Raw genomic sequence first — 109700 nt, 5'->3', positions numbered from 1 at the left:
TTAGACGTCGCTGGAGAGAAACGGCTTATAGCCGGTGTACAAGCCACCCGTTTTCACGGGTGGTTATGACTTGTAAATAATGATAGCGATAAACTGCATAACGTTCAATAAGGCGGTAGCCTATTCCTCCTGCGATTGCATGTACAATCAGGGCAATGTGCAATTCTAGTGGTGCGTTTATAGTGATACCAAATAGAATACCGATTACAGTCCATCCTAGTATCACCCACCATAAGTACTTAAATGGAGCATACTGGCCATCCAGGTCTTTAACTTCACTGGAAACCCTGACTGAACAACCGTTCAATACTCCCATGGGGAGCAATGAACGAGTATCAAATGGTTCTGGTAAAAATGACGATAAGGCGAAGACTTGTATAAGTGCAAAAATCAGTAGCCAAACGAAAATCGGCGTTTTTAGAATGACGTATTTCATATTGCACACCTCCTGAAATTAGTATCTCAAATCCAAGAAAGTAAAACAAATATTTTTGTGCTATTGATTAGAAGTCGTTTCGGATGCCCCACTAGTTACCTCTGTATCAGTACTGGTTTCTGTCCTTGTCTCCGAAGCTTGGGTAGCAGACGTTTCTGTAGACGAGGAAGAGGCAGTAGACTCTACTGAAGAGCTGGTCTCGGTTTGGGTTGAGGATGTTGTTTCGGAGCTTGAACTTGTTAAATCTTGTACTTCTGTTAACGGATTGTCGCTTGATGATTGGCTGGGACTAGTGGCGCTGGATGATGAAATGGTAGTACTTGGAGATGTTGAGGATGTTGCAGTTTTTGCTGTAAAGGTGTAGATAGTGATGCAGGCAGTGATAATCCCTAAAATAGACCCGATAAAGGTTAAATATTTTTGAAAATTAGTTAAACCAGCCGATTTTTTATTTGTATTCTTACGTGTATTCATGATGTACCTCCACCTTTAGTTTAAGATAGGAAGTTTAAAACTATCTTAAAGATTGGCGAAAGGCATGAAAACGTGATAAAATAGGACTATTGCAAAAAAAGGAATGAAGACATGATTTATTTTGACAACGCAGCGACCACTCAGGTCTATCCAGAAGTGTTGAAAACCTATACGGAAGTGGCGACAAAAATCTGGGGCAACCCATCCAGCCTCCACAATCTGGGTAGCCAGGCGACACGGATTTTAGAGGCATCTCGCAAGCAAATAGGAGAGCTTCTCGGCAAGGACAGCAAGGAAATCTTTTTCACCTCAGGTGGTACGGAAGGTGACAACTGGGTCATCAAGGGAGTGGCATTTGAAAAGGCACATCTGGGCAAGCACATCATTGTGTCAGCTATTGAGCATCCAGCGGTAAAAGAGTCAGCACTTTGGCTCAAAACGCAAGGTTTTGAAGTTGATTTGGCTCCGGTCAATGCCCAAGGTTTTGTTGATGTTTCAGCCTTAGAAAGCTTGATTCGTCCAGATACCACACTGGTTTCTATCATGGCCGTCAACAATGAAATTGGTGCTATTCAGCCCATTCAGGAAATATCTCAACTGTTAGCTGATAAGCCAACCATCTCCTTCCATGTGGATGCGGTGCAGACAATCGGCAAGGTGCCAACGGAACGGTATTTGACAGACAGGGTTGATTTTGCTAGTTTTTCAGGTCACAAATTCCACTCTGTCAGAGGAGTAGGTTTCGTCTATATTAAAGCTGGCAAGAAAATCGCTCCGCTATTGACAGGAGGAGGACAGGAAAGCGATAAACGCTCAACAACTGAAAATGTGGCAGGTATTGCAGCAACGGCTAAGGCGCTCCGCTTGACCTTGGCTAAGACAGCAGATAGCCAGAAGCGACTGGCAGCCATGAAGCAGATTCTGGTAGATGAATTGGGTAAATACGACGATGTGACAGTTTTTTCTGGACTGGAGGACTTTGTGCCAAGCATTGTGACTTTCGGGATTAAGAATATTCGTGGCGAGGTCATTGTCCATGCCTTTGAAGACCACCAGATTTACATTTCGACAACCTCAGCCTGCTCGTCCAAGGCTGGAAAACCGGCTGGAACACTGATTGCTATGGGTGTTCCGCAGAAGTTGGCTCAAACTGCCGTCCGTATCAGCTTGGACGATGACAACGATATGGGGCAAATCGAACAATTCCTCACGATTTTCAAACAAATTTATCAAAACACACAGAAAGTAAGGTAGTATGAACTATTCAGAAATTATGATTCGCTATGGCGAATTGTCAACTAAAGGGAAAAACAAGATGCGGTTTGTTAACAAACTCCGCAATAATATCAAGCATGTCCTTTCTGTTTACCCAGAAGTGACCGTTTATTTTGACCGTGACCGTGGTCATGTCTATTTGAATGGGGCGGATTATCAGGAAGTTTCAGCTTCTTTGAAGAAGATTTTTGGGATCCAAAATTTCGCACCATCTTATAAGGTTGAAAAGTCTGTTCCAGCTTTGAAAGAAGCGGTTGTGGAAATAATGCAGTCCATTTACAAGGAAGGGATGACCTTCAAGATTGCTGCGCGTCGTAGTGACCACAATTTTGAATTGGACAGTCGTGACCTTAACCAAGTCCTTGGAGATGCGGTTTTTACAGCTATTCCAAATGTACAGGTACAGATGAAGTCACCAGATATTACCTTGCGAGTGGAAATTCGTCCTGACGCTGCTTATATTTCCCATGAAGAAATCAAGGGGGCGGGTGGCCTCCCAGTTGGAACATCTGGAAAAGGAACGCTTATGTTATCAGGTGGTATTGATTCGCCTGTTGCGGGCTATTTAGCACTGAAACGTGGGGTTGAAATCGAAGCCCTGCACTTTGCAAGTCCGCCTTATACTAGCCCGGGTGCACTAAAAAAGGCCCATGATTTGACTCGTAAATTGACTGCCTTTGGTGGTAATATCACCTTTATCGAAGTGCCGTTTACAGAAATTCAGGAAGAAATCAAGGAAAAAGCACCTGAAGCTTATTTGATGACCTTGACACGCCGCTTCATGATGCGGATTACAGACCGAGTAAGGGAAGAGCGTGGTGCTATGGTTATTATCAATGGTGAAAGTCTAGGACAAGTGGCAAGTCAGACCTTGGAATCTATGCAGGCCATCAATGCGGTGACAAATACACCTGTTATCCGTCCAGTCGTTACCATGGACAAGTTGGAAATCATTGATATTGCTCAAGAAATTGATACCTTTGATATTTCCATCCAGCCATTTGAGGATTGCTGTACCATCTTTGCCCCTGACCGTCCAAAAACTAACCCTAAAATCAAAAATGTCGAGCAATACGAGGCTCGAATGGATGTAGAAGGCTTGGTGGAACGAGCTGTGGCTGGGATTATCGTAACTGAAATCACACCGAAAGAGGAAGCGAAAGACGAAGTGGATAGTTTGATTGAAGACTTACTGTAGAATTCAATTGTTTTGACATACATGTAAATCCAGTTATTACTGGATTTTTTAGTTCGAATCGTTCGGAAAAATTGAATTTGTATGATATAATAAGACTTCAGAAAAAAACAAAGGAGTTATTATGAAAAAAGGAGCCCTAACAGGATTACTTCTGTTCGGTATGTTTTTTGGTGCAGGAAACTTGATTTTCCCACCTGCACTTGGTGTGCTATCAGGTGAGAATTTCTGGCCAGCTATTGTAGGATTTGTCGTATCGGGTGTCGGTATTGCTGTCGTTGCCTTGATTGTCGGAACATTGAATCCAAAAGGATATGTGCATGAGATTTCTCGAAAGATTTCACCGACTTTTGCAACGATTTATCTTGTTGCCTTGTATTTGGCTATCGGTCCTTTCTTTGCCATTCCGCGTACGGCTACAACTTCCTTTGAAATTGGTATTGCGCCATTATTGGGCGATGCGAATCTTGGTCTCTGGTTGTTTGGTTTTACAGCTCTCTACTTTGTGGCAGCCTACCTGATTGCCCTTAATCCTTCTCAGATTTTGAATAGTATTGGACGAATTTTAACTCCAGTATTCGCTATTTTGATTGTGATTTTGGTGGTGCTGGGTATTGTTAAATATGGTTCTACAAATCCACTTCCTGCAGCCGATGCTTACTCAGCTGGACAGGCATTTGGTACAGGATTTATTGAAGGATACAACACCCTTGATGCCCTTGCCTCAATCGCCTTTAGTGTTGTAGCGGTCAATACCTTAAAACAACTTGGTTTCTCCAGCAAGAAAGAATATGTATCTACCATTTGGTCAGTTGGTCTTGTTGTGGCCCTAGCTTTCTCAGCTCTATATGTCGGTTTGGCTTTCTTAGGAAATCATTTTCCTATGCCTGCTGATGTTTTGGCTTCTGATACCAATAAGGGTGTTTATATTCTTGCGCAAGCAACACAGGCTATTTTTGGTCCAACTGCACAAATTTTCTTAGCTGCCATGGTTATCGTTACTTGCTTTACGACAACGGCTGGCTTGATTGTTTCTTCAGGTGAATTTTTCGCTGAGCGTTTCCCACGTTTTAGCTACAAAGTATATGCGACTATCTTTACTTTGATTGGCTTTGGGATTGCCAACCTCGGTTTGAACAATATCATCACCTTCTCAGTTCCAGTTCTTTTGGTTCTCTATCCAATTACTATCTGTATTGTCTTGATTACCATTGTTAACAAATTTGTACCGCTTTCCACTTATGGTATGCAATTAACTGTGGGAGTAGTGACAGCTTTGTCATTGGTAGAAGTGTTAGCAGGACAATTCAACTGGACTGCTGTTTCAAAAATCATCTCAGCTCTGCCATTGGCAGGACAATCATTGGCATGGTTATTACCAGCTCTTGTCGGAATCGTCCTCTCACTGTTCTTACCAAACAAGCAGGAGAGCGAAGTTTTTGAAATGTAAGAAAAATGATACAAAACACTTGCATTTGCAGGTGTTTTTGTTATAATAGGACTGTTGACTATGCACATTTCCTGTGCAACCGCACGAATGCCGTTGCTCTGCAAAAATTAAGCTCAAACGTCGTTGACTTAACTTGGTGAACCTAAGTTCTACCTGTGTCTGCGTTGCCTAGTCTGAACTTAATTTTTATTGAGCAAGATAAAGTGGTTCGTCCCACGGTACTAGGCGAGTCTTCACATTAAATTCGGGCAAGGCCCAAAAATCATAGGAGGTGCATAATGAGCACATATGCAATCATTAAAACTGGCGGCAAACAAGTTAAAGTTGAAGTCGGTCAAGCTATCTACGTTGAAAAATTGAACGTTGAAGCAGGTCAAGAAGTTACTTTCGAAGAAGTAGTTCTTGTTGGTGGTGAGAAAACTGTTGTGGGTACTCCACTCGTAGCAGGCGCTACTGTTGTTGGTACTGTTGAAAAACAAGGTAAACAGAAAAAAGTTGTTACCTTCAAGTACAAACCTAAAAAAGGTAGCCACCGCAAACAAGGTCACCGTCAACCTTACACAAAAGTTGTTATCAACGCTATCAACGCTTAAGGCGTAGCTTGAAACAATCATTACAGAAATTCGGAGGAATAACATATGTTAAACTTGAATCTTGATAACTTGCAATTTATGGCCCACAAAAAAGGTGGAGGTTCAACGTCAAACGGTCGTGACTCACAAGCGAAACGCCTTGGTGCGAAAGCTGCTGACGGCCAAACTGTATCAGGTGGTTCAATCCTTTACCGCCAACGTGGTACAAAAATCTACCCAGGAGCTAACGTAGGTCGTGGTGGAGATGACACTCTTTACGCTAAAGTAGAAGGCGTTGTACGCTTCGAACGTAAAGGTCGCGATAAGAAACAAGTATCTGTTTACCCAATCGCTAAGTAAAAAAATGGTCCAGTGGACCATTTTTTCTTGGGCTCTAGAAACAGAAGAAGCGCAAATGGTCCAGTGGACCATTTTTTTCTTGCCTTTTTTAAATTAAATGAAAGGCAAAGGTTCGGGGAACCTTTTTAGCAACTCTCCTTGAAATAAAAGAGAGAGTTGAGCTAGAAATAGCAAACAATAGGCTTTCCGAGTTGTTTTCGGAGAGTCTTTTTTGTAATTTGATTTTGCAATTTTTAAAAGTGTACGATAGAAGTGATTCAAGACGGCAATATCTTCTCTATAGGATAAAAATATTTTGCCATCTGCACTGTTACGCTGCCTATAAGTTCTACGTTCAGTAGTAGATGAAATGTTCAGAGGAAGCGGTATGGGTTCCACCTTAGTAAAATTAGTCATCGATGATTTGGCGAACAGAAATTCCAAAGCCTTTCAAATTGCAGTTGAAGAAGAGGATTTGGGAACCTGGAAGTTATATAAGAGAAGAATAGTCTATTTATGAAAACGCAAGAGTTCAGCAAATTCTTGCTTTTTTTGATATAATGGTAGAAGCAGTTTTAAGAGGTATCAGGTATGAATATTCAACAATTACGCTACGTTGTAGCCATTGCCAACAGTGGTACTTTTCGGGAAGCAGCAGAGAAAATGTACGTTTCCCAGCCTAGTTTGTCCATTTCCATTCGTGATTTGGAAAAAGAGTTAGGTTTTCAAATTTTTAGCCGAACTAGTTCAGGAACTTTTTTGACACAAAAAGGGATGGAATTCTATGAGAAAGCTCAGGCTTTAGTTAAGGGATTTGATCAGTTTGAGCATCTCTATTTGCAACCTGAAGAAGGTGAGAAGACTTTTTCAATTTCAAGTCAGCATTATGATTTTCTTCCCCCATTGATTACGGAGTTCTCTCGTAGCCACTCGCAGTACCCTCATTTTCGCATTTTTGAATCGACTACAGTACAGATTTTAGATGAGGTTGCTCAAGGTTATAGCGAGCTTGGTATTATTTATTTGAACGAGAGAAATACAAAAGGAATCATGCAGAAATTGGATAAACTTCACTTGCAAGCTGTAGATTTGTCTGCATTTCAGACTCATATCTACCTTCGTGAAGATCATCCTTTGACCAAGAAAGCTGAGATTGATCCAGCAGATTTGGTAGGCCTACCTGCCGTACGGTTCACTCAAGAAAAAGAGGCTTATCTTTATTATTCCGAGAACTTGATTGATACGTCGGATTCCTCAGTTGTGTTTGATGTGACAGACCGTGCTACTCTGAATGGAATTTTGGAGCGTACGGATGCCTATGCAACTGGTTCGGGCTATCTTGATGACGAGAGTGTCAATGGCATTACCGTAATTCCTTTCAAAGGAAAGGTAGACAATCGCATGGTCTACGTTAAACGAGCTAATGATGAACTTAGTTCTTGTGCCAAAGACTTTATTGAAACCATGCAGGCATATTTTGATAAGAAGAAGGATGAAAATGCGTAAAATTGGATTTCCATTTTTGATGGTAGTATTAATTGGTTTGGACCAGTTTGTAAAAGCTTGGACAGTTGCCAATATTGAATTAGATACGGTAACGGAATTTATACCAGGATTGATGAGCTTGGCTTATCTAAGAAATTATGGTGCAGCCTGGTCGATTTTACAAAATCAGCAGTGGTTTTTCACGATAATGACAATTGTTGCTGTGACAGGCCTAGTGTGGTACTATATCAAACAGATCAAGGGCAATATCTGGACTTTATTCAGTCTGTCTTTGATGATTGCTGGTGCTCTTGGGAATTTTATTGATCGTCTTAGATTGGGATATGTGGTGGACATGTTTCACTTGGATTTTATTAGTTTCCCTGTATTTAATGTAGCAGATATTTGTCTGACAGTTGGTGTAGGTATTTTATTTATTTGTATTATGAAAGAAGAGAGTGATGGAAGTAAGAGTTGAGGTTGGTGGCATTCGTTTGGATAAGGCGTTGTCGGATTTGACGGATTTGTCTCGTTCGGTTGCAAATGAGCAGATTAAGGCTGGTCAGGTTTTGGTCAATGGACAGCCTAAAAAAGCTAAATATAGTGTGCAGGTTGGGGATGTTCTAACCTATCAAATTCCAGAAGTAGAAGAAATCGACTATGTTGCTGAGGATATTCCTTTAGAGATTGTCTTTCAGGACGAGGATGTTGCTGTTGTAAATAAACCTCAAGGGATGGTCGTTCATCCGTCGGCTGGTCACACGTCTGGAACGCTAGTCAATGCTCTCCTTTATCACGTAAAAGATTTGTCAGGCATCAATGGTGTCTTGCGACCAGGTATTGTCCATCGGATTGACAAGGATACATCTGGCTTGCTCATGATTGCTAAAAACGATGATGCCCATACAAAGCTTGCTGCTGAATTGAAAGATAAGAAATCCCTTCGTAAGTATTGGGCTATTGTACACGGCAATCTACCAAATGATCGCGGAGTAATTGAGGCGCCGATTGGTCGTTCTGAAAAAGACCGCAAGAAACAAGCGGTGACTGCCAAAGGGAAAGAAGCGGTGACACGTTTTCAGGTTTTGGAGCGGTTTGGTGACTACACTTTGGTGGAATTGACCTTGGAAACAGGACGAACTCACCAAATTCGTGTCCACATGGCTTATATTGGTCATCCGGTTGCGGGTGATGAAGCTTACGGCCCAAGGAAAACACTAAAAGGGCATGGCCAATTTCTTCATGCCAGAACGCTTGGATTTACTCATCCGAGAACTGGTGAGGTTGTTGAATTTACGGCAGAAGCGCCAGCTATTTTTCAGGAGACACTTGAAAAACTGCGCAAGGCTGAATAATAGTATGAAAACCTTATCATCTTGCCCATTTTTTCAACAAATGCTATACTAGAACATGAAAAATGTTAAGGAGAGTAAGAATGGAAACTTTACCAAATTGTCCAAAATGTAATTCTGAATATGTCTATGAAGACGGTGCCCTCTTGGTTTGCCCTGAGTGTGCTTACGAGTGGAACCCAGCAGATGTAGCTGAGGAAGAAAGTGGACCTGTTGCAATTGATGCTAACGGCAATCGTTTGGCGGACGGCGATACTGTGACGCTTATCAAAGATTTGAAAGTGAAAGGTGCGCCTAAGGACCTTAAACAAGGTACACGTGTTAAAGGCATCCGTATCGTTGAAGGCGATCACAATATTGATTGTAAAATCGATGGTTTCGGTGCGATGAAGCTGAAATCTGAATTTGTTAAGAAAATCTAATAAAAAGGACTGGTCAATCCAGTCTTTTGTCGTTTTTGAAAGGATATTATGAAACATCAAAGTATTTTGTTTTACAGTAGATGCCTGTTAGCCATTTTAGCCATCACAGGTACCGCCTTAGAAATCATTAAATATGGTATCGGGATGCTCATGTATTATACGGTACAATCTAATTTATTAGTATCTCTGTTTGCTGTCTATATGGTCTATGCCATGAGTAAAAGTGTGGATTTACAGACGTCACGTTTTCTTCGGATAAAGGCCGCTGTGACCATGTCTATCATGATTACTTGTGTAGTCTATCACTTTATGTTGGCACCTTTGGCAGACGATTTCTGGCGTCTTGAAAATCTACTCTGCCATTATATTGTTCCCTTATATTTTTTGTTAGATACCCTAATAGTAGATCGTCAGCAACAGTACAAGTGGTTTGACCCGATTTGGTGGACGCTTTTGCCTGTTCTCTACATGATTTTTGGTCTAGTGAATGGTCTTTTCATAAAAATTCCAATCCCAGATGCTAAGGACAGTCCCTTTGCCTATTTCTTCCTAAACGTGCCAAAGTATGGTTGGCCTTATGTATTGACTTATGCAGGGACAATTTTTGTGGTCTATCTGATTTGCGGATTTATTTTGGCAGGTGTAAAATCCCTAAATGTCCGTTGCAGTCTGCTAAACAAGTAAAATTCTCAGCAAAATCCGAAGATTTTCGCAAATTTTACAGTAAGAATTTGTTTACGTAGGAAATTTGTGCTATACTTCTCTATAATCAATCCTTTAAAACCTGTCCAGAGAGGCAGACAAGGAGTCGGATGTTAAGCAGGTTGGTTCTAACTAGCCTATATTTTCATAGTCTCCTTGTATAAGGAGACTTTTTCTATACTTTTGGAGGTCTTATGAAGACAAAAGAAATCGTTGACGATATGACCATGAAGCGGGCGATCACCCGTATCACTTATGAAATTATCGAACGGAATAAGAATTTGGATAATATTGTCCTTGCAGGGATTAAAACACGGGGTGTTTTCATTGCAAAGAGGATTCAGGAGAGGCTTAAGCAATTAGAGGGTATCGACGTTCCGTTGGGAGAGTTGGATACCAAGCCGTTTCGAGATGACATGAAGGTAGAAGATGATACGACAAATATGACTGCCAATGTCAACGATCGTGATGTTATATTAGTAGATGATGTGCTTTATACAGGACGAACTATTCGTGCTGCTATTGACAACATAGTGTCCTTGGGCCGTCCAGCTCGTGTTAGTTTAGCGGTACTTGTGGATCGTGGACACAGGGAGTTGCCTATTCGAGCAGATTATGTTGGGAAGAATATTCCAACTAGCCGTTCTGAAGAAATCATTGTGCACATGGCTGAAATCGATGGTCAAGACGCTGTTCTTCTGGTTGAAGGTGCATAGTCGCTTCGTTTACAAATTATCATTCTACATCTAGATCATAAAGGTAGGTATCATCATGACAATTACAAATGGTAAAGTTTCACTCAAACACTTGGTTACAATGGAGACCCTCTCAAATGAAGAAGTATTGGGACTCATTCAACGTGGTATTGCTTTTAAACGCGGTGAAAAGGTAGAGTTGGATCGGAAGTACTATGCTTCTAACCTTTTCTTCGAGGATTCAACTCGGACGCATAAGTCTTTTGAAATGGCAGAGCTTCGTTTGGATATGGGAATGATTGACTTTGATGCTCGTACCAGCTCAGTCAATAAGGGTGAAACCTTGTATGATACTATTTTGACCATGTCGGCACTTGGTGTTGACATTTGCGTGATTCGTCATTCGGAAGTGGATTATTACAAGCAATTGATTGATAGTCCTACCATCCAGACTTCAATTGTCAATGGTGGGGATGGTTCAGGCCAACATCCAAGCCAGTCCTTGCTTGATTTGATGACTATTTACGAGGAATTTGGAACTTTTGAAGGCTTGAAGATTGCCATTGCAGGTGATATTACACACTCACGGGTTGCTAAGTCCAATATGCAAATTTTGAAACGTTTGGGGGCTGAAATTTTCTTTGCTGGACCGGAGGAATGGTACGCAGAGGAATTTGATGTCTATGGTCAGCATTTGAATATTGATGATATTGTGGAAACGGTAGATGTACTGATGTTGCTCCGTGTGCAACACGAACGACATGATGGTGATGGTGGTTTCTCTAAAGAGACCTATAATCGCTTGCATGGCTTGACTGATGAACGCTATAAGCGATTGAAAGATAGGGCTATTGTCATGCATCCGGCTCCTGTTAACCGTGATGTAGAAATTGATGACCACTTGGTAGAGGCTCCCAAATCACGCATTGTCCGCCAAATGCAAAATGGTGTCTTTGTTCGGATGGCGATTTTGGAAGCTATTGTCAATGGCAAGGCTTAAAAGTGAGTTGTTCAGGTATCTTAGAACTGAGCAGTTAGAAATTTGTTAGACTTATCTTATTTAATGTCGCTCAGAGAGGCGACGAATAGAAAGGCAAGGGACAGGTCAATGGTTGCAAGCAACTCATTTCCCTACGCCTGGGAGTGGGAAAGAACTCGAAAAGTAAAAAAGAGTTCGTCAACAAGTCTTTAATTTAAGTTGTTGAGCTGAAACAGTCTATTCCCAGACTGTTTCACTCCCACCTCCGCATACTTCCAACTGTCTGGGAGACAGTTGGAAGTTGGAAATAGAGCGAACAGAGTTCGTATCAGTCGTAGAGGTTAAATTTGGAGTATAGAATACGAATTACTGAGATTTGCTTTGCAAATCTTGTCTCCAACCTTTAACAGTCTCCCAGACTGTTAAAGCCATTCAACCACTGCGCTGAGATGTTGACACCTGCTCTTAGAAATGGTGATATACTTTAAGGCTATCCCTTGCACTAGCAGTAAGGTTTATCTAATATCGAGCTAAACCTTACTGCGTCGGTCAGAGCAAGTCGGATGATATGCTAAAGCATTTGTCCTCCTGCGCAAAGTCCTATGGGACCTTTGCTAACTCTGACACTAGTTTGTACAGTCAATTATTTTCGAATTGACCTTACAAACGTCGGACTATTATTTAATTCTATCCGGAGAGATAGAAAATAGAAAGGAGAAGATACAGGTTCGAGTAAGATTTGATTTTTATATTCGAACATGCCCTAAGGACTGTGTGAAAAAGATAAATATCGACTTGACGCCTATAGCGTCGGCGCCGAATTTCCTATTTTCACTCTGTCCTTTTAACGGGCTTTGTATCATAGATTATGTCAAAAAGACGTTTAATTTTGGAAGATGGCACTATTTTTGAAGGGGAGGCCTTCGGTGCTGATATTGATGTGACTGGTGAGTTGGTTTTCTCAACGGGGATGACTGGTTATCAGGAATCTATCACGGACCAGTCTTATAACGGTCAGATTTTAACCTTTACCTATCCCTTGGTAGGAAATTACGGGATTAACCGTGATGATTATGAGTCAATCAAGCCGACTTGTAAGGGTGTTGTGGTTAGCGAGTGGGCTCGTCGAGCAAGCAACTGGCGTAACCAGATGACTTTGGATGAATTCTTAAAGGCTAAGAAAATTCCAGCAATTTCTGGCATTGACACACGCGCCTTAACTAAAATTATTCGTCAGCACGGTACTATGAAGGCAACCTTGGCAAATGTCGGTGATTCTGTTGAACATTTGACAGACCAGTTGAGAGCGACTGTTTTGCCAACCAACAACATCCAGCAAGTATCTACAAAGACGGCCTATCCTGCGCCTGGAGTTGGACGTAGTGTAGTTCTAGTCGATTTTGGCTTAAAACATTCTATTCTTCGTGAATTAGCCAAGCGTGATTGCAATGTGACAGTTGTACCTTACGACACGACGGCAGAAGAAATTCTTGCCCTCAATCCAGATGGTGTCATGCTTTCGAACGGTCCTGGAAACCCAGATGATGTTCCTGAAGCCTTGGATATGATTCGTGGCATTCTTGGGAAGATTCCAATTTTTGGTATCTGTATGGGGCACCAACTTTTTGCAAAAGCAAATGGGGCAACGACTTATAAAATGAAGTTTGGTCACCGTGGTTTCAACCATGCGGTGCGTGAAATTGCGACAGGTCGAGTGGACTTTACCAGTCAGAACCATGGTTATGCAGTGGCTCGTGAGGATTTGCCAGAATGTTTGATGATTACCCACGAGGAAATCAATGACAAATCAGTAGAAGGGGTACGCCACAAGTACTATCCAGGTTTCTCTGTCCAATTCCACCCGGATGCAGCACCTGGTCCACACGATGCAAGTTATCTTTTCGATGAATTTATGGATTTGATGGATTCGTTTAAAAAAGGGCAGTAAGGTTTGACTCCTATCGAGCTAAACCTTACTGCGTCGGTCAGAGCAAGTCGGACTTCATGCGAATGCATGTGTCCTCCTACGCAAAGTCCTATGGGACCTTTGCTAACTCTGACACTAGTTTAGAATTTCAATTATTATCGAATTGAGATTCTAAACGTCGGACTTATCTTATTTAATGTCAACCTGTGAGTTGACGAATAGAAAGGAGAAGATACAGGTTCGAGTTTCCTATTCGAACACGCCCTTAGGACTGTGCGAAAAAGATAAACGTCGTCTTGATGCTTGAAGCATCGGCGTCGCGTTTCCTATTTTCGCTTTGTCCTCTTAACGGGCTTTGTATCATACATTATGCCAAAACGTACGGATATTAAGAAAATTATGGTGATTGGGTCTGGTCCGATTATTATCGGTCAGGCTGCGGAGTTTGATTATGCTGGGACTCAGGCTTGTTTGGCTCTGAAGGAAGAAGGCTATAGTGTCGTCTTGGTCAATTCAAACCCTGCGACTATCATGACAGATAAAGAGATTGCGGACAAGGTTTATATTGAGCCAATTACGCTTGAATTTGTCACACGGATTTTACGGAAGGAGCGTCCAGATGCTCTCTTGCCAACTCTTGGTGGTCAGACTGGTCTCAACATGGCCATGGAATTGTCTAAGGCTGGTATTTTAGATGAGCTTGGAGTTGAGCTGTTGGGAACCAAACTGTCTGCAATTGATCAGGCAGAAGACCGTGACCTCTTCAAACAACTCATGGAAGACCTCAATCAGCCTATTCCTGAGTCAACGATTGTGACAACAGTTGATGAGGCTTTGGAATTTGCTCGTGAAATTGGCTACCCTGTCATTGTTCGACCAGCCTTCACGTTGGGTGGTACTGGCGGTGGTATGTGTGCCAATGAAGAAGAACTGCGTGAAATTGCAGAAAATGGTCTGAAATTATCACCGGTGACCCAGTGTTTGATTGAGCGTTCCATTGCTGGATTCAAGGAAATTGAATACGAAGTGATGCGCGATGCGGCTGACAATGCCTTGGTCGTATGTAACATGGAAAACTTTGATCCTGTAGGGATTCATACTGGAGATTCTATCGTATTTGCCCCAACGCAGACGCTTTCGGATATTGAAAACCAGATGTTGCGTGATGCCAGTCTCAGCATTATTCGTGCTCTCAAAATCGAGGGTGGTTGTAATGTGCAGTTGGCACTGGATCCACATAGTTTCAAATACTATGTCATTGAAGTAAACCCACGTGTGTCTCGTTCGTCTGCCTTGGCATCTAAAGCGACAGGTTATCCGATTGCCAAATTGGCAGCAAAAATTGCGGTCGGCTTGACCTTGGATGAAATGGTGAACCCTGTTACTGGAACAACCTATGCTATGTTTGAGCCTGCTCTTGACTACGTTGTGGCAAAAATCCCACGTTTCCCATTTGATAAGTTTGAAAAAGGGGAGCGTCGCCTTGGAACGCAGATGAAAGCAACTGGTGAGGTCATGGCCATTGGTCGTAATATCGAAGAAAGTTTGCTCAAGGCCTGCCGTTCTTTGGAAATCGGTGTCTACCACAATGAAATGCCTGAACTCAGCCAAGTGACAGATGACCAATTGGTTGAAAAGATTGTCAAGGCACAGGATGATCGTCTATTCTATCTTTCAGAAGCCCTTCGACGTGGCTATACAGTAGAAGAACTGGCTCAGTTGACGAAGATTGATCTTTTCTTCCTCGATAAGCTGCTTCATATCTTAGAAATTGAGCAGGAATTGGCAATCAATCACGATACTATCGACTTATTGAAAAAAGCCAAGAAATACGGTTTTGCAGACCGCAAGATTGCGGAATTGTGGGGCAGAACAGAATCTTACATTCGTCAACTCCGTACTGAACACAAGATTGTCCCTGTTTACAAGATGGTGGACACTTGTGCGGCCGAATTTGAAAGTGCTACACCTTATTTCTATTCAACTTATGAGTGGGAAAATGAGTCCATCCGCTCGGAAAAAGAATCTGTTTTGGTGTTGGGTTCTGGACCAATTCGTATCGGACAGGGTGTGGAGTTTGACTATGCGACGGTGCATTCTGTCAAGGCCATTCAAGCGGCTGGCTACGAAGCCATCATTATGAATTCAAACCCTGAAACAGTGTCAACAGACTTTTCGGTTTCGGACAAGCTTTACTTCGAGCCATTGACCTTGGAAGATGTCTTGAATGTGATTGACCTTGAGAAACCAAAAGGGGTTATCGTTCAGTTCGGTGGCCAGACGGCCATCAATTTGGCAGAGCCATTGGCCAAAGCAGGTATTCCAATCTTGGGTACGCAAGTAGCGGATTTGGATAGAGCTGAAGACAGGGATTTATTTGAAAAAGCCCTGAAAGACCTTGGAATTCCACAGCCACCAGGTCAAACCGCAACCAATGAAGAGGAAGCACTAGAAGCGGCCCGCAAAATTGGTTTCCCGGTACTTGTTCGTCCCTCTTATGTTTTGGGCGGTCGTGCTATGGAAATTGTCGAAAATGAAGAGGACTTACGTTCTTATATGAGAACGGCGGTCAAGGCTTCGCCAGAGCACCCAGTTTTGGTCGATTCGTACATCGTCGGTCGTGAGTGTGAAGTGGATGCTATTTCAGATGGTAAGGATGTCTTGATTCCAGGCATTATGGAACATATCGAGCGCGCAGGGGTTCACTCAGGTGACTCGATGGCAGTTTATCCGCCACAAACCTTGTCTAATGAGGTGCAGGCGACCATTGCAGACTACACCAAACGCTTGGCAATCGGTCTCAACTGTATCGGTATGATGAATATCCAGTTTGTCATCAAAGATGAGACAGTCTATGTGATTGAGGTCAATCCTCGTGCTAGTCGTACGGTTCCATTCTTGTCCAAAGTCACAGACATTCCAATGGCCCAGGTTGCAACCAAATTGATTTTGGGACAAAGCCTTGCGGAAATTGGCTACCAAGACGGTCTTTATCCTGAAAGCAATCAAGTGCATGTCAAGGCACCAGTTTTCTCATTCACAAAATTGGCTAAAGTTGATAGTTTGTTAGGTCCAGAGATGAAGTCTACGGGTGAAATTATGGGATTTGATACAACGCTTGAAAAAGCACTTTACAAGGCTTTTGAAGCGAGCTACCAACATCTAGAAGAATTTGGAAATGTTGTATTTACCATCGCGGATGAAGACAAGGAAGAAGCACTTGGTCTTGCCCAACGCTTCCATGAACTAGGCTATGGTCTACTGGCTACAGCTGGTACAGCTGCCTTTCTAACAGAAAATGGTCTTTCCGTAACAACTGTTGGAAAATTAGGCGATGAGTCCTGTCAAGATATTCCTAGTCTAGTTCGAGCTGGAAAGGTTCAGGCGATTATCAATACGGTTGGTAAAAAACGTGTGGCCGACGGTGACGGGCAAGTGATTCGAAGCTCTGCTATTGAAGGAGGAATTCCACTCTTTACAGCCCTTGATACAGCAGAAGCCATGGTTAGGGTGCTGGAAAGTCGCAGCTTCATGACACAGGCGATATAGAAGTTACTATCAGGATGAGCTTTGAGTTCGTCCTGATTTTTTGATATACTAACTATATGAAAATAATCGTCACAACAAGTCTTCGGATGAATCAAACTTTGGTTTTACAGGCTCAGGAAATAGCAGAGCAGCTTAATCTAGACTATCAAGACCGTCGAAAGAGGTCTGTCCAGTCCATCCTAGCAAAAACAGAAGCTGACGCGGTACTGGTTGTTTATCAAGACCAGCTAGTTTTGGAAGAAAAAACTGGGCAAAAACTCTTTTTCCACCCTGATACCGCTGTCTTACGAATCAAGTCTGGACGCGATCCACTTTTGGAGTTGCTTGGACCAGATAAACAAACTGTTCTAGACTGCACTATGGGCCTAGCTTCGGATAGTATTGTGCTAGCCAGTGCTGGACATCAGGTGACAGCCTTGGAAAGTTCTAAGCTAGTGCACTTTATTGTGAGTCGGGGTTTACAGGATTTTGATAGTGGGCTGCAAGAGGTCAATCGAGCCATGAAATCTATCCAGACAATTTGGACAGATAGTTTGACTTATTTGAAAGGGCAAATAGATAAGTTTGTTGATGTCATTTACTTTGATCCCATGTTTTCAGAAGAAATCAAGGAATCACAAAATCTTTCTGGCTTGTCTACTTTAGCTGACAGAAGCCGTTTAACGGAGGAAATTGTATCTGAGGCTAAACGAGTAGCTAGGAAGAAATTGATAATAAAGGCTCATTTTCGAGATCAGGTCTTTGAAGAATTTGGCTTTAAACGTCATGTCAGACCCAATCAAAAATTTCACTACGGAGAAATTATTTTGGAGGAGGAAGTATGAAAATCATCGTAACAGGCTTTGATCCCTTTGGTGGCGAGCCTATTAACCCAGCCTTGGAAACAATCAAATCTCTACCTAAGACCATTGCTGGTGCAGAGATTATTCTTGTAGAGATTCCGACTGTTTTTGACAAGGCTGCGGATGTTTTAGAGGAGAAAATGGCAGAACATTTACCTGATGCGGTACTATGTATTGGTCAGGCTGGTGGGCGAGTTGATTTAACTCCTGAGCGTATAGCCATTAACCAGGATGATGCGCGCATTCCAGACAATGAAGGGCAACAGCCGATTGATAGAACGATTCGAGAAGATGGTCAGCCTGCTTATTTCTCCACCTTACCCATCAAAGCAATGGTTGAAGCGATTCATAGGATTGGGCTTCCAGCTTCTGTTTCTAATACTGCAGGGACCTTTGTCTGCAACCATCTCATGTATCAAGCTCTTTACTTGGCGGAGAAACAATTTCCAAAGACTAAGGCAGGCTTTCTCCATATTCCCTTCTTACCAGAGCAGGTTGTAGACAAGCCAGGACTAGCTTCCATGTCTTTGAACGATATTGTAAGAGGAGTTGAAGTAGCTATAGGAGCGATTGTTGAATATAGGGATAAAGAGGATATTAAAAGGGGTGGTGGCAGTACACATTGATGAAAAATATTATGGAAGCAAGAAAACGTGTAGAGGAAATGGAAAAAATATTTAACAGACAGCTAGAGCTGAACCAGTCCCTTTCCGATAGTCTGGCACAACTCAACCAGGAACAATCGACTTATTTACAGTTATTAGATTATTACCAGAGCCAGACCTATATGGAAGATCTTGAATTATCTAATAAGGGTTATTTCAATGGTATTCCTTGCGGAGTATTGAGTGAAGATGGAGTCTATAATTTACTGTTTGACCGTACAAATCTAGCAAGTCAACTGAGAGAACTAGCAGATATGCTCGAACAATAATTTTTTTAAAACCTGTCAAGTTTTTTTCTTGACACCCTGTCAAAGTGTGGTATAATAGAACATGTGCTAAATAGCTCTGCTATTTCACCGAATAAAAATACAAAGAAAAGAGAACATTTAAAAATGGCAGTAAAAATCCGTTTGACTCGTATGGGTTCTAAAAAGAAACCTTTCTACCGTATCAACGTTGCAGATTCACGTGCACCACGTGATGGTCGTTTCATCGAAACTGTTGGTACTTACAACCCACTTTTGGCTGAAAACTCAGTAACTCTTAAAGAAGAGCGTGTACTTGAGTGGTTGGCAAAAGGTGCACAACCATCTGATACAGTTCGTAGCCTTCTTTCAAACGCTGGCGTATTGAAGAAATTCCACGAACAAAAATTCTCTAAGTAAGAACAGTAAGCGAGAACACTTATGGACATGATTGAAAATCTCATTATTGCGATTGTGAAACCTTTGATTTCACAGCCTGATAGCTTGACAATTAAAATTGTTGATACACCTGAATTTTTAGAATATCATTTGGATTTGGATAAATCTGATATTGGACGTATCATTGGGAAAAAAGGGCGCACAATTTCTGCAATCAGAACGATTGTCTACTCTGTTCCAACAAGTGATAAAAAAGTTCGTTTAGTGATTGACGAGAAAGAATAGAAAGTCACCGTTTGGTGGCTTTTAACGTTGACAAAGGGGCATAGCCCCTTTTTAACATGTAGAAAGGGAGAAAAGATGAATCTGATTTGGACCTATTTGAAAAAATATCCTAAGTGGATTGCCTTAGACTTGTTGGGGGCCTTCTTATTTGTAGTGGTAAACTTAGGCTTGCCGACTTTTTTGGCTAGGATGATTGACCAAGGAATTACAAAGAACGATGTTAGTCAGCTCTATTTCTGGGCGGGGATGATGGGATTGATTGTCCTGCTCGGGATTGTTGGTCGAGTGACACTTGCCTATGCAGCTGGAAAATTGACTACAAATATCGTCAAAGATATTCGAAATGATCTGTATGAGAAAATTCAGGACTATTCTCATCACGAATATGAGCAGATTGGTGTTTCTTCTCTGGTTGCTCGTATGACAAATGATGCTTTTGTGCTGATGCAATTCTCTGAAATGGTCTTGAAACTAGGTATTATTACCCCCTTGATGATGATTGCTTCTGTCATCATGACCTTGGTAACCAGTCCGAGCTTAGCCTGGACAGTAGCAGTAGCCATGCCGTTTCTAGTTTTTGTTATTTTCTACGTGGCAACCAAAACTCGTCCTCTTTCTGAAAAGCAACAGAAACGTTTGGACACGATCAACCAATATGTTCGTGAAAATCTCATGGGCTTACGTGTCATTCGTGCCTTTACTCGTGAGGAGTTTCAAGAGGAGCGCTTTGAGTCGGTCAATGAGGAATATACCGATATTTCCAAAAAGCTCTTTAATCTGACTGGATTGACAGAGCCTCTCTTTGTCCAGATTATTATTGCTATGATTGTAGCCATTGTCTGGTTCGCATTGGCTCCTTTACAAACAGGCAGTCTGCAAATCGGTGATTTGGTAGCCTTTATCGAATATAGTTTCCACGCGCTTTTCTCCTTCTTGCTCTTTGCTAACTTGTTTAACATGTATCCACGTATGTCGGTATCGAGCCAACGGATTCAGGAAGTCTTGGACATGCCTATCTCTATTTCTAAGAATGAGGATGGCATTATTGAAACAGACACTCGTGGTTATTTGGAATTTGAAAATGTGACCTTTGCCTACCCTGGTGAAACGGAATCGCCTGTGCTGCACAATATTTCCTTCAAAGCTAAGCCTGGTGAAACGATTGCCTTTATTGGTTCGACTGGTTCTGGTAAGTCTTCCTTGGTCAACTTGATTCCACGTTTCTATGATGTGACACTTGGTCGTATCTTGGTGGACGGTGTGGATGTCAGACGTTACAATCTAAAGGCACTCCGCAGCAAGATAGGCTTTATTCCGCAGAAAGCTCTGCTATTTACCGGAACCATCGCGGAAAATCTCAAATACGGGAAGATGGACGCAAGTTTGGCAGAGTTGCATGAGGCGGCGGATGTGGCCCAGGCCAGAGACTTTATCGAGAGCAAGGAAGAGCAGTTTGACACCCACTTGGCAGAGGGGGGAAGCAACCTTTCAGGTGGTCAAAAGCAACGTTTGTCCATTGCTCGTGCCATTGTCAAGCAGCCGGATATTTATATCTTTGATGACTCTTTCTCAGCCTTGGATTACCGGACGGATGCCATTTTGCGTAGTCGTTTGAAAGAAGTGACGGAGAATGCGACGGTGCTAATTGTTGCCCAACGGGTCGGAACCATTATGGATGCAGACCAGATTATCGTGCTGAACGAAGGTGAAATCGTTGGTCGCGGTACCCACAATGAATTGATGGAAAGCAATGAGATTTATCGTGAAATTGCCAATTCTCAACTTAACCGTCAATCTCTGACAGAAGAATAGGAGGAATTATGAAGAATAAATCAGTATTTACTCGTGTTTGGGACTATTTGCGTCGTTACCAATCTTCTGTATTTTTAGCTGTTTTTCTAAAGACCATCAGTGCAGTTATGAATGCCTTAGAACCCTTTGTACTGGGGCTTATCATCACAGAATTGACCAAGAATTTGTTGGATATTTCTAATGGAGTAGAGGGGGCGCAGATTAACTATTCCTACATTGCTATCATGCTTGCCATCTATGCCCTTCGCGCCCTTCTATATGAAATCGGTGCCTACGGTTCTAACTATTTTATGACCAAGGCAGTGCAGGGAGCAACTAAGGAACTACGTCAGGACTTGAGCCACAAAATTAACAAGATTCCAGTATCTTATTTTGACAAGCACCAGTATGGTGATTTACTCGGGCGTTTTACAAGCGATGTGGAGACTGTTTCAAACGCCCTACAACAAAGTTTTCTCCAGCTAGTCAATGCCGTTCTGACCCTCTCTCTAGCCATTTTCATGTGTTTCTGGTTGGATGTATCCCTAGCACTTGTAGTCGTAACCTTGGTTCCAGTGACCTATTTTGGTTCTAAGTTTGTCATGGGCAAATCCCAGCCATATTTCAAGCAGCAGGCTGATGCCCTAGGTCGTTTGAACGGCTTTGTCCAAGAAAATCTGACTGGTTTTAACGTTCTCAAACTTTACGGCCGTGAAGAAATTTCTACAGAAGAGTTTCGCCAGATTACCGCAGATTTGCAGAAAGTTGGTTTCAAGGCTAGTTTCATGTCTGGTTTGCTCATGCCTCTAGTTCACGGCTTCTCAAATATCGCCTATGTTGTCGTCGCCCTGCTATCTGGATTGAAAGTTCTTGCAGGCACATTGACGGTCGGTAATATGCAGGCCTTCGTCCAATACGTCTGGCAGATTTCTCAGCCAGTCCAAACCTTGACCCAGTTGGCACCCCAGTTGCAGTCTGCCAAATCCTCCCTTGAACGCATCTTTTCAGTCTTAGATGAGCTTGATGAAGAAGACGCCAATGCACTAGAGTTGACAGAAAGTCTGACAGGACAAGTTAGCTTTGAGCAGGTCGAATTTGGCTATTCAGAAGACAAGCCGCTTATCCGTAACTTTAATCTGGATGTTCAACCCGGTGAGATGGTGGCCATCGTTGGTCCAACAGGGGCAGGTAAGACTACTCTTATCAACTTGCTCATGCGTTTCTACGATGTGACAACAGGTTCTATCAAAGTGGATGGTCAGGATATTCGAAATCTTTCACGTCAATCCTACCGTAGTCAATTTGGCATGGTCTTGCAGGATGCTTGGCTCTATGAAGGGACCATCAAGGAAAACCTGCGTTTTGGACGCCTGGATGCGACGGATGAGGAAATTGTAGAAGCTGCTAAAGCTGCCAACGTTGACCACTTTATCCGTACCCTGCCTGGCGGTTATAATATGGAAATGAACCAGGAATCCAGCAATATTTCCCAAGGTCAGAAACAGCTTTTGACCATTGCGCGTGCCTTGTTGGCGGATCCTGCTATTCTGATTCTTGACGAAGCGACTTCTTCAGTTGATACCCGTTTAGAACTCTTGATTCAAAAGGCCATGAAACGGTTGATGAAAGGGCGGACAAGTTTCGTCATCGCTCATCGCTTATCTACCATTCAGGAAGCTGATAAGATTTTGGTCTTGAAAGATGGGCAGATTATCGAACAAGGTAACCATGAAAGTCTTTTGGCAGACAAAGGTTTCTATTATAATCTTTATCAAAGTCAGTTTAGTCAATCTAATACTCTTCGAAAATCAAAAGCAGACGTTGTTGACTTGATTTGATGAGTGAAAAGATCCTGTGGATTTTTTCAGCCTACTACCTGAAGACGCGAAAGTAGTAGGGGGACTATCTGCTCTTGGAGAAGCGAACTTTGTTTCCAACCTCCAAAGGCTCCCCAAACCTTTGGAGCTAGCCTGATTTTGATTTTCATTGAGTATACATAAAACGAACTCCCTTGTCAGTGACAGGGAGTTTTCTCATATACATGTTTGTGAAAATTAATAGGAAATTTCGGATAATAGCCCCTCAGCGGTAGTGGTTGGGAGGATGCGGACACGATTGAGAGTCAGTAATCCGTCACTAGCAGAAGCCAAGCCGTTGTTAGTAGTCACACCAAGTTTGTAGCCAACTTGTTCAGTTAAGGCTACTGTATCTGCTGAGTATCGTCCACCAGGGTAGGCGATAGCGATGGTTTCCTGATTTAATTGGCTGTCAAGATAGGCTTTAGAGGAAGTAAGTTCATTTGTTTGATCCTCGATAGAACTATACTCTAAATCAGGGTGGTTGACGGTATGCCCTTGGAAGGAGAGCCCTGCGGTCTGCATTTCCTTGATTTGTTCAAGAGTAAGGTGCCCTGCTTGTCCGTATTCAGTAAATCCTGTAATGACATTGTTGGTTGCCTTCATTTGATATTGCTTAAGCAATGGGTAGGCATAACTATAAAAATCCCAGAGGCTATCGTCAAAGGTTAGCCAGACAACCTTTTTGCCAGCAGGAAGGACATTTTCTGTCAATACTTTATAAGCCTCTTCAGGTGATAAAGTATAGTAACCTGCATCTTGCAATGCTTTTAGATGACTTTCGAAAGTCGTTGGATCTACGATAAGATTCGCATTAGCTTCTTCCTCAGGAGCCATTACGTGAATGGCATGATACATGAGGATTGGAAGTCTGATAGGTTCAGTTTGTTGTTCCCAAATGATTTCTGTTTGTACTTCACTACTTTCTGAAGTCATAACACTCGAACTGGTTGTTGTCTCTACCGTTGAAGCTTTGGAATCACTTTGCTGCTTAGATGGCTGTTTTAGAAAGATTAGAAAAATAGATAGTAGAGTCACTACTAATAATGCGATACCAAATAGCATTGGCACAAGTTGTTTCTTTTGTGTGCGGCTTCGACGGGCTCTTCTTGAATGTTTCATTATCTTATCTCCATAATTATATATTAAAACAATTATAACAAATTTTTTGCCAAATAGTCAGAATATTTGTTATAATGGGAGAAATACATTTTAAAGGAGAGCACATGGTAGTTAAGATAGGATTATTAGGATTTGGAACCGTTGCGAGTGGTGTGCCATTTTTGTTAGAAGAAAATCAGGAAAAAATAGAGAAAGCCGCGCATGATAGTATTGAAGTTGCTAAGGTTTTGGTCAAGGATGAAGCAGAAAAAGACCGTCTCTTGGCTGCAGGTCATGACTATCATTTTGTGACAAATATTGACGAGATTTTAGCTGATGAGGACATTGCCATCGTCGTTGAGCTGATGGGACGTATTGAGCCAGCAAAAACATTTATTACACGTGCCTTGGAAGCAGGCAAGCATATTGTAACAGCCAATAAGGATTTACTTGCTGTTCATGGTAGCGAACTACGTGCCTTGGCTGAAGAGAAAGGTCTTGCGCTTTATTATGAAGCTGCAGTTGCAGGTGGTATTCCAATCTTGCGTACCTTGGTTAACTCATTGGCTGCTGACAAGGTGACTCGTATCCTCGGTGTATTGAATGGTACTTCAAACTTCATGTTGACTAAGATGGTTGATGAAGGCTGGACTTACGAAAAAGCTCTTCAAACAGCACAGGAACTTGGCTATGCAGAATCTGACCCAACAAATGACGTTGAGGGGATTGATGCGGCTTACAAGGCTGTTATCCTCAGTCAATTTGCTTTCGGGATGACAGTTGATTTTGAACACGTAGCACACAAGGGTATTTCAAATATCACGCCAGAAGATGTAGCAGTGGCACAAGAGTTGGGCTATGTCATCAAACTTGTGGGTGATATTCAAGAAACTACCTCTGGTATTGCTGCCGAAGTATCTCCAACCTTCCTACCGAAAAATCATCCACTTGCAAGCGTGAATGGTGTGATGAATGCTGTATTTGTCGAATCTATCGGCATCGGCCAGTCTATGTACTATGGACCGGGCGCTGGGCAAAAACCGACTGCAACAAGTGTTATGGCTGACATTATTCGTATCGTTCGTCGCTTGAAAGACAATACTATCGGCAAAGCTTTTAACGAATATAGCCGCCCACTTCAATTGGCAGCCCCAAGCGATGTGAAGAGCGAATATTATTTCTCAATTGATGCGCCTGATAAAAATGGAAAAATGCTTCGTTTAGCAGAAATCTTCAATTCTGAAGAAATTTCCTTCAAGCAAATTCTGCAACAAGCTGCAGATGGAGAGACAGCCCGTCTAGTGATTGTGACCCATGAAATGAGTAAGACTCAGTTGGAAAATGTAACAGACAAATTGAGTAAAGAAACAGACTTTACTGTCTTAAATACCTTTAAAGTACTGGGAGAATAAGCAATGAAAATTATTATTCCAGCAACTTCAGCTAATATCGGTCCAGGATTTGATTCAGTAGGTGTTGCCCTTTCGAAATATCTAACGATTGAAGTATTTGAAGAGACTGATGAATGGGTGATTGAGCACAATCTTGAACATGTTCCATCAGACAAGAACAATCTTTTGATCAAGACAGCTTTAAAGATTGAAAAAGGATTGCAGCCGCATCGTATCAGAATGCTTAGTGATATTCCCTTGGCACGTGGTTTGGGTTCATCCAGTTCCGTTATCGTAGCTGGTATCGAATTGGCTAATCAATTAGCAGGTTTGAATATGACAGCGGATGAAAAATTGCTCAAAGCTACAGAAATTGAAGGACATCCTGATAATGTAGCCCCAGCGATTTTTGGTAATTTAGTCATCTCTAGCTATGTTAATAAGAGAGTACAGGCAGTTGTAACAGAATTCCCAGAAGCAAGTTTTGTTGCCTTTATTCCAAACTACCCACTGCGTACGGTTGAAAGCCGAGGTGTACTGCCTTCTCAGATGGGGTACAAGAAAGCAGTGGCTGCTAGTGCCATTGCCAATGTGGCTATGGCAAGTTTGATGGCAGGTGATTTGGAAAAGGCTGGGAAAGCAATTCAGTCAGACATGTTCCATGAACCGTTTCGTCAGCTACTTGTTAAGGAGTTTTGTCCAATCAAGCAAACTGCACAGGAGTTGGGAGCCTATGCAACCTACTTATCAGGCGCTGGTCCAACAGTGATGGTATTAGCGCCCAAAGATAGGGAGGATGCTATTGTTCTAGCATTAGAGGAACTAAATCTAGACGGAACTGTCCACCGCCTTCAAGTTGATACCAAAGGGATTGCTATTGTATAGATAGTGAGAATCTATCATTTGCAAAACTAAAAATGTTTATTTTATTGGAGTTCGCCATCGCTACTATATGCGGTAGGAAGGGAACTCCTTTTTTTGTGCATTCCATTCTCCATTTCAAAATATTGGGGCAAATTAATTTGGCTTGTGAAAGTATTTTTGTTGAATTTTATTCGTTTTCTCCTGTAATTTTTGGTATAATAAATCCTGTATATCTTAAATTGAAATGAGAAGGTTATGAAAGATAAAATTAGGCTTGAATTAGAAGGCATCGATATTCGATTCGATGAGCCTTTAAAAGAATATACCTATACAAAAGTAGGAGGAGCTGTTGATTATCTAGCTTTTCCGCGGAATCGTTACGAGATTGTTCGTATAGTAGAATTTGCTAAACGCGAAGATATTCCATGGCAAGTATTAGGAAATTCAAGTAATATCATTGTCCGCGATGGCGGTATTCGTGGTTTTGTTATCCGTATGGATAAACTTAACTCCGTTACTGTATCAGGATACACCATTGAAGCAGAAGCAGGTGCCAATCTGATTGAAACAACAAAAGTTGCACTTTTCCATTCGTTATCAGGATTTGAATTTGCTTGTGGTATTCCGGGAAGCATTGGTGGTGCTGTCTATATGAATGCAGGTGCTTACGGAGGTGAAGTGGCACACATTCTAGTTTCAGCGCAGATTTTGACTCCAGCAGGTTATGTCGAAACGTTGGACAATCGCGAGTTGCGATTTGGCTACCGTTCTTCTATTTTGCAGGAAAACGGTGCGATTGTTTTGTCTGCTAAATTTGCCCTCAAGCCAGGAAATCATACGGTTATTCAACAAGAAATGGCTCGTTTGACACATTTACGCGAGCTCAAGCAACCTTTGGAATATCCATCTTGTGGTTCAGTCTTCAAACGTCCACTTGGTCACTTCGCAGGACAGTTGATTATGGATGCGGGGTTAAAAGGTTATCGAATTGGTGGAGTCGAAGTTTCTGAAAAACACGCTGGCTTTATGGTCAATGTCGACAATGGTACAGCAAAGGATTATGAAAATTTGATTGCACATGTGATTGATGTTGTTGAAAAATCTTCAGGAATTACTCTGGAGAGAGAGGTGCGTATTATCGGTGACCCATCTGATACATAGTCTTTCAGTTTATCTTTTATTACGTCGTTAACTCGCTTTGCCGTACTTCAGTACTGTCTGCAGCTCGTTGCCTAGCACTAAAAGCAAACTGAAAGACTAAACTCTAGCCATCTGGCTCTGTTTTAAAAGAAGGAATTTATGAGAATTGAAAAAGCCAATTATTGAATTTAAGAACGTTTCAAAAGTATTTGAAGACAGTGGAACAACTGTATTAAAGGATATTAGTTTTGAATTAGAAGAAGGGAAATTTTATACTCTTTTAGGAGCTTCTGGTTCAGGTAAATCAACAATTTTGAACATTATTGCTGGTCTATTGGATGCGAGTTCAGGTGATATTTATCTGGACGGTCAACGGATAAACGATGTTCCGACCAATAAACGGGATGTCCATACCGTTTTCCAATCCTATGCCCTCTTCCCACATATGTCTGTCTTTGAAAATGTGGCTTTTCCTCTTAAATTGCGCAAGGTTGAAAAGGCTGAAATCGAACGCCGTGTGACAGAAGCCTTGCAAATGGTCCGACTCTCTGGTTATGAAAATCGTTCCATTCAGAAATTGTCTGGTGGTCAACGCCAACGGGTTGCTATTGCTCGTGCCATCATCAATCAGCCTCGCGTTGTCTTGCTAGATGAACCACTTTCTGCCCTGGACTTGAAACTAAGAACAGAAATGCAGTACGAACTGCGTGAGTTGCAACAACGTTTAGGAATTACCTTCGTCTTCGTTACCCATGACCAAGAAGAAGCTCTGGCCATGAGTGACTGGATTTTTGTCATGAATGAAGGTGAGATTGTCCAGTCTGGAACACCAGTGGATATTTATGACGAGCCAATCAACCATTTTGTTGCAACCTTTATCGGCGAGTCCAATATCCTGTCTGGGCGTATGATAGAAGACTATCTGGTTGAATTTAATGGCAAACGTTTCGAAGCGGTAGACGGTGGTATGCGTCCTAATGAAGAAGTTCAAATTGTTATCCGTCCCGAAGACTTGCAGATTACCCTACCTGAAGAAGGCAAATTGCAGGTAAAAGTGGATACCCAGCTCTTCCGAGGAGTTCACTATGAAATCATCGCCTATGATGACCTTGGTAATGAGTGGATGATTCATTCAACCCGTAAGGCCATTGTCGGAGAAGTGATTGGACTCAGCTTTGAGCCAGAAGATATTCATATCATGCGTCTCAATGAAACAGAGGAAGAATTCGATGCCCGTATCGAAGAATATGTGGAAGTGGAAGAAGTAGAAGATGGCTTGATTAACGCCATTGAGGAGGAACGCAATGAAGAAAAACTCTAGGCTTTTTGCAATTCCCTATGCCCTATGGGTCTTTCTCTTTGTACTCGCACCTGTTGCCCTGATTATCTTCAAATCTTTCTTTGATATTCATGGCAATTTCACTTTGGCCAACTACCAGACCTATTTTAACTCGCCAAATATGACCTATCTGCGAATGAGTTTTAACTCTATTTTTTACGCAGGTATTATTACTCTGGTCACACTTTTGGTTTCCTACCCAACAGCCTATTTCTTGACCAAGCTCAAGCATAGACAACTCTGGCTCATGTTGATTATCTTGCCAACCTGGGTCAATCTTTTGCTGAAAGCCTATGCCTTTATCGGTATTTTTGGGCAACACGGCTCTATCAACCAGTTCCTAGAATTTATTGGTCTAGGAGCTCAACAAATTCTTTTCACAGATTTCTCCTTTATTGCTGTTGCAGCCTATATCGAGATTCCGTTTATGATTTTGCCTATCTTTAACGCCTTGGATGATTTGGATAAAAATCTTATCAATGCCAGTCGTGATTTGGGGGCAACTTCTTGGCAGACCTTTACAAAAGTTATTTTTCCTCTTTCCATGAATGGGGTCCGTTCTGGTGTTCAGGCGGTATTCATTCCAAGTTTGAGCCTCTTCATGTTGACTCGTTTGATCGGTGGTAACCGAGTCATTACACTGGGAACAGCCATCGAACAACATTTCCTCACAACACAAAACTGGGGAATGGGTTCAACAATTGGTGTGGTCTTGATTTTGGCCATGCTCTTGATTATGTGGATGACGAAAGAGAGGAAGAAATAATGAAGAAATTTGCAAATATCTACTTAACAGTTGCCTTCCTCCTACTTTACTTGCCCATTTTTTATCTCATTTTCTATGCCTTTAATGAAGGTGGGGATATGAATGGATTTACAGGTTTTACCTTGGAGCATTTTTCATCTATGCTTGGCGATAGCCGACTAATGCTGATTCTGGCTCAAACCTTCTTGTTGGCCTTCTTGAGTTCTTTGATTGCGACCATTATCGGAACTTTCGGTGCCATCTATATCTATCAGGCAAAACCTCGTTTTCAAAATGCACTCTTGTCTGTCAATAATATCTTGATGGTAGCTCCAGACGTCATGATTGGGGCGAGTTTCCTAATTCTCTTTACCATGATTGGTTTCCAGCTTGGCTTTGTCTCAGTATTGCTCAGTCATATTGCTTTTTCTATTCCAATCGTAGTATTGATGGTTTTGCCACGCTTGAAGGAAATGAATGCCGATATGATTTCAGCAGCTTATGATTTGGGGGCAACTCAGCCACAAATGCTGAAAGAAATCATGTTGCCATACCTAACACCAGCCATCATTGCAGGCTACTTTATGGCCTTTACCTATTCCTTGGATGACTTTGCCGTGACATTCTTTGTTACGGGAAATGGTTACTCAAACCTATCTGTAGAGATTTACTCACGGGCTCGTCAAGGGATTTCTTTGGAAATCAATGCCTTGTCAACCCTTGTCTTCCTTTTCTCAATCTTATTGGTAGTGGGTTATTATTTCATCTCGCGTGAAAAGGAGGACAACTAATGAAACGATTGTATTCATTTTTTGTAGGTATTGTAGCTATTATTCTTGTTTTATGGGGAATTAGTTCAAAATTAGAAGCAGATTCAACCCAAGGGACAACTGATAAACTTGTCATCTATAACTGGGGAGATTATATTGACCCAGAATTGCTGGAAGAATTTACGGCTGAAACAGGTATTCAGGTGGATTACCAGACCTTTGATTCCAACGAATCCATGTACACTAAAATCAAGCAGGGAGGAACTACCTATGACCTGGCCGTTCCTTCTGAGTATATGATTTCCAAAATGACGGAAGAAGATATGCTCGTGAAACTAGATAAATCAAAAATTGAAGGTTTAGAGAATATCGATCCACGATTTATGGGACTTAGCTTTGATAAGAATAATGACTATTCTATTCCATACTTCTGGGGGACCTTGGGGATTGTTTACAATGAAACTATGGTTGACAATCCTCCTCAAGAATGGGAAGATTTGTGGTCAGAAGAATACCGTGACAATATCATGTTAATCGACGGTGTTCGTGAGGTCATGGGCTTCGGTCTGCAATCTTTGGGTTATAGCTTAAACTCTAAAAATCCTGCAGAGATTGAAAAAGCAGCTGAACATCTATATAATTTAACTCCAAATGTCAAAGCAATTGTTGCTGATGAGATAAAAGGTTATATGATACAAGATGCGGCAGCAATTGCTGTTTCGTTCTCAGGTGAGGCGAGTGAAATGTTAGATGGAAATGAAAATCTGCGCTATGTTGTACCATCAAAAGGTTCTAATCTTTGGTTCGATAACATGGTCATTCCAAAAACAGCAAAAAATATTGATGGAGCTTACGCCTTTATGAGTTTTATGCTTCGTCCTGAAAATGCGCTTCGCAATGCAGAATATGTTGGTTATTCAACACCAATTCCTGCAGCCAAGGCTATGCTGGATGAGGAGACTCAGAACGATGAATCTTTCTATCCATCTGAAGAAACGATGAAGAAGTTGGAAGTTTATGATAATCTTGGACCAGAGATACTTGGAATGTATAATGACCTCTATCTCCAATTCAAGATGTATCGGAAATAGTCTGATTGGACAGGTAGCAATATAAATAAAAGAATGGGAGTGAGGTTCTTTACTAAGTACTTATTGCTCCTATTTTTTGGTCATACATACTATAGAAAGGAAGGGAAATCCCAATGGAAAATCACCGGAAAGAAGTTAGTTTTATTTCCCAATCAATCCTCTACTCGGTTCTGCGTGGTAGTTTAGTTGGCATTGTCGCTGGTTTAGTGGTCGTTGCATTTCGCTTAGCCATTGAAAAAATATTTTCTGTCTTTACGCACCTCTATTCTCTGGCAACAGACAATGCAATCTATTTACTTCTTATTGGAGGGCTTTATCTGGTCATAGCTTTACTTGTTGGCAAGTTGATCAAAGACGAGCCAAATGCAAAAGGCTCTGGTATACCTCAGGTGGAGGCAGAACTAAAAGGAATTATGGATTTAAACTGGTGGTTAGTCCTTTGGAGAAAATTTATCGGCGGTGTTTTATCCATTGCATCTGGTCTAATGCTGGGGCGTGAAGGTCCCAGTATTCAATTAGGAGCTGTAACGGCTAAAGGTATATCAGTTCTTCTTAAATCCAGTGAAATGGAAAGAAGGAGTTTGATTGCTAGTGGCGCTGCGGCAGGTTTGGCAGCAGCTTTCAACGCACCAATAGCAGGCCTTTTATTTGTTGTGGAGGAAGTCTATCATCAGTTTTCACGTCTGGTATGGGTCTCAGCCCTGGCAGCCAGTATCACTGCGAACTTTATTTCCTTACATTTTTTTGGATTAATGCCTGTTTTGCATATGCCGAAGGACTTACAGTTACTATCTCTTGACCAATATTGGATCTATATCTTACTTGGAGTTTTCCTTGGACTTGCTGGATATGTGTATGAAGTTGTTATCCTCAATATACAAGGTTTCTATACCCTTCTCTCAAAAATCATTCCTCTCCCAGTTCCATACTACAGTGTATTTGCCTTTTTGTTTATTATACCGATTGGTTATTTTTTCCCTAATCTGTTGGGTGGCGGGCATCATTTGATTTTAGAGCTTCCATATTTGGAACAAGGACTACTGACATTGGCAATCTTGATTTTAATACGATTTGTATGGAGCATGATTTCCTATGGTTCTGGTCTACCAGGGGGCATCTTTTTACCCATATTAACCTTAGGAAGTCTCCTTGGGCTTTTTGTCGCACGGTTCTTCCTTGATATTGGTTTCATCAGTCAGGAGCAGATGCTATTGTTTATTGTATTGGGAATGGCAGGCTTTTTCGCAGCGATTTCCAAAGCACCTCTAACTGCTATTATTTTAGTAACTGAAATGGTTGGAAGTTTGAATCAATTGATGGTCATCGGGTTGGTAGCTTTGAGTTCCTATGTGATGATGGACCTCTTAGGTGGCGCGCCAGTCTATGAAGCAATGTTGGAAAAAATTCTGCCAGAAGAAGTAGAACAGCAAGAACACATGACCTTAATAGAGGTTGTTGTCAACGAAACATTGGACAGAAGATTTGTTAGCGAGTTACGTTTGCCGGATTCATGCTTGATCACCAATCAAATTCATCATGGTAAGTCAAGGATTGTGAAAGGAAATAGCCAACTTTCTATGGGTGATTCCTTGCTCGTTGCAGTTCCAATCTCTCAAATTCATACCGTTCGTAGGATATTTGAGGGAGATTAGCATTTTTTTAGATTGTCTTAACAAAGAGATGAGAAAAGTCCCAATATTATAATGTTTCTGTTGTCTGGTCAACTCCCTCAATTCAGGAATGATTTCATCGGGAATGAAACTCCGAGGAAGCAGACCAATCCGCATTCATTTGGCAATCCAGTAAGCGTCTTTCTTGTCAGTTTTCTGACCTGTAATGGTCTTCATGTGGGCTGGTTGAGCAAGTATTAGCTCAAAGTCATCACATAGAGCATGCCAGACAGGTCGCCAATAGACATCTGTGTTTTCCATACTAACAGCTTCCACATGAAATTGACTGAGAAATCGTGGTAAGCACGTAGACCTTTAGTCGTCGTATCAAATGTAGCTAAGTAACGCTTTGGACAAGTTGAGGGGAATACAAACGACAATATCGACTTGATCTACACATGATTATCTATGACAATTCCTTCCTTCTTATAAATTAGAGAGCCTATCTACTGAATTTTAGTCATATTCTTGAGCGCATATTGTGGTTCTTATCAGTAGGCTGGAGCAGTTTTGTCACCATAATTAACATCAATAATGTACCAACCGCAAGGCCCTCACTAGGTATATAATCTTAGTGAGGGCTTTATGCTCATTCTCATTATTCTGTGGGTAAGGACGGAGCTACCATGAATATCTTGCTCACTCCCTTTTTAGTGTGTATAGTGGTTTGAATTAGGAAAAGGACAACTTTAAGTTATAGTGTTAATAACCCACTCCTAAAATAACTTTAGAGTTCTCAAATTGACAAACTTAGACATGTCCTGTTTCTAATTCACTTGACTATATTATCTGTATCTATGGTTATAGATATTATTGACACCTAGTTATAGTTTGAATAAATAACTGAATTTTCAGAATATACTTGCAATACTGATGATTTTGTGTTTTAATTTATTTATTGGTTTTGCCAATAATGAAGGAGAAAAACTGGGAGGAAAAGTTATGAAAAAGAAAGAAACTTTCTCACTTCGGAAGTATAAAATTGGAACTGTGTCTGTTCTTTTGGGTGCAGTTTTTTTGTTTGCAGGTGCACCATCGGCAGCTGCAGATGAATTGACAAGCCTTGTAGAGACTAAGGTGGAAACAACTGTTCCTGACGCAATCGTCAACGAATCAGCCTCAGAAAGTCCCGTTGTCGAGGAGTTAGTTGATACTTCTGTGGAGGCTACCCCAACTGATGTAACCACTACAGATAATGTAGAGGAAACACTTGGCTCAGAAGCTCTTGAAAACATCACAAATACAGAAGTAGAAGCGACTCAACCAGCTGTAGAAACTCCAGCTATTTCAGAGAAAAAAGTAGAAGAGGAGAAGCTTTCCGTAGCAGATGAGACTACTGCCATTACTAATCAGGAAGAAGCGAAACCACAAAACATTGATAGTAATACAATCATTACAGTACCTAAAGTTTGGGATAATGGTTACAAGGGCGAAGGAACAGTAGTAGCAATCATAGATTCAGGTCTTGACGTTGACCACGATGTATTGCATATTTCAGATCTCTCAACTGCAAAATATAAATCAGAAAAAGAGATAGAAGCAGCTAAAGAGGCAGCAGGAATTACCTACGGTGAATGGTTTAACGATAAGGTTGTATTTGGTTATAACTATGTTGATGTGAATACTGTCTTGAAAGAAGAAGACAAACGCTCACACGGTATGCACGTAACGAGTATTGCCACAGGAAATCCGACACAACCAGTCGCTGGACAATTAATGTATGGTGTAGCTCCTGAAGCGCAAGTCATGTTTATGCGTGTATTCTCAGACCTCAAAGCTACAACAGGCGCAGCATTGTACGTAAAGGCGATTGAAGATGCTGTAAAATTAGGTGCAGATAGCATCAACCTCAGCCTGGGAGGAGCTAATGGTTCTGTTGTTAACATGGATGAAAATGTGACTGCAGCAATCGAGGCTGCTCGTCGTGCAGGGGTTTCTGTTGTTATTGCAGCTGGTAATGATGGAACATTTGGTTCAGGTCATTCTAATCCGTCAGCCGATTATCCAGATTATGGTTTGGTCGGTGCACCTTCAACAGCTCGCGATGCAATTTCTGTCGCTTCTTACAATAACACAACGGTTGGCAGTAAAGTAATCAATATCATTGGCTTAGAAAACAATGCTGACTTGAATTACGGTAAGAGTTCGTTTGATAATCCAGAGAAGAGTCCCGTACCATTTGAAATCGGGAAAGAATATGAATATGTTTATGCGGGAATCGGTCAAGCTTCGGATTTTGATGGTCTAGATTTGACTGGAAAACTTGCACTCATCAAACGTGGAACGATTACCTTCTCAGAAAAAATAGCCAATGCAACAGCTGCAGGTGCAGTAGGGGTGGTCATTTTCAATAGCCGTCCAGGTGAAGCTAATGTAAGCATGCAACTTGATGATACAGCTATTGCAATTCCATCTGTTTTCATTCCATTGGAATTTGGTGAAGCTTTGGCAGCTAACTCATATAAGATTGCGTTCAATAACGAAACAGATATTCGCCCTAACCCAGAAGCAGGTCTTCTTTCAGATTTTTCAAGTTGGGGTCTATCAGCGGATGGCGAGCTAAAACCAGACTTAGCTGCTCCAGGTGGTGCTATTTATGCAGCCATCAATGATAATGACTATGCCAACATGCAGGGAACAAGTATGGCTTCACCACACGTGGCAGGAGCAGCCGTACTAGTAAAACAGTATTTACAGGCAACTTACCCTACTAAGTCCCCTCAAGAAATCGAAGCCTTAGTAAAACACTTGCTTATGTCTACTGCTAAAGCACATGTGAACAAAGAAACAACAGCCTACACTTCCCCTCGCCAACAAGGTGCAGGTATCATCGATACTGTGGCAGCTATTTCTACAGGTTTATACTTGACTGGCGAAGACGGTTATGGCAGCATTACCTTGGGAAATGTTGAGGATACATTCAGCTTTACGGTCACACTTCATAACATTACAAACGAAGATAAGACTTTAAACTACTCAACGCAATTAACAACGGATACTGTCCAAAACGGATTGATCACCTTGGCTCCGCGTCTATTAGCAGAGATTCCTGGCGGTAAGGTGACTGTGCAAGCCAATTCAAGTACAACTGTTACAATTAATGTCGATGCATCAAGCTTTGCAGAAGAATTGACAGGTTTAATGAAAAACGGTTACTATCTTGAAGGTTTTGTTCGATTTACAGATGTAGCCGATGGCGGTGATATTGTCAGCATTCCATACGTTGGTTTCCGTGGGGAATTCCAAAATCTAGCCGTTCTAGAAGAGCCGATTTACAATCTTATTGCCGATGGTAAGGGGGGCTTCTACTTTGAACCTGTTACAGCACAACCAGATACTGTTGACATCAGCCATCACTACACAGGTCTTGTTACAGGAAGTACGGAGTTAATCTATTCTACAGACAAACGATCTGACTTTGCGATCAAGACTCTAGGTACATTTAAAAATGAAGCAGGATACTTTGTTTTAGAGCTTGATGAGTCTGGTAAGCCTCATTTAGCTATCTCGCCAAATGGAGATGACAACCAAGATTCGCTCGCTTTCAAAGGTGTCTTCTTGAGAAATTATACGGATTTAGTTGCAAGCGTCTATGCTGCAGATGATACCGAACGAACAAATCCACTTTGGGAAAGTCAACCACAGTCAGGCAATAAGAACTTCTATAGTGGTGATCCTAAAAATCCAAAATCAAGCATTATTTACCCTACTGAATGGAATGGGACAGACAGCGAGGGAAATGCTTTAGCAGATGGTAAGTATCAATACGTTTTGACCTACTCATCTGAAGTTCCAAGTGCAGCAGTACAAACTATGATTTTCGATGTTATCATCGATAGAGAATCACCAGTTATCACCACAGCTACCTATGATGAAACAAACTTTACATTTAACCCTCGTCCAGCCATTGAAAAAGGAGAATCCGGTCTATATCGCGAGCAAGTATTCTACCTTGTAGCAGATGCAAGCGGTGTGACAACTATTCCTTCCTTATTAGAAAATGGTGATGTAACCGTTTCTGATAACAAGGTATTTGTGGCACAAAACGACGATGGTTCCTTCACATTGCCTCTTGACCTTGCAGATATTTCAAAATTCTACTACACAGTAGAGGATTATGCTGGTAACATCAGCTATGAAAAAGTAGAGAATCTGATCAGTATTGGCAATGAAAAAGGGTTGGTAACAGTCAATATTCTTGATAAAGATACAAATAGTCCTGTACCAATACTTTTCTCTTACTCAGTCACCGATGAAACAGGCAAGATTGTTGCAGAATTACCACGATATGCCGGCGATACTAGCGTTCTTAAGCTACCATTTGGTACTTACACCTTTGATTTATTCTCATATGATACAGAATGGTCAAGCCTAGCAGGTGAAACCAAAGCAGTCGTGACGATTTCGGAAGAAAATAGCACTGCCGAGGTGAATTTCTATGTGACTTTGAAAGATAAGGCCAACTTGCTGGTAGATATTGATGCATTACTACCTTCTGGTTCAACCATCCAACTGGTAACTGCTGATGGCCAGACTATTCAGCTACCAAATGCTAAATATTCTAAGACCGATTATGGTAAATTTGTACCAGTTGGTACCTACACTATCCTTCCAACCCTCCCAGAAGGCTATGAATTTTTGGAAGAATTAGACGTAGCAGTACTTGCAAACCAGTCAAATGTTAAGAAATTAACCTTGATTAATAAAGTTGCTTTGAAAGAACTGATTGCTGAACTTGCGGGACTTGAAGAAACAGCGCGTTATTACAATGCTAGTCTAGAACTTCAAACTGCCTATGCTAAAGCATTAGAAGATGCCAATGCAGTATATGCCAACAAACACAATCAGACACAAGTAGATTCAGCAGTTGCCAGTCTCGTGGCAGCGAGAGAGCAGCTAAACGGTCAGGCTACCGATAAGGAAAAACTGATTGCTGAAGTATCAAATTACACACCGACTCAGGCAAACTTTATTTATTACAATGCTGAAAATACCAAACAAATTGCCTATGATACAGCTGTTCGTTCAGCACAACTTGTATTGAACCAAGAGAATGTAACACAGGCAGTTGTCAACCAAGCATTGGCTGACTTGTTAGCAGCGAAAGCCGGCTTAGATGGTCAAAAGACTGATATTTCAGCCCTTCGTAGCGCAGTATCAGTTTCTTCCGTATTAAAAGCGACAGATGCTAAGTATCTCAATGCATCTGAAAACGTGAAACAAGCTTATGACCAGGCAGTTGAAGCAGCGAAAGCGATTCTAGCTGACGAATCTGCAAGCCAAGCAAGTGTCGATCAAGCTCTAGCCGTTCTGACAAGCGCTCAGGCAGAACTGGATGGTGTTGCTACTTCAACAAATGATGCCAAAGAGCCAGTAAATACTGCCACTGACAAAAAAGATGAAGGCACTGTAACGCCTCCACCTATAGACTCAGAAAAAGTTGATGTACAGGCACCTCCTGTAAAAGATACTGGGAATTCAGGGCATGTACCGATAGTTCAGAAGCCAAACCCTCAACCAACTTTACCTCGTCCAGTCACTTTGCAAGCTAGTCTATCTAGCCCTGATCAAGAAAAACAGGTGACTCAACTACCAAATACTGGAGACAATGATACGAGATACTATCTTGTTCTTGGTGTCATTATTGGGCTATGGACTCTGTTGGTAAGCAAACGACGTCACAAAGAAGAAGTCTAAGAAAATATAGTCATACTCTTCGAAAATCAAAATTATCCGTTGTCAACTTACCTTGATGAGTGAAAAGCTCCAGTGGAGGTTTTCAGCCTGTTACCTTGAAATAAGATAGTAACAGAGTTCTATCTTCGGCTTCGTTTCCTAGGCTACTTTTGATTTGCATTGAGTATCATTTTCTACCATTTGTCAGGCTTTAATCACGAGTTTGTTATATAAAAGACCGCTTAATCATTGATTAGGCGGTTGTTTGTGTTTGAAATTGAAGCATTGTCTTTTGGATGTTTCTTGAGACATCAGTTGGCTTTACAAGATAATAATCTTGAGCCAGTTGGTCGGCAATATAGGAGTGGAGGTAGGTTGCTACAAGGATTCTTTCATATAGTTGAACATTGGGAAATTGTACAGCAAATCCTGCAATCATACCTGCAAGAGTATCTCCCATACCTCCTGTTGCTTGGTAGGGACCACCAGCTCCTATTGGGGTGACTTGGTTTGGCTGGGTTTTTAGGATTTGTGTAGCAGAACTTTTAGCTACAAGGATTGTATTTTCTTGAAAAGATTGCAAGGCTTCAAGATTTCTTTGGCTTGTTTGGTCAGCAACCGGAATGGCTGATAACCGTTCCCATTCTTTCTGGTGGGGTGTCAGGATGACTTGTTTACACGGGAAGTTCTTTCTGTTTTGCTTTGCGACTAAGGTAAGGGCTGAGCCGTCAAGAACTAAAATCTGCTGGTCAGATAAATGTTCAAAAACAAAGTCCAATAACTGTTCAGCTCTGCTATTTTCCCCCAAACCTGGACCAATCAATACCAAGTCAGCATTTTCTAAGCTGCTTATCAGCAAGGCTTGATCGTCAAATGAAAATGCCATGGCTTCAGGCAGATGACTATGTAAGGCTGGTATGTTATCTTTTTCAGTAGCAACAGTTACCAAGCCTGCTCCACTGTTGACGCTTGCTAGTGCGGCCATGATAATCGCTCCACCATAGGGATACAGTCCACCAATCAGCAAGACTCGACCATAGCTTCCCTTATGGCTATTGCGTAGCCTTACTTGAATGACCTTTCTACAGAGTTCTTGTAAGTCCATACTTATTCCCCCTTTTCTTCTTATTATATCACGAGGAATGAGGTTTATGACAATCCAGATTTTAGATAAATCCAAGTTTTCATGCTATAATGAATTCATGGTATTATCAAAAAAACGTGCAAGAAAAGTTATTGAAGAAATCATCGCTCTATATCCTGATGCTAAGCCTAGTTTGGACTTTCGAAATCACTTTGAGTTGGTATGTGCAGTGCTCTTATCTGCTCAAACTACAGACGCTGCGGTGAATAAGGCAACACCTGGTTTGTTCGCAGCTTTCCCTACGCCCCAAGCCATGGCAGCAGCAGAAGTAAAGGATATTGAGCCTTATATTTCTCGTTTGGGTTTGTACCGAAACAAGGCAAAGTTTTTAAAAGACTGTGCCCAGCAGTTGATGGAACGGCATAATGGCATTGTTCCGCAGACTCGTGAGGAATTAGAAGCTCTGGCAGGAGTGGGAAGAAAAACGGCCAATGTTGTCTTAAGTGTCGGTTTCGGAATCCCAGCCTTTGCAGTTGATACCCACGTGGGACGGATTTGTAAACACCACGATATTGTCAAAAAATCGGCTACACCCCTGGAAACAGAGAAACGAGTCATGGAAGTCTTACCTCCTGAACTCTGGCTCCCTGCTCATCAAGCTATGATTTATTTTGGTCGTGAGGTTTGCCATCCTAAGAACCCTGAATGTGAAAAATTCCCACAATTATATGAATTTGACTAAAAAATCTTCTGTTTTTGAAGATTTTTTTAGTTTTTATGTAAAATTGTTTGAGTAAATTCTGAACATTTTTTTAAATTTTATAAGAATAGTAACTCAGAAAAGAATTATACGAATGTTATGTTTTATAAACAAGTCGAAAAAGTGACATATCCGAATATTGTCTAGATAGGTTTCTTTTTTATTGACAAAACACAAACGACAAGCTATACTATATCTTGTAATAAGGAAAAAATACGAAAAACAAACCGTTTTTCTGTTCCAATGTTAAGAAAAAGAGGTAGAAGCATGTTCAACGAAACTCCAGTTTTTGACTACGAAGATATTCAGCTCATTCCAAATAAATGTATCATCAATAGCCGTTCGGAGGCAGATACATCTGTCACTCTTGGAAAGTACAGCTTTAAACTGCCAGTTGTTCCTGCCAATATGCAGACGATTTTGGATGAAGATGTGGCAGAGATGTTGGCGAAAGATGGTTATTTTTACATCATGCACCGCTTTGATGAAGAAGGGCGTATTCCTTTCGTGAAACGCATGCACGACCAAGGCTTGATTGCTTCCATTTCGGTTGGTGTAAAAGACTATGAGTACGACTTCGTTTCTAGTTTAAAAGCTGACGCACCTGAGTTTATTACCATTGACATTGCACATGGGCATGCTGACAGTGTGATTAAGATGATCAAGCACATCAAGAAAGAATTGCCTGAGACATTTGTTATTGCTGGAAATGTCGGTACTCCTGAAGCTGTTCGTGAACTGGAAAATGCTGGTGCGGATGCGACAAAAGTTGGTATTGGTCCTGGTAAGGTATGTATTACCAAGGTCAAGACTGGTTTTGGTACTGGCGGTTGGCAGCTGGCTGCCCTTCGTTGGTGTTCAAAAGCTGCTCGTAAGCCAATTATTGCGGATGGTGGAATTCGTACCCACGGAGATATTGCCAAATCCATCCGCTTTGGTGCAAGTATGGTCATGATAGGCTCCCTCTTTGCCGGTCATATCGAAAGCCCAGGTAAGACGGTAGAAGTGGATGGTAAACAGTTTAAGGAATACTACGGGTCCGCCTCTGAATACCAAAAAGGTGCTTACAAAAACGTCGAAGGAAAGAAAATTCTCTTGCCAGCCAAGGGACATTTGAAAGATACTCTGATTGAAATGGAGCAAGATTTGCAGTCATCTATTTCTTATGCAGGTGGACGTGACATTACCAGCTTGAAGCATGTGGACTATGTTATTGTGAAAAACTCTATCTGGAATGGTGACTCAATCTAGTCAAAGAGGACTTGCAATGCAGGTCCTTTTCTTGTTACAATATTTATATAAAATTGAAAGAGAATAAGTATGTACCAAACAAGAAATAACAAAGAAAAGCTCTGGCTTTTTATCAAAATATTTTTGCCCATTTTAATTTATCAATTTGCTAATTATTCGGCCTCCTTTATTGATACCATGATGACAGGCCAGTACAGCACCATGGATTTGGCAGGTGTTTCCATGGCAACCAGTCTTTGGAATCCGCTTTTTTCATTTCTAACAGGGATTGTATCTGCATTGGTCCCAATCATCGCTCAACATTTAGGAAAAGGTGAAAGAGATAAGATTCGTGAGGAGTTTCATCAGTTTGTCTATCTAGCCCTTGGGCTGACAGTCCTTCTCTGGCTCTTGGTCTACCTGCTTGCCATTCCCGCCTTGGCACAGTTTGACCTTGACAAAGAGGTCTTTCAGGTCGGCAGGCAGTACCTCTATTTTATTTCCATTGGCATCCTGCCTCTCTTACTCTTTAGTGTTTGTCGCTCTTTTTTCGACGCCCTCGGCTTAACCCGACTCTCCATGTACCTCATGTTGCTCCTTGTCCCATTTAACAGTCTATTTAACTATCTCTTAATTTATGGGAAAATGGGCCTCCCGGCCCTAGGCGGAGCTGGAGCTGGATTGGGTACTGCTTTAGCTTACTGGGCGGTACTGCTAGTAATCGTCATTGTCATGTGCAAAAATAAGACCATTGCAACTTATCAGATTTGGCGGTGGAGTCCGATTGATGGGACTTTACTGAAAGAAGGACTGAAAATCGGGCTTCCCATCGGTTTACAAGTCTTTGCAGAAGTTGCAATTTTTGCAGTAGTAGGGCTCTACATGGCAAAATTTTCAGCCCAGATTATAGCAGCCCACCAGTCAGCTATGAACTTTGCGACATTATTATATGCCTTTCCTGCCTCAGTTTCTTCAGCCCTAGCCATTGTCATTGCCTATGAAGTAGGGGCTGAACGACCTCAGGATGTGAAAGCCTACAGCCGTTTAGGACGCTTGGTTGCACTTGGTTTTGCAGGCTTAACACTCACTTTCCTATATTTTTTCCGCTCCAAAGTTGCCTACCTTTATGGTAATGATGTAGAATTTATCCGTCTGACCTCGCATTTCCTTAGCTTTGCCCTCATGTTCCAGTTAGCAGATGCCTTTACCGCACCTATTCAGGGGATATTACGTGGTTACAAGGATACGACTGTTCCCTTTGTACTTGGTTTGGTTGCCTATTGGTCCATGACATTCCCAGTTGCCTTATTACTTGAAAGATTTTTCCAAATGGGACCAGAAGCCTATTGGATTGGTCTTATTTCAGGGATTTTTGTCTGCGGGATTGCCCTAAGATTACGGTTGCAGAAAATTGCTAGCAGTCAATAGATTTCGATGTTTTTGCTTGACAGATTTTCTGAGCTTGATATAATTTACTAAAAAAGGGTGGGTTTTATTATGAAAAAGAAATGGTTGATTTTTGTTGTTTTATCTTGTATTTCCTTGCTGCTTGGGTATCAATTTTTGAAGAAAACTGAAATTCGTTTACCTCAAGCCGACCAGATTGTAATTAGTAATCAGGATGGTGGAGAGCTAAGAACTCTAAAAGGTAGTGAAATGAGCGATTTTTTGTCGGAGCTTTCCCAAATTCATCCCTATCTTTTCAAAGATGCTAGCACCAATGATCAGCCAGTCGGGGTAGAGGAATATTATCGACTAACCTTTCAACCCAATAACAAAATAGCCTATCTATATGAAAAGAATGGTAAGACCTATTTGGAATTTCCTTATGAGTTGACAGTTAGGACCAAAAAGTCCTTGTCTGAGTTAATAGATTAGAAGAAGTCGGAGGCATCCGGCTTTTTCTCTCTTGTGAAAATATCTTGCTCATGTTAAAATAAAAGGATAGAAAATCAAATGGAGAAATTATGAATTATTTTAACGTAGGAAAGATTGTTAACACGCAAGGCCTACAAGGGGAAATGCGTGTTTTGTCTGTGACCGATTTTGCAGAAGAACGTTTTAAAAAAGGGGCAAAGCTTGCACTTTTTGATGACAAGGATCAGTTTGTCATGGAAGTGGAAATTGCTAGTCACCGTAAGGCTAAGAACTTTGATATTATCAAGTTTAAGGGCATGTACCATATCAACGATATTGAAAAGTACAAGGGCTTTAGTTTGAAAATTGCCGAGGAAAACTTGACTGACCTTGAAGATGGTGAGTTTTATTACCATGAAATTATCGGCTTGGATGTCTATGAGAATGATACTCTGATCGGACAAATCAAGGAAATCTTGCAGCCAGGTGCCAATGATGTCTGGGTGGTGAAACGAAAAGGTAAGAAAGACCTGCTCTTGCCATATATTCCACCTGTTGTCTTGAACATTGATATTCCAAATAACCGTGTCGATGTGGAATTGCTCGAGGGCCTAGACGATGAGAATTGATATTTTGACCCTCTTCCCTGAGATGTTTGCACCTCTAGAACACTCTATTGTGGGTAAGGCGCGTGACAAGGGCTTGTTGGAAATCAACTACCACAATTTCCGAGAGAATGCTGAAAAGGCTCGCCATGTGGACGATGAACCCTATGGTGGAGGACAAGGCATGTTGCTCCGTGCCCAGCCAATTTTTGATACTATGGATAGCATTGAACAAACCAAGCCACGTGTTATCTTGCTGGATCCCGCTGGGCGTACTTTCAATCAGGCCTATGCCGAAGAATTAGCACAGGAGGAGCAGCTGATTTTCATTTGCGGTCACTATGAAGGATATGATGAGCGGATTAAGACCTTGGTAACAGATGAGATTTCTCTCGGAGACTATGTTCTGACAGGTGGAGAGTTGGCAGCTATGACCATGATTGATGCTACCGTTCGCCTGATTCCAGAGGTTATTGGCAAAGAAGTCAGTCATACGGATGATAGTTTTTCATCAGGGCTATTGGAATATCCTCAATACACCCGACCATACGAGTATCGTGGAATGGTAGTGCCAGATGTTCTCATGAGTGGGCACCATGAAAATATTCGTAAATGGCGTTTGGAAGAGAGTCTACGCAAAACCTATCAACGTCGTCCAGACTTGTTAGAAAACTACAACTTTACAGCTGAAGAGTTAACTATTTTTGAAAAAATCAAAGCAGAAGACACAGTTGATTAGACTGTGTTTTTCTTGCTAGAAGGAGAAATGATGAAACGCAAGGTATTTGAACATTACCAACCCTATAAGTTAGGAAAAATTGCCAAATACGACTTGGGCAATAATGAAAATCGTATTATTGACTGGTCCTTTTTACCGCAAAAGACCTTAGAGAGCTTAGAAGTTGGTCAATTGAGCTTTTACGGTGACAATACTTACTCAGAGTTGATTGAGAAATATGCGGCCTATCTTGGAGTGAATCCCAAACAAGTAACAGTAGGTGTGGGCTCTGATCACCTTATTCACATGATTGTTTCCACCTTTATGGAAAAGGATGATACTTTTTTGACTGTCAATCCAGACTTCTTCATGTATGAAACCTATAATCACATGCATGGTAGCCGTTTTGAAGCCATTGATTTGGAAGCAAAAAACGATACACTCGTCCTGCCAGTAGAGAAATTGTTGGTGCGTGCGGAGGAGGTGAAGGCAAAGATAATCATGCTTTCCAATCCTAACAATCCTTCATCGGTTGCCTATTCTATGAAAGATTTGAAAAGGCTAGCGAGCTCTTTCAAGGGATTGCTGGTTATTGACGAGGCCTATATTGAATTTGCAGAAGTTGAAAGTTTCATCAGTCGACTTGAAGAATATGAGAATGTCTTAGTCTTGCGTACACTTTCCAAGGCTTTTGGGCTTGCAGGTTTGCGGGTTGGTTTTGCGGTTGGAAGTGAAGAGCTTATTTATGAGCTAGACAAGGTTATCCCACCTTTTAGCCTATCAAACTTGACTGCAAAAATGGCAGCCATTGCATTGAATTATACAGACAAAGTTTTAGAAACAGTGGGAGTAATTCAGAATTTGCGAGAAGAAATGATTTTATTCTTGCAAGGGTTAGATAACTGTCAAGTTCTACCTAGTCAGGCTAGTTTTGTAACGTTTAAAGCACCGTGGGCAGAAGAATTTTATCAGCAAGCCTTGGCACAGGATTGGAATTTCAAATATTATCCAACAGGTAAATTAGAGGGGCATATTCGTCTATCTATTGGTCGTCCAGAAGAAATGGACATGATGAAAAAAATGATTGAGAAACTAGTGGAAGTGTAGATTCTGCTAGTATTTTTGTTTTTTTTGAAAGAAAATGATAGAAAATGATTGACAATGGCAGAAAAACGTGTATAATGGTTTTTGTAAACGATTGCAGGAGGTGTTGGATATTCTCAAATCAGAACGCAAACAAGTCATATTAGAACGCATTCAAGCACAACAATTTGTCCGACTGGAAGAATTGATTGATATTCTAGAAACATCCGAATCCACTGTTCGTAGGGATTTGGATGATTTAGAGTCATCTGGAAAACTTCGGCGCGTGCATGGAGGAGCAGAAGCGTTAACGCATCTGCAACAAGAAGAATCTATTCAACAAAAATCCGTCAAAAACATTCATGAAAAACGACAACTTGCCCAAACAGCAGCCGCTTTGATTGAAGATGGAGAAGTAATTTTTCTAGATGCTGGAACGACAACTGAATTAATGATAGAGCACTTACAAAATCGACAGTTGACAGTCGTGACCAATTCCATTCACCATGCGGTGAAGTTGGTTGAACGAAAAATTAAAACCATTATCATTGGTGGCTTTGTCAAGGAATCGACTGATGCGTCTATCGGAGCAGTGGCCGTTGATCAAGTGCGACAGCTCAATTTTGATAAAGCTTTCATCGGAATGAATGGGGTGGATAAGGAATATTTGACAACTCCAGATATAGAGGAAGCGACCTTGAAGCGAACGGTTTTGGAAAATGCCAAGAAGCCATTTGTTCTCGTAGACGCTTCAAAATTCGGTCAATTTTCATTTGTCAAGGTGGCAAATATTGAGCAAGCAACGTTGATTACTACCGCAAAGGATAGTAGTTTACTAAAAATACTAAAAGGAAAAACGAGGGTAATCGAAGTATGATTTATACAGTGACACTCAATCCTGCTATTGACTATATCATTCGACTGGACCATGTTGAAACAGGTAGCATCAATCGGATGGAGAGTGATGATAAATATGCTGGTGGTAAAGGAATCAACGTGAGTCGTATTCTCAAACGTTTGGGCTATCAGAATACAGCGACCGGATTTCTTGGAGGATTTACAGGTCAGTTCATCAAGGATGGACTTGTAGCAGAAGAAATCGCTACAGATTTCGTTGCTGTTGACCAAGATACGCGTATCAACGTAAAAATTAAAGCAGACCAAGAAACCGAAATCAACGGACTTGGACCTGTAGTAACAGCCAGCCAGTTGGCAGAGCTGGAAATGATTTTAGCGGGGCTGACGCCACAAGATACGGTTGTCTTTGCAGGGTCTGCACCAGCCAGCCTTGGAAATGAAGTCTATAATAGACTGATTCCTGTGGCTAAAAAAGCAGGAGCGCAAGTGGTCTGTGACTTTGAAGGTCAAACACTTCTAGACTCACTAGCACACCAGCCACTCTTGGTCAAGCCTAACAACCATGAACTTGAAGCAATCTTCAATGTCGAATTGAATGGCATTGCAGACATCGAGACCTATGCTAAGAAAATCTTAGACATGGGAGCTCAGAATGTTATCATTTCTATGGCTGGTGATGGTGCTTTGTTGGTCACTCCAGCAGCTACTTACTTTGCTAAACCAATCAAGGGTACAGTGAAAAACTCTGTCGGAGCTGGAGATTCCATGGTGGCAGGTTTTACAGGTGAATACGTTCGCTCACAAGACCCAATCGAAGCCCTCAAATGGGGAGTTGCTTGCGGTACGGCAACAGCCTTTTCAGATGATTTGGCAAGTATCGAATTTATTAAGGAAACTTATGAAAAAGTTGAGGTAGAAACAATATGAAAATTCAAGACGTTTTGAGAAAAGATGTCATGTTGCTTGATTTGCAAGCGACAAGCAAGGAAGCAGTTATCGATGAAATGATTACTAGCTTGGTAGAAAAAGGATATGTAACAGATTTTGAAGTATTCAAAACAGGTATCATGAACCGTGAAGCGCAAACGACAACAGGTCTTGGTGACGGTATCGCAATGCCACACGCTAAAAATGCAGCTGTCAAAGAAGCGACTGTTCTCTTTGCAAAATCAAACAAGGGTGTTGATTACGCAAGTCTTGACGGTCAACCAACTGACTTGTTCTTTATGATTGCCGCTCCAGAAGGTGCTAACGACACGCACTTGGCTGCCCTTGCTGAATTGTCTAAATACTTGATGAAGCCAGGTTTTGCAGATAGACTTCGTGCCGTAACGAACCCAGAAGAAGTCATTGCGGTCTTTGACACAGCTGAAGAAGCAGATAAGGCGTCTGAAGAAGTGGTTGCAGCACCAAGCGGTGACCGTCCATTTATCGTTGCTGTTACAGCATGTACAACAGGTATTGCTCACACATACATGGCGGAAGAAGCACTTAAGAAGCAGGCGGCTGAAATGGGTGTTGACATCAAGGTTGAAACAAACGGTGCTTCAGGTGTTGGAAACAAACTAACCGCTGAAGATATCAAGAATGCAGCTGGTGTTATCATCGCAGCAGATAAGGCTGTTGAAATGCCACGTTTCAATGGTAAGCCGTTGGTATCTCGTCCAGTTGCAGCAGGTATCAAACAACCTGAAGAATTGATTAACCTTATCTTGGATGGTAAAGCGTCAGTCTACACAGCGTCAGAAGGAGCAGCTACTGTGGAATCTTCAGAAAAACTCAGTCTTGGTAAAGCCTTCTACAAACACTTGATGAGTGGTGTTTCTCAAATGTTGCCATTCGTTATCGGTGGTGGTATCTTGATCGCCCTTGCCTTCTTAGTGGATAACTTTATTGGTGTGCCGAATGACAGCCTTAGTAACTTAGGATCTTATAATGAAATAGCTTCTATGTTCATGAAGGTTGGTCAGGCAGCCTTTGGCTTCATGCTGCCACTTCTTGCAGGGTATATTGCTTACTCTATCGCTGAAAAACCAGGTTTGGTTGCAGGTTTCGTAGCTGGCGCCATCGCCAACAGCGGTCTTGCGTTCGGAAAAATTCCTTACGCAGCTGGTGGTGAAGAAACGCTTGCCCTTGCTGGTGTATCATCTGGTTTCTTGGGTGCCCTCGTCGGTGGTTTCCTTGCGGGTGGTGTGGTCCTTGTTCTTCGAAACGCTTTGCGTAACCTACCAAAATCACTCCAAGGTTTGAATGCCATCTTGCTTTTGCCACTTTTAGGTACAGCAATCACTGGTTTCTTGATGTTCTTTGTCAATATTCCAATGGCAGCTATCAACACAGGTATGAACACTTTCCTTGCAGGTCTTGAAGGTAGCTCTGCTATTCTCCTCGGCCTTGTCCTCGGTGGTATGATGGCAGTTGATATGGGTGGTCCAGTTAACAAGGCAGCTTATGTCTTTGGTACTGGTACACTTGCAGCAACAGTTTCAAATGGCGGTTCAGTTGCTATGGCAGCAGTTATGGCCGGTGGTATGGTTCCTCCGTTGGCAATCTTTGTAGCGACACTCTTGTTCAAGAACAAGTTCACGCAAGAAGAGCGTAACTCAGGTTTGACAAACATCGTTATGGGCCTTTCATTCATTACTGAAGGTGCAATTCCATTCGGTGCTGCTGACCCAGCTCGTGCTATCCCAAGCTTTATCGCTGGTTCTGCCCTTGCAGGTGCCTTGGTTGGTTTGTCAGGCATCCAATTGATGGCGCCTCACGGTGGTATCTTCGTTATCGCTTTGACTTCTAACCCACTTCTTTACCTTGCTTATGTAGCAATTGGTGCAGTAGTATCAGGTGTTCTTTACGGTGTACTTCGTAAAGCTAAATAAGATTGTAAACCTTGTCATTTGACGAGGTTTTTTCATCTGGAAAATGCTATATTTAGATCAAGATATAAATAATTATGTAAATAATACCAAATATAGTATATTGAGCCATATTTTGTTTGTTTTAAAACAGTATATTATTAGAAAAAATATGCTATACTTTTAAGTAAGAAGAAACAAACGAAGGAGCTTCATATGTTTTGGAAGGAAAAGCAAAATAAGTTTTCTATTCGCAAATTTAATAGAGGCGTTGCATCAGTTATTATTGGTATGACTGCCGCCTTATTTTTTGTACCAAATTTGGCTATTAAAGCAGAATTGACAGCTCTTGCCCATACAAATGTAGCAAGAGAACAGATTTCCTATAAATATGTCCTTTATTCGGAACTGACATCAGATGAGAAGGCACGAATTCAAGCGACCATTCCAGCAAGGCAGGTTGGGGATACCCATACTTACTATATGGTCTATCGGCCAAAGACAAATTTGCCTCAAACAGGAGATATACCGATTTTTACAAGTAGTCTGGTTGGTTTAGGGCTATTGATTATCGGTCTATCTCTTACAAAAGATAGGAAAAAACGAATTGTTAGAAGTCTGATTATTTTAACTGCTACAGGTAGTCTTTCAGTGGCTGCAATTTCTACAGGTAGCCTCTCAGGTTTTGATAAACAATTTAGCCTTGCCATAGGTGAAGCTTTGCCACAAGCAGTGATTTCTATAGATCAACATGAATTTGTAGGTTATATTTTAGAAGGGCATGTTAATTCTGAAGCAATCACAGTTAGCGAAGCAATTATTGATGAGCAAGGGTCATCGAGCGAATTGATATTGCCAAATATATTGGTTGAGGGAATATCTAAGCATTCAGAAGCTCCCATTGTTGATGATATTATTCCTGAGGAACCAACAGCGCCTGTTGCCCCAAGTTCTCCAGTTACGGAACAACCAGAAGAACCGGAAACTCCCGTTCCACCATCAACAGAAGATGAAGTTCAGCCCGAGGAACCAACAGATCCTGTTGTCCCAAGTGCCCCAGTAACGGAAGAGCCAAAAGTACCTGAAACACCAGTTTCTCCAACGGTTGAGGATGAAGTTCAACCCGAGGAACCAACAGCGCCAGTTGGCCCAAGTTCTCCAGTTACGGAAGAACCAGAGGTTCCCGTCACTCCCGTTCCACCATCAACAGAGGATGAAGTTCAACCCGAGGAACCAACAGCGCCAGTTGGCCCAAGTGCCCCAGTTACGGAAGAACCAGAGGTTCCCGTCACTCCCGTTCCACCAGCTACAGAAGTCGAAGTTCTACCTGAGGAACCAACAGCGCCTGTTGTCCCAAGTTCTCCAGTTACGGAAGAACCAAAGGTTCCCGTCACTCCCGTTCAACCATCAACAGAAGATGAAGTTCTACCCGAGGAACCAACAGATCCAGTTGTCCCAAGTTCTCCAGTTACGGAACAACCAGTAGCCCCCGTCACTCCCGTTCCGCCAGCAACAGAAGATGAAGTTCAACCTGAGGAACCAACAGCGCCTGTTGCCCCAAGTGAACCGGTTACTGAACAGCCAGAAGCCCCCGTTCCACCATCAACAGAAGTCGAAGTTCAACCCGAGGAACCAACAGCGCCTGTTGTCCCAAGTGAACCAATAACGGAAGAGCCAAAAGTACCTGAAACACCTGTTTCTCCAACGGTTGAGGATGAAGTTCTACCTGAGGAACCAACAGCGCCTGTTGACTCAAGTTCTCCAGTAACGGACGAGCCTGAAGCTCCCGTTCCACCATCAACAGAAGATGAAGTTCTACCCGAGGAACCAACAGCGCCTGTTGACCCAAGTAACCCAGTTACTGAACAGCCAGAAGCCCCCGTTCCACCAGCTACAGAAGATGAAGTTCAACCCGAGGAACCAACAGAGCCAGTTGTCCCAAGTGCCCCAGTAACGGAACAGCCAGAAGCTCCCGTTCCACCATCAACAGAAGATGAAGTTCTACCTGAGGAACCAACAGCGCCAGTTGTCCCAAGTTCTCCAGTAACGGACGAGCCAGAAGCCCCCGTTCCACCATCAACAGAAGTCGAAGTTCAACCCGAGGAACCAACAGCGCCTGTTGCCCCAAGTGAACCAATAACGGAACAACCAGAAGCTCCCGTTCCACCATCAACAGAAGATGAAGTTCAACCCGAGGAACCAACAGCGCCTGTTGTCCCAAGTTCCCCAGTTACGGAAGAGCCAGAAGCTCCCGTTCCACCATCAACAGAAGATGAAGTTCTACCTGAGGAACCAACAGATCCAGTTGTCCCAAGTTCTCCAGTAACGGAAGAGCCAGAAGAACCTATTAAAACCAAACCGAAGTTAGTTTTATCAATTCTTAAAGAAAATGTAGATGATAAGAGTGTAGAACTAAGCTATACACTGACAGATAGTGATTCCACATTTGTCAAGGTTTTGGTATCTCTATACAAAGGGGATGAATTAGTCACAGAAAAAGAAATTCTAACAAAAGAAGAGCTATACAAGGTTCAATTTGCTAACTTACTACTGAACACTGAATATAAAGTTAAAACACGATTTGCCTATAATTTAGGTAGTGATGATGTGGAAGAAGAGCTCAGAACAGAAAAATTTGAACTAGAAAATAAATTACTGGAATTACGAGAATACAAGAGTATTGAGCTGTATCAGGTTGATGAATTTGGTGAGAAAACAAGGGTCACAGCCTTGACTAGCGCTCCAATTTCTTCAGAAAACTACCTTGTTAAGATTTCTACTGTAAACAATAAAGATATTTACCTCCCCGTCGATAACTTCGAGAATGATGTCAATGGCATTAAGGTGAGCATTATTCATCCAAAATTAGTAAAATTTAATCAGAACAATTCTAGTTTCGATGAACACCATACCTTTACAGTTGACAAGCTTGTCTTACAAGAGGGGGCCTACAGTAAATTTAGTGAATTAGTAGATGCTATCAATAACAATCCTAGTGGAACTTATTATCTAGCTGCTGATATGGTTGTTGATAAGGAGGTTTCGACCGACACCTACATTACCAAAGAATTTACTGGAAGTCTGAAGAGCCTAGGTGAGCAAAAGACTTATTCTATTTTGCAGTTGGATAGACCGCTGTTCAGCACGCTCAAGAATGCAAGGGTAGAAAATATCTCCTTAAAAGACGTGGCTATTTCAAACGACCAAACGGAAGTAGCAGCTCTAGCTAAGAAATCAGACAAGTCTACCATCGATAAAGTTTCTGTTTCAGGGAATATTACTGCCAAACAAAATATTGCTGGTATTGTCTATAACGCTACAAACGGTACGACCATTAGTAATTCAATTGTTAATGTGAACCTAAGCAATACAGCAAGTCATGAAACATATCATATTGGTGGTGTTACAGGGATTTTAAATAGTTCAACCATTGATAAGGTGCGAGCTACTGTTGCGATTGATGCTAAAACTGCAAGTGGTCGCGGACAAAAAATTGGTGGTGTTACAGCAGAGATGATTGTGTCAACCCAGCAACCGATCATGACAAATGTCTATGTTACAGGAAAAATAGAAGCTAGTGCCCCAGCTGATACAGGTGGTGTGGTTGGTTTAGCTAGGATGTCTGTCTTGAATAATATTGCAACAGGTGCATCTGTTACAAATGGAGGTATCATCGCTTCGGGTCAAACTCAATCTGCCACAGCATGGTCAAGCATAAGCAATCTGTATAGTGTTGAAGGTCATGCAGCAGGCCAACCAAATCCTACCATTCAGTCTACAAGCCTTTCTCAAGAAGCCGTGCTAGAGAAAATCAAGGCATGGGGAATTCCAACAACACCAACCACGACAGGACAGGAAAATAGCGACAGTCAGTCGAATTCAGTGCAGACCATTGATTATAACCAGGTTCAAAATGCTCAGGCTGAACGAAGAACTGCCTATGAAAACACTGCTAAGTTGTTGCCTTTCTATGACCGGAATACGATTGTTAAATATGGTAACTTGATTGATGAAGCAAGTAATCTCTATAGCAAGCCTATCCAGTCAGTTCTGACCTTGAATGAGGATGGAGTAGCAACAAATATCTATGACCAACACGCTTCCTTGACCAAATTACTGATCCATTATGAAGATGGAACTTCAGAAGTTCTGCCTTTGGTATTTAAGGGAGAGTACGGCAATACCAAGGTTGTTGAATACCGCTTAGGTGAACAACTTCTCTATACACCAGAACAATTACTATCTCTGGAAACCAGTCTCATCGATGAACTAGTGACAGCATTTTCTCAGGTTAATCTTTACAGCCAAGAGATGGCTGACATCTTACATATCCAAACTGCAGACAAGCACGCCAAACTAAAAGACTTGTATTTAGATGAATCCTTTGCAGAAGTCAAAGCCAATCTTGAAGAACATATCAAAGGTTTGCTGGCCAATAGACTGGTAGTTGATACCACAAGCAAGGCTGTCAGGGATGTCATTAAAAAAGAATTCTTGGCAGATAAAGAAAAAATTATGTTCGCCCTTGCCTACCTCAATAGGCTATATGGCATTAAATATGGAGATACCAATATCAAGAATATTGTGCTCCATCATGCAGATTTTTATAATCGTCAATTAGATACTCTAGACTGGTTGAAGTCATTTACAAATCAGATAATCAAGGATACAGATCAGTATTATGTTTCACAACAAGGCTACGAAGATATGTATTTTGACAGGTTAACGCTTGCCAATAATGCAGAAATTCATAAAGAACGTTTTGGGGCACTCTCTAGTCAACTTGGAACAGTTCGTGATTTCTTGGAATACAATAAGAAATTGTTCTTGGGGGAAACTGATTCAAGGAAGTGGTTTAAAGAAGCGACCAATGCCTTTGTTTATGAAATTCCATCCAATGCAAACTCTAGCATTGACACCAGTCTATATAGTCATCTGGGACGTATTCCACGCTATGAAAAATACTACTTGCCATTGCTGAATATCAAGGAGAAGGATGATATTTTCGTAATGAGCTCAATGGCAACAGTAGCCTTTGGTGGTTATGGAAGATATGTGGATACGGCTTTGAAAAAGACCAATCCAGAACAATATTACCAAGCAGTTAAGACAGTACAGACAAGTCTGATACCGAAACACGGGAAACGATTAGGTGACTTTTTGGATATGTGGTATCAGATGGCAGATTCTCATCTGAGAGACAAGTTTATCCAACGCTCAACTGAAATTTGGGATGGTTACTGGATCAAGGATTCAAATGCATTTGAAGACCAAACTGATAAACGTCGTTGGGCAGATAAGTATGACCAGGAATACCGCTATGTTCAGGAGTTGGCAGGTCCCTTGAATGAATGGCATAGACAATCAAGAGATAGTGCCTTTTCAGATACAGTAACCTTTGTAAAATTCTCAAATCGGGACATGCTATCGGATTTAGGTGATTCGACCATGAGCCATGAATTGGTCCATAACTATGATGAAACGATCATGTTGGATGGTTATAAGCGTCGTCCTGGTCAAGATGCAGAATCCTATGCTATGGGCTTGTTGCAGTCATCAGCTGGTGGAGGTATTTATTACTATGGATTTAACTTCATGAATGAACATAGTCCAAATACTCCACACAATGTTTCAAGTAGTCGTTTCAAAACAAAAGAGGACTTGCAAACCTATCTAAAAGGGATCTTTGATGTTACCTACCTCTTGGATGCAGTCGAAATCCAAGCCATTGCTGCTAAGGGGAAAGAGGCTTATCCTTACTTCTTTAACAAGATAGAGTTGGTCCCAGTCAATGATGCGAATACCAATCAGTCCCTCATCTATCAGAACGCTCATGACCGTATTAGAAAATTAAGGGATGATGAACTGGATAACCTGAATATTGCGACTATCAACGATGCGATTGATCATGCCCTTGTTGCCAAATCATCATTCTTACTAGAACAAGATTATTTGCGCGAAAATTTGAAGAACTATTATTTCGTACCGCTTTATTATCCGATTTATGCAGGCTTGCAAAATAATAGTGGGACTGTTGGTGGTTTACAATTCCGTAAGACGGCCTTGGAACTTCTTGCTGCAAAAGGTTGGGAAGAAGGCTTTATTCCTTATGCAACAGACAAGCTAAAAGCGGAAGCAGAGGCGGCAGGTCAGCCACTATCTGATCAGTTTATTTTTGAAAAAATATTTGCTAATCAATATGCGGATTATACAAGCTTCAAAAAAGCTTTGTACAAAGAGCGCTGGGATAAGAAGGATAGACTGAAAGCCATCACGATTAGCTTCAATGGTCAGACTGAAACAATGGATAATATTGAAACGCTGAGTAGGCTGATGGCAGAGGCAGTTGATAAAGATTACCAAGCAGCTCAGAATGGTCAAATAGGATTTAATCGCCAAGGTTTGAAAGATGCTATTTTGAAAGCCTATGTCAAGCTAACAGATAGTTTCAGTTCCTCTATATTTGGAGAATGATGGAAGTCTGCTCTATATACAAAATGGGAAGAAATTGAAAGATAATATTTTCGGTTTCTTCCTTTTATTTTTTAAATCTTCAATACATTATGGTATAATATGCATAATATTGATTATAGGAGAAGTTAGAAATGGAAATCATTCGCGATAAAGAATTTGTCAATCAGTATCATTTTGATGCCCGCAATCACGCGTGGGAAAAAGAGAACGGAATTCCGGAAACAAAATTGAAAGTTGACTTTCAATTGATTGAGCAAAATCGTGCAGAAAATCGAACATCGATGATTACCATTTTGCGCTTTATGATTGTACTAGATCATTTTGTGATTTCAGGTGCCATGAGTCAGGCCGTTCACTTACCAAATCGATTGGTAGAAGAACCAACTGAATTTACTGATGAGGAAAAACGTGTTTTGGTAGAGCCTCTTTTGGACATTTTAAAACGAATGACTTATGAGGTTACTGAAATCGCCTTTGATGCACCAGGAGTGAATTTGGAGTTTTAATATGAAATTAGCAGTTATAACTGACTCATCGGCTGTTTTGAATGTCCGAAGTATTGAGCGGGATGACCTGTTTGTCCTAAGTATTCCAGTCAGCATCGATGGGGAAAATTATATTGAAGGGCAAAATTTGACGGTTGAAGAGTTTTATCAAAAAATGGCTTCATCGAAAGAATTACCTAAAACAAGTCAACCAAGTTTGATGGAATTGGAAGAAATTCTTAGAGGCTTGAAAGATAAAGGCTATACACACGCACTTGGCTTATTCTTGTCATCAGGTATTTCAGGTTTTTATCAAAATATTCAATATTTAGCTGATGAATTTGAAGGATTAACCGTTGCCTTTCCAGATACCAAAATCACATCGGCTCCTTTAGGCATGATGGTAGAAAATGTTCTCAAATGGGCTGACTCTGGACTTAGTTTTGAAGAAATTTTAGGTAAGCTGGACCAAGAAATTGGGAAGACAACAGCCTTCATCATGGTTGATGACCTCAATCATTTGGTAAAAGGTGGTCGCTTGTCCAATGGTGCAGCCTTGTTAGGCAATCTCTTGAGTATCAAGCCGATTCTATACTTTACAGATGAAGGTAAGATTGAAGTTTATGAAAAAGTTCGGACAGAGAAGAAGGCTATTAAACGGTTAATCGAAATTCTCCAAGAACAAACGACCGAAGGAAAGTATCAGATTGCTATCATACATGCCAACGCTCCTGAAAAAGCTGATAACTTTAAACAGCAATTGGAAGAAGCAGGAGTGGGAAGTGATTTGCCAATCGTATCATTTGGCTCGGTCATTGGTACGCACTTGGGAGAAGGGGCAGTGGCCTTTGGTATTTCTCCCATTATTGAATAGGAGTTTGCATGACAATTAAGGTAATTATCGCAGGATTTAAAGGGAAAATGGGCTCAACGGCTGTTGAGATGGTCAAAGGCGACGCAGAACTTAGTCTGGCTGCCTTGGTGGACCCATTTGCGACAGAAACAGAAGTGGACGGTGTTCCTGTTTTCAAGACCAAAGAAGAAGTTGCTAGCTTAGACGCAGATGTATGGGTGGATTTTACAACACCAAAATTTGCCTATGAAAACACTCGTTTTGCCTTGGAAAACGGCTTTGCACCTGTGGTTGGTACAACGGGCTTTACCCCAGAAGAAATCGAAGAATTGACAGCCTTGTCTGCTGAGAAAGGCTTGGGCGGCTTGATTGCTCCTAACTTTGCAATTGGGGCTATCTTGCTCATGCAGTTCGCAGCCCAGGCAGCCAAGTATTTCCCAAATCTTGAAATTATCGAATTGCACCACGATAAGAAGAAGGATGCACCGAGCGGAACGGCTGTCAAAACGGCCGAACTCATTTCCCGAGTCCGTCAGTCACAGACTCAAGGTGCAGCGGATGAAGAAGAACTGATTGCTGGCGTTCGCGGTGCAGAATTTGATGGCTTCCGTATCCACTCAGTACGCTTGCCAGGCCTTGTTGCCCATCAGGAAGTGATTTTTGGGGCACAGGGTGAAGGCTTGACCATTCGTCATGACTCTTACGATCGTATTTCCTTTATGGGCGGTGTCAACCTCGGCATTAAAGAGGTAGTCAAACGCTCACAACTCGTTTATGGTTTGGAACACTTATTATGAAATTAAACAATCTGCCTTCTGAGTTTCAGGAGGCTTTGCCGATTTTAGAGAAAATTAAAGCAGCTGGCTTTGAGGCTTACTTTGTTGGTGGCTCCGTGCGGGATGCCATTTTGGGCAGACCTATTCATGATGTCGACATTGCCTCTTCCAGCTACCCTCAGGAAACGAAACAAATCTTTTCACGGACTATTGATGTCGGAATTGAACACGGTACGGTGTTAGTATTAGAGGGGAAAAAGGAGTATGAAATTACCACCTTTCGGACAGAGGAGGAGTATGTCGACTTCCGTAGGCCGAGTCAGGTTTCTTTTGTGCGTTCCTTAGAAGAGGATCTCAAACGTCGCGACTTCACAGTCAATGCCTTTGCTCTGGATGAAGACGCACAGATTGTTGATCTCTTTGATGGGATGACTGACTTAGAAAACAGCACCCTACGGGCTGTAGGCATCCCGGCTGAACGTTTCAACGAAGATGCCCTCCGTATCATGCGAGGTTTTCGTTTTGCTGCGACCTTGGACTTTGAAATTGAGCCGACGACCTTCACAGCTATGGTTGAAACCGCACCGCTCTTGGAAAAAATCTCTGTGGAGCGCAGTTTTATCGAGTTTGATAAACTCTTGATGGCGGATTTTTGGCGAAAAGGCTTGCGTGCTATGATTGAGTCTAAGGCTTACAATTTCTTGCCTGATTTAGTTGGAAAAGGAGAACAGCTGGCTAGAATGCTGTCCAGTTTGGCAGAAGACTTCCAATTTTCAACTTCTGAACAAGCTTGGGCCATGCTCTTTGTCTGCCTAGGTATTGATAACATCAAATCCTTCCTGAAAAAATGGAAAACCAGCAATGATTTCCAACGCAGCGTGGTCAAGTTGGTAGAGATTTATCAGCTCCGCCAAGCAGGATCTGTTACCAAGCAAATCTGTTTCAAGTATGGCAAAGAATTCTTGTGCTTGGTAGAGGAACTCCGTCATGCACAAGGTTTGACTATAGATTTTGCAGCAATTGACAAGATTGACCAAGCCTTGACTATCCATGACAAGCATGAAATTGTTGTCAATGGTGGTCATCTGATGAAGGCATTTGACCTCAAACCAGGTCCAGTATTAGGAGAACTACTCAAAGAGGTGGAATTCCAGATTGTGGAAGGACAGCTGGAAAACGAAGAGCAAGCGATTATGACATTTGTGAAAGGAATTTTAGAGAATGAGTGATTTTATCGTTGAACACCTGACTAAATCTGTCGGAGATAAAACGGTCTTTGCAGATCTGTCTTTCATCATTCATCAGGGCGACCGAATCGGGATTATCGGGGTCAATGGTACAGGAAAGACGACTTTGTTGGATGTTCTGTCAGGTCGCATCGGTTTTGATGGAGACGTGTCGCCTTTTCGCACTAAAAATGCCTATAAAATCGCCTATCTGACCCAGGAACCTGATTTTGATGACAGTAAGACGGTTTTAGACACCGTCCTTTCATCTGACCTCCGTGAAACCCAGCTGATTCGTGAATACGAATTGCTCTTATCTCATTACGATGAAGCCAGTCAAGCAAGACTGGAGAAAGTCATGGCAGAGATGGATTCTCTCAATGCTTGGGAGATTGAAAGCCAGGTTAAAACAGTTCTTTCAAAACTAGGTCTAACAGACCTCAACAAAACTGTTGCTGAGTTATCAGGTGGCCTACGTAGAAGAGTGCAATTGGCTCAAGTCCTCCTTGGCAATGCTGACTTGCTCTTGCTGGATGAACCGACTAACCACCTGGACATTGATACCATTGAGTGGTTGACGACTTTTTTGAAAAATACTAAAAAGTCTGTTCTCTTTATTACCCACGATCGCTATTTCTTGGACAATGTAGCCACACGGATTTTTGAATTGGATCGCGCCAGCTTGACCGAATATCAGGGAAATTACCAGGATTATGTTCGCTTAAAAGCGGAGCAGGACGAGCGAGATGCCGCTCTTCGCCATAAGAAAGAGCAACTTTACAAGCAGGAGCTGGCTTGGATGCGTAGACAACCCCAAGCTCGTGCAACCAAGCAGCAGGCTCGCATCAATCGTTTCCATGACCTCAAAGGCGATTTAGCCAACAAGATAGACGATAGTGAACTGGAAATCAATTTTGAAACCTCTCGTATCGGTAAAAAAGTCATTAAATTTGAAAATGTCAGCTTTTCCTATCCTGACAAGCCCATTTTAAAAGACTTTAATCTGCTCATTCAAAACAAGGACCGCATCGGTATTGTTGGTGATAATGGTAAAGGAAAATCTACCTTACTCAATCTAATCGCAGGTGATTTGCAGGCAGACAGCGGTAAGGTAGATATTGGTGAAACCATCCGTATCGGTTATTTTTCTCAGACCATCAAGGGCTTGGACGAAAGCAAGCGGGTCATCAATTTCTTGCAGGAAGTGGCAGAAGAAGCTCAGACGACATCTGGTATGGTTTCTATTGCAGAACTCTTGGAGCAATTCCTCTTCCCACGTAATACCCACGGTACCTTGATTGAAAAGTTATCAGGTGGGGAGAAGAAGCGACTTTATTTGCTTAAGATTCTCTTGCAACGGCCCAATGTTCTCTTACTAGATGAGCCGACCAACGATTTGGATATAGCGACTCTGACAGTCTTGGAACATTTCTTGCAGGGCTTTACTGGTCCAGTCATTACCGTTAGTCACGACCGTTATTTCCTAGACAAGGTTGCGACCAAAATCCTCGCTTTTGAGGAGGGCGGTATTCAGACCTTCTTTGGCAACTACACGGACTATCTGGATGAAAAGACCTTTCTGGCTTCCAGCTCTGCTATTTCTTTGGAAAAACCAAAGGAGAAAATCGAGAAGGTCAGAGAGAACAAGAAGCGGATGTCCTATTTTGAGAAGCAGGAGTGGGCGACCATTGAGGAGGAGATTGCTGGTCTGGAGGAACGGATTGCGGCAATCGAGGCGGAAATGCTAACTTGTGGCAGTGACTTTACCCGCCTATCCGACTTGCAGAAAGAGTTGGATGAGAAAAATGAACAGCTCTTGGAAAAATATGAGCGGTATGAGTATCTGAGCGAGTTGGAGGGCTAGATGAAAGTTCTTGTCATGTCTTATATGGTCATCTATCTTTTGGTGACCTTGGGAGCGGCTTTGTTTAGCTATCTAAAGACCAAAAAAATGAATACATTGCGCTTGTTATTAACGGTCTTATCCATGCTCTTGCTGGCTGTCACGCTTTATTTTTACAGTCAGTCTTATCATGCTGTTCAGATGGTTGGATTTGCTATGGGCTTTACCTTTATCTCCACCCTCTTTCTCTACAATGGGACCAAGGAAGGTAGTAATTTTACAACAGTTATGCTCTTTTCCATTGGAAGGTTTATCTTACATATTCAATTTTTAATTTTGCTCTATCTTTTTAGATAGGGCATTTCTTATAAGTACAAATTTATGAAAAGGCTTTACGCAAACCTTTGCATTGTGATATAATAAAGAAAATACATTTGAGGTGATGATTATGTCTAAAAAAATTATCGGTATTGACTTGGGTGGTACATCTGTTAAGTTGGCAATTCTGACGACTGATGGTGAGATTCAAGAAAAATGGTCCATCAAGACAAATATTTTGGATGAAGGAAGTCACATTGTTCCTGATATTATTGAGAGTATTCAACATCGCTTTGAAACTCATGGTTTGACAAAGGATGATTTCTTGGGTGTTGGTATGGGGTCTCCTGGTGTGGTTGATAGCGAAGCTGGTACTGTTATCGGTGCCTATAACCTCAACTGGAAAACCTTGCAATTGGTTAAAGAGCAGTTTGAATCTGCCCTTGGTTTGCCATTCTTTATCGACAATGATGCCAACGTTGCAGCTCTTGGTGAGCAGTGGGTTGGTGCAGGAAACAACAATCCAAACGTTGTCTTTATGACGCTTGGTACAGGTGTCGGTGGCGGTGTCATCGCTGCTGGAAACTTGATTCGTGGTGTCAAAGGTGCTGGTGGTGAATTGGGCCATATCACAGTTGACTTTGATGAGCCATTTGCATGTACTTGTGGTAAGAAAGGTTGTCTAGAAACAGTTGCTTCTGCGACAGGTATTGTCAATCTCAGCCGTCGCTATGCTGATCAATACGCTGGCGATGCAAAACTGAAACAAATGATTGATGATGGCCAAGATGTAACGGCTAAGGATGTCTTTGATTTGGCAAAAGAAGGCGATGATTTGGCTTTGATTGTCTACCGTCACTTCTCAGAATACCTAGGTGTTGCTTGTGCAAACATTGCTGCAGTCCTCAATCCTGCCTACATCGTTCTGGGTGGCGGTGTATCAGCTGCAGGAGAGTTTTTATTGGATGGTGTTCGCAAGGTCTTTGCTGAAAATAGCTTCCCACAAATCAAGGAAAGTACACAAATTGTCTTGGCAACACGCGGTAATGATGCAGGTGTATTGGGCGCAGCATCACTCGTCTTGAAATAATCGTTCAAAGCAGAGTTCCCTCTGCTTTTTTAAAATCCGCCGTCACAATTTCTTTATATACATATATTGAAAAATGTAGTATTTAAGCGTACAATGAAAATGTAAAGAGAAAGGAGTGTCACCTTATGAAACAGGTAAATATGTCTAAAATAATCAACTATCTGACCATTCTTGGTTTATTGATTTTGTTATCTGCCTTTTTCCTTGATAACTGGATTCGTGACTGGTTTTTCCCGTCTAGCTGGGGAAACGTAGCAACCATGTTGATTCTCCCTCTACTGGGGACTCTAATTCTTATACTATCTATCTATTATAAAAAATTGTGGACTGGTTTGATTAGTATCTTCTTAATGATCTCATTTCCTCTGATATTCGGTATTGGCTACTTTATATTTGGCCCCTAGAAGGAGTAGTTATGAACCTGGCTTTACTAAAAAGATTAAATCTAGTTTTGTACGGTATTGCAATTTTTCTCATCGTCATGCTATTTTTACCAATAGGCCAATGGTTTGATATTGTAAATGTGAATTTTAAACTAACATTTTTCATCATTCCCTTTTTCGGTCTCGCTAGTTTACCAACGGCTATTTACACTAAAAATGTTCGTCAGATATTGTTGAGTGTTCTCTTGGTTGCCTTGTATTTTATATTGTTCAGCCTAATAACTGCCCTATCTGGTTTGTTCCACCTTAATTTTTATTCATTCTTTTTCAAATGAGAACTCCGGTGCAAAACTGGAGTTTTTTGCTAGAATTTGCTATACTAAGACCATGACTAAAGCAGATATTATTTTTAAAGAAAACATTCGTAAGATTATGGAAGAGGGCGTTTTTTCAGAAAATGCTCGCCCACGTTACAAGGATGGAAACGTTGCTAATTCCAAGTACATTACAGGTTCCTTTGCGGAGTATGACTTGGCCAAGGGCGAGTTTCCTATTACAACACTTAGACCTATTCCAATCAAATCAGCCATTAAAGAAATTCTCTGGATTTACCAAGATCAGACTAATGACTTGTCTGTTTTACAGGAAAAATACGGTGTCCAGTATTGGAATGATTGGGAAGTTGAGGGAACAGGCACAATCGGTGAACGTTACGGTGCTATTGTGAAAAAACATGACATCATTTCAAAAATCCTCAAGCAATTGGAAGAAAATCCATGGAACCGTCGCAATGTGATTTCTTTGTGGGATTATGAAGCATTTGACCAATCCGCGGGTCTTTTGCCATGTGCCTTTCAGACCATGTTCGATGTTCGTCGTGTGAATGGAGAAATTTATCTGGATGCAACTCTGACCCAACGGTCAAATGATATGTTGGTAGCCCATCATATCAACGCTATGCAGTATGTAGCCCTTCAGATGATGATTGCTAAACATTTTGGCTGGAAGGTTGGGAAGTTTTTCTATTTCATCAACAATCTTCACATCTATGACAATCAGTTTGAACAAGCTGAAGAATTACTCCGTCGCACACCATCTGAAGTTGAGCCACGTTTGGTCTTAAATGTTCCTGATGGTACCAATTTCTTTGATATTCGGGCAGAAGATTTTGAATTGGTGGATTACAATCCAGTTAAACCGCAGTTGAAGTTTGATTTAGCGATTTAAGTTAATAAACAGTGGTAAGTAGAATTTCGTCCATCAAGAATATATAAAATTGAGGAATTGGTTCTAGTTATAAAATTTGCGCTTGGCCTACTTGGTAAGTGCATTTTTCATGTTTTTTTGATAGAATGATAGGACGGAAAGTGAGAGAAAATGACTAAAAAGATTGTTGCCATTTGGGCTCAAGATGAAAATGGATTGATTGGAAAAGGTGATAGACTTCCTTGGTCATTGCCAGCTGACTTAGCTCATTTCAAAGAAACGACAACAGGTCACACGATGGTGATGGGACGTATAACCTTCGACGGCATGGGTAAACGTGCTCTTCCCAATCGTCACACCATCGTTTTGACAACGGATACAACCTATCAACTGGAGAGTGAACGTGTTACCATTTTACACAGTGTGGAAGATGTCCTAGATTGGTATAACAAACAGGAACAGACACTATTTGTGCTTGGTGGGGGACAAATTTTTACTGCCTTTGCACCTTACATTGAAACATTAATAGTGACAGATATTCATGGTCAATTTAATGGCGATGTGTACTTTCCGAAAGCATTTCCTATGGAGAAATTTCAGCTACAAAGCTCCAACTTACGTCCAAAAGACGAGAAAAACCCGTATGATTTTACAATAAAAACCTATGAAAGAAGAGATGGTTAGGCATGGAGAGAAGTTTATTCGGTTTATTTACAGCATTTCTCTGTGGGATTTGTGTACTTTGTGCGATTCAAGCCTTTCGGAAGAAACGTTTTGGTTTAGCAATTTTATTTTTACTGAATGCTTTTACCAATCTGGTTAATAGTATTCATGCCATTTATGGCTTTTTATTTAGATAAGAGATATGAAAGAGGAATTACATGGCTGTTAAGCATACACATGAGTTTATTTATTGCTCATTTTGCGGAAAAAATCAAGAAGAAGTTAAAAAAATTATCGCAGGGAACAATGTCTTCATTTGTAATGAGTGCGTGGAACTAGCACAGGAAATCATTCGTGAGGAACTGGCAGAAGAAGTTTTGACAGACTTGGCCGATACGCCAAAGCCACAAGAATTACTCAATATCCTGAACAACTACGTCATCGGACAGGATCGTGCAAAACGTGCTTTAGCAGTAGCCGTTTACAACCACTACAAACGTATCAATTTCCAAGATAGCCGTGATGAGAACGATGTTGATTTGCAAAAATCAAATATCCTCATGATTGGCCCGACTGGTTCTGGTAAGACTTTCTTGGCTCAAACCTTGGCCAAAAGTTTGAATGTACCATTCGCCATTGCAGATGCGACAGCACTAACTGAGGCTGGTTACGTTGGTGAAGACGTGGAAAATATCCTTCTCAAACTTTTGCAGGCTGCAGACTTTAACATCGACCGTGCAGAAAGAGGAATTATCTATGTGGATGAAATTGATAAGATTGCCAAAAAAGGTGAAAATGTGTCCATTACCCGCGATGTATCTGGTGAAGGTGTCCAGCAAGCTCTCCTAAAAATTATCGAGGGAACTGTGGCCAGCGTACCACCACAAGGCGGACGCAAACATCCAAACCAAGAAATGATTCACGTGGACACCAAAAATATCCTGTTTATCGTTGGCGGTGCATTTGATGGTATCGAAGAAATCGTCAAACAGCGTCTCGGTGAAAAAATCATCGGTTTTGGTCATAATAATCGTGCTATTGATGAAAAAGAATCATACATGCAACATATCATTGCAGACGATATTCAAAAATTCGGTATCATTCCAGAGTTGATTGGTCGCTTGCCTGTATTTGCAGCTTTGGACCAATTGACAACAGAGGATTTGGTACGCATTTTGACGGAACCGAAGAATGCTCTTGTAAAACAATACCAGACACTCTTGTCTTATGATGACGTCGAGCTTGACTTTGATGAGGACGCCTTGTTAGCAATTGCAGAAAAAGCAATTGAACGTAAGACTGGTGCTCGTGGACTTCGCTCCATCATTGAAGAAACGATGTTGGATGTCATGTTTGAGGTGCCAGGCCAAGATAACGTTAAACGTGTTCGTGTAACAAAAGCAGCAGTAGACGGTAAGGAAAAGCCTTTACTAGAAACTGCATAAAAAATAAAGGGTGGAAACTGATTGTTTTCTACCCTTATTTATGAAAGGTATAAAATGGAAATCAACACACATAATGCTGAGATTTTGCTCAGTGCTGTTTCAAAAGCCCAGTATCCGGGCGATGACATTCCAGAAATTGCCCTTGCCGGGCGATCTAACGTTGGAAAGTCCTCATTTATCAATACTCTTCTAGGAAGAAAAAATCTTGCACGTACGTCAGGAAAACCAGGAAAGACTCAACAACTCAATTTTTATAATATAGATGATAAAATTCGATTTGTAGATGTTCCAGGTTATGGCTATGCTAAAGTATCCAAAACGGAGCGCGCTAAGTGGGGCAAAATGATTGAAGAGTATTTGACGACACGAGAAAATCTACGTGTTGTGGTGAGTTTAGTAGACATGCGTCATGAGCCATCAGCAGATGATGTTCAAATGTATGATTTCTTGAAATATTATGAAATTCCTGTTATTATTGTGGCAACGAAGGCTGATAAAATCCCACGAGGAAAGTGGAATAAGCACGAATCGATGATTAAAAAGAAATTGGATTTTGATAAAAATGATCAATTCGTTATCTTTTCTTCTGAAACTCGTCACGGATACGATCAGGCATGGGATGCTATCTTAAGTAACATCTAATAAACTGTTCAGGAGAAAAATCATGGAACGTACTTTCTTCATCATCAAACCAGATGCTCTTAAGCGTGGACTTGCAGGACAAATTCTTTCACGTATCGAACGCAGGGGATTTCAAATCCGAGATTTAAAAATGGTTACAGCGACAGAAGAGCTAATCAGTCAACATTATGATCATTTGACAGATAAACCTTTCTTCCCGCAATTAGTACAATATATGACGAGCGGGCCGATGATAGCTGGCATTATAGAAGGGCCAGAAATTATCAAATCTTGGCGAGATATGATGGGAGCTACCAATCCAGTAAATGCCCTACCTGGGACTATTCGTGGAGATTTTGCGACAGCGCCCGTTGAGGGAATTGTGGCAAATGTCGTTCATGGCTCAGATAGTGCAGAAGCAGCCGAACGAGAGATCGGTCTTTGGCTGGGAAAATAGCAGAGCAGACACCTAGTTTTCTAGGTGTTTTTCTTATGGAAAATTATCACTAAATCTGATATAATGAGGAGTAATACCCTTGTAGAGGAAGAAACATGAATTTAGAAGATTTGAAAAAACGACAGGAGAAAATTCGTAATTTCTCCATTATTGCCCATATTGATCATGGAAAATCAACTCTGGCTGACCGCATTCTTGAGAAGACGGAAACAGTTTCCAGCCGTGAAATGCAAGCCCAGTTGCTGGATAGTATGGACTTAGAACGCGAGCGTGGTATCACAATTAAACTCAACGCAATCGAACTCAACTATACAGCTAAAGATGGAGAGACATACATTTTCCACTTGATTGACACGCCTGGACACGTGGACTTTACCTATGAGGTTTCACGTTCCCTAGCTGCCTGTGAAGGAGCAATCTTGGTGGTGGACGCGGCTCAAGGGATTGAAGCACAGACCTTGGCTAACGTTTATCTGGCCTTGGATAATGACTTGGAAATCTTGCCTATCATTAACAAGATTGACCTGCCAGCAGCGGATCCTGAACGTGTCCGTCAGGAAATCGAAGATGTGATTGGTTTGGATGCCTCAGAGGCCGTGCCAACATCTGCTAAGGCAGGTATTGGTATCGAAGAAATCTTGGAGCAAATCGTAGAGAAGGTTCCAGCACCGACAGGTGATGTGGCTGCTCCTTTACAAGCCTTGATTTTTGACTCTGTTTACGATTCTTATCGAGGCGTTATCTTGCAAGTTCGGATCGTCAATGGTGTGGTAAAACCAGGGGATACCATTCAAATGATGAGCAATGGCAAGACCTTTGATGTGACGGAAGTGGGGATTTTCACACCTAAAGCAATCGGTCGTGATTACTTGGCGACGGGTGATGTTGGTTACATTGCAGCCTCTATCAAGACGGTTGCAGATACCCGTGTCGGTGATACGGTGACCTTGGCTGAAAATCCTGCCAGCGAGCCACTAGCGGGCTACAAGCAGATGAACCCAATGGTCTTTGCCGGTATCTATCCGATTGATTCCAATAAGTATAATGACTTGCGTGAAGCTTTAGAAAAACTCCAGCTCAACGATGCCAGCTTGCAGTTTGAACCAGAAACATCGCAGGCACTCGGATTTGGTTTCCGATGTGGATTCTTGGGGCTCTTGCACATGGATGTTATCCAAGAACGAATTGAGCGTGAGTTCAACATTGACCTCATCATGACAGCTCCGTCGGTAGTTTACCATGTCAACATGACGGACGGAGAGTCTATTGATGTGGCCAACCCGTCAGAGTTCCCAGACCCAACTAAGATTGCCAACATTGAAGAACCTTACGTTAAAGCACAAATCATGGTACCGCAGGAATACGTCGGTGCAGTCATGGAATTGGCCCAACGCAAACGCGGTGACTTTGTGACTATGGATTACATCGATGATAATCGTGTCAATGTCATCTACCAAATTCCACTTGCGGAGATTGTTTTTGACTTCTTTGACAAACTCAAGTCTTCTACCCGTGGCTATGCCAGCTTTGACTATGAGATTTCGGAATACCGCTCATCCAAGTTGGTGAAAATGGACATTCTCCTCAATGGCGACAAGGTTGATGCCCTCAGCTTTATCGTCCACAAGGAATTTGCCTATGAACGTGGGAAAATTATCGTGGACAAACTCAAGAAAATCATTCCGCGTCAACAGTTTGAAGTACCAATCCAAGCAGCTATCGGTCAGAAAATTGTTGCCCGTAGCGACATCAAGGCTCTTCGGAAGAACGTTTTGGCCAAGTGTTATGGTGGTGACGTTTCCCGTAAACGCAAACTCCTAGAAAAGCAAAAAGCTGGTAAAAAACGGATGAAGGCCATCGGATCTGTCGAAGTTCCACAAGAAGCCTTCCTCAGCGTTCTCAGCATGGATGAAGACGATAAGAAATAAGATTTGATACAAAGAAACACTCTTGCATTTTGTTGCAAGAGTGTTTTCTCTTATTTACGTTTCATTTCACCTTGTGGGTAGTAGGTTCCTTCAGGCATATCGTTGATGAAAATGTGAATGGCTTCTTTGGGAGCATTGGTATTGCGGGATACCACTTCGGTAACTTCGCGGGCTAGGGCAATTTTTTGCTCCTCAGTGCGTCCTTCAAATAAATCAATTCGTACAAATGGCATATAGTCTCTCCTTTAGTTTTCTAGTTTCAGTATAGCACAATTCTTACCTGTTTTCTATAAGTAAACATTTGACAACGCTTACAGTTTTTGCTACTCTATACTTACACAGGAGGTAATGGCTTATGAACTATTTTTATCGTATGATTTTATCGTTCCTACTCGCTGGATTATTTTTATATCTAGTGGCAACTGTTTTTGCCAAAAGTATATGGGAAGGCCCATTATTGATCACATTCTCCTTCTTCAGCTTAATCTATGGATGTGTTATGCTATACAAGTGGAAACCAAAAGCAGCTAAAATTATTTTTGAGTGTGTCGGAAATTTCTTATCATTACCTTGGTCCTAATAACAAACAAGCTCAAATCAGGCTTGTTTTCTTGTTCATACACATATAAATAGAGTATAATAGAATAACATAGGAGGTTTGTATGTCAAAAATAAGTCTAGATTACTTTTCTGAATGGTATCTTGCTAATCAGTCTGATTTACTGGCAAAGGCAAGATTGTTGCAGGAGGAAAACCAAAAATTAGCAGATGATTTCTTGCAGACATGGCCCTTGGAACGGTTGAAGGATATGGATTTGGATGACTATGTGACTGGCAAAGGCCCTGAAAATAAGTCGCTCTGCTACGAATTGGAACATGGGAAATATCGAGATTTGTATTTAGGAATCCGTGGTGGTAATGCAGGAAAGTTTGGGATATATTGGAGCAAGGAACTGGCTTCCTATTGCAATCAGAATAATAAACCGTTAGACCCTGAAGAACTGGATACAGCATTTTCTCGTTTGAAACATGATTTGATTGCGATTATTCAGAGAGGGTTAGCTTTAGAATTTGATCATGCCGAATTAAATTTAAATTCTTTCTTTAATCGTTCGTCAATGGTTACAAAATTACTCTGTATTTATAGTCAACAAAAGGTATTTACAGGTATCAATCTTCAAACCAACCAAAAAGAAATTTGGGGAAAATTGCTTTCGCTTGAGAAGCTAGGTGGAGTTTATAAGCAAAATTATCAGCTAGTGAAAATTCTTACAGAACGGCATCCAGAATTGAATGCTGATTTGCTTAGTTCCATTTTGTGGGACTTTCGCAATGAGATAGTGTCTTTAGACAAGCTAGTGGAGGAAGAAGATATGTTTTTGAATAATCAGTATAGCCCGACCTTGTTAGAGGCAAAGAATGTGATTTTTCGTGGTGCCCCAGGGACTGGCAAAACCTATCTTGCCCAGCAGATTGCAGCTGATGTCATCAGTGGAGGACGTGTCCAAGATATAGAGCAACTCACTGTTGAAGAACAAGAGCGTCTTGGTTTTGTCCAATTTCACCCAAGCTATGATTACACAGACTTTGTGGAAGGACTTAGACCTGTAAATGTAGGAAGCAGTCTTGGTTTTCAGTTACGAGATGGAATATTTAAGACTTTCTGTGAGAAGGCTAAAGCTGGGCAAATATTGGATGCAGATATGAACTCAATTTGGCATGATTTTGTTCAATCCATTGGAAATGATGTAATAGAGCTCAAGAATTTTCATTTTAAAGTCAATAGCCGTCATAATATCACCTATATCGTCCCTGGAGGTTATGAAGCCAGTCTGACCTTAGAAAATGTTCGTGAATACTTGGAAACTGGGAAGTGGGGAGAAATGAACTACCACTCAACCTATAAAACCCCAATTTTCGAAACCTATATCCTGCCAAAGCTAAAAGAAAGCCAACAAACCAGTACAAACAAACCCTATGTATTTATTATAGATGAAATAAATCGGGGAGAAATGAGTAAAATTTTTGGTGAACTTTTCTTCTCACTGGATCCAAGTTACAGAGGACCCAAAGGAGCGGTCTTTACCCAGTATGCAAATTTACATAAGAATCCGACTGAAAAATTCTATATTCCAGAAAATGTCTACATCATTGGAACTATGAATGACATTGATCGATCAGTTGACACATTTGACTTTGCAATGCGAAGAAGATTTACCTTTATAGAAATCACTGCTGAACAATCCGCTGAAAATATGGCCCTGCCTCAGGATGTCAAAGAGCAGATGACACGCTTGAATCAGGTAATTATGACCATTTGTGGTTTGTCCGCAGATTATCAGATCGGAGCTAGTTACTTCAAAGATACTTCTAAGCCAGAGCTAACTATAAATGAAGCTCCGTTATGGACCAATAAACTCCAACCGCTATTGAAAGACTATTTCCGTGGAGACCCGCGTTCTGCTGAAAAATTGGAGCAAGTACAATCAATCTATTTTGGCGGGGAGTAGGGCTGATGGTTCACTATCTTGTCACCGACAACTCAAAAATCAGCCCCAATGTGCTTTTAGAAAACTTAAGTAATCGAACCCTAAAGCAGTTAGCTGGGGAAGATTTCCTGCTTTTTCCGCCAAATGTAAACCAATCTTCAGATCTGAGAGCAGAACAATCTATCTTTGAATTGAGAAATGGACAGTGGTGGACCTGCAATCTGGTTGGTTTTCTTGCAGGTCAAGGGGAGAGTATGACGATTCGGTCAAGGTTTAGTCTTGACGATGGAGATGATTTCTTTCTACAATACATGTTGGAAACGGTCCTACATTACAACGTTACTAAGCATCAATTAAATAGCCAGCGAAATCAATCTTTCTATGACTTGCTTGTCTTTCTATTTCCTTATTACTTGAATAAAGCTATGTCCAAAGGGTTTTATAAAGAATATGTTAAAAATAATTACAACGACAGCCATCTTAGGGGACGGATAGACATTTCACGGCATATCCGACAAAATACTCTTTTTACAGGTCGCATTGCCTATCAAACCAGAGAGTTTTCGTTTGACAATCCTGTAAACCAGCTTATTCGACATACCATTGAAAAAATTTGTCATCACCAAGCCTTCATCCTAGACACTGAACCAACCATTCGAGAACATGTCCAGATTATACGACAACTAACACCTTCTTATTCTTTAATGGATAGAGAAACTGTGTTGCTGAGAAATATCAATTCACCTCTTAGGCACGGCTATTACGAAGAATATGGGCACTTGCAAAATCTTTGTATTCGAATTTTGCAGGAAGAAAAGATTCATTTTGGCAACCAAGACCAAAATATCAACGGATTTCTCATTGATATTGCGTGGCTTTGGGAGGAATACATTGGAAACGTTACAAATTGGGAGCACTATGGTCGTGGTTCAAATTTAAAAACGCTCCATTTGTTTAAAAATCCAGTACATTCGCCCCGTTATCCTGATTTTGTTTATCAAGGAATACCAATCGATACCAAGTATAAACGATTTTTGGATAGTCGTAATGACTACAATCAGTTAACGACTTATGTGCATATTTTACAAGCTAAACAAGGCGGTTTTATCCAACCAAGTACTAAAAAATCTGGTTTGGAAGAAATTGGAGAACTGTCTGGATTGGGCGGAAAGCTATTTAGCTATTACTTCCAAATTCCTCAAGCCTACACTGGATATGATGATTTTTGTCAGCAGATGAAAAATGAAGAAAAACGGATGCTGGAAAAAATCAACTTATAATCGTACAAACAAGCTCAAATCGGGCTTGTTTTTCTATTTCCTAAATGGTCAAATTATGATAAAATGGAAAGAGTGAAATTTTAAGATTGGAAAGAGAAAAGTGGCTCAATTATATTATAAATATGGGACGATGAATTCTGGCAAAACCATTGAAATTCTTAAAGTAGCCCATAACTATGAAGAGCAAGGCAAGCCCGTTGTCATCATGACCTCTGCCTTGGATACTCGTGATGCCTTTGGCGTTGTTTCAAGCCGTATTGGTATGCGACGTGAAGCGGTAGCGATTGACGATGATATGGATATCTTTGGTTTTATCGAAAAAATGGAACCGCGTCCTTACTGTGTTCTCATTGATGAAGCACAATTTCTTCGACGTCATCATGTCTACGCACTTGCTCGCGTAGTCGATGAATTAGATGTACCCGTTATGGCTTTCGGTCTTAAAAATGATTTCCGAAATGAACTATTTGAAGGTTCCCAACATTTGCTCTTATTGGCTGATAAATTAGATGAAATCAAAACAATCTGCCAATATTGTTCTAAAAAAGCCACCATGGTTTTGCGAACACAAGACGGTAAACCTACCTATGAAGGAGAACAAATCCAAATTGGTGGCAATGAAACCTACATTCCTGTCTGTCGCAAACATTATTTTTCACCGGAAATTAAAGATTTACCCTAATTTTTGAAAATGAACTGAATTTGCCTATGACTCTGTGCCAATTTTCATGACTTACATACTACGGCAAAGGAATTGAATACGGGCTACGAACTGTGCCTGTTTCATGACCTACATATTACAGAAAGGAACTGAACACGCCCTACAAGCTGTGTCAAAAAGATAATCTCTCCAAGTGTTTGTAACACTTGGTCAAAATTCCTATTTTGACTGTGCTTGCTTAACGGGCTTTGTATCTTAATAGAACTGAACACGCCCTACAAGCTAACTAGAAGTGTGTTCTCTCCAAATTTTTAGAAAGGAACTGAATTCGGGCTACGAACTGTGCAAAAAAGATAGTTTTTCTTAGGACGCTTTCGTCCTTCGTCAAAACTCCTATTTTTGCTTTGTTCGTTTAACGCCCTTAATATCTTAAAATTATGAACATCTATGATCAATTACAGGCGGTGGAAGACCGCTACGAGGAACTTGGTGAGTTGTTGTCCGACCCTGATGTAGTCAGCGATACCAAGCGTTTTATGGAGTTGTCTAAGGAAGAGGCTGCAACTCGTGATACAGTAACAGCCTACCGCGAATATAAGACTGTACTTCAAAACATTGTCGATGCAGAAGAGATGATTAAAGAATCTTCTGGTGACGCTGACCTGGAGGAAATGGCTAAGGAAGAACTCAAACAAGCTAAGGCTGATAAAGAAGTTTACGAAGAAAAGCTGAAAATCCTTCTTTTACCAAAAGACCCTAACGATGACAAAAACATCATCTTGGAAATCCGTGGTGCCGCAGGTGGTGATGAAGCTGCCCTCTTTGCTGGAGACCTTTTGACCATGTACCAAAAGTATGCAGAAGGTCAAGGCTGGCGTTTTGAAGTCATGGAGGCTTCTTATAATGGTGTCGGCGGTATCAAGGAAGTGGTTGCCATGGTCTCTGGTCAATCCGTTTATTCAAAACTCAAGTATGAATCAGGAGCTCACCGTGTCCAACGTGTCCCTGTGACAGAAAGCCAAGGTCGTGTCCACACCTCAACAGCAACCGTTCTGATCATGCCAGAAGTTGAAGAAGTGGAATATGACATCGATCCAAAAGATCTTCGTGTCGATATTTACCATGCATCTGGTGCCGGTGGTCAGAACGTCAACAAGGTTGCGACTGCCGTGCGTATCGTTCACTTGCCAACAAACATCAAGGTAGAGATGCAGGAAGAACGGACCCAGCAGAAAAACCGTGAAAAGGCTATGAAGATTATCCGTGCCCGTGTTGCGGATCACTTTGCACAGATTGCCCAAGATGAGCAGGATGCTGAGCGTAAATCAACTATCGGTACAGGTGACCGTTCAGAGCGTATCCGTACCTACAACTTCCCACAAAACCGTGTGACAGACCACCGTATCGGCTTAACCTTGCAAAAGCTGGATACTATCTTGTCAGGTAAGATGGACGAAGTCGTCGATGCCCTTGTCCTCTACGATCAAACGCAAAAACTAGAAGAGCTTAACAAATAATGAATTACGCTCAATTATTTGCAGCATACGAAGAACAATTAGTCGCAATCGGTGAAGAGGCAGAATCCCTGTCCTTCACCTTTCGTGGCTTAAAGGGATTGAACTTTACGGAATTTCTCCTCCTGCTCCGTCAGGAAGTTACACCGACTGACAAAGAAGAGATTGATGCGATTTTTCAGCAACTTTCCCAGCACCGACCTGCCCAGTACATTATCGGCAAGGCTGATTTTCATGGCTTGGAGTTTGCAGTGGATGAGCGAGTCTTGATTCCAAGACCTGAAACGGAAGAATTAGTTGATTTGATTTTGCAGGAAAATAGCAGAGCAGGTTTGCGTGTATTAGACATCGGTACAGGAAGCGGTGCCATAGCTATTTCCCTTGCAAAAGCTAGATCTGATTGGGAAGTGGTAGCAGTTGACATTTCAAAGGATGCCCTAGCAGTGGCTCAGGAAAATGCAAGAACCAACCAAGTCTCTGTTCACTTTCTAGAATCGGATGTCTTGCAAGCAGTGACAGGGCATTTTGACATCATCGTTTCCAATCCGCCCTACATCTCACCAGATGACACAGATGAAGTTGGACTCAATGTATTGACTTCTGAGCCTCATCTTGCCTTATTTGCGGAAGAAGATGGCATGGCTATCTATAGACAAATTGCGGAGCAAGCAGGGGCATTTTTGAAGGAAAAAGGAAAACTCTACTTTGAAATTGGCTACAAGCAAGGGCAAGACCTAACCGACTTACTCGCTCTGCATTTCCCAAAAAAGCGAATTAGAGTCCTCAAAGACCAATTTGGACAGGATAGAAAGGTCGTAGCGGATGACAATGGATAAACTCCGAACAATTCTTGAAAATGGTGGTGCTGTTATCCTTCCAACTGAAACAGTCTATGGGCTTTTTGCCCAAGCCTTGAATGAAGATGCAGTCAATCGTGTCTATCAGTTGAAACAGCGTCCGAGGGACAAGGCAATGAACTTAAATGTCTCAAATCTGAACGATATTTATTTTTTCAGTCAAAATACACCCTTTTTTCTGGAAAAACTGTATAATAGATTTATGCCAGGACCGCTAACGATTATCCTGAAAGCGAACAAAAACGTTCCTTTTTGGGTTAATTCTGGACTGGATACTGTTGGTTTTCGTCTTCCCAATCACGAACAAACCTTACGTTTGATTTCAGAGGCTGGCCCACTTATTGGACCGTCCGCCAATATTTCAGGAAACGAAAGCGGCAAGAAGTTTTCGGACATCCAGGCACAATTTCCAGTTGATTTGCCTGGCATTGAGGATGACCAAGCTCTGACAGGCATTGATTCAACGATTTTGGACCTTTCTGGACAGAAAGCGCGGATTTTGCGCCAAGGTGCTATCAGCCGCGAAGAGATTCAGAAAGCCATTCCCGAAATAGAATTTGAGGTAGTTTTATGATTCGTCCCATTGAGAAAAGTGACTTGGTAGTCATCCGAGAAATCAATGCTCAATCCTTAGGGTATGATTGTTCATTGGAACAAACTGAGCGACAGTTTTTTAGATGCACGAGCACATTGGGGCATATCTTGTTGGTCTATATAGATGACATAAGTGGCGCAGTGCAAGGCTACATTCACGCACAAGTCTATGAAAGTCTCTATTCGGATACAGGCCTCAATATTCTCGGACTAGCTGTTTTGCCTGGTCATCAAGGACAAGGGATTGGAGCAAGCCTGCTGAAAGCCGTTGAGCAAATTGCACAGAAAGAGGGCTACCATTTTATTCGCCTCAATTCTGCTGAAAGTCGTCTCCAAGCCCATCTTTTCTACGAAAAGAATGGCTATCACTCCGATAAAATGCAGAAGCGTTTTATCAAGCACATTTAGCCCAATACAAAGGAGTACCGTATATGATTTTTGACAAAGTTAACTACAAAGAATTTGATAAAGAAGTTTGGGAAGCTATCCAAGCTGAAGAAAAACGCCAACAAAATAATATCGAATTGATTGCGTCTGAAAACGTTGTTTCTAAAGCTGTTATGGCAGCTCAAGGTTCTATTTTGACCAATAAATACGCAGAAGGTTACCCAGGTCGTCGTTACTATGGCGGTACGGAATGCGTTGACGTAGTTGAAAGTTTAGCTATTGAACGTGCTAAAGAAATATTCGGTGCAAAATTTGCTAACGTTCAACCACACTCAGGAAGCCAGGCCAATTGTGCTGCCTACATGGCCTTGATTGAGCCAGGAGACACTGTTATGGGAATGGACTTAGCTGCAGGTGGTCACTTGACTCACGGTGCATCAGTTAGCTTCTCAGGACAAACTTACAACTTTGTAGCTTACAATGTTGACGAAGAAACTGGCTTGCTTGATTACGATGCAATTTTAAAACAAGCAAAAGAAGTACAGCCAAAATTGATTGTAGCAGGTGCTTCAGCCTATGCCCGTACAATTGACTTTGCTAAATTCCGCGAAATTGCAGATGCAGTGGGTGCCAAACTGATGGTGGATATGGCTCATATTGCTGGTCTTGTAGCAGCAGGTCTTCATCCGAACCCAGTGCCACATGCCCATATTACAACAACTACGACTCATAAAACTCTTCGTGGGCCACGTGGTGGTTTAATTTTGACCAATGACGAAGAACTCATCAAGAAAATCAACTCAGCCATCTTCCCAGGCATCCAAGGTGGTCCATTAGAGCATGTCATTGCTGCAAAAGCCGTATCTTTCAAAGAAGTTTTGGACCCAGCTTTCAAAGACTATGCTCAGAAAGTGATTGAGAACAGCAAGGCCATGGCCGAAGTCTTCCTTGCAAACCCTAACTTTAAAGTCATCACAGGAGGAACAGACAACCATCTCTTCCTCGTTGACGTGACCAAAGTTGTTGAAAATGGTAAGGTCGCTCAACATCTCTTAGATGAAGTTAACATCACCCTCAATAAAAACTCAATTCCTTACGAAAAACTCTCACCATTTAAAACAAGCGGTATCCGTATTGGCTCTGCGGCCATTACTGCTCGCGGTTTTGGAGTAGAGGAAGCTCGCAAGGTTGCACAACTAACTATCAAAGCACTTGAAAATGCAGAAAATGAAACTGCTCTTGAGGAAGTCCGTCAAGAAGTGCGTGCTTTGACAGATCAATTCCCACTTTACGAAGGTTTATAATGGATATATTTGTAAAAAAAGCCATCATACATCAATTTAGTCCTGATGATACAGAGCTGGTCCTTTCCGACCAGCTTTTGACTGTTAGCCCAAAAATAGAAGAATACTTGCGTAAAAAGATTAAACGTGTCTTTTCTGATGAAGCAAAAACAGGACAATTTAACCCCGACAATCCTTTTCTTGACTATTTAGATGGTGACCTACTGACCAACTCTGTCAAGATTGCTAATCTATGGAAAGAAGAATTTTCAATTTCTGAGAATTTAAAAACCAATGACCTCATTTTCATAGAGTTTGAACGAAATGGTGTGGAGCATTTCGCCTTTCTAAGAATTACCCTGCGTGAAAATCTCGCCCATGTTGGTCTGGAAAGCGGAAGTCCTTTAAAAATCACCCAGAATAATTTACCTGGAGCAGGTTCAGCACCTGATGAAGCCTTGATTGTCAATCTTCAAACGCGGAAGTATCATTTGATTGAGAAAAGAATCAAACACAATGGAGCCTTCCTCAATTATTTCTCAGATAATCTTCTGCAAGTCACACCAGCTATTTCTGCAAAGAAATCAATCAAAGCAGTAGAGCAAACTGCACAGAAGATTGCTGACAATTTCCATCAAGGCGATTTTCAATTTCAATCGAAAGTCAAATCAGCTATTTTTAACAATTTGGAAGAAGATAATGAGCTTTCACCCGAAAAATTGGCTGATCAGTTATTCGATAACAACCTGACCGCTCGTTTAAATTTCGTCGATCAACTGAAAGGGGTCATACCTGATAAGATTTCCTTCGATGAAATTGATAGTAGCCGTCAACTTAAGAAATTTGAAAATCAGAAGCTATCTTTATCAAACGGAATTGAGTTGATTGTGCCAAATGCAATCTATGAGGATGCAGAATCGGTTGAGTTTATTCAAAATGACAACGGGACCTATTCTATTCTTATCAAAAATATTGAAGACATAAAGAGCAAGTAAATGAAAAAACTGATACGTACGCTGATACTTCTTTTGCTGATTTTTCTTGGTTACAAATTCTATCAAACCTACAGTGCAGTCAAGCAAGTGATGACCTATCAAACTATGGTACAAGAAGTATTGGCTGAAAACGACACACCAGCTAATGAAGAACTAGTCCTAGCAATGATTTACACAGAAACCAAGGGACAAGAAGCAGATGTCATGCAATCAAGTGAGTCCGCTACTGGCTATGCTAACACTATCACGGATAGTAGAGAGAGTATCAGGCAAGGAATTATCTACCTAACAGAAAACCTACGGTTGGCTGAGGAAAAAGGAGTAGAGGTTTGGACAGCAGTTCAGGCATATAATTTCGGTCCAGCCTATATTGACTATATTGCTGAGCATGGTGGAGAACATACACTCTCTTTAGCTAAAGAATACTCCAGAACAGTAGTAGCACCAAGCTTAGGGAATACTACAGAAGAAACATATACCTATTTTCATCCCTTGGCTTTGCTGAATGGTGGGAAGTTATATGTAAATGGTGGAAATATCTACTATGCTAGACAGGTTCGTTTTAATATGCACCCGATGCGCCTCATTAATTTATTTTAATACCTATCAAACTCATCGGAAATCTGATGAGTTTTTAACTACAGCATTTTTACAAACTAGGTAAAATTGTAGTATAATAAAGAGAATAGGAGACAGAGTGATGAAACGAAATGTATTGATTACAGGTGCAAGTAGTGGCATTGGCAAAGCAATCGCTTATGTGTTTGCTGCTAATGGTGATAATATCATCATTACAGGACGAAGATTGGACAAACTAGAAGAAATTAAGCAAGATATTGAAAAGCAATACCATGTTCAGGTATCAGTTCATTCATTTGATATTACGAATATGGAACAAACAATTGTAAATTGTCAAAAAATCTTAGAAGAAGTTGGACAAATTCATATTTTGGTAAACAATGCTGGTCTGGCATTGGGATTAGACAAATTCCAAGACTATGATTTGACTGACATGATGACAATGATTGATACCAATATTAAAGGATTACTAACTGTGACACGTCAGTTATTGCCACAAATGGTTGAAAATAATGAGGGGCATATTATCAATATTGGATCAACGGCTGGTATTTACGCCTATGCAGGAGCTGCTGTCTATGCTGCAACCAAATCAGCTGTCAAGATGCTTTCAGACGGGATCCGTATTGACACGATTGATAAAAATATCAAGGTAACTACGTTACAACTCGGTATCGTTGAGACTGATTTTAGCCAAGTCCGTTTTCATGGAGATAAAGAGAGAGCAGCGACAGTCTATCAAGGAATTGATGCTCTTCAAGCAAATGATATTGCCAGCTGTACTCTATTTGTTGCAAATCAACCTGCACATGTGCAGATTTCTGATATGACCATTATGGCAACCAAACAGGCAACTGGCTTTACTATTCATAGAGATTAGAGGGGAGATAGCTAGAATGAACAGAAAATATTTAGCACTCGCTCTTGGCTTGCTCACTATCATGTCGCTTTCTGCCTGTCAAACTGAAAAGAAGGGCAGTTTCGCAAGTACCTCAACTGCTGATACCCAGGTTTCTAATGCCAATACAAGCACGTCATCAACAATCCAACGTGAGATTTCTCTTAGTTCTATGGATATAGATGCTCTAATGCAAGGCAATTACGATAGTATACTAGGCACCTGGCAAAATAGCCAAGGAAATTCACTAGTCTTCAATAGCAAAGGATTAGTAGCAGATAGCCAGTCCTTACTTGGCCGCGGAAAAATAACTGATGGAATTTTTGAAACAGGCTATGTAGACGCAACGATTGGCGATGTAACACTATTAATGATTCCCAAAGGAACACAAGCAAATACAACTGAGACAGACACTACTGACTCTACGCGCGATAGAATGATTGTAATAAGCCAAGAAACAACAGCAGACGTGGTAGATGTCTATTATCGCTTGACCAATTCAGCCACTAGCGGTATAGACCCATTAAAAAATACTGAAACAGGCGTACAGTTGGATAGTGGACCAAAAACGATTGATTATGCCAACTCAATTTTAGGCGAAAACAATTGGCGCGTCATTGAAGGAAACTACACGCGCACCGAATCTATTCCTTATAATGTTTTGGAAGGCGATGATAATGCCCGTTACACTATTTACCAAAACGGTGTTATTATCAATGCAGATTATCAAATTGTTTATCAACCATAATGATTCACTAGGAGGTTAGACATGACATTCACATCATTTGAACCAACACGCAATGTGCATGATTTTCATTTGGCAGCCTTTGCCTACTATGATGGACTAGATGTAATCGACCAACTCAAGCCAGGAACACCTGTTCAGCTAGTCGGAGAGCCTTCAAACCCACATGACTCAGAAGCTGTAGCAATCTTTTATCAGGGCACAAAGTTAGGATATATCCCATCGGATAAAAACTCACTAATCAGTCGCTTAATCTATTTTGGACACGGCGATATTCTAGAAGCACGTATTCAGATGTCCAATACAGAAAATCATCCTGATCGCCAGTTTCGAGTCGTTGTAAAACTAAAAGATAATCGTAAAAATGATAGTCGGTAATTTCCCAACCTACCCATTTTCTATTTAACACGGAGCTGTGCTCTCTGTTTTTGTTCTTCAATAATGCTTAAAAAGGCTGCAAACTCCCTATCTAGGCGATGTTGGTAGGCCTTATTTTTTATTGTTAGATCTTCCAGGAACACTGGATAGTTTCCTTTTTTATACAATTCTCCTTGAAAAAAGAAGCGGTCCGATAATTTATCAACTGAAACAAGAGAAGAACGCCAGCGGCTTTTACGAGAATGAGAAGGTTTCCAAGATATTTTTAATTGCTTCTCATAAAAGTACCAGCCCATAATATAGATTTTAGTAATCTGATTTCGTTTTCTGTCTTGATAGAAACAAGGAACTGCATAAACATTTCCATGCTTTGTTTGCAAAAAAGGATGGAAATCTTTTATCTTTTCGTATTCTTTCTTTGGAATAAGGGTTAATTGATTATCCTTAATAACCTTCTTTTCATCAATAGTATATGAATAACGGTAGGGGTCATAAATGGTTGATTGTCCACGCGCTCTATAACGCTCTGCCATTTCCTTAAAAATAGGTAGACGTCCATAACCATCCATCAGACTAGATAGACTAAGTCCTCGTCGATTATTATTTTTCTTCACACCAAGAATCTGGCAGGTAGGCCAATAATTGATAGGAATGGCTCCTAATCCAACCAGAAGACCGGCGCTGTCAAAATGACTGGCAAAGCGTACCTCACGAGTGTGACCAGTCTCATTTTTCAAATCAACAAATACAGGTTGCTTGTCCTGTTCAAAAACAATTATATAATTTCCAGAAGACTCCGTATTTTCTCTAATTGGAACGGTGTAGAAGTGGTGAAAATTTGGTAATTCTAGTAACTTTCCAAGTGTTGATGTTTTCATAACACAAGTATAACAAAAAATATTTTTCAAATCCACAAAAATGTTTAATTTGTTAAACGAAAAATATAGTAAACTGAAACAAGAACAGGACAAAAGTTCCTTAAGGTACCATATTAAACGGTTACACAAGTATATAAATTCTAAGTTTACGACAGGAAAGGCCTTAGTTAGCATATAAATACTAGCTAAAGCCTTTTTTTGTACTTTTCTATCCTTATTGGAGAGATTTTATCATCAGTAGAATAATTTCTTCCAGTTCTTCACGTTTCTTGATTGGAAGTTTGTTTAACTCGTTCAATACATTGTAATTTGTTGTTGAATCCACTACTTGAAAAAAATCAGATACTTCAATTTCAAGAGCAGAAATGATTTTTTCAAGAGTATCAACTTTTATATTTGAACCTTTTGTTTCGAGGTTGGAAATATAGTCTATTCCGACCTCCGCTTTTTCACTTAACTGTTGCTGGCTCAGATTTTTTGCTTTTCGAATTTGGCGAACACGAGTACCGATATATTGTTTTAATGTCATTTGATTTCACTCCCTCATTACTATCTAAATGATACGAGGAAATAAGAGCGAATATAACCAGTCTTTAGACTAAATATTCATTATTATTTTGCGTACAGAACAATTTTTGTGCTATAATAGACTTGAACAAAAATTTTTGTTCATAAAAAATAATTAAGAGGGGAATCATATGAGAAGACCAAAAAAAGTTGTCGGATCTCTTGCTGTAACTGTCGCCATCGGTGCATCAGCAACTCATCTTCAGGTTAATGCTGAAGAAATCGTAACACCTGTTACTGAATCTACTGAAACTGTAGTTACCGCAACACCTACCACTATTTCTGCTGAACAAGTAGAGCAAGCTAAAGAAGTAGCATCTGCAGACGCAGAAGCTGTCAAGACACAAGAAGCCGTTGATAAGGCTACGGGTGAAACCATTGCTACTGAAACAAAAGCTGTTGAAGACTTGACTGAAGCTGTTGCCAAAGCATCAACTGCTCAAGAAGCACTTCCAGCAGCTGAAGCTGAAGTTGCTACTCAAACTAAAGCCGTAACAGACGCACAAACAGCTGTAGCAAAAGCAGAAGAAGTTGTTGCATCACAAGAAGGTGACGTTGTAAAAGCACAAGCAGTTGCAGATGCGGCTAAGACTGCAGAAGCACAAGCATCAGCAAAATTGGAAGAAGCAAAAGCTCAACCAGTTGTAACTGCTGAAAACGTGGAAGCACAAATCGCAGCAACTAAGAGCACGATTGCAACAAAAGAAACTGAAGTGGCACAAACTACAGCAGCCATCACAGCTACAGATGCTAAACTGGCAAGTGCAAAAGAAGCAGTAGCCAATAACAAACCAACAACGGTAACAGAAACTGTTGTAACAAGCAATTATGTAGATGTTACAGGTGCTGACCGTGATATGGAAGACATTGTCCGTGAACAGTTCCCAGATTTGAACCCTGCAGATTATGCCCGTCAATTGGAAACCGTTATCTTTGATGGTGAAGACACTCAGACAATTGTTTTGACACCAGAACAAGCTGCTGAATACAAGGCAACTGGTTCATTCACTTATGTATTTGACGCTAAGGCCGTAGCAGAAGAAGCAGCGAAAGTTATTGCTGAATTGCGTCGCATCAACGGTATCACCTTGACGCCACGCCGTGGTCTCACTCAAGAAGATTTGGAATTGAAAGTGACAGATAGCTTTGTAGCTTTCACCCAAAAGCGTGCTCAAGAGTTATTGACAGATTTCTCACATGGTAGTTCGTTAACAGACCCTGTGAATGGTTATGAAATGTCACGATTGGGTGAGTCGTTAGGTAAAGACTTTTTTGATATGACCAGTGCAGGGTCAAATAAGAAAAAAAATTTGTCTCACGCTGAAGTCGCTTACAATATGATACTTAGTTGGTTTAGTGATTACAACAATGTAGGTGTGGATTTTGGACATCGTCTTCATATGTTACAAGCCACTGGTAATATTGCTATTGGTATAGCAACCGACGGCGACACTCAATATTTTGCACTATTGTCTAATGGAGATGCTCGTACAGTTAATTTCGAGCAATCAGTTGTTAATGGCAAATTGACACAGACCTTCAACGGTAATCGTCTGAAATACTTACCAAAACGTACGTTCAATTACGTAGTAAGTACTGTTGTTGATAACAGTCAAGCCTTGAAAGATGCTGTAACCAAACTTGAAGGTGAAAAATCAGCACTCGTGGCACAACAAGCCCAAGCAACTGAAGCCTTGAATCAAGCGGTTATCTCACTTGCTAGCTTGGAGCAAGCGAAGACAGATGTTACACTTGCAAACACCAAACGCACAGTAGCCATTGCAGAAGCACAAGACGTTTTTGATAAGGCAAATGCAGATGCTAAAGCAGCAACAGCAAACTTGCAACAAGTTCTTGCATCATATGAAGCATCACTTTCAAGCTTATCAACCGCTAAGGGTGACTTGAAAGTCGCTCAAGATAAATTGGCAACAGTTCAAGCTAAGGTAACAGAATTGAAAACCTTGCTTGCTACTCAAGACCAATTGCTTGCAGACTTGGACGCAGCCAAAGCACGCTTGAATGATGCGACTCTTGCTAAGAGCGAATCAAGTGCATTGTTGGCAGAGTTGACAGCTAAAGCTAAAGCATCACAAGCTGAAGCAGACCGCCTAGCAACCTTGTTTGCTTTGCAAGAACAGTTCAACACAGTTATTAGCGGTAGTGATGTAACTGCGACACCAAAAGACGCACCAACAGTTAATGAAAAACCAGCTCTGAATATCGATGATATTATAAAAGCAAGACCAAAAGATGAACAGACAGTATCAGACTTGCCAGTTGTTAAAACCGATACTGATAAAGAGCGAGATTTAACCGTTATTGGCGAAGAGGGCAATGCCGATAAGGAAACAACGGTTGTTGCTCCGACAGTTTATAAACCACAGGCAGGAGTAACTGTTCAACAAACGACTAGTGGGGAAAAAATATCCTATTCACGTGTTGAACGGGCTAAGACATTGCCAAATACAGGCTCAGAAAACAATGGCGTTATGATGAGTATTGGACTTGTTTTAGCAGGTCTAGGTCTCGCAGGAGCAAGAAGACGCAGACATGGGTAATCCATAATAAAATAAAAATCTTCTTACTATTTGTAGGAAGATTTTTTATTGAGTGCAGTTTATCAAAAAAAGAAGCCCAACCTTGAGCTTCTTTTGGAGACAGTTCAAACTGTTTTATCTCATTTAAATGCTTTGTATAGGAGTTAGAATGCTGTTAAATCAAGGATTCTTAGCTAAAGTTACTCTTATATATTATTCCCACTCAACTGTTGCTGGTGGTTTGCTTGTGATATCATAGACGATGCGGTTGACGTGGTCGACTTCGTTTACGATGCGGACAGAGATTTTTTGAAGAACATCCCAAGGTAGTTTGGCAAAGTCAGCGGTCATTCCGTCAACAGAAGTGATGGCACGGATGGCGATGGTGTAGTCGTAGGTACGACCATCACCCATGACACCTACGGAGCGAACGCCAGTATTGACTGTGAAATATTGCCACACATCACGGTCAAGACCCGCTTTGGCAATTTCTTCACGCAAGATTGCGTCCGATTCACGAACAGTTTGAAGTTTTTCCTCTGTGATTTCACCCATGACACGAATGGCAAGGCCTGGTCCTGGGAATGGTTGGCGCCATACAACTTCATCCGGCATACCAAGAGCAGTACCGAGGGCACGAACTTCGTCCTTAAAGAGAGTATTAAGCGGCTCGATTAACTTGAACTGCATATCTTCTGGAAGACCACCAACATTGTGGTGTGATTTGATGGTTTCTGCTGTATCGGTACCCGATTCGATAATATCCGTATAAAGCGTTCCTTGAGCTAAGAATTCGACATCAGTCAACTTGCTTGCTTCGTCGTCGAATACGTAAACAAATTCATTACCGATGATTTTACGTTTCTTCTCAGGGTCAGATACGCCAGCGAGTAAATCCAAGAAACGATTAGCAGCATCTACGCGAATAATATTGAGACCGAACTTGCCACCCAACATCTCCATAACCTGATCGCCTTCATTCTTACGAAGAAGACCGTGGTCAACGAAGATACAGGTCAACTGGTCACCGATAGCACGTTGAAGAAGGACCCCAACAACAGATGAATCTACACCGCCTGACAAACCGAGCAAGACTTTCTTGTCCCCAACAGTCTGGCGGATTTTTTCAATTTCTGTTTCGATGAAGTTTTCCATTGTCCAGTCGCCCTTAGCTCCACAGATACCAAACGCAAAGTTTTTCAAAATATCGTTTCCATATACGGAATGACGAACTTCTGGGTGGAACTGGATACCGTAGATACGGCGTTCCGTGTTTTCAATGGCAGCGTAAGGGCAGTCAGCAGAAAGCCCCACCAAGTGGAAATCAGCAGGAATTTCAGTTACAGCATCCCCGTGGCTCATCAGAACTAATTGCTCTTCAGGTGTGTTTGCAAATAAGGCTGATTCAGCTTTCAAATGGAGATTTGATTGACCATATTCACGATTTCCAGCCTCACCAGCAGGAACAACCTTACCACCCAATTTATGGGTAATTAACTGCATACCATAGCAAATTCCCAAGATTGGAATACCTAATTCAAAGATTTCTGGGTCAATATCAAAGGCATTTTCAGCGTAGACAGAGTTTGGACCACCAGAGAGAACGATACCAATTGGATTGATAGCACGGACTTCCTCAGCTGTAATTTTATGGTTTTTCAATTCTGAAAAGACACCAAATTCACGAATTCGACGTGAAATAAGTTGGTTGTACTGGCTACCATAATCCAATACAATAATTTTTTGGACATCTTGTTTTGTCATGTTTTTCCCTTTCGTTTTGAAAATAATTCAAATACTAGTAGTTAGTTTAACATAAAAGCGAACATTTTCCAAATTTTATTTGTTAAATATCTGTTTTGCAAACTATGAGTGATAATAAAAATGTTAGTGTTCGTATTTTTATTGTTTTTACTCACTTTATTTTAGGTAATCTGACTTCATTGTTTGCCTAGGAGAATTTTACCAATAGAGTGTGGCCTGAATTAGCCAAACGCCTTTATTTTTGGTAAACTAGAAAGAAGAGAAAGGCTAGATAAATGAAAGCAGCATATATCACAATTCACGATAAAATTAAGGAACAAATCGATAACGGAATCTGGAAAATTGGTCAACGTTTACCAAGTGAACGCGATTTAGCAGATGAATTTGGTGTTTCTCGTATGACGCTCCGTCAAGGAATCACACTTTTAGTGGAAGAAGGTATTCTACAACGCAAGATTGGTTCCGGTACTTATGTCGCCAGTACACGGGTTCAAGAAAAGATGCGAGGCACGACTTCCTTTACTGAATTAGTACAACTCCAAGGAAAGACGCCAAGCAGCAAATTATTGTCCTATACACGAACCAAACCTAATGAAAAAGAAGTTGAACAATTAGGTTTATCCCGTGGCGAGTATGTTATTCGGATGGAGCGGGTTCGCTATGCTGATAATGTCCCTGTTGTCTATGAGGTAGCCAGCATTCCCGAACGCTTGATTAAGAACGTTCCCAAGGAAGAGGTGACCAACCATTTCTTCCAAACGCTCATTGATAATGGCTATCGGATTGGAACAAGCAAACAAACCATTTTTGCGCGTTTAGCCAATGAAAAAGTGGCTCAATATTTACAAATTTCTAAAAACCAGGCTATTCTCGCACTAAAACAAGTATCTTATCTCGAAGATGGTCAAGCATTTGAATTTGTAAATAGTCAGTATGTTGGAGAACGTTTCGAATTCTATTTAGAAAACAATTAACATAAAAATAATTATGTAAAACATTTTTAAAATCCGTAATCTTTCTAGTGATGACGGATTTTCTTATTTATAAAATATGGAATTTTTGATATAATAAAGTTTATGGAAATTGAAAAAACCAATCGCATGAACGCCTTATTTGAATTCTACGCAGCCTTGCTAACAGACAAGCAAATGAACTACATCGAGCTCTATTATGCCGATGATTACAGTTTGGCTGAGATTGCTGAAGAATTTCAAGTCAGCCGTCAGGCGGTCTATGATAACATTAAACGAACAGAAAAATTACTGGAAGACTACGAGATGAAGCTACATATGTATTCCGACTATGTGGTGCGTAGCCAGATTTTCGATGAAATACTGAATATGTATCCAGAAGATGCTTATTTGAAGGAAAAAATCGCTATTCTAACCAGTATTGATAATAGAGAGTAAGAGGAGAAGTATATGGCTTTTGAAAGCTTAACAGAACGTTTGCAGAGTGTCTTTAAAAACCTTCGCCGTAAGGGAAAAATTTCTGAGAGTGATATTCAGGAAGCAACCAAGGAAATCCGTCTGGCCTTGCTAGAGGCTGACGTTGCTCTTCCAGTTGTCAAAGATTTCATCAAGAAAGTACGTGAACGTGCCATTGGGCATGAAGTCATTGAAACCCTGAACCCTGCTCAACAAATCATTAAAATTGTTGATGAAGAATTGACGGCTGTATTGGGTTCTGAAACTTCAGAGATTATCAAGTCACCAAAAATTCCAACTATCATTATGATGGCGGGTCTACAGGGTGCTGGTAAAACGACCTTCACAGGTAAGTTGGCTAACAAACTCAAGCAGGAAGAAAATGCCCGTCCACTCTTGATTGCTGCCGATATTTATCGTCCAGCTGCCATTGATCAGTTGAAGACCCTTGGTCAACAAATTGATGTACCTGTATTCGAATTGGGCAATCAAGTTCCAGCACTTGAAATCGTTCGTCAAGGTTTGGAGCAAGCTAAAGCCAATCACAATGACTATGTCTTGATTGATACGGCTGGTCGTTTGCAGATTGACCAAGCCCTTATGGCCGAATTGAGAGAAATCAAAGAGTTTGCTCAGCCAAACGAAATCCTCTTGGTCGTCGATGCCATGATTGGTCAGGAAGCTGCCAACGTTGCGCGTGAGTTCAATGATCAACTGGCTATTACTGGTGTGATTTTGACCAAGATTGACGGCGATACACGTGGTGGTGCCGCCTTGTCTGTCCGTCACATTACTGGTCAGCCAATCAAATTCACCGGTACTGGTGAAAAAATCACCGACATCGAAACTTTCCACCCAGACCGTATGTCCTCACGTATTCTGGGCATGGGTGACATGCTGACCTTGATTGAAAAAGCCAGCAAAGAATATGATGAGAAGAAATCATTGGAACTCGCTGAAAAAATGCGTGAGAATACCTTTGATTTCAACGATTTCATCGATCAATTGGACCAAGTTCAGAATATGGGACCAATGGAAGACCTGCTGAAGATGATTCCAGGTATGGCTGGTAACCCAGCCCTTGCCAACTTGAAAATTGACGAGCGTGAAATTGCACGAAAACGAGCTATCGTATCTTCTATGACACCAGCCGAACGTGAAAATCCTGAATTGTTAACACCTAGCCGTCGTCGTCGTATTGCTAACGGTTCTGGAAATAGCTTTGTCGAAGTCAATAAATTTATCAAGGATTTCAACCAAGCGAAAACCATGATGCAGGGTGTCATGTCAGGCGACATGAACAAAATGATGAAACAAATGGGAATCAACCCAAATAATCTCCCTAAAAACATGCCAAACATGAACGGTATGGATATGTCTGCTCTTGAAGATATGTTGGGCGGTGCAGGAATGCCTGATATGAGCCAACTGATGGGAGGAGCTGGTATGCCAGACATGTCCCAAATGTTTGGAGGCGGTTTGAAAGGTAGAATCGGCGAGTTTGCTATGAAACAAGCCATGAAACGCCAAGCCAATAAAATCAAGAAAGCCAAAAAGAAGAGAAAATAATCTCTTCTTTTTTACTTTTTATTCGAAGAAGGAAGAAGTAAGATACAGCAATATAAAATAGAAGTAGCAAAGCAGGAAAAATGATTTTTGAACCCCAACACTTTCTATTATAATGGAAATATTCGAAAATGTCCTTTCTAGTAGACAATCTTTGTATTGTCCGTTATAATGGAAATATAATAGAAATCAGAGGACAAGTTATGAATTATATCGCATTAATAGGAGATATTGTCAATTCAAAACAGACTTCAAACCGCTCTAGTATTCAAGAAAGGCTAAAACAGCAGCTGAATAGAATCAATCATTCCTTCGCTCAGGACTTCGCATCGCCATTTACCATTACAAAGGGAGATGAATTTCAAGCCTTATGCAAGCCTAACCCTTATATTTTTTGATGATTGACCAAATCCAATTAGCTTTTCGTGATGAGGTGGAGATTCGATTTGGAATTGGCTTGGGTGAGATTCTAACAGCTATCGATCCCAAGCTAAGTATTGGAGCAGATGGTCCAGCTTATTGGGAAGCACGCAAGGCTATTGACTTCATTCATGACAACCATGACTATGGCACCAGCAAAATTGCATTTTCATCTGAATACAAGCAAATCGATCGTGTGATTAACCCCTTGCTAACTTCTAGCGATTTCATCAAAGCTGCCTGGAATCGTTCGCAAACGGATCTGTTTGAGACCTTAATCTCCAAAAAAATCTATCAAGAAGATTTCACACAAAAGCCAATTGCCGAGAAAATGAAACTCAGTCAAAGCGCCTTTACCAAACGCTTGAAATCGAGTGGAATAAAACTTTATTTCCGAAATCGAAAAACAGCTATGGATTTAATCCTGCAGCTCAGTCAAAGAAGCTAATTTTTTTACATAATTTATATTGTGTAAATTTTTTAGAATTCTAATCGCAATATAATTTCATCTTCATCATATTCGCCCGTTTCAACAAAGCCAAGTGATTGATACAAGGCTTTGGCTGGGGTGTTTTGGGATAAAATGCAGAGTTGAATAGCTGAAAATTTTCTTTCTGAGCGGAATTTTTCCAGTAACTGTGTCATAGCCTGACGACCCAAACCTTGTCGCTGATAATTGGAATCAATAAAGAATTCAGAGATGAGATAGGCTTGTCGTTCAGGAAAATCATGGTATAAAATCAAGCCAATCGGACAATCTTGCTGGTAAATCAAATAAGCCTGGCTATCAAACATCCGATAAGCAAAGGCACGTGCCAAGGTCGTTACTTTATCGGCGACAAACTCCGCTTGGTCAGGAGAAACAGATAACGGAACTCGCCAATTATCAGGACTGACAGGAACAAAATCTAGCATAAAAAATCCTTTCGTATTTGTTTGTATTATATTATATTTGATTTTATTTGAAATACCCACATACATCTTTCCGAAAAACTATAATTTTCTTGAAACTTATATAAGATTATGCTATACTACACATATAACTAAAATCAGGAGAAATACATGCGTCGTGAGTTATTATTAGAAAAAATTGATCAGCTAAAAGAAATAATGCCTTGGTATGTCTTGGAATATTACCAATCAAAGCTGGCTGTGCCTTACAGTTTTACAACTTTGTACGAATATCTGAAAGAATATCGTCGTTTTTTTGAATGGTTACAGGATTCGGATTTGGTATCTGTGGAACGGATTGCTGACATTCCGTTGGATATTCTGGAACATCTGACCAAGAAAGATATGGAGGCCTTTATTCTTTATCTGCGGGAGCGTCCCCTGCTGAACGCCAATACCACGCAGAATGGTGTGTCGCAGACCACCATTAACCGTACCCTCTCGGCTCTTTCTAGTCTCTTCAAGTATTTAACTGAAGAAGTGGAAAATGAGCAGGGCGAGCCCTACTTCTACCGCAATGTCATGAAAAAGGTATCCACCAAGAAGAAGAAGGAAACCTTGGCGGCTCGGGCGGAGAATATCAAGCAGAAGCTCTTTTTGGGCGATGAAACTATGGAGTTTTTGGACTATGTCGATAAAGAATACCAGGTTAATCTCTCCAAACGTGCCCTCTCCTCCTTCCAGAAAAATAAGGAGCGAGATTTGGCGATTTTGGCTCTTCTCTTGGCATCTGGTGTTCGTTTGTCTGAGGCGGTCAATCTGGACCTCCGTGATGTCAATCTCAAGTTGATGATTATTGAGGTGACGCGTAAAGGCGGCAAGCGGGACTCGGTCAATGTGGCTGGGTTTGCTAAGCCTTACCTAGAAGCCTACATGGGCATTCGCCAGCAACGCTACAAGGCTGAAAAAACGGATACAGCCTTCTTCCTGTCCGAATACCGTGGTCTGCCTAACCGCATCGATGCTTCTTCTATTGAAAAAATGGTGGCGAAATACTCTGCGGACTTCAAGATACGTGTTACTCCACACAAACTTCGTCATACGCTAGCAACGCGACTCTACGACGCCACCAAGTCACAAGTTCTGGTCAGTCATCAGCTGGGCCACGCCAATACTCAGGTCACTGCCCTCTACACCCATATAGTCAATGATGAGCAAAAAAATGCACTGGATAAATTATAGTTTTACGTAACATAAATTATGTAAAAAACACGAGTAATCTCAAACTTATTCGTGTTTTCAATTAATTATAGCAATTCTTTCAATTTGTCCTGATTGACAGCTGGGTACTGGTCCAAAAAGGCTGAGAGTGTTCGTAAAACGGCAGGAATATAGCCAGTCTGGTCATTCTCCACCTGCAAGACCAAGAGTGGCTCGTGGAGGCTCATACGGAGCAAGAACCAGCCGTCACCATAAGGCTCGGTCAGGTCAAACCGCACTCCTTCTTCGTTTTCTGGGTTAAAAGCAAAGCCTTCGATGCTGGTTTGGCGGAGGTCAGCAATCACCCGTTCACCAAGTGCTCGATAATCTGCCGCTTCTAGTTTGAACCGTACTTCTTGGGTTTCCAGCGGTTGTTTAAGCTGGGCAATCAAGTCGTCCAAGGACTTGCCTTCCGCTTGCAGTTTGGGTAAGAGCATGAGAATCTTAGCCGCTACATACGTTCCGTCATCGAGGAAGTAATTTTCCTTAAAGGCAGCGTGTCCTGAGGTTTCGATAGCCAACTGGCAATCAACTCCTTCTTGATTAGCTAAAATAGCACGGTTGATGACATTACGGTAGCCTGAAATATAGCGAATTTGTTTGCCTCCCAGGCTTTCTATAAAGACCTTAAGGTGTTCAGTCGTTGGGGAATTGGTCACAATACTGGTTCCTGGATGTTCAGCTAGGACAATCTGGCTGAGAACGGCAATCAGGTTGTTACGATTAAGAATTTGACCTGACTTGGTGACTAGGGCGGCACGGTCAACGTCGGTATCAAAGATAATGCCTAGGTCTGCACCTTGCTTCAAGACAGCCTGACGAATGCTTTCCATTGCTTCCTTATTGTCTGGGTTTGGAACGTGATTTGGGAAAGTGCCGTCTGGGTCTAGGAATTGTGAGCCTGTGGTATCTGCTCCTAGCTCTGCCAACACTTTCTCAGCAAAGAATCCTCCCGCACCATTTCCTGCATCAACGATAATGTTGAGATTGGCAAGTGGTTTTTCTTGTCCGTCACAGGCTGAACGAATTTTGCCTACGAGGTCTTGGGAGTAAGGCGTCATCAGGTCTGCGGTGGTCACACTTCCAAGGGTGGAAGCTGGCAAGTCTTCGCTATGTGAGAGGATGAAGTCGATATCTTCGTGCTCTGCTCCGCCATTTTCCGAAAAAATCTTAATGCCGTTAAAGTAATAAGGCAGGTGACTGGCAGTAACCATGACGCCTGCGTGGCACTTGAACTGCGGGTACTGGGTGCTCATGAAGAGTGCTGGTGTGGTGGCCATGCCGAAGTCAATCAACTGAATGCCCAAACGCACTGCTTCTTCTGTGAAGGCGGCGACCAAGTCTGGACCACTGAGGCGGCTATCTCGGCCAATACCAATCTTGAGTTGTCCTTTTTGATAGGCTTGAGCAAGTTCAGGCTTCTGGGTCAGCCAATGAATTAGTCCACGAACCACTTCCTTGATGGCCTGTGGAGTGAGATTGACAGCATATTCATCTGTAGCGATAGCAATTCCACGAATATCCGATCCGTTTTGCAAAACATGATGGTGTGACATAGTAACCTCCTGATTTATCTAGTAGGTTCAGTATATCACAAAATCAAAACGCTTTCAAAAGAAAAAAGTACAGCTTCTACTGTACTTTGGTGATGGTTACTGTGGTGCCGACGTCTACTCGGCTTTCCACGGAAATAGCTAGTTCCAACTGATTCAAGACCCGCTTGGTCAGATACAAGCCAAATCCTGTCGCTTTTTGGTGTTCACGACCATTAAAACCTGTAAATCCCTCGTCAAACAGGCGAGGAATGTCTTCTGCCAGAATCCCAATTCCCGTATCGGAAATGGAAATTCCCCCATTCAATTCAATGGCTACCTTACCACCAGTCTTATTGTACTTGAGGGCGTTATCGAGTATCTGCGATAGGGCAAAGCTGAGCCATTTTCTGTCGGTTTTCAGTAACCAATTTCCATCGATGGTCACTGAAATGTCTTTTTGCAAGAACTGATTGCGGTATTTTTTGACCAAGTCCACAACTACTTCTCTTACCTCCACCTGCTCAAATCGAAAATCACTGGCATGGTTGGTCAGTTTGAGGTAATTGAGGAGATTTGCCATATAATTGTCCAAGCGTAAGAGCTGGTGATTGACATCCTGCTGGTTGAGATTATCAGTCTGGCTCATTAAAGACAGGGCAGCAAGAGGCACTTTCATCTGGTGGGACCACATTTTGACCATAGCTTGCAGGTCCTCTTCTCGTGACTTATAATCCAAGAGCTGCTCCCGCGTCGCCTCCTTCTCCGCTTCAATCAAGTTGAGATAGGCAAGGTCCACAGGCTTATTAAGCAGGGGCAGAGCTTCTTCATAGACATAGTCTTCCAAGGCTCTCATGCGGTTGTGAAACTTCCAGAAAAGGCCCACTGTCAGTAGGATTAAGAGGGTTAGGGACAATAGCAGAGCGTTTTGCAGGAATTCGGTGGGCAGTTGATAGAGAAAGAAAAGCAAGATAAAACTAGTAGCCAGAACAATGTAGGAGAAGTAAAAACTACGGTATTCTCGGATAAATTTTGCTATCATTTGACCAAGTACCCCACGCCACGAACGGTATGAATACGTTCAAAACCGACCTCGCTCACCTTCTTACGCAGTCTGGTCATGTTGACATTGAGCGTATTCTGGTCAATAAATTCTTCATTTTCCCAGAGTTTTTCCAAGAGTTCCTCTTTACTAACAATCTGCCCTTGTCTTTCTAGCAAGGCGGACAAAATCTTGGTTTCCGTAGGTGAAAGTTGAACCTGTTCCGATTTGTTTGTAAATCGTCCGTCTAAACTAAGCTGGAACTGGTCGATAGACAATTCGCTCGATTTGCTGAATTGATTAACCCGACGCAAGAAGGCTCCGATTTTGGCATCCAAAATTCCCAGTGAAAAAGGCTTAGACACAAAATCATCGCCACCCATGTTCATAGCCATGACCGCATTCATCTCATCATCGCTAGAAGAGATAAAAATAATGGGCATGGTCATGGTTTTACGGATTTCCGTCGTCCAGTAAAAGCCGTTGTAATAAGGCAGGCTAATATCCATGAGGACCAGATCTGGCTTGAGTTCCGCAACTTCCTGACTGACTGCCCGGAAATTCTGCACACTGTCCACCTGATAAGACTTACCCAAATGCTGCTTCAAGAGTTGGACAATCATCTCATCATCTTCAACAATATAAATCTTCTCTTTTTTCATCATCTTCATTCTGCAAAAGCCAGGACACAGGTCTTGGCTTTCTATTTATATATTTCTTTCCGATGCCCGACTTCAAGGGCTGTTACGATCAATTTGTCATCTTCAATACTGACGATGACCCTATAATTGCCGATACGGTATCGCCATTGCCCAGAACGATTGCCAGTCAAGGCTTTTCCGTACTGTCTGGGGTTGTCGCACCCGTTGATATGCTTATAAAGATACCGCAAAATCAAACTTGCAACATTTTTATCCAACTTTCGAATTTGCTTTTGAGCCTTAGCAGACAAAATAACCTTATAACTCAATGCCCAACTCCTCAGCCATTTGTTCTAGTGTTATCGGCTCAATGCCATTGGCCAAGTCTTCTTGGTATTCTGCCCAGGCAATATCTGCCACGCGGGCGTCATATTCATCTTCAAGGGCTTCAAGGGTTTTAGTCCGAATGAGTTCTGACAAACTGACACCTTCAAACTTTGCCATAGCCTGCATAAAGAGCTTGTCCTGCTCAGAAACTTTCAATGTAATAGCTGCCATTTTCTCACCTCTTCGAGTATTCCTTTGGTATTACCATTGTAACACCATTCCCCTGAAAAAGCAAGAAATCTCGCACAAGGCGAGACTTCTTCTACCGTTCAATAATGCGGTAATAGGTGCGACTGGTCCACTTGTAAATGACAAAGTAAATCAGAGCGACTGCCAGTAGGGTAATTCCGCTGACGGTATAAATCATAAGCGAAGAGGTGACACCAAAGGTCAATAGCATTTGCTTAAGCATAACAAGAGAAATCACGAAATGCAAGGTCGCCATAGCTAGTGGCATAAAGAAGACCGTAAGTGTTTGCGAGTTAATGGTCTTTTTGACTGCTGTTGCACTCATGCCCACTTCTTGTAGAATCTTGTAGGATTTCTTGTCTTCATGCCCTTCCGAGTACTGCTTGTAGTAGATAATCAAGGCTGCACCCAGTAGGAAACTAATTCCCAGCAAGAAACCTGTAAAGAGGAAACCGCCTCTAAAGCCCATCAGTAAATTGTTGAAATCGGATTTTTGCATAGCATATCCTAGGAATTCTCCGTTTGCATCGTTGATATTATAAGAGTCCCCAGTTTGCTCACCAATTGAAGTAACCTCTTCATCAGTCAAGTCGGTAAAGACACGGTAGTCCAGGCTAACCTGATAGCCTTGCGGATTATTGGACTCATAATACTCACGAACAGTATTCAATACAGTGTCATCACTGACTACCATAACGGCGGCATTTAGCGTATTGGTGATGTCTGGGAAAATAGCCTGGTCAAGATTGGCTACATTCTCAAAGGTATGATCGCCCAAAACAAGCTTCTTCAGCAATGGTTTTTCACTCGGACGCATAAAGACCACTTGATTGGCAGCAAGCTCTGGCAGGTCATTGCCCAACTTCCGGAAATCATCTTGGGTGACGAAGTAGGTAAAGGCTATTTTGCTAAAGTCTGGATTGGCAATGGTTTCTGGACTAATGACAATCTCCTTCCCACCGTCATAGACCAGACCAGCTTGGTAGGTCAGGTAGGACAGACTATCTTCCGCTTTTTCTGGAAAATGGCTGAGCACCGATTGCTGATAGGCACTTTCACCCTGACTTCTATCCGCAACTTTGTAGGTAATAGATGTTTCCTTTGGATAAAGACCACTTGTCATGCTTGACATGCCAGTATAAAGTGAAGTCGTTGTTGCAATGGTCACAAAGGCCATGACTGCTAAGAGGGTAATATTTGCCAAACCAGTTGCATGCTGTTTCATACGGAAAATCATCTGCGACGTGGTAATGAAATGCTCTGGCGTGTAAAAATAGCCTTTGTTTTTCCGCCGTGCCTTCAAATACCAAGTCATAAAGCTGATGTAGAACAAGTAGGTCCCCGCAATAACAAAGAGCACAGCGATGAAGAAACGAAAGATGACAGCCACCCCTGCTGCTTTCGATGAAAGCGATAGGTAGTAGCCAACGCCTAGGCTAATGACACCGAGAGCAGCCAAGAGGAGATTCCCACGTGGCTCCTTCTCACCCTTTTCACTAGCTCGGAACAAAATCAGCGGACTGGTCTTGCCAATAGTCCGAATAGCCAGCAATTCCAAGATAAAGAATATCCCTGCAAAGAGAAAGGCAGTCAGGACAAATGCCAGAGGAGCTATTCCAAAATGCAAATCACTATAATTTGTTAGATTGACAAAAATCAAGTAGAGAACATTTGCGAACACACCAGCTAAGACAGAACCAAGAACCACAACCAGTAAGAATATCATCATCAATTCTAGGCTGGCTATCAAGGCTACTTTTTTCTTGTTCATCCCCAGCATGTTATAGAGACCAAATTCCCTCGCCCGTTGTTTCATCAGGAAATTAAAACTATAAATCTCCATAATGACCGAGAAAATGGTCAGAACAACAACACCAAGACCGATAGAAACGGCACCAGAGCCCATGGTCTCCATAACTGGACTTAGCATGAGTAAGAACATGGAACAAATCAGAGTAAATAGCACAAGACTGGCTAAAACGAATGGAGCAAAAACACCCATGGATTTTCGGATATTTTGCCCAGCAAGTTTGAGGTAAAACATCTACTCACCCCCTAAAAGTGCAGACATGTTGAGCGAAATCTCCTTGGCAAAGTCTTGATTGCTCTTGCCTGCCTTGTACAACTGATGGAAAATCCGACCATCCTTGATAAAAAGAACCCGTTTGGCATGGCTGGCTGCGTTGGCTGAGTGGGTCACCATGAGAATGGTTTGTCCGTCTAGGTTGATGTCTTCAAACAAATTCAGCAAGTCTTCCGAATTGCGGTAATCAAGGGCAGCTGTCGGTTCGTCCGCTAGAACAATCTGTGGCTGGGTAATCAAGCTACGGGCAATGGCCACGCGCTGCTTTTGTCCACCAGAAAGTTCAAAAGGACGTTTTTTCAGCAAATCTTGAATCCGCAGTTTTGGCGCCAAAACTTTCAAACGTTTTTCCATTTCCTCATAGCCAGTACGTGCCAATACCAGAGGTAAAAAGATATTGTCTTGGATGGACAGGGTGTCCAAGAGATTAAAATCTTGGAAGACAAAGCCAAGATTACGCAAGCGAAAATCGGCCAGCTCGCTCTCCTTGATTTTGGTAATATCTTGATTGTTCAAAAGAACAGAGCCACGAGTTGGCTTGTCCAAGGTTGCTAGAATATTGAGCAAAGTCGTCTTACCTGAACCACTTTCACCCATGATGGCGATAAACTCGCCCTCTTCTACCTTAAAATCCACATCTTGCAAGGCACGAGTTTCCTCTTTTGAAAAGCGCGTGCGGTAAACTTTTTCTAAATGATTGATTTCTAATAACATATAAACTCCTAATTGTTTTCTTTGGATAAATTAACTTGATTTAGCATAGCTAATTTTCTTTGGCACTAAATCCCATGAAATTGAGTTTCTAATTATCAGCTTTATAAAAGAAATACATAAAATTGTAAAAGGTTTCTATTTACTATTTTCCAAATTCTTGATAGTTAACTGATAAAAAATAAAACTAAACACAATATTCACTGTAATAAATAAGATAAATTCTAAAAATGTCATATCTTGCAATGCCCTACTCCGTAATCCAATCATCGGTTGAGAGTAAGGGAAAAATTCCGTAAAACTTTCATTGATAAAAATTAATACAAAATTAAGCATACTACCAATGGTAGCAACACCGACTCCCTTACTGAAATTTCGAGTTTTTACAGTGATATATGATTGGAGTGTAATAATTGGAAAGGAAGACAAAAGCGATAAAGCAATCCATTTAACATGTGTGGCTAAACTAAGGTCAAATGAAATGCCGTCAATTTTTGCTGCAACTAAAAAAATCAGCAGCAATAAGAATTGAACTGGAAGAATAAGAAGAAAACTGCTCATTAATTTTCCTAAATATAATTTCCTCATAGAAACTTGATTAGCCTTTAGCATGTCAAGAGTTTTTCGCTCAAATTCAGGAACTAGTAAGAGACCTGCAATAATGGCTAACATAGGAGGATAAAGTAAGGTACTATTGTAAAAGGTCAGTTGTCCCCACAGAACCAAAGATTGAGTTCCGTCGATCAAAACATCACGATTAGCAAAATAGATACCCAATCCTATCATGCTAGAGAAACTCAAAAAGGCAATCCCAATGACTAATAATTGAATTTTCCTTGTTTTTGTCCACTCAGCTAAGAAGTAATCTTTCATCTTAGTTACCTTTCTTTCTTAATATTAGAACCGCCAAAAGGTAGAGTATCAAGCAGTAAATGGCATAACAGACGATTTTCTCAAGCAACTGACTATCTAAATTATAGGTAAATGTGCCATCACCCAGAAATTGATATTTATAAGGCGCAAGACTTCCTGAACCAGTGATTGGGTTAAGTAAACTGGTAAAACCATAACTTTTTGGGTTTAAGATAATTCCTAGAAAACCACCTAAAAGTCCTAGAGCTAGCAGAATCCCCTGTTTTTCAAGAATCATGGCCAAGGTCAGATAAAGACAAATCAATGAAAATATTGCAAGTATCTGCCCAATAAACTGAATACCAATAATCTGCAAAGAAATAGAGATTCCTGCCTGTGTTCCGAAAAGATAAATAATCATAATTTCGATAGCAGACATAATAACAAAGGAAACCAGCATAAAAAAGAATTTATCACGAAAAATGGCTGTTAGGCTTTGACCATTAGCTATTTGTAGTTTAAAGGTCTGCCCTTCATGTTCATTCCCTACAATTCGACTAGCAAACACACAAACTGCAATCGGGAACATAAGTAGATTGACATTCTGATTACTAAACAAGGTTCCAGCCATTCTTAACTCTGGATGTGAAGAGAAAGCAGAGATAAAAGTTGCAATATTCCAAAGTGTGGCAACCAACATCAAAATAATGACAATTGAAATAGATTTTGTTCGTCTACTTTTTAGCCATTCAATGTAAACACCATTCATCTTACGCCTCCTTTGTTAGATTTAGGAAAATATCTTCAAGAGTTTCACTTTCTCTAACCACTCGGAATATTCGGTATCCATTTTCTATTAAATAGCTCACCAGATCTGCTAACCGATCGTTATCCAAATCCCTTAAAGTTACTTGACTTTCGGATGCACTCAAAATTTCTACCGTTCCAAGTTCAACTAAGGTCTGAACAATATTTTTCTGTGAAAAATCACCGCCAATTTCAATCCAAGTATTTGACTTAATAGCTTCAATTTCTCCCTCATAGACAAGACGACCATGATTGATAATCCCAACTCGATCTGCAATGTGTTCAATTTCCGGAAGAATGTGACTGGAAATAAAGACAGTCAGACCTTTTTCTTTGGCTAATTGAACAATTAATTCACGAATTTCATGAATACCAGCTGGATCAAGACCATTTGTGGGCTCATCTAATAATAAGATTTTCGGCTTTTTCACTAAAGCAAATGCTAAGGCAAGTCGCTGTTTCATACCAAGAGAATAGGCCTTAACTAATTTTTTTCGATTTTTTTCATCAGCTAATCCAACGAGCTCCAATGTCGGCCAGATATTATTTTTATCAAATCCCACCATTTTTTGAAACACTAATAAATTTTCATATCCAGTTAAATTAGGATAATAGGACGGTTCTTCTATCATAGATCCAATCTGATTTAGGTATTTTTTGTCATTTCGAATGTCTTTTTTATTAATAAAAATTTCACCTGAAGTCGGAGTGACAAGTGATAGAATCATTTTCATCGTAGTTGTCTTACCTGCACCATTTGGTCCAAGAAAGCCGTAGATTTCTCCTTCTCGTACAGTAATCTTTTCAATATCAACAGTGGTAACGTCTTTGTAAACTTTGTTTAAATGATTGATTTCTAATAACATAGTTACTCCTAATTCCTTATTCACTGTCTAAATCAACTTGGTCAAGAACTGCTTGATAGTCGATTCGGTCTGATTCAGCAATATTATCTTCTAAATCCACCTTATAATAACCATCCTGGACACCGATGGCCCATTCCTTGTTAGAAGTAGTGTAAAGATTATTCAAGGATACTGTCTGTTTCACTGCCCCTTCTTCTTTGATAACAGGCCATTCCATAAACTTAACTTCTGTTCCTTGAATACTATCTTCGGCAACTTCCTGTTTGCTAACGGCATAGTCTTTTCCCTTATAATGAAAGGTTTGATAGCCCTCATCAAAGCTAAGACCTGCTGAAGAGGAAGAGCAAGCGGTTAGCATTATACTGCCCAAAGCCAGCAAACCAAATACTTTCTTTTTCATAGTTTCCTCCCTCTAGTATGCCATAAATCTTATACTTTGCAAATCATGGGCGAGCTCTTCTAAGAATGAGGCTTGTTCCATGAGTTCAGCCTTTTCTTTTTCTGAGAATACTTTTTCTTCTATTCTCTTTGCTTGTAAAAATTTGAATGACATATGATTTCCTTCTTTCTATTTCTTATGAGTCTATTATAGAAAATATTCTTTCTGTACTCACTTACAGTTCTGATTAAAAAACTTACAGCTTTGTAAGGAAAGAAAAAAAGACACCATTTCTGGTGTCTTACAGTTAGTTTTATTTTGTTAGACCAATGTAGGCAATCATATCGTCTAACTCTTCCTTGCTTTCAGTCACTAGAAGGTAGGCATCGTTGCCTTGCAATTCTGCAAAGGCGTCGGGCATGCGTTTAACGGTCTTAATCTTATCAGCAAATTTCTGATAAATATCATCTGCCGAATGAACGTAATCAGTTGTATCTCGGCGAGTTGCGACCAAGCAGTATTGTGAATCGAATCGTCTCTCTTCAACATCACCACCTGTTACAATGTTTGCGTAATCACGGAAAAGGTCAATAGAATGTGCATAGTTATAGGCTTCAACTGTGAAACCGCCTGCCATGCGGTTGTTGTATTCAATCGCGATGTAATCTTTTCCGTTCTTGAAAAATTCAATATGGAAGAAACGTTCTTTCATACCGAAGGCTTTGATAATCGCACGACCATATTTTACTAATTTCGGATCTAATTCTTTTTCAATATAGTAGGCATTATCTTTTTTGCTTTGCATCAATTCAAATGGTGTATGAACATAGGTCAAGCCTGTTTCGAAAACAACATTTCCCTTGCTGTCCACCAATCCATCATAGGTTGTGATAATGCTTGAGTTGACAAATTTCTCAAAGAAATAGGCTGTTTGACCATCCCAAGCTTCTTTAAAGGTTTCCAAATCTGCTTTCTTTGTGAGTTTAAAGGTACCGGATGCCCCAACGCCGTTGTCAGGCTTGGCAATCATTGGAAAACCAATTGTCTTAACAGCCTTATCAACGTCTTTCTCCGATTTGACAACCATACCTGGAACAACAGGAACACCTGCTTTGGAAAAATATTTCTTCATTTCAGACTTGAATTTTGTCTTTTTAAGATGACTTGGCTTAGCTCCGAAAATATTAAATTGTTCACGGAGTGCGGCATCATTTTCAAGCCAATGCTCATTGTGGGATTCTACACGGTCAATAGGGCCATGCTTGTAAATCAAGAATGCAGCTGCACGCTTGACTTCATCAATATTTTCCAAATCATTGACACGGAAGTATTCTGTTAAGGCATTACGAAGTTCTTCAGGCAATTGATCGTAAGGTTCTTGCCCGATACCTAGAACCGTAACGCCTTCTTTTTTTGCCAATTCAATGGTAAATGGTTGAAAATTTTCTGGATAAAAAGGTGAAATAACGAGATAATTCATAGGTAGTCCTTTCTAGCTTATAGTCCGATAGAATGAAGGAAGAATGGCATTTGCTTTCTCCACCACACCCAGTCGTGGGCCACATCTGTTCCCCAAGTATCAAACCAAGCTGGGATATTCTTTTCTTCAAAGGCACGTTTTAGGTTATAGAATGAGTCCAGACCGTCTTGTTCCCAATCGCCCAAACCGGTACAAACGATAATATCAGCTTGACGGTATTTGTCAATAAACCAACCGTCATTCTGATTCCAAATGTAGTCAGATGGTGAGTTTTGATAGACAGCATCATCATTGCCATAATCTTGATTGTTGTTGAAGAAACGAGCATCATAGACACCTGAAAGGGCGATAACTTTTGTGAAAACATCTGGATGTTGCAGGAAGAAATTGAGCGCGTGATAAGCTCCCATAGAGCAACCAGTCGTCATCATCCCATCGAACCAGCCAGTTTTATGTTTGATAAAGGGAATCGCTTCTTCAATCACATAGCGTTCGTAGGCGCGGTGAGCTTCTGCTTTGTCATGAATAGATTTCCAGTCTGCCAACCAGCTTTCACTATCGTAACTCGTTAAGGTGAAAAATTGAACATGACCTGCCTCGATAGATCCACGGCAGGCTTCAATCATACCAAAATCTGCGTATTCATTGTACGAACCGCCTGATGAAGCGAAAACAACCACAGGAATCCCTGCGTGACCATAACGATTTAGATTCATTTCTCGGCCAAGATTTCCAGACCAATGACTTAAAAATTCAACGTGCATCTTTTTTCTCCTAACTAATTCTTTTAATTACCATTTTTCGCTTAAAAAGCGCAAGCAATCTGGCAAATAAGTTGCCCAAGCTTCTTCACTATGGACCGCACCTGAAACGACTTCCAAGGCGATATTGTCCAAATCCACTCCGCCAGCAATCAATTGGCGACAATAAGTCAGTGAAGAGTTGATATAGGATTGCTTGATATTGCCAGCCATGAGCGTTTTATCTGTATCATCCGCCTCTTCAGTTCCAACATAGATGTAGACCCGTTGGTCCTTGTCTAAGTTTTGACGTTCAATATAGCGGTCAAATGCCTCCTGATGTAGCCAGTTGGCTGATGAAAATACTCCTAGACAGCCAATTTGCTCTTGGTAGGCCAATCCCATAAATTGTGTGATGTTGCCTCCTAAAGATGAACCAATCATGGCTGTATGGGCCTTGTCAGACTTGGTGCGATAGGTCTGGTCAATAAATGGTTTGACCACATCCATGACAAATTCGGCATACAAGGTTCCTTTTCCACCAAACTGAATGCCTGGAATGCCCATTTCGCTAAACTTCCAAGCAGCATATTCATGCATCCGTTCAGCACCATCATTGTCAATCGCTACGATAATCATCTTGGCAATATCAGGATTTCGCTTAACAGTTGGAATGACCTTCCATGAATGCCCAGAAAAAGCTTCTTTACTGTATAAAACGTTTTGACCATCATGGAAGTAGACAACTGGATAGGTCGTTTCCGTATTTTCTTCGTAACCTTTTGGCAATAAGACACGGACACGACGCTTTCGACCAGTGAATGGAACATCTAATTCATGGGTTTTCATATCCAAATAAAAATAGGACTTGTTCATATACATCTCTTTCTAAACAGTATTTCTAGTATTATACCATAGTTTTCGTGAAATATTCAGAAAATTTTGTTATTTTAGGCCATTTTTTCGGACTTTCCGAACAAACTAGTTTTTTGTTTGAGTCTCTCCTCGTAGTCCTGTCTGTAGTTTTCCAGTTCTTTCTGTTCCCGACTGGTCAGGTTTTCAAAGATAGACAGTTCAATCCTGCCCTTATCTCGTCTCCAGGTCGCAACTAGTCGTCCTTTGTAGAAAACAACGGGTTTGACAATGCCAGTCAGTGTATAAATCTGGCGGATATGCTTGGGATTAAAGAAAGGATTAGCTTTCTTTTCATAACCTAGCAAAAGTTGGTCAAAGCCTGCAATGAAGAGGCAGTCAGGTAGGGCGGCTTCTTCTAATTCTCCCAGATAAAAGCGTTCTTCCCCTGCTACCTCAACGGTTTTTAAATCTAATTGCTCCATCCAATTTAGGACCGTAGATTTATTTTCCTTGAAATAGTAACGGGCATCGGCTAGGGTGACTGGCCCAAAACCTGCAAAATACCGTCGAGCGATTTCCAGCTCTGCTTTTTCCTGAGAAAGTGGCTGAAAGTCTGTCAGACGATGAAAACGCTTGGCACCGTACTCTTGGTAGACTTCCCCACGCTCGACCATGTAGCGAAAGAGACCGCCCCAGGCATTAAAGACCAGCTTCTCCTCTTCCTGTGTCATCTTTTCCCCTCGGCAAAGGACCTTGAGATCCTCACGGGTCATGGGACCTTGTTCAAGGGCTTCTAAAATCAGCTGGTGATATTTCTGCTTGGTCTGAGGACTAAAACCGTCCCGTCCTTCTATCTTGAGATAGTCGGTGCTGGCCAGCCGCCCCTCGTGGATATAGAGAGAAATTTCCGACTTGAGATAGGCATGAACCGTTCGCCGAATGGACCACTGACGAGTCAGCTCCTCCTGCCAGCTCCCCTCATGAAAATCCTCCGCTGTCATACGGTTACGAAATCCGACATGAACATAGGGCTGAAACTGAGCCTGCAAACCGTTGAGGTTTTGGCAGATTTGCTGAACAGACAGGGGTTTCAACAGACCTTGTTTCTGCAGAATAATTCCCTTCCAAGTATCGTGGTGCATCGTATTTTTCCTCCGCTTTTCTAATCCCAGTATAACACAAAAGACACCCGAAGGTGTCCTGTACATTATGCTTTCACAATGGGAATCCAGAGTTCCATTTGGTAGTCTGGGGAACTCATGTCTCCTTCAAAATAGTACTCAAAATCTGGTGCACCTGAATGGCGATAGCCGTGTTCAGGAAAAAAAGTTTCTAGCGCATAACGCCATCCTGCATGAATAGATTGAGGAACAGGACCTGTTAGGGTAAAAATAGCATAGTCAGCTTCGTGAACATCAAGAAGTTCTAAGCCTAACTTAGTCGCTTTTTCACTATCTGTGACATCATAAGCAGCCATATAATTAATCGTCTCGTCCGCTTGAGCTAATGTACAAACTCCAAAGGACTGCCCACTTCCTAGAGCAGCTAACTCTTCATAAGTATGGTTCTTGAACAAGTCTTCCCATACCTGCGGACACACTTCGTTACTGATTGCTGTGCGAAGAAGTCCAGCAACTGTAAAACCAGCCTTCTTTTCAATACGAACCTCCATTTCTTTACCTCCTTGGATGGTTAATGATAGTTGCAAGGGTAAGAGGACCTTAAAAGGCAACCCCTTACGCACTTGACTAGGAGAAATCTGATGAAATTGTTTGAAGGCAAAGGCAAAAGAATCCGAAGATTCATACCCATATTTAAGGGCTATATCTATAATCTTTGCCTGTCCTTCACGAATGTCCATAGCAGCTCGCGTCAACTTTCGTAACCGAACGTATTCTGACAAGGACATATCTGTCAGAATCGAAAAGAGACGACTAAACATGGGAACGGAATATCCTGATATGCGCAAAAATTCCCGTTCATCGATTTCGCTTTCTAAAACGGACTCTAGGTAACGTACGGTTGCATTGAACTCTTTTATCATCAACTTCCCCTTTCCCTATCAGTTTACCATCTACCATCCAAGTTTTCCCGATACTTTTCGTCGGAAAACTATCGGCTTAAACCGTCAAAAACTCTTCCAAGTCTTTGAGGGAACGCTCTGCTATTGCCTCGTAACGCTCCTTCTTGTCGCGGATACGCGGTCCGTCCAGCTCCTTGATGATACCAAAGTTGACATTCATAGGCTGGAAGTGCTTGCTTTCGGTGTGGGTGATGTAGAATGGCAGAGCTCCGATGGCTGTGGTCTGCGGGAAGATGACTGGCTCTTCGCCACGGAAACGGCGAACAGCGTTGATACCAGCAACTAAGCCAGAGGCGGCAGACTCGACATAGCCTTCAACTCCTGTCATTTGACCTGCAAAGAATAGATTTGGATTTTTCTTGGTCGCAAAGGTCTGTTCCAATAAGTTTGGCGAATCCATGTAGGAATTGCGGTGCATAACGCCGTAGCGGACAAACTCAGCATTTTCAAGTCCTGGAATCATCTGGAAGACCCGCTTCTGCTCGCCCCACTTGAGATGAGTTTGGAAGCCAACAATGTTGTAAAGGCTACCTGCTGCGTTGTCCTGACGGAGTTGCACAACTGCGTACGGAGTCTTGTATTCGCCATCACGAGGCCCCTTGTAATCTTCTGGATATTCCAGACCAACTGGCTTCATTGGGCCATAGAGCATAGTTTTGATGCCACGTTTGGCCATGACTTCAATGGGCATGCAGCCTTCAAAGTATTTTTCTTTTTCAAAGGAGTTTAGCGGTGCTTCCTCAGCTGAAATTAAAGCTTCATAGAAAGCGGTGAACTGCTCCTTATTCATGGGAGCATTGAGATAGGCAGCCTCTCCCTTATCATAACGGGACTTGAGATAAACTAAGTCCATGTTAATGGTCGAGCTGTCGACAATCGGTGCTGCCGCATCGTAGAAGTAAAAACCGTCGCCACCATTAAGCGCGTGAATTTTTTCTGCCAAGGCGTCAGACGTCAAAGGTCCCGTCGCGATAACTGTAATCGCATCTTCAGGAATCTCTGTAATCTCGCCACGGATGACCTCAATCAGCGGGTGGTTGTGAATCTCATCTGTGACTGCTTGTGAGAAATTCTCACGGTCCATGGCCATAGCACCGCCAGCAGGCACACGGTGAGCCTCACCAGCACGCATGATGATGGAATCCAAGCGACGCATTTCTTCCTTGAGAAGGCCGACAGCGTTGGTCAAACTATCACCACGGAAAGAGTTGGAACAAACAAGCTCCGCAAACTTGTCGGTCTTGTGCTGGTGCGTTGGCTTGACACCACGCATCTCGTAGAGTTTGACAGGAATGCCACGCTTGGCAATCTGATAAGCAGCTTCTGAGCCGGCCAAACCAGCTCCAATAACGTTAATGTGGGTTTGAGACATGAAACTAATACCTCTAGCCAGAATATCTGACTACTGTTTGGGAATCCCCCAAAACAGAACCTTTCTAAATTTTATACCTATCTAGTATACCAGAAAATGGCTAGAAAAGACAAAACTACCTTCATTGAAATGAAAGTAGTTTCGCCTTTTTACATAATATATTTTATG

Annotated in this window: 102 protein-coding genes and 2 pseudogenes; 76 read left to right on the top strand and 28 right to left on the bottom strand. The window is 41.4% G+C overall.

All coding sequences use genetic code 11. From position 1 onward, the window contains the following. Positions 1 to 25: 25 nt before the first annotated feature. Together SST111_RS08630 and SST111_RS08625 are read right to left on the bottom strand one after the other, a co-directional pair. Positions 26 to 436 carry a hypothetical protein gene (locus SST111_RS08630; protein WP_099810704.1) on the bottom strand — a complete coding sequence of 137 codons (411 nt, stop codon included), beginning with the start codon at positions 434 to 436 and terminating at the stop codon, positions 26 to 28. Between the two features lie 60 nt (positions 437 to 496). Next, positions 497 to 910 (bottom strand): DUF6556 family protein, encoded by a 414-nt coding sequence (locus tag SST111_RS08625; protein WP_099810701.1) that lies wholly within the window; start codon positions 908 to 910, stop codon positions 497 to 499. Positions 911 to 1021: 111 nt separating this feature from the next. Between SST111_RS08625 and SST111_RS08620 the strand changes: the two genes are divergently transcribed. From SST111_RS08620 to SST111_RS08510, 22 genes are all read left to right on the top strand, one after another. After that, complete coding sequence (locus SST111_RS08620; protein WP_099810699.1) at positions 1022 to 2164, top strand: cysteine desulfurase family protein; 1143 nt, start codon at positions 1022 to 1024, stop codon at positions 2162 to 2164. 1 nt (position 2165) lies between these two features. Further along, positions 2166 to 3383, top strand: coding sequence for a tRNA uracil 4-sulfurtransferase ThiI (gene thiI / locus SST111_RS08615; RefSeq protein ID WP_024419230.1), 1218 nt, complete (start codon positions 2166 to 2168; stop codon positions 3381 to 3383). A 118-nt stretch (positions 3384 to 3501) separates the two neighbouring features. Next, a complete protein-coding gene (brnQ, locus tag SST111_RS08610; protein WP_445013750.1) occupies positions 3502 to 4830 on the top strand; it encodes a branched-chain amino acid transport system II carrier protein in 1329 nt (442 codons plus the stop codon). Between the two features lie 278 nt (positions 4831 to 5108). Next, positions 5109 to 5423, top strand: coding sequence for a 50S ribosomal protein L21 (gene rplU, locus SST111_RS08605; protein ID WP_002941330.1), 315 nt, complete (start codon positions 5109 to 5111; stop codon positions 5421 to 5423). 45 nt (positions 5424 to 5468) lie between these two features. Beyond that, complete coding sequence (rpmA, locus tag SST111_RS08600) at positions 5469 to 5762, top strand: 50S ribosomal protein L27 (RefSeq protein ID WP_099810695.1); 294 nt, start codon at positions 5469 to 5471, stop codon at positions 5760 to 5762. A gap of 349 nt (positions 5763 to 6111) precedes the next feature. After that, positions 6112 to 6261 carry a GNAT family N-acetyltransferase gene (locus SST111_RS08595; RefSeq protein ID WP_099810693.1) on the top strand — a complete coding sequence of 50 codons (150 nt, stop codon included), beginning with the start codon at positions 6112 to 6114 and terminating at the stop codon, positions 6259 to 6261. 71 nt (positions 6262 to 6332) lie between these two features. Beyond that, complete coding sequence (locus SST111_RS08590; protein WP_099810691.1) at positions 6333 to 7247, top strand: LysR family transcriptional regulator; 915 nt, start codon at positions 6333 to 6335, stop codon at positions 7245 to 7247. Continuing rightward, the gene (gene lspA, locus SST111_RS08585) at positions 7240 to 7704 is read left to right on the top strand and encodes a signal peptidase II (RefSeq protein WP_099810718.1); all 465 of its coding nucleotides are present in this window, start codon (positions 7240 to 7242) and stop codon (positions 7702 to 7704) included. Before SST111_RS08590 ends, lspA begins: the two co-directional genes overlap by 8 nt. Next, positions 7688 to 8581, top strand: a complete 894-nt coding sequence (locus tag SST111_RS08580; protein ID WP_043024739.1) for an RluA family pseudouridine synthase — start codon at positions 7688 to 7690, stop codon at positions 8579 to 8581. The genes lspA and SST111_RS08580 overlap by 17 nt, the downstream gene beginning before the upstream one ends. Positions 8582 to 8661: 80 nt before the next feature. After that, positions 8662 to 9000: a zinc ribbon domain-containing protein YjdM gene (locus SST111_RS08575; protein WP_012775074.1), complete on the top strand. Its 339-nt coding sequence runs from the start codon at positions 8662 to 8664 to the stop codon at positions 8998 to 9000. A 48-nt stretch (positions 9001 to 9048) separates the two neighbouring features. Next, a complete protein-coding gene (locus SST111_RS08570) occupies positions 9049 to 9684 on the top strand; it encodes a Pr6Pr family membrane protein (protein WP_099810689.1) in 636 nt (211 codons plus the stop codon). Positions 9685 to 9896: 212 nt separating this feature from the next. Continuing rightward, positions 9897 to 10418 carry a bifunctional pyr operon transcriptional regulator/uracil phosphoribosyltransferase PyrR gene (pyrR, locus tag SST111_RS08565; protein WP_011922318.1) on the top strand — a complete coding sequence of 174 codons (522 nt, stop codon included), beginning with the start codon at positions 9897 to 9899 and terminating at the stop codon, positions 10416 to 10418. Positions 10419 to 10473: 55 nt separating this feature from the next. After that, entirely contained in the window at positions 10474 to 11397 is a 924-nt protein-coding gene (locus SST111_RS08560) for an aspartate carbamoyltransferase catalytic subunit (protein WP_099810687.1), read from the top strand. Positions 11398 to 12244: 847 nt separating this feature from the next. After that, on the top strand, positions 12245 to 13324 hold the full coding sequence (locus tag SST111_RS08550) for a carbamoyl phosphate synthase small subunit (RefSeq protein ID WP_099810685.1): 1080 nt from the start codon (positions 12245 to 12247) through the stop codon (positions 13322 to 13324). Positions 13325 to 13672: 348 nt separating this feature from the next. Beyond that, positions 13673 to 16852 (top strand): carbamoyl-phosphate synthase large subunit, encoded by a 3180-nt coding sequence (gene carB / locus SST111_RS08545; RefSeq protein WP_099810715.1) that lies wholly within the window; start codon positions 13673 to 13675, stop codon positions 16850 to 16852. Between the two features lie 56 nt (positions 16853 to 16908). Further along, a complete protein-coding gene (locus tag SST111_RS08540) occupies positions 16909 to 17676 on the top strand; it encodes a class I SAM-dependent methyltransferase (RefSeq protein WP_180274048.1) in 768 nt (255 codons plus the stop codon). After that, positions 17673 to 18320: a pyroglutamyl-peptidase I gene (gene pcp / locus SST111_RS08535; RefSeq protein ID WP_099810683.1), complete on the top strand. Its 648-nt coding sequence runs from the start codon at positions 17673 to 17675 to the stop codon at positions 18318 to 18320. Before SST111_RS08540 ends, pcp begins: the two co-directional genes overlap by 4 nt. Beyond that, the gene (locus SST111_RS08530; RefSeq protein WP_024403106.1) at positions 18320 to 18628 is read left to right on the top strand and encodes a DUF4298 domain-containing protein; all 309 of its coding nucleotides are present in this window, start codon (positions 18320 to 18322) and stop codon (positions 18626 to 18628) included. The genes pcp and SST111_RS08530 overlap by 1 nt, the downstream gene beginning before the upstream one ends. Before the next feature lie 123 nt (positions 18629 to 18751). After that, complete coding sequence (gene rpsP, locus SST111_RS08525) at positions 18752 to 19024, top strand: 30S ribosomal protein S16 (RefSeq protein WP_002940682.1); 273 nt, start codon at positions 18752 to 18754, stop codon at positions 19022 to 19024. A 21-nt stretch (positions 19025 to 19045) separates the two neighbouring features. After that, positions 19046 to 19288, top strand: coding sequence for a KH domain-containing protein (locus SST111_RS08520; protein ID WP_002940680.1), 243 nt, complete (start codon positions 19046 to 19048; stop codon positions 19286 to 19288). 75 nt (positions 19289 to 19363) lie between these two features. Further along, positions 19364 to 21100, top strand: a complete 1737-nt coding sequence (locus SST111_RS08515; protein ID WP_099810681.1) for an ABC transporter ATP-binding protein — start codon at positions 19364 to 19366, stop codon at positions 21098 to 21100. A gap of 8 nt (positions 21101 to 21108) precedes the next feature. Next, positions 21109 to 22917 (top strand): ABC transporter ATP-binding protein, encoded by a 1809-nt coding sequence (locus tag SST111_RS08510; protein WP_099810679.1) that lies wholly within the window; start codon positions 21109 to 21111, stop codon positions 22915 to 22917. A gap of 216 nt (positions 22918 to 23133) precedes the next feature. On the opposite strand, the gene SST111_RS08505 is transcribed toward SST111_RS08510, so the two are convergent. Further along, entirely contained in the window at positions 23134 to 24057 is a 924-nt protein-coding gene (locus SST111_RS08505) for a polysaccharide deacetylase family protein (RefSeq protein ID WP_099810677.1), read from the bottom strand. Between the two features lie 104 nt (positions 24058 to 24161). Between SST111_RS08505 and SST111_RS08500 the strand changes: the two genes are divergently transcribed. The 8 genes from SST111_RS08500 to SST111_RS08465 all read left to right on the top strand — a co-directional run bounded on the left by SST111_RS08500 (position 24162) and on the right by SST111_RS08465 (position 33028). Continuing rightward, the gene (locus tag SST111_RS08500) at positions 24162 to 25448 is read left to right on the top strand and encodes a homoserine dehydrogenase (protein ID WP_024399122.1); all 1287 of its coding nucleotides are present in this window, start codon (positions 24162 to 24164) and stop codon (positions 25446 to 25448) included. A 3-nt stretch (positions 25449 to 25451) separates the two neighbouring features. After that, complete coding sequence (gene thrB, locus SST111_RS08495; RefSeq protein WP_099810674.1) at positions 25452 to 26312, top strand: homoserine kinase; 861 nt, start codon at positions 25452 to 25454, stop codon at positions 26310 to 26312. A gap of 234 nt (positions 26313 to 26546) precedes the next feature. Continuing rightward, on the top strand, positions 26547 to 27452 hold the full coding sequence (gene murB, locus SST111_RS08490) for a UDP-N-acetylmuramate dehydrogenase (RefSeq protein ID WP_099810672.1): 906 nt from the start codon (positions 26547 to 26549) through the stop codon (positions 27450 to 27452). A gap of 145 nt (positions 27453 to 27597) precedes the next feature. Further along, positions 27598 to 28752 (top strand): ABC transporter ATP-binding protein, encoded by a 1155-nt coding sequence (locus tag SST111_RS08485; protein ID WP_099810670.1) that lies wholly within the window; start codon positions 27598 to 27600, stop codon positions 28750 to 28752. Continuing rightward, positions 28736 to 29536, top strand: coding sequence for an ABC transporter permease (locus SST111_RS08480; protein ID WP_099810668.1), 801 nt, complete (start codon positions 28736 to 28738; stop codon positions 29534 to 29536). The genes SST111_RS08485 and SST111_RS08480 overlap by 17 nt, the downstream gene beginning before the upstream one ends. Continuing rightward, the gene (locus SST111_RS08475) at positions 29536 to 30306 is read left to right on the top strand and encodes an ABC transporter permease (protein ID WP_099810666.1); all 771 of its coding nucleotides are present in this window, start codon (positions 29536 to 29538) and stop codon (positions 30304 to 30306) included. Before SST111_RS08480 ends, SST111_RS08475 begins: the two co-directional genes overlap by 1 nt. Beyond that, positions 30306 to 31376, top strand: a complete 1071-nt coding sequence (locus SST111_RS08470; protein WP_099810664.1) for an ABC transporter substrate-binding protein — start codon at positions 30306 to 30308, stop codon at positions 31374 to 31376. Before SST111_RS08475 ends, SST111_RS08470 begins: the two co-directional genes overlap by 1 nt. 113 nt (positions 31377 to 31489) lie before the next feature. Further along, positions 31490 to 33028, top strand: a complete 1539-nt coding sequence (locus tag SST111_RS08465) for a ClC family H(+)/Cl(-) exchange transporter (RefSeq protein WP_099810662.1) — start codon at positions 31490 to 31492, stop codon at positions 33026 to 33028. A gap of 48 nt (positions 33029 to 33076) precedes the next feature. Here SST111_RS08465 and SST111_RS08460 read toward each other — a convergent pair. Next, positions 33077 to 33408, bottom strand: a pseudogene (locus SST111_RS08460) (IS110 family transposase); the annotation flags it as partial. Positions 33409 to 33988: 580 nt separating this feature from the next. Here SST111_RS08460 and SST111_RS08455 point away from each other — a divergent pair. After that, positions 33989 to 38743 (top strand): S8 family serine peptidase, encoded by a 4755-nt coding sequence (locus SST111_RS08455; RefSeq protein WP_099810660.1) that lies wholly within the window; start codon positions 33989 to 33991, stop codon positions 38741 to 38743. Positions 38744 to 38975: 232 nt separating this feature from the next. On the opposite strand, the gene SST111_RS08450 is transcribed toward SST111_RS08455, so the two are convergent. Continuing rightward, on the bottom strand, positions 38976 to 39827 hold the full coding sequence (locus SST111_RS08450) for an NAD(P)H-hydrate dehydratase (protein ID WP_099810658.1): 852 nt from the start codon (positions 39825 to 39827) through the stop codon (positions 38976 to 38978). A 97-nt stretch (positions 39828 to 39924) separates the two neighbouring features. Between SST111_RS08450 and nth the strand changes: the two genes are divergently transcribed. From nth to lepA, 26 genes are all read left to right on the top strand, one after another. Continuing rightward, positions 39925 to 40548, top strand: coding sequence for an endonuclease III (gene nth, locus SST111_RS08445; protein ID WP_012775083.1), 624 nt, complete (start codon positions 39925 to 39927; stop codon positions 40546 to 40548). Positions 40549 to 40833: 285 nt separating this feature from the next. Further along, positions 40834 to 41817: a GMP reductase gene (gene guaC, locus SST111_RS08440; RefSeq protein WP_099810656.1), complete on the top strand. Its 984-nt coding sequence runs from the start codon at positions 40834 to 40836 to the stop codon at positions 41815 to 41817. A gap of 69 nt (positions 41818 to 41886) precedes the next feature. Further along, a complete protein-coding gene (locus SST111_RS08435; RefSeq protein WP_099810654.1) occupies positions 41887 to 43224 on the top strand; it encodes an MATE family efflux transporter in 1338 nt (445 codons plus the stop codon). A 69-nt stretch (positions 43225 to 43293) separates the two neighbouring features. Then, a complete protein-coding gene (locus SST111_RS08430) occupies positions 43294 to 43674 on the top strand; it encodes a DUF5301 domain-containing protein (RefSeq protein WP_024376963.1) in 381 nt (126 codons plus the stop codon). A gap of 89 nt (positions 43675 to 43763) precedes the next feature. Further along, the gene (rimM, locus tag SST111_RS08425; RefSeq protein WP_024407853.1) at positions 43764 to 44282 is read left to right on the top strand and encodes a ribosome maturation factor RimM; all 519 of its coding nucleotides are present in this window, start codon (positions 43764 to 43766) and stop codon (positions 44280 to 44282) included. Next, positions 44272 to 44997, top strand: coding sequence for a tRNA (guanosine(37)-N1)-methyltransferase TrmD (trmD, locus tag SST111_RS08420; RefSeq protein WP_002941457.1), 726 nt, complete (start codon positions 44272 to 44274; stop codon positions 44995 to 44997). The genes rimM and trmD overlap by 11 nt, the downstream gene beginning before the upstream one ends. Positions 44998 to 45027: 30 nt before the next feature. Further along, a complete protein-coding gene (locus tag SST111_RS08415; protein ID WP_180274047.1) occupies positions 45028 to 46083 on the top strand; it encodes a pyridoxal phosphate-dependent aminotransferase in 1056 nt (351 codons plus the stop codon). Between the two features lie 103 nt (positions 46084 to 46186). Beyond that, the gene (locus tag SST111_RS08410; RefSeq protein ID WP_099810650.1) at positions 46187 to 46936 is read left to right on the top strand and encodes a DeoR/GlpR family DNA-binding transcription regulator; all 750 of its coding nucleotides are present in this window, start codon (positions 46187 to 46189) and stop codon (positions 46934 to 46936) included. Beyond that, positions 46933 to 47844 (top strand): 1-phosphofructokinase, encoded by a 912-nt coding sequence (gene pfkB / locus SST111_RS08405; RefSeq protein WP_099810648.1) that lies wholly within the window; start codon positions 46933 to 46935, stop codon positions 47842 to 47844. Before SST111_RS08410 ends, pfkB begins: the two co-directional genes overlap by 4 nt. Then, positions 47841 to 49796, top strand: a complete 1956-nt coding sequence (locus SST111_RS08400; protein ID WP_099810646.1) for a PTS fructose transporter subunit IIABC — start codon at positions 47841 to 47843, stop codon at positions 49794 to 49796. The genes pfkB and SST111_RS08400 overlap by 4 nt, the downstream gene beginning before the upstream one ends. 192 nt (positions 49797 to 49988) lie before the next feature. Further along, positions 49989 to 56246, top strand: a complete 6258-nt coding sequence (locus SST111_RS08395; RefSeq protein ID WP_099810644.1) for a ZmpA/ZmpB/ZmpC family metallo-endopeptidase — start codon at positions 49989 to 49991, stop codon at positions 56244 to 56246. 131 nt (positions 56247 to 56377) lie between these two features. Then, positions 56378 to 56752: a DUF1149 family protein gene (locus tag SST111_RS08390; protein WP_002934959.1), complete on the top strand. Its 375-nt coding sequence runs from the start codon at positions 56378 to 56380 to the stop codon at positions 56750 to 56752. A gap of 1 nt (position 56753) precedes the next feature. Next, positions 56754 to 57605, top strand: a complete 852-nt coding sequence (locus tag SST111_RS08385; protein ID WP_099810642.1) for a DegV family protein — start codon at positions 56754 to 56756, stop codon at positions 57603 to 57605. 8 nt (positions 57606 to 57613) lie between these two features. Further along, the gene (gene dapB / locus SST111_RS08380; RefSeq protein ID WP_099810640.1) at positions 57614 to 58381 is read left to right on the top strand and encodes a 4-hydroxy-tetrahydrodipicolinate reductase; all 768 of its coding nucleotides are present in this window, start codon (positions 57614 to 57616) and stop codon (positions 58379 to 58381) included. After that, a complete protein-coding gene (locus SST111_RS08375; RefSeq protein WP_099810638.1) occupies positions 58378 to 59589 on the top strand; it encodes a CCA tRNA nucleotidyltransferase in 1212 nt (403 codons plus the stop codon). Before dapB ends, SST111_RS08375 begins: the two co-directional genes overlap by 4 nt. Next, positions 59582 to 61450: an ABC-F family ATP-binding cassette domain-containing protein gene (locus SST111_RS08370; protein WP_099810636.1), complete on the top strand. Its 1869-nt coding sequence runs from the start codon at positions 59582 to 59584 to the stop codon at positions 61448 to 61450. Before SST111_RS08375 ends, SST111_RS08370 begins: the two co-directional genes overlap by 8 nt. Then, positions 61451 to 61786, top strand: a complete 336-nt coding sequence (locus SST111_RS08365; RefSeq protein ID WP_099810634.1) for a hypothetical protein — start codon at positions 61451 to 61453, stop codon at positions 61784 to 61786. A 91-nt stretch (positions 61787 to 61877) separates the two neighbouring features. Further along, a complete protein-coding gene (locus tag SST111_RS08360) occupies positions 61878 to 62837 on the top strand; it encodes an ROK family glucokinase (protein ID WP_099810632.1) in 960 nt (319 codons plus the stop codon). Positions 62838 to 62962: 125 nt separating this feature from the next. After that, the gene (locus SST111_RS08355) at positions 62963 to 63241 is read left to right on the top strand and encodes a hypothetical protein (RefSeq protein ID WP_002934968.1); all 279 of its coding nucleotides are present in this window, start codon (positions 62963 to 62965) and stop codon (positions 63239 to 63241) included. Positions 63242 to 63252: 11 nt separating this feature from the next. Next, entirely contained in the window at positions 63253 to 63555 is a 303-nt protein-coding gene (locus SST111_RS08350) for a hypothetical protein (protein WP_044682390.1), read from the top strand. A 52-nt stretch (positions 63556 to 63607) separates the two neighbouring features. Further along, positions 63608 to 64447, top strand: coding sequence for a thymidylate synthase (locus SST111_RS08345; protein WP_099810630.1), 840 nt, complete (start codon positions 63608 to 63610; stop codon positions 64445 to 64447). Positions 64448 to 64597: 150 nt separating this feature from the next. Next, a complete protein-coding gene (locus SST111_RS08340) occupies positions 64598 to 65110 on the top strand; it encodes a dihydrofolate reductase (RefSeq protein ID WP_099810628.1) in 513 nt (170 codons plus the stop codon). 197 nt (positions 65111 to 65307) lie between these two features. Then, positions 65308 to 66534, top strand: a complete 1227-nt coding sequence (gene clpX / locus SST111_RS08330) for an ATP-dependent Clp protease ATP-binding subunit ClpX (protein ID WP_002943186.1) — start codon at positions 65308 to 65310, stop codon at positions 66532 to 66534. Positions 66535 to 66588: 54 nt separating this feature from the next. Beyond that, entirely contained in the window at positions 66589 to 67176 is a 588-nt protein-coding gene (gene yihA, locus SST111_RS08325) for a ribosome biogenesis GTP-binding protein YihA/YsxC (protein ID WP_014638915.1), read from the top strand. Positions 67177 to 67198: 22 nt separating this feature from the next. Then, the gene (gene ndk, locus SST111_RS08320; protein WP_024406327.1) at positions 67199 to 67612 is read left to right on the top strand and encodes a nucleoside-diphosphate kinase; all 414 of its coding nucleotides are present in this window, start codon (positions 67199 to 67201) and stop codon (positions 67610 to 67612) included. A 95-nt stretch (positions 67613 to 67707) separates the two neighbouring features. Further along, positions 67708 to 69540 carry a translation elongation factor 4 gene (gene lepA, locus SST111_RS08315; RefSeq protein ID WP_099810626.1) on the top strand — a complete coding sequence of 611 codons (1833 nt, stop codon included), beginning with the start codon at positions 67708 to 67710 and terminating at the stop codon, positions 69538 to 69540. Positions 69541 to 69590: 50 nt separating this feature from the next. On the opposite strand, the gene SST111_RS08310 is transcribed toward lepA, so the two are convergent. Continuing rightward, a complete protein-coding gene (locus SST111_RS08310) occupies positions 69591 to 69773 on the bottom strand; it encodes a 4-oxalocrotonate tautomerase (protein WP_044681621.1) in 183 nt (60 codons plus the stop codon). Between the two features lie 429 nt (positions 69774 to 70202). Between SST111_RS08310 and SST111_RS08300 the strand changes: the two genes are divergently transcribed. The 13 genes from SST111_RS08300 to SST111_RS08240 all read left to right on the top strand — a co-directional run bounded on the left by SST111_RS08300 (position 70203) and on the right by SST111_RS08240 (position 82200). Then, a complete protein-coding gene (locus SST111_RS08300; protein WP_099810624.1) occupies positions 70203 to 72050 on the top strand; it encodes an McrB family protein in 1848 nt (615 codons plus the stop codon). A 5-nt stretch (positions 72051 to 72055) separates the two neighbouring features. Then, positions 72056 to 73309: a 5-methylcytosine restriction system specificity protein McrC gene (locus tag SST111_RS08295; RefSeq protein WP_099810622.1), complete on the top strand. Its 1254-nt coding sequence runs from the start codon at positions 72056 to 72058 to the stop codon at positions 73307 to 73309. 100 nt (positions 73310 to 73409) lie between these two features. Next, a complete protein-coding gene (locus tag SST111_RS08290; protein WP_014638919.1) occupies positions 73410 to 73991 on the top strand; it encodes a thymidine kinase in 582 nt (193 codons plus the stop codon). A 416-nt stretch (positions 73992 to 74407) separates the two neighbouring features. Next, the gene (gene prfA / locus SST111_RS08285; RefSeq protein WP_014638920.1) at positions 74408 to 75487 is read left to right on the top strand and encodes a peptide chain release factor 1; all 1080 of its coding nucleotides are present in this window, start codon (positions 74408 to 74410) and stop codon (positions 75485 to 75487) included. Then, complete coding sequence (gene prmC, locus SST111_RS08280) at positions 75487 to 76320, top strand: peptide chain release factor N(5)-glutamine methyltransferase (RefSeq protein WP_014638921.1); 834 nt, start codon at positions 75487 to 75489, stop codon at positions 76318 to 76320. The genes prfA and prmC overlap by 1 nt, the downstream gene beginning before the upstream one ends. Further along, positions 76313 to 76915 carry an L-threonylcarbamoyladenylate synthase gene (locus tag SST111_RS08275; protein ID WP_029179872.1) on the top strand — a complete coding sequence of 201 codons (603 nt, stop codon included), beginning with the start codon at positions 76313 to 76315 and terminating at the stop codon, positions 76913 to 76915. Before prmC ends, SST111_RS08275 begins: the two co-directional genes overlap by 8 nt. Then, positions 76912 to 77343: a GNAT family N-acetyltransferase gene (locus SST111_RS08270; protein WP_024408913.1), complete on the top strand. Its 432-nt coding sequence runs from the start codon at positions 76912 to 76914 to the stop codon at positions 77341 to 77343. The genes SST111_RS08275 and SST111_RS08270 overlap by 4 nt, the downstream gene beginning before the upstream one ends. Before the next feature lie 23 nt (positions 77344 to 77366). Further along, positions 77367 to 78626, top strand: a complete 1260-nt coding sequence (glyA, locus tag SST111_RS08265) for a serine hydroxymethyltransferase (RefSeq protein ID WP_014637944.1) — start codon at positions 77367 to 77369, stop codon at positions 78624 to 78626. Then, positions 78626 to 79600 (top strand): nucleoid-associated protein, encoded by a 975-nt coding sequence (locus tag SST111_RS08260; protein ID WP_099777085.1) that lies wholly within the window; start codon positions 78626 to 78628, stop codon positions 79598 to 79600. Before glyA ends, SST111_RS08260 begins: the two co-directional genes overlap by 1 nt. After that, positions 79601 to 80200, top strand: coding sequence for a lysozyme family protein (locus tag SST111_RS08255; protein ID WP_099810620.1), 600 nt, complete (start codon positions 79601 to 79603; stop codon positions 80198 to 80200). A gap of 100 nt (positions 80201 to 80300) precedes the next feature. After that, positions 80301 to 81059: an SDR family NAD(P)-dependent oxidoreductase gene (locus SST111_RS08250; RefSeq protein ID WP_099810618.1), complete on the top strand. Its 759-nt coding sequence runs from the start codon at positions 80301 to 80303 to the stop codon at positions 81057 to 81059. A 16-nt stretch (positions 81060 to 81075) separates the two neighbouring features. Then, positions 81076 to 81825: a DUF6287 domain-containing protein gene (locus tag SST111_RS08245; protein ID WP_099810616.1), complete on the top strand. Its 750-nt coding sequence runs from the start codon at positions 81076 to 81078 to the stop codon at positions 81823 to 81825. A 21-nt stretch (positions 81826 to 81846) separates the two neighbouring features. Beyond that, entirely contained in the window at positions 81847 to 82200 is a 354-nt protein-coding gene (locus tag SST111_RS08240) for an HIRAN domain-containing protein (RefSeq protein WP_099810614.1), read from the top strand. Between the two features lie 20 nt (positions 82201 to 82220). Here the strand turns inward: SST111_RS08240 and SST111_RS08235 are convergent, their stop codons facing one another. Together SST111_RS08235 and SST111_RS08230 are read right to left on the bottom strand one after the other, a co-directional pair. After that, positions 82221 to 83078 (bottom strand): hypothetical protein, encoded by an 858-nt coding sequence (locus tag SST111_RS08235; protein ID WP_099810612.1) that lies wholly within the window; start codon positions 83076 to 83078, stop codon positions 82221 to 82223. A 214-nt stretch (positions 83079 to 83292) separates the two neighbouring features. After that, positions 83293 to 83607 carry a helix-turn-helix domain-containing protein gene (locus tag SST111_RS08230; RefSeq protein ID WP_029179876.1) on the bottom strand — a complete coding sequence of 105 codons (315 nt, stop codon included), beginning with the start codon at positions 83605 to 83607 and terminating at the stop codon, positions 83293 to 83295. A gap of 169 nt (positions 83608 to 83776) precedes the next feature. Here SST111_RS08230 and SST111_RS08225 point away from each other — a divergent pair, with 169 nt between their 5' ends. Then, complete coding sequence (locus tag SST111_RS08225) at positions 83777 to 86206, top strand: LPXTG cell wall anchor domain-containing protein (RefSeq protein ID WP_099810609.1); 2430 nt, start codon at positions 83777 to 83779, stop codon at positions 86204 to 86206. 192 nt (positions 86207 to 86398) lie between these two features. On the opposite strand, the gene guaA is transcribed toward SST111_RS08225, so the two are convergent. Next, positions 86399 to 87949 (bottom strand): glutamine-hydrolyzing GMP synthase, encoded by a 1551-nt coding sequence (guaA, locus tag SST111_RS08220; protein ID WP_099810607.1) that lies wholly within the window; start codon positions 87947 to 87949, stop codon positions 86399 to 86401. A gap of 275 nt (positions 87950 to 88224) precedes the next feature. Here guaA and SST111_RS08215 point away from each other — a divergent pair, with 275 nt between their 5' ends. The 4 genes and pseudogenes from SST111_RS08215 to SST111_RS08200 all read left to right on the top strand — a co-directional run bounded on the left by SST111_RS08215 (position 88225) and on the right by SST111_RS08200 (position 91810). After that, positions 88225 to 88923, top strand: a complete 699-nt coding sequence (locus tag SST111_RS08215; protein ID WP_099810605.1) for a GntR family transcriptional regulator — start codon at positions 88225 to 88227, stop codon at positions 88921 to 88923. 102 nt (positions 88924 to 89025) lie between these two features. Then, positions 89026 to 89358 carry a putative DNA-binding protein gene (locus SST111_RS08210; RefSeq protein ID WP_099810603.1) on the top strand — a complete coding sequence of 111 codons (333 nt, stop codon included), beginning with the start codon at positions 89026 to 89028 and terminating at the stop codon, positions 89356 to 89358. Between the two features lie 12 nt (positions 89359 to 89370). Next, complete coding sequence (gene ffh / locus SST111_RS08205; protein ID WP_099810600.1) at positions 89371 to 90945, top strand: signal recognition particle protein; 1575 nt, start codon at positions 89371 to 89373, stop codon at positions 90943 to 90945. A gap of 200 nt (positions 90946 to 91145) precedes the next feature. Then, a pseudogene (locus tag SST111_RS08200) lies at positions 91146 to 91810 on the top strand (SatD family protein). A 32-nt stretch (positions 91811 to 91842) separates the two neighbouring features. On the opposite strand, the gene SST111_RS08195 reads toward SST111_RS08200, so the two are convergent. Next, positions 91843 to 92277: a GNAT family N-acetyltransferase gene (locus SST111_RS08195; RefSeq protein ID WP_180274045.1), complete on the bottom strand. Its 435-nt coding sequence runs from the start codon at positions 92275 to 92277 to the stop codon at positions 91843 to 91845. A gap of 147 nt (positions 92278 to 92424) precedes the next feature. On the opposite strand from SST111_RS08195, the gene xerS reads away from it, so the two are divergent. Further along, positions 92425 to 93495 (top strand): tyrosine recombinase XerS, encoded by a 1071-nt coding sequence (gene xerS / locus SST111_RS08190; protein ID WP_099810595.1) that lies wholly within the window; start codon positions 92425 to 92427, stop codon positions 93493 to 93495. A gap of 65 nt (positions 93496 to 93560) precedes the next feature. Here the strand turns inward: xerS and SST111_RS08185 are convergent, their stop codons facing one another. The 18 genes from SST111_RS08185 to trmFO form a co-directional block, all read right to left on the bottom strand. Further along, complete coding sequence (locus SST111_RS08185) at positions 93561 to 95069, bottom strand: phosphomannomutase/phosphoglucomutase (RefSeq protein WP_099810593.1); 1509 nt, start codon at positions 95067 to 95069, stop codon at positions 93561 to 93563. 76 nt (positions 95070 to 95145) lie between these two features. Beyond that, entirely contained in the window at positions 95146 to 96087 is a 942-nt protein-coding gene (locus SST111_RS08180; RefSeq protein WP_099810590.1) for a sensor histidine kinase, read from the bottom strand. Further along, positions 96084 to 96752 carry a response regulator transcription factor gene (locus tag SST111_RS08175; protein ID WP_180274044.1) on the bottom strand — a complete coding sequence of 223 codons (669 nt, stop codon included), beginning with the start codon at positions 96750 to 96752 and terminating at the stop codon, positions 96084 to 96086. Before SST111_RS08175 ends, SST111_RS08180 begins: the two co-directional genes overlap by 4 nt. A gap of 38 nt (positions 96753 to 96790) precedes the next feature. Further along, positions 96791 to 97057, bottom strand: a complete 267-nt coding sequence (locus SST111_RS08170; protein WP_024378630.1) for a type II toxin-antitoxin system RelE family toxin — start codon at positions 97055 to 97057, stop codon at positions 96791 to 96793. Further along, on the bottom strand, positions 97047 to 97286 hold the full coding sequence (gene relB, locus SST111_RS08165; protein WP_015646833.1) for a type II toxin-antitoxin system RelB family antitoxin: 240 nt from the start codon (positions 97284 to 97286) through the stop codon (positions 97047 to 97049). Before relB ends, SST111_RS08170 begins: the two co-directional genes overlap by 11 nt. 91 nt (positions 97287 to 97377) lie before the next feature. Continuing rightward, the gene (locus SST111_RS08160) at positions 97378 to 99348 is read right to left on the bottom strand and encodes an ABC transporter permease (protein ID WP_024378629.1); all 1971 of its coding nucleotides are present in this window, start codon (positions 99346 to 99348) and stop codon (positions 97378 to 97380) included. Continuing rightward, positions 99349 to 100101, bottom strand: coding sequence for an ABC transporter ATP-binding protein (locus SST111_RS08155; RefSeq protein WP_099810586.1), 753 nt, complete (start codon positions 100099 to 100101; stop codon positions 99349 to 99351). A gap of 135 nt (positions 100102 to 100236) precedes the next feature. Further along, positions 100237 to 100971, bottom strand: a complete 735-nt coding sequence (locus tag SST111_RS08150; RefSeq protein WP_099810584.1) for an ABC transporter permease — start codon at positions 100969 to 100971, stop codon at positions 100237 to 100239. A 1-nt stretch (position 100972) separates the two neighbouring features. Further along, positions 100973 to 101719, bottom strand: coding sequence for an ABC transporter permease (locus SST111_RS08145; protein WP_099810582.1), 747 nt, complete (start codon positions 101717 to 101719; stop codon positions 100973 to 100975). A 1-nt stretch (position 101720) separates the two neighbouring features. Continuing rightward, entirely contained in the window at positions 101721 to 102623 is a 903-nt protein-coding gene (locus tag SST111_RS08140) for an ABC transporter ATP-binding protein (protein WP_099810580.1), read from the bottom strand. A gap of 16 nt (positions 102624 to 102639) precedes the next feature. After that, positions 102640 to 103023, bottom strand: a complete 384-nt coding sequence (locus SST111_RS08135) for a NisI/SpaI family lantibiotic immunity lipoprotein (RefSeq protein WP_099810578.1) — start codon at positions 103021 to 103023, stop codon at positions 102640 to 102642. A 12-nt stretch (positions 103024 to 103035) separates the two neighbouring features. After that, positions 103036 to 103176, bottom strand: a complete 141-nt coding sequence (locus SST111_RS08130) for a hypothetical protein (protein WP_032497991.1) — start codon at positions 103174 to 103176, stop codon at positions 103036 to 103038. Between the two features lie 139 nt (positions 103177 to 103315). Beyond that, the gene (locus SST111_RS08125) at positions 103316 to 104482 is read right to left on the bottom strand and encodes an ATP-grasp domain-containing protein (RefSeq protein ID WP_099810575.1); all 1167 of its coding nucleotides are present in this window, start codon (positions 104480 to 104482) and stop codon (positions 103316 to 103318) included. Between the two features lie 17 nt (positions 104483 to 104499). Beyond that, positions 104500 to 105246 (bottom strand): esterase family protein, encoded by a 747-nt coding sequence (locus tag SST111_RS08120; protein WP_024376612.1) that lies wholly within the window; start codon positions 105244 to 105246, stop codon positions 104500 to 104502. Positions 105247 to 105273: 27 nt separating this feature from the next. After that, positions 105274 to 106098 carry an alpha/beta hydrolase gene (locus tag SST111_RS08115; protein ID WP_099810573.1) on the bottom strand — a complete coding sequence of 275 codons (825 nt, stop codon included), beginning with the start codon at positions 106096 to 106098 and terminating at the stop codon, positions 105274 to 105276. Positions 106099 to 106172: 74 nt separating this feature from the next. After that, positions 106173 to 107219 carry a DNA glycosylase AlkZ-like family protein gene (locus SST111_RS08110; RefSeq protein ID WP_099810571.1) on the bottom strand — a complete coding sequence of 349 codons (1047 nt, stop codon included), beginning with the start codon at positions 107217 to 107219 and terminating at the stop codon, positions 106173 to 106175. 65 nt (positions 107220 to 107284) lie between these two features. Continuing rightward, positions 107285 to 108121, bottom strand: a complete 837-nt coding sequence (locus SST111_RS08105; RefSeq protein WP_172014829.1) for an AraC family transcriptional regulator — start codon at positions 108119 to 108121, stop codon at positions 107285 to 107287. A gap of 76 nt (positions 108122 to 108197) precedes the next feature. Further along, positions 108198 to 109532, bottom strand: coding sequence for a methylenetetrahydrofolate--tRNA-(uracil(54)-C(5))-methyltransferase (FADH(2)-oxidizing) TrmFO (gene trmFO, locus SST111_RS08100; RefSeq protein WP_099810569.1), 1335 nt, complete (start codon positions 109530 to 109532; stop codon positions 108198 to 108200). Positions 109533 to 109700: the final 168 nt, after the last annotated feature.

It is taken from the genome of Streptococcus suis YS161 (genome assembly GCF_002760245.1).
GTDB lineage: Bacteria > Bacillota > Bacilli > Lactobacillales > Streptococcaceae > Streptococcus > Streptococcus suis_I.
This window is presented reverse-complemented; position numbering and strand designations above follow the sequence as displayed.

Bases quoted from the DNA above. Each gene is read 5' to 3' on its own strand.
- SST111_RS08630 (WP_099810704.1), bottom strand. From the start codon at position 436: ATGAAATACGTCATTCTAAAAACGCCGATTTTCGTTTGGCTACTGATT.
- SST111_RS08625 (WP_099810701.1), bottom strand. From the start codon at position 910: ATGAATACACGTAAGAATACAAATAAAAAATCGGCTGGTTTAACTAAT.
- SST111_RS08620 (WP_099810699.1), top strand. From the start codon at position 1,022: ATGATTTATTTTGACAACGCAGCGACCACTCAGGTCTATCCAGAAGTG.
- thiI (WP_024419230.1), top strand. From the start codon at position 2,166: ATGAACTATTCAGAAATTATGATTCGCTATGGCGAATTGTCAACTAAA.
- rplU (WP_002941330.1), top strand. From the start codon at position 5,109: ATGAGCACATATGCAATCATTAAAACTGGCGGCAAACAAGTTAAAGTT.
- rpmA (WP_099810695.1), top strand. From the start codon at position 5,469: ATGTTAAACTTGAATCTTGATAACTTGCAATTTATGGCCCACAAAAAA.
- SST111_RS08595 (WP_099810693.1), top strand. From the start codon at position 6,112: ATGTTCAGAGGAAGCGGTATGGGTTCCACCTTAGTAAAATTAGTCATC.
- SST111_RS08590 (WP_099810691.1), top strand. From the start codon at position 6,333: ATGAATATTCAACAATTACGCTACGTTGTAGCCATTGCCAACAGTGGT.
- lspA (WP_099810718.1), top strand. From the start codon at position 7,240: ATGCGTAAAATTGGATTTCCATTTTTGATGGTAGTATTAATTGGTTTG.
- SST111_RS08580 (WP_043024739.1), top strand. From the start codon at position 7,688: ATGGAAGTAAGAGTTGAGGTTGGTGGCATTCGTTTGGATAAGGCGTTG.
- SST111_RS08575 (WP_012775074.1), top strand. From the start codon at position 8,662: ATGGAAACTTTACCAAATTGTCCAAAATGTAATTCTGAATATGTCTAT.
- SST111_RS08570 (WP_099810689.1), top strand. From the start codon at position 9,049: ATGAAACATCAAAGTATTTTGTTTTACAGTAGATGCCTGTTAGCCATT.
- pyrR (WP_011922318.1), top strand. From the start codon at position 9,897: ATGAAGACAAAAGAAATCGTTGACGATATGACCATGAAGCGGGCGATC.
- SST111_RS08560 (WP_099810687.1), top strand. From the start codon at position 10,474: ATGACAATTACAAATGGTAAAGTTTCACTCAAACACTTGGTTACAATG.
- SST111_RS08550 (WP_099810685.1), top strand. From the start codon at position 12,245: ATGTCAAAAAGACGTTTAATTTTGGAAGATGGCACTATTTTTGAAGGG.
- carB (WP_099810715.1), top strand. From the start codon at position 13,673: ATGCCAAAACGTACGGATATTAAGAAAATTATGGTGATTGGGTCTGGT.
- SST111_RS08540 (WP_180274048.1), top strand. From the start codon at position 16,909: ATGAAAATAATCGTCACAACAAGTCTTCGGATGAATCAAACTTTGGTT.
- pcp (WP_099810683.1), top strand. From the start codon at position 17,673: ATGAAAATCATCGTAACAGGCTTTGATCCCTTTGGTGGCGAGCCTATT.
- SST111_RS08530 (WP_024403106.1), top strand. From the start codon at position 18,320: ATGAAAAATATTATGGAAGCAAGAAAACGTGTAGAGGAAATGGAAAAA.
- rpsP (WP_002940682.1), top strand. From the start codon at position 18,752: ATGGCAGTAAAAATCCGTTTGACTCGTATGGGTTCTAAAAAGAAACCT.
- SST111_RS08520 (WP_002940680.1), top strand. From the start codon at position 19,046: ATGGACATGATTGAAAATCTCATTATTGCGATTGTGAAACCTTTGATT.
- SST111_RS08515 (WP_099810681.1), top strand. From the start codon at position 19,364: ATGAATCTGATTTGGACCTATTTGAAAAAATATCCTAAGTGGATTGCC.
- SST111_RS08510 (WP_099810679.1), top strand. From the start codon at position 21,109: ATGAAGAATAAATCAGTATTTACTCGTGTTTGGGACTATTTGCGTCGT.
- SST111_RS08505 (WP_099810677.1), bottom strand. From the start codon at position 24,057: ATGAAACATTCAAGAAGAGCCCGTCGAAGCCGCACACAAAAGAAACAA.
- SST111_RS08500 (WP_024399122.1), top strand. From the start codon at position 24,162: ATGGTAGTTAAGATAGGATTATTAGGATTTGGAACCGTTGCGAGTGGT.
- thrB (WP_099810674.1), top strand. From the start codon at position 25,452: ATGAAAATTATTATTCCAGCAACTTCAGCTAATATCGGTCCAGGATTT.
- murB (WP_099810672.1), top strand. From the start codon at position 26,547: ATGAAAGATAAAATTAGGCTTGAATTAGAAGGCATCGATATTCGATTC.
- SST111_RS08480 (WP_099810668.1), top strand. From the start codon at position 28,736: ATGAAGAAAAACTCTAGGCTTTTTGCAATTCCCTATGCCCTATGGGTC.
- SST111_RS08475 (WP_099810666.1), top strand. From the start codon at position 29,536: ATGAAGAAATTTGCAAATATCTACTTAACAGTTGCCTTCCTCCTACTT.
- SST111_RS08470 (WP_099810664.1), top strand. From the start codon at position 30,306: ATGAAACGATTGTATTCATTTTTTGTAGGTATTGTAGCTATTATTCTT.
- SST111_RS08465 (WP_099810662.1), top strand. From the start codon at position 31,490: ATGGAAAATCACCGGAAAGAAGTTAGTTTTATTTCCCAATCAATCCTC.
- SST111_RS08455 (WP_099810660.1), top strand. From the start codon at position 33,989: ATGAAAAAGAAAGAAACTTTCTCACTTCGGAAGTATAAAATTGGAACT.
- SST111_RS08450 (WP_099810658.1), bottom strand. From the start codon at position 39,827: ATGGACTTACAAGAACTCTGTAGAAAGGTCATTCAAGTAAGGCTACGC.
- nth (WP_012775083.1), top strand. From the start codon at position 39,925: ATGGTATTATCAAAAAAACGTGCAAGAAAAGTTATTGAAGAAATCATC.
- guaC (WP_099810656.1), top strand. From the start codon at position 40,834: ATGTTCAACGAAACTCCAGTTTTTGACTACGAAGATATTCAGCTCATT.
- SST111_RS08435 (WP_099810654.1), top strand. From the start codon at position 41,887: ATGTACCAAACAAGAAATAACAAAGAAAAGCTCTGGCTTTTTATCAAA.
- SST111_RS08430 (WP_024376963.1), top strand. From the start codon at position 43,294: ATGAAAAAGAAATGGTTGATTTTTGTTGTTTTATCTTGTATTTCCTTG.
- rimM (WP_024407853.1), top strand. From the start codon at position 43,764: ATGAATTATTTTAACGTAGGAAAGATTGTTAACACGCAAGGCCTACAA.
- trmD (WP_002941457.1), top strand. From the start codon at position 44,272: ATGAGAATTGATATTTTGACCCTCTTCCCTGAGATGTTTGCACCTCTA.
- SST111_RS08415 (WP_180274047.1), top strand. From the start codon at position 45,028: ATGAAACGCAAGGTATTTGAACATTACCAACCCTATAAGTTAGGAAAA.
- pfkB (WP_099810648.1), top strand. From the start codon at position 46,933: ATGATTTATACAGTGACACTCAATCCTGCTATTGACTATATCATTCGA.
- SST111_RS08400 (WP_099810646.1), top strand. From the start codon at position 47,841: ATGAAAATTCAAGACGTTTTGAGAAAAGATGTCATGTTGCTTGATTTG.
- SST111_RS08395 (WP_099810644.1), top strand. From the start codon at position 49,989: ATGTTTTGGAAGGAAAAGCAAAATAAGTTTTCTATTCGCAAATTTAAT.
- SST111_RS08390 (WP_002934959.1), top strand. From the start codon at position 56,378: ATGGAAATCATTCGCGATAAAGAATTTGTCAATCAGTATCATTTTGAT.
- SST111_RS08385 (WP_099810642.1), top strand. From the start codon at position 56,754: ATGAAATTAGCAGTTATAACTGACTCATCGGCTGTTTTGAATGTCCGA.
- dapB (WP_099810640.1), top strand. From the start codon at position 57,614: ATGACAATTAAGGTAATTATCGCAGGATTTAAAGGGAAAATGGGCTCA.
- SST111_RS08375 (WP_099810638.1), top strand. From the start codon at position 58,378: ATGAAATTAAACAATCTGCCTTCTGAGTTTCAGGAGGCTTTGCCGATT.
- SST111_RS08370 (WP_099810636.1), top strand. From the start codon at position 59,582: ATGAGTGATTTTATCGTTGAACACCTGACTAAATCTGTCGGAGATAAA.
- SST111_RS08365 (WP_099810634.1), top strand. From the start codon at position 61,451: ATGAAAGTTCTTGTCATGTCTTATATGGTCATCTATCTTTTGGTGACC.
- SST111_RS08360 (WP_099810632.1), top strand. From the start codon at position 61,878: ATGTCTAAAAAAATTATCGGTATTGACTTGGGTGGTACATCTGTTAAG.
- SST111_RS08355 (WP_002934968.1), top strand. From the start codon at position 62,963: ATGAAACAGGTAAATATGTCTAAAATAATCAACTATCTGACCATTCTT.
- SST111_RS08350 (WP_044682390.1), top strand. From the start codon at position 63,253: ATGAACCTGGCTTTACTAAAAAGATTAAATCTAGTTTTGTACGGTATT.
- SST111_RS08345 (WP_099810630.1), top strand. From the start codon at position 63,608: ATGACTAAAGCAGATATTATTTTTAAAGAAAACATTCGTAAGATTATG.
- SST111_RS08340 (WP_099810628.1), top strand. From the start codon at position 64,598: ATGACTAAAAAGATTGTTGCCATTTGGGCTCAAGATGAAAATGGATTG.
- clpX (WP_002943186.1), top strand. From the start codon at position 65,308: ATGGCTGTTAAGCATACACATGAGTTTATTTATTGCTCATTTTGCGGA.
- yihA (WP_014638915.1), top strand. From the start codon at position 66,589: ATGGAAATCAACACACATAATGCTGAGATTTTGCTCAGTGCTGTTTCA.
- ndk (WP_024406327.1), top strand. From the start codon at position 67,199: ATGGAACGTACTTTCTTCATCATCAAACCAGATGCTCTTAAGCGTGGA.
- lepA (WP_099810626.1), top strand. From the start codon at position 67,708: ATGAATTTAGAAGATTTGAAAAAACGACAGGAGAAAATTCGTAATTTC.
- SST111_RS08310 (WP_044681621.1), bottom strand. From the start codon at position 69,773: ATGCCATTTGTACGAATTGATTTATTTGAAGGACGCACTGAGGAGCAA.
- SST111_RS08300 (WP_099810624.1), top strand. From the start codon at position 70,203: ATGTCAAAAATAAGTCTAGATTACTTTTCTGAATGGTATCTTGCTAAT.
- SST111_RS08295 (WP_099810622.1), top strand. From the start codon at position 72,056: ATGGTTCACTATCTTGTCACCGACAACTCAAAAATCAGCCCCAATGTG.
- prfA (WP_014638920.1), top strand. From the start codon at position 74,408: ATGAACATCTATGATCAATTACAGGCGGTGGAAGACCGCTACGAGGAA.
- prmC (WP_014638921.1), top strand. From the start codon at position 75,487: ATGAATTACGCTCAATTATTTGCAGCATACGAAGAACAATTAGTCGCA.
- SST111_RS08275 (WP_029179872.1), top strand. From the start codon at position 76,313: ATGGATAAACTCCGAACAATTCTTGAAAATGGTGGTGCTGTTATCCTT.
- SST111_RS08270 (WP_024408913.1), top strand. From the start codon at position 76,912: ATGATTCGTCCCATTGAGAAAAGTGACTTGGTAGTCATCCGAGAAATC.
- glyA (WP_014637944.1), top strand. From the start codon at position 77,367: ATGATTTTTGACAAAGTTAACTACAAAGAATTTGATAAAGAAGTTTGG.
- SST111_RS08260 (WP_099777085.1), top strand. From the start codon at position 78,626: ATGGATATATTTGTAAAAAAAGCCATCATACATCAATTTAGTCCTGAT.
- SST111_RS08255 (WP_099810620.1), top strand. From the start codon at position 79,601: ATGAAAAAACTGATACGTACGCTGATACTTCTTTTGCTGATTTTTCTT.
- SST111_RS08250 (WP_099810618.1), top strand. From the start codon at position 80,301: ATGAAACGAAATGTATTGATTACAGGTGCAAGTAGTGGCATTGGCAAA.
- SST111_RS08245 (WP_099810616.1), top strand. From the start codon at position 81,076: ATGAACAGAAAATATTTAGCACTCGCTCTTGGCTTGCTCACTATCATG.
- SST111_RS08240 (WP_099810614.1), top strand. From the start codon at position 81,847: ATGACATTCACATCATTTGAACCAACACGCAATGTGCATGATTTTCAT.
- SST111_RS08235 (WP_099810612.1), bottom strand. From the start codon at position 83,078: ATGAAAACATCAACACTTGGAAAGTTACTAGAATTACCAAATTTTCAC.
- SST111_RS08230 (WP_029179876.1), bottom strand. From the start codon at position 83,607: ATGACATTAAAACAATATATCGGTACTCGTGTTCGCCAAATTCGAAAA.
- SST111_RS08225 (WP_099810609.1), top strand. From the start codon at position 83,777: ATGAGAAGACCAAAAAAAGTTGTCGGATCTCTTGCTGTAACTGTCGCC.
- guaA (WP_099810607.1), bottom strand. From the start codon at position 87,949: ATGACAAAACAAGATGTCCAAAAAATTATTGTATTGGATTATGGTAGC.
- SST111_RS08215 (WP_099810605.1), top strand. From the start codon at position 88,225: ATGAAAGCAGCATATATCACAATTCACGATAAAATTAAGGAACAAATC.
- SST111_RS08210 (WP_099810603.1), top strand. From the start codon at position 89,026: ATGGAAATTGAAAAAACCAATCGCATGAACGCCTTATTTGAATTCTAC.
- ffh (WP_099810600.1), top strand. From the start codon at position 89,371: ATGGCTTTTGAAAGCTTAACAGAACGTTTGCAGAGTGTCTTTAAAAAC.
- SST111_RS08195 (WP_180274045.1), bottom strand. From the start codon at position 92,277: ATGCTAGATTTTGTTCCTGTCAGTCCTGATAATTGGCGAGTTCCGTTA.
- xerS (WP_099810595.1), top strand. From the start codon at position 92,425: ATGCGTCGTGAGTTATTATTAGAAAAAATTGATCAGCTAAAAGAAATA.
- SST111_RS08185 (WP_099810593.1), bottom strand. From the start codon at position 95,069: ATGTCACACCATCATGTTTTGCAAAACGGATCGGATATTCGTGGAATT.
- SST111_RS08180 (WP_099810590.1), bottom strand. From the start codon at position 96,087: ATGATAGCAAAATTTATCCGAGAATACCGTAGTTTTTACTTCTCCTAC.
- SST111_RS08175 (WP_180274044.1), bottom strand. From the start codon at position 96,752: ATGATGAAAAAAGAGAAGATTTATATTGTTGAAGATGATGAGATGATT.
- relB (WP_015646833.1), bottom strand. From the start codon at position 97,286: ATGGCAGCTATTACATTGAAAGTTTCTGAGCAGGACAAGCTCTTTATG.
- SST111_RS08160 (WP_024378629.1), bottom strand. From the start codon at position 99,348: ATGTTTTACCTCAAACTTGCTGGGCAAAATATCCGAAAATCCATGGGT.
- SST111_RS08155 (WP_099810586.1), bottom strand. From the start codon at position 100,101: ATGTTATTAGAAATCAATCATTTAGAAAAAGTTTACCGCACGCGCTTT.
- SST111_RS08150 (WP_099810584.1), bottom strand. From the start codon at position 100,971: ATGAAAGATTACTTCTTAGCTGAGTGGACAAAAACAAGGAAAATTCAA.
- SST111_RS08145 (WP_099810582.1), bottom strand. From the start codon at position 101,719: ATGAATGGTGTTTACATTGAATGGCTAAAAAGTAGACGAACAAAATCT.
- SST111_RS08140 (WP_099810580.1), bottom strand. From the start codon at position 102,623: ATGTTATTAGAAATCAATCATTTAAACAAAGTTTACAAAGACGTTACC.
- SST111_RS08135 (WP_099810578.1), bottom strand. From the start codon at position 103,023: ATGAAAAAGAAAGTATTTGGTTTGCTGGCTTTGGGCAGTATAATGCTA.
- SST111_RS08130 (WP_032497991.1), bottom strand. From the start codon at position 103,176: ATGTCATTCAAATTTTTACAAGCAAAGAGAATAGAAGAAAAAGTATTC.
- SST111_RS08125 (WP_099810575.1), bottom strand. From the start codon at position 104,482: ATGAATTATCTCGTTATTTCACCTTTTTATCCAGAAAATTTTCAACCA.
- SST111_RS08120 (WP_024376612.1), bottom strand. From the start codon at position 105,246: ATGCACGTTGAATTTTTAAGTCATTGGTCTGGAAATCTTGGCCGAGAA.
- SST111_RS08115 (WP_099810573.1), bottom strand. From the start codon at position 106,098: ATGAACAAGTCCTATTTTTATTTGGATATGAAAACCCATGAATTAGAT.
- SST111_RS08110 (WP_099810571.1), bottom strand. From the start codon at position 107,219: ATGCACCACGATACTTGGAAGGGAATTATTCTGCAGAAACAAGGTCTG.
- SST111_RS08105 (WP_172014829.1), bottom strand. From the start codon at position 108,121: ATGATAAAAGAGTTCAATGCAACCGTACGTTACCTAGAGTCCGTTTTA.
- trmFO (WP_099810569.1), bottom strand. From the start codon at position 109,532: ATGTCTCAAACCCACATTAACGTTATTGGAGCTGGTTTGGCCGGCTCA.